The organism is Pseudomonas sp. MIACH, assembly GCF_001269925.1.
Classification (GTDB): domain Bacteria; phylum Pseudomonadota; class Gammaproteobacteria; order Pseudomonadales; family Pseudomonadaceae; genus Aquipseudomonas.
This window is the reverse complement of sequence record NZ_LHVO01000035.1, coordinates 56877-158133: the sequence shown is the minus strand read 5'-3', so window position 1 is coordinate 158133 and position 101257 is coordinate 56877. Positions and strand designations below refer to the sequence as shown.

Sequence of the window (101257 nt, the reverse complement as noted above, 5' to 3'; positions counted from 1 at the left end):
AATGAATACTTGGCTGATGCACCGCTATCGGGAGCAAGCCCCCTTCCACATGGGTTCTATCTTGTTATTGAGATCGGTGATCCGTTTCAGGGCAGCACGGAAAAAACGATCGCAGACAGCGCAATCAGCACTCCACCCAGCTGACCGCCAGGCCGCCCCGTGAAGTTTCTTTGTATTTGTCATGCATGTCGGCGCCGGTATCGCGCATGGTGCGGATCACGCGGTCGAGGGAAATGAAGTGCTTGCCGTCTCCGCGCAGGGCCATCTGCGTGGCGTTGATCGCTTTGACCGCCGCGATGGCATTGCGCTCGATGCACGGCACTTGCACCAGGCCGCCAACCGGGTCGCAGGTCAGGCCGAGGTTGTGTTCCAGGCCGATTTCGGCGGCGTTTTCCAGTTGTTCGGGGGTGGCGCCGAGGATGTCGGCCAGGCCGGCGGCGGCCATGGCGCAGGCTGAACCGACTTCGCCCTGGCAACCCACCTCGGCACCGGAGATCGAGGCATTTTTCTTACACAGAATGCCGACGGCGGCGGCGGCCAGGAAGAAATTGACCACATCGTCGTCGGACGCGTCGGCGTTGAACTTCATGTAGTAATGCAGCACTGCCGGGATGATCCCCGCCGCGCCATTGGTCGGCGCGGTGACCATGCGCCCGCCGGCGGCGTTTTCTTCGTTGACGGCGAGGGCGAACAGGTTGACCCATTCCATGGCCGACAAGGTCGAGGTGATTACATTGGGTTTGCCGATTTCCAACAGGCTGCGGTGCAATTTCGCCGCGCGCCGTGGCACATCCAGGCCACCGGGCAGGATGCCTTCATCGCGCAGGCCTTGTTCCACGCATTCGCGCATCACCGACCAGATATGCAGCAGGCCGCTGCGGATCTGTTCATCGCTGCGCCATGCGCGCTCGTTGGCCATCATCAATTCGGAAACCCGCAGGCCGTGCTTGTTGCACAGCGCCAGCAGTTCGACGGCGCTGGAGAAGTCGTAGGGCAATTGCACATCGCTGGTCGGCGCGATGCCCGAAGCCGCTTCAGCGGCTTCGATGATGAAACCGCCACCCACCGAATAGTAGGTTTGTTCGCTCAGCAAACCGTTGTCGCCGTAGGCGTGCAGGGACATGGCGTTGGGGTGGTAGGGCAGGCTTTCGTCCAGCAGCAGGAGGTCGGTGTGCCAGTTGAAGGCAATTTCCTGTTGGCCGGCCAGTAACAGCCGCCCGGACTCGCGCAGTTGCTGGATTCGGGTGTTGATCGAGGTGGGATCGACCTGATCCGGCCATTCGCCCATCAGGCCCATGACGCAGGCACGGTCGGTGGCGTGGCCGACACCGGTGGCGGACAGCGAGCCATACAGGCGCACTTCGACGCGACGGGTCTCGCTCAGCAATTGTTGGTCCGTCAGGGCCTGGGCGAAGGTCGCCGCCGCGCGCATGGGGCCGACGGTATGGGAGCTGGACGGGCCGATGCCCACCTTGAATAGATCGAAAACACTGATAGCCATGCTAAAGCCTTACAAGCAATGGAGTAGGAATCGCTGCCATGTTTTGTAGGACGAGCGCAATTGGCGCGATACTGAGCCTCTGGATCGGCACTGACCAACGAATTATCCTAAGACACCCTTTAGCAGGACTAAACTCTATGGCTCGCCCTCTCCATGGCCAGACTTATGTCTGGCTGCACGTGTTTTCCTGCGCAGCGCGGCATTTGTCGTTCACCCGCTGCGCCGAAGAACTGCACATCACCCCGGGAGCGGTAAGCCAACAAATCCGTCAGTTGGAGGAGCGTTTGGGCTTTCGGCTGTTTCATCGACGGGCGCGCGGTGTGGAGCTGAGCGCCGAGGGGCAGCGGCTGGCGGCAACGGTGGGGGAAGCCTACGGCAGCATCGATGCCGAATTGCAGCGCCTGGACGCGGGGATGATCAGCGGCACCTTGCGCCTGCGCTCGATTCCGTCGTTTCTCGGCAAGTGGCTGACTCCGCGCTTACCCCGCTTGCAGCAGCGTTTTCCGGACATCCAATTGCGCATGGTCGCCGAGGACAGCAGCATCGCCCTGCACGAGGGCGACTTCGACCTGGCCATCGACCTCAATGACGGCAGCTACCCCGGCCTGTTATCCACAGCCCTGCTGGATGAGCAGATTTTCCCGGTCTGCGCCCCCAGCCTGTTGCGCGGTCGACCGCCCTTGCACGGTCCGGCCGACCTCGTGCATTTCCCGCTGCTTCACGACATTACCGCCTGGCGTGGGAGTTATGAGTATGCCGAGTGGGAGTTCTACCTGAATGCCATTGGCTACCACGACGCCGATGTTCGCCGTGGCCACACCTTCAACCGCAACCACCTGACCATCGAAGCTGCCATCGCCGGCATGGGAGTGGCGATTGCGCGACGCACCTTGCTCAACGATGAACTGGAGCGCGGCACCTTGATCGTGCCGTTCGGCCTCGCGGTGCCCAACCACAAACGCTATGTGCTGCTGTACGCGCCGGGCGCGCTGAGCCATCCGGGCGTGCGCGCGGTGCATGACTGGCTGGTAGAGGAAGCAGGGATTTTTCGCGCATTGCACCCCCTGGGAGAGGGGCAATTGTGAGGATCGCGTGGCGTAAGAAGATGTAACTAACTCCCCACCCTAACAGCGTTTTTGCTTGTCGTCAGGGTTAATTTGTAATGTGGGATTTATCTTTGCAAAGGGGTTGAAATGTTTCTCTGGCTGCTCAATTGTGTAATCAAGAGGTCATGGTTTCACCACCCCGGTGTTGCAGTTTGTGATCTCTCGCGAGCTAGCTGAAATAAGGGAAGAACTATGCAAATCCAAGTCAATAGCGATAACCATATTGAAAGCAGCATCCGACTGGAGGAGTGGGTACGTACCACCATTGAGAGCACGCTTGAACGTTATGAAGAAGACCTGACCCGAGTGGAGGTCTACCTGCGGGATGAGAACGGCGACAAGCCCGGTCCCCACGATTTAAGTTGCCGCCTGGAAGCGCGGCCAAAAGGCCATCAACCGCTGTCGGTGTCCGCCAAGGGCGATACCCTGGAACAGGCGATTGACAGTGCGGCCACCAAGCTGGATCACGCGTTGGAACATCTGTTCGGCAGACTGCAAGGCAAGCCCCGCGCTGCCGCGAAAAACCAGCCAATCAACAAAGTGAACGAAGACGCGCTGGAACAGGAATTCCTGGAAAACGAAAACGCTGTCATCAACGGCTAACTTTCTTTTCACCCCCTGCAAACGGGCCTGCATCTGCAGGCCCGTTTTCGTTCAGCGGCCGCGTCGGAAAAAATACCGGCTCAGCATCGCCAGCCCGCCAGCACCCAGACCGGCAAACAGCATCGCCCAACCGGCGCCGTTGCGCAGTGCCGCCTGGGCGTCGTTGACTGTCAGCTCCATTGACTGCAACTTTCCTGCGGCAATCCTTTGGCTGATAACCGGCCAATCCATTGCCGTGGTGGCGGGCAGCACCTCGGCCAACTGATGGCTGATCCCCAGCAATAGCACCAACCCCATCAGCGCAATGTTGAGCGCCAGGGTGATCAGCCGTGCGCTAAGATCGATGCCTGAGGCCATGCCCGCGCGGTCGGCCGACACCGAACCGGTGGTGGTGTTGGTGGTGGGCGAGTTGGTCAGCGCCAGGCCTACGCCGGCGATCACGCAACTGAGCAGCACCAACTCGATACGTGGATGCTGGGCCCCGTTGACCGCGGCCATGGCCAGGAAACCCGCGCCCATCAGGCCCAGGCCCAGGGGGATGATGCGTTCGGCGCCATAGCGCAGGGCCAGGCGCTCGGCCAGCGGCGGCACCAGCAGGGTCGGCAGGGTGTAGGCGAGCAACGCGGCGCCGGTGGTCAGGGTGTCGTAACCCAGGCCCGCCTGAAAGTACAACGGCAGGTAGATCATGAACGGCCAGAAGCTGAAGTTCATGCCGATCGAGCCCATCAGCGCGCCGTTGAACCGCTGGATGCGGAACACCGAGAAGTCGAACATCGGGTGCGCACTGCGCAACTCGACCGTGATGAACAGCAGCAAGCCGAGCACCGACAACGCCGCCCAACCGAGCATGGCCGGAGCGCCGAAGCCGTGCTCGCTGCCTTGGGTGATGAAGTACACCAGGGCGAACACCGACAGGGTCAAGGTGAGCATGCCGGCGATGTCCAGGCGATGAGCGGCCGGATCGCGGGATTCCTGCACGCTGATGCGCAGCAGCACCAGGGTGAACAGGGTGAGCGGCACATGCACGAGGAACACCCAACGCCAATCCGCCACCGCCAGGATCAATGCGCCGATCATCGGACCGAAGCCCAGGCCCACGCCGGCAATCACGCCCCATATTGCAAACGCCCGCGCCCGCGCTGCCGGTTCGCGAAACAGGTGCGACAGGATGGCGAACTGGCAAATCATCATCGCCCCGGCGCCGATGCCCTGGACAAACCGCGCTGTGATCAGCAGCGACGCATCCTCGGCCAGCCCGCAGGCCAGCGAGGCCAAGCCGAACACCCACAGGCACAACACCAGCATGCGCCGACGACCAAAGCGATCTGCCAGTGTGCCGGCCGCCATCAACACGCTGGTACAGGCCAGGGTGTAGGCGTTCATGATCCATTGGGCGTCCTGGAAGCCCGTGCCCAATTCTCGTTCCAGGGTGGGCAGGATGACGGGCACGCTGGAGATTTCCAGGCCGAACATCAGTGCCACCAGGCACACAGCGGTGAGTGCCAGGTTGTTTCTGGCGGTGAGCGGGGGGCTGGCAGCCGATAACGTGGCGGCGGGTGGCATGGGATTCTCCTGTGGATGACGTGTCGGGTTATTTTCAGGGGAATCTGGTTCTTTATTCGTGATAATTTTTCTCTTGATAAGGGAATCAGGAGCGACAATTACCGCATGACCACTCCACGTTTTGATGGTGTTGAACTCTTTCTGCAAATCGTCGAAAGCGGCACCCTGACCGAGGCCGCCGAACGGCTGAATCTCACGCGCTCTGCGGTCGGCAAGGGCCTGGCGCGATTGGAGGCACGCCTGGGCACGTGTCTGCTGCAGCGCTCCACCCGGCGCCAGCGTTTGACCGAGGACGGTCAGGCGTATTACGAACATTGCCTACGTGCGCTGGCGGAACTTGAGGCTGCCGAATCGGTGCTGGAAAGCGGCCGGCAGCAGCCACGCGGCCGTTTGCGGGCCAGCTTGCCGCTGGCTTTCGGGCACCACTACGCGGCCCCTGCGCTGTGGGGGTTGCTGGCGAGTTATCCGCAGTTGGAGATCGAGATCAGCTTCGCCGATCGGCTGGTGGACCTGGCACAGGAAGGCTTCGACGTCGCCGTGCGCATCGGCCCGCTGCCCGACACCGACCGCCTCAGTGCGCGTCGTCTGGGCGAGCAGGCCGTGGGACTGGCGGCATCACCGGCGTACTTGCAGCGCGTCGGGCCGATTGAATGCATCGAAGACCTTGCCGGCCATCGCGGTATCGCCTATCGCAGCATTACCCCGCACCGCAACCGCGTGGCCTCGCCGCTGATAATGGATGACATGCAGGCCGTGGCGGATGCCGCCATCGCAGGCGTGGGCCTGGCCTGGTTGCCGAGTTGGTTGATTGCGCACTATGTGATGCGTGGGCAGTTGGTCGCGGTGTTGCCCGACTATCGCGAGCAACCTGCGCCCATCCATGTGATCTGGCCCACGGCCGTGCATATGCCGGCCAAGACACGTTGTGCAATCGATGCGTTGGTCGCGGCCACCCCCAGTTGCCTGGCGGGCAGTTAGAGCCGGCAGGTCAGGGCGAGCAAAACGGGTTTGTTGTGGCGAGCCCGCTCGCCACAGGTTGTGTGTTGCTTGGGCAGTTAGAACGCGATGGAGGTCTGCACGTACACCGTACGCGGTTCACCGACGTATTTGCCCTTGTTGTTATCGTCGAACGAACGGGTGAAGTACTGCTTGTTGAAGATGTTCTTCACGCCGACTGCCACGTTCAAATCCGACAGTTGCGGGCCGAAATCATAGGCCGCGCGGCTGCTGAACAGCATGTAGCCGGGGATGCGTCCGTTGGCACCGTCGGCGGTCTCGGCCTCGGTGTTGGCGTTATCGGCGAACTGGCTGCTCTGGTAGCTGCTGTCCACATTGAGCTTCCAGCGCCCTTCGGTGTAACCCACGCCGAGGGTGCCTTTGTGCTTGGACGAGAAGGGCACGCGATTGCCTTTGTTCGGGCCGTCTTCGCGGATGGTGGCGTCGACGTAGGCGTAGGTGGCGTACACATCGATACCGGCCAACGCCGGGCTCAAACCATCGAGGGCGTAGTTGACGCTGGTTTCGATACCCTGGTGGCGCGTCTCGCCCCGGGCGATTACCGAGTCGTTGGTCTGGTTGCTTTCATACTGGTTATCGAAGTTGATCAGGAACGCGCCGATCTCCGCGCGCAAGGTGCCGTCGTCATAGCGGGTACCCAGTTCCCAGGTGCGGGCTTTTTCCGGTTTGACTTCACCGCTGGTCACACGGTTGGGCATCTGGCTGTACTGCACGCTGCCGAATGAACCTTCGGTGTTGGCGTACAGGTTCCAGTCGTCGGTCAGGTGATAGAGCACGTTCAACGCCGGCAGCGCAGTGTTGTAGTCGCCTTTGTATTTGACGTTGGTCAGGTTGTTGCTCTGCTGGGACTCGATCATCTCGTAGCGGATACCCGGGGTGATGGTCCATTTGCCGATATCAATCCGGTCATCGACGAAGAACGCATTGGCTTCGGTACCACCGCGGGTGTCGCGGTCGTTGCGGCTGTCAGTGCTGGGGATTTGCTGGTTGTTGGCGGAAATCGGCGTGCGGTAGCGCAACTCGTGGCCGGCTTCGTTGATGTAGCGGTAGCCGACGCCCACTTCATGGCTGGTCGGGCCGATGTCGAAGCCTTGGGCGAAACGGGTTTCCACGCCGCGCACCCAATACTCACGCGGGGACAGCGACAGGAAGGTGCCCTGATCCAGGTAGCCGCTGCGCAGGGTCTTGGTGAAGAAGCTGTTGACGGTGAATTCGCGGCGGTCCTGCTCGTAGCGATAGCCGACGTTGAACATCGTACGGCGGCCCCAGAATTTGTCGTAGGGGCGGGTGGACTGATACGGATCGGCCTTGTAGTCCGCAACGTTCAAGCCCCCAGGCATATCGGCCTGGCCTTCGTAGTACTGCGCCATGGCGTTGAAGCTGTTGGCGTCGTCGAGCTGGTATTTGCCTTTGAGGATCAGATCGTCGATGCGCGTGTTGCTGTTTTCGCGCCAGTCGCCGCCACGGGTGCCGGAATACAAAATCGCGCCGCCCAGGCCATTCTCGGCAGTACCGCCGGCCAGCAGGTTGCCGGTGGTCTTGAAGCCGTCATGGCTGGAAGACGGGCTGGTTTCGGTCTGCAAGCCACCTTTGACGGTGGGTGCATCCGGGATCGCACGGGTCACGAAGTTGACCACGCCGCCAACGTTCTGCGGGCCGTAGCGCACCGCGCCGCCGCCACGTACCACGTCAACGGCGTCCATGTTGCCCATGCTGATCGGCGCGAAGGACAGCTGCGGTTGGCCGTACGGCGCGAAGGGTACCGGGATGCCGTCCATCAGCACCGTTGAGCGCGATGCCAGGCGCGGGTTGAGACCGCGAATGCCGAAGTTCAGCGCCATATCGTGGCTACCGGTGCCGTTATTGTCCGGCGCGTTGACGCCGGGAATGCGATTGAGCACGTCCTTGGCCTGGGTGGCGCCCTGGCGTTCGAACTCTTCGCGGCGGATCACGTCACGGGCGCCGGGGTGTTCGAATACATTGGTTTGTGCCGCATCGCCGAGCCAGTCGCCGACCACGCTGGAGGTCGCCAACTCGACAGCCGCCGGCGCTGTTGCCGGTTGCAGGCTGAAGGCATTGTCGCCTTCGGCGCGGGCTTGCAGGCCGGTGCCTTCCAGCAGCTGTTGCAGGCCCTCGGCAGCGCTGTAGTTGCCGGACAGACCACGGCTCTGCATGCCCGCGGTGACCTCGGAGCCGAAGGAAATCAACACGCCGGCTTCACGGCCAAACTGGTTCAGGGCAGCTTCCAGCGAGCTTGGGGCGATGTGATACGGCTTGGCATCGGCCGCCATCACGCCAGGCAGTACGGTGAAGCTGAGGCTGGCGCCCAGTAGCAGCTGGCGCAAGGTGCGAGCGAGAAGGGTCGGTTGCTGGGGCATGGAGGGCGGTCCTGAGAAAGAAGGATCAAGGGGGCTTTCCTTCTCTGTCACGCGAGGTGCGGAAAACGGCTCACGGTGGCTGAAAATAATTTACGCACGGGCCTGGACGGTCACCCAGTAGCGGGTAAAACGCCGCACCTTGACCGGCAGGCTGACTTCCAGCAGGTCGAGAATGCGTTCGCTGTCGTCCAGTGGGTAGCTGCCGGACAGCAGCAGGTTGGCGACCTGCGGATCGCAATTGAGCTGGCCACGGCGATAGCGGCCCAGTTCGGCGAGGAAATCTTCCAGGCGCATATGCGCGGCCACCAGCATGCCGTCGGCCCAGGCGCCGCTGTTGGCGTCGGTAGGGCGCGGGGTGTCCCAGCCCTTGCGGGTGAAGTTGACCTGGTGCGCTGTTTCGACCGTCAAGGGCAGGCCGCTGTAGCGGTTGGGCATTACGTCGACACGCCCAGCGAAGACCGCCAGTTGGGTATGGTCGTTGAACTGGCGCACGTTCAAGCGCGCCGCCTGGCTGCTGAGCAGGCCCTGGCCGGTCAGCACCTGCAGCGGCGCGTTGCCTGCGCTGGCGGTCAGCAGGATCTCGCCTTCGAGCAGGCGTATCAGCCGTTGCTGTCCATCAAAATGCACATCCACCGCACTGCCGGTATTGAGCTGCAATTGGCTGCCATCGGCCAATTGCACCTTGCGCCGTTGGCCGACCGGGCTGCGGTAGTCGGCGGTCAGCGGCGGCAAGATATGTTGCTGGCGCAGGCTCCAGGCCGCAGCCGAACCGGCACCGAGGATCAGCAGCAACTTCAGCGCCTGGCGGCGGCTGGTGGTGGTCGGTGCGTTCAGTGCCGCGTGAGCCAGGGGCGACGGCATGCCGCGCAGGCGTTGGTTGACGCGCTGGATATGGTCCCAGGCGCGCTGATGTTCGCTGTGGGCATTCAGCCATTGCTGCCAGGCCGCTTGCTGGCGTGGGTTGAGCGTGCCTTGCTGCATTTCCATCAGCCAGCGCACGGCTTGTTCGGCGACCTGGGTCGAGACATTCATAGGGCGAAGTAGCAGCGCATGGCGGCTTTATGCAGGTGGCGTTTGACGGTGGCGATGGAAATGCCCAGTTCAGCGCCGATCTGCGCGTATGTCAGGCCGTCGAGTTGGGCCAGCAGGAACGCGCGCTTGACCAGCGTGGGCAAGCCGTCGAGCAATTGGTCCAGCTCCAGCAGGGTTTGCAGGATGATCGCGCGGTCTTCTTCCGAGGGCGCCACCTGTTCAGGCATCTGCGCCAATGCGTCGAGGTAGGCGCGTTCGAGGTCCTGGCGGCGGTAGAAATTGAACAACACGCGCTTGGCGACCGTGGTGAGGAAGGCGCGGGGCTCGATCAGCGTCGGCGCTTCGCGTGCGGTCAGGACCCGGATGAAGGTGTCCTGCGCCAGGTCCGCAGCGCTTTGCGGGCAGCCGAGCTTGCGTCGCAACCAGCCGGTGAGCCAGTGGTGATGGTCGTTGTAGAGCACTTCGACAGGGTTGGACGGCTGCAACGCAAACACTCCACAAGCATGGGCATGCTTTAGAGAACAAGAATTGTTCGCATTGTAGGGCGCCGGAAACCGTTCGGCAATGCACGAAGGCAGGTGTTTCATCCGTTCTGTTTTGCTTATGAGAATATTTATCATTAATATTGCGCGCTGATGAACCTGGCGCCTCCCGCATGAAAAGCAAAACCTCACTGCCTGCCTCCTATCGTCTCGCCGTTACGTCGCGCGTGCTGGCTGCTGTCGTCGGCGGTTACCTGATGGCGTCCCTGGCCAGCATCTGCCTGGCACTGTGGATGCCAACCTCACGCGCCGATGCGGTGATTACCGGGATGATGAGTTCGTTCGTGTTCTACCTGTTGGCAGTGCTGTGGTGCTTTGCCTGTCGTACGGCATGGCGCGCCTGGTGTGGCGTGATGCTGCCGAGTGCGGCGTTTGCCACCCTGGCGGGCGTGGGCTTGTGGATGGCACGCACATGAAAGAGGGCTTTCGCCAGGCCATGGCCTGGTTGCACACCTGGGCCGGGCTGATCTTTGGCTGGCTGCTGTTTGCGATTTTCCTGACTGGCACCCTGGCCTATTTCAAGGATGAGATCAGCCACTGGATGCAGCCCGAGGTGCAGGCCCATCCCCTGGATGATGCGCGCAGTCTGAGCGTCGCCCAGGGCTACCTGCAAACGGTCGCACCGACGGCCGCACGCTGGTTTATCACCTTGCCGGATAGCCGCGACCCTGGCCTGTCGGTGATGTGGCAAGACAAAGTCGACCCTGGCAAGCGCGGCAATTTCATTCAGAAAACCCTCGACCCCGTGAGTGGGCAAGCCGTAGAGGCCCGTGAAAGCATGGGCGGGGAGTTCTTCTATCGCTTCCACTTCCAACTGCAAATGCCATACCCGTGGGGCCGCTGGCTGTCGACCATCGCAGCGATGGTGATGTTCGTGGCGTTGATCACCGGCATCATCACCCACAAGAAAATCTTCAAGGACTTCTTCACCTTCCGCCCCCGCAAAGGCCAGCGCTCCTGGCTCGATGGGCATAACGCGGTGGGTGTGCTGGTGCTGCCGTTTCACCTGATGATCACCTACAGCAGCCTGGTGATTTTCATGAGCATGGTGATGCCGGCGCCGATCGTGGCCTCCTACGGCAACGACACCCGCGCCTTCTTCAATGAAGTATTCCCGGCCACCAATAATGCGCCGGCGCTGGGACAGCCGGGCAAACTGTTGCCGCTGCTGCCGATGTACGAGCAAGCGCGGGCCCAGTGGGCGGGAGGGCATGTCGGGCGCATGGCGGTGAACAACCCGAGCGATGTGAACGCGTCGGTGAATGTGTTCCGCGCCGGTTCCGACAGCGTGGTGCATGGTTTCGGCAGCACCGTGGCGTTCAATGGCACTACCGGCGAACTGCTGCGGGTCAGTGGCGAGCAGTCGCTGCCGGCGGCGATCGGCGGCAGCTTCTATGGCCTGCACATGGGCCATTTCGCCGGTCCGGTGTTGCGTTGGTTGTACTTTATCTGCGGCCTGGCGGGCACGGCCATGATCGGTACGGGGCTGGTGATCTGGCTCGGCAAACGTCAACTCAAGCATGCAAAAACCGGCGTGATGCCGTTTGAACTGCGGTTGGTGGAAGTGCTGAATATCGCCAGCATGTCCGGGCTGCTGATCGCTATTGCGACGTTCTTCTGGGCTAACCGCCTGCTGCCGGTGAGCTTCGCCGCGCGCTCCGATTGGGAAGTGCAGGCCTTCTTTATCGCCTGGGGCCTGAGCCTGTTGCACGCGATCCTGCGCCGGGGTCGCAAGGGGTGGGTTGAGCAATTGAGCTGCGCAGCACTGCTGTTTGCCGCCATCCCGTTGCTCAATGCACTGACCACGCAGCAACATGTTGGCCTATCCCTGGCCCGTGGCGACTGGGCCATGGCCGGCTTCGACCTGACCTGCCTCGCCAGCGGCGTGTTCCTCGCCTGGGCGGCCTGGAAGATGCAACACCGCAAGGCCCCGCAGCCCAAGACCGAGCGTGCGCGGCCACTTCATCTCAAGCAGGAGGCGCACTGAATGCTCCTCGCGCTGCTGATGTGTTACGCCGGGTTCACCGCCTTATGCCTGTCCACCGACCGCCACCACGGCGAACTGCTGCACAGCAAGCCATCGCCTCGGCGGCGCCTTGCTTTGCGCGTCATCGGTTGGCTGCTGCTGAGTGTCTCGATCTGGCCCGCCGTGGCTATCGCCGGTTGGGGCCAAGGCCTGGTGGAGTGGTGCGCGGTGTTGATGCTCAGCGCCCTGTTGCTGGTGCTGTTGTTGCCGTATCGGCCAAGGCTGGCCTTGATCCTGGCAGGCGTCGGCCTGCTGGTCAGCCCTGTTGCCGCCTTCGCAACGTTCTGAGCCGCCGCCATGATGATCAGCACTCCACCCGATTCCCAGGACAGCCCACAGGCTGACGCGGCGGGTGGGCGTGCGCATTTCCTGCAGGTGTTTTTGTCCCAGCGTTCGCAAATGGAAGCGCTGGTCAGCCGGCGGGTGGGCTGCCGCGCTACGGCGGCCGACCTGGTGCAGGACCTGTTCCTGCGTTTTTGGCGTCGGCCATTGGTGCAGGTTGAAGAACTCAGCACCTACCTGTTGCGCTGCGCCGGCAATATCGCCATTGACCACCTGCGCAGCGAAGGCGCGCGGGTGCGCAGCAGCGAAGGCTGGCTGCCGGAACAGCAGGATAACCAGGGCTCCGAACCCCAGGCGGCGCTTGAGGCGGGCAACGACCTGCGGCACGTCGAAGCCGCCCTGCGCAGCTTGCCGGAGCGCACCCGGCAGATCTTCCTGCTCAACCGCATTCATGGGCGCAAGTACGCGCAAATCGCCAAGGCCATGGGCCTGTCCCAAAGCGCTGTGGAAAAACATATGATGCGTGCCCTCGAAGCCTGCAAAGCCAGCCTTCGCGAACCATCGTCCCCACGCACGCCAGGGAAAGCACCGTGAACGTCACCCCTACGTCCGACCAGGAACAAGCCGCCCTGGCCTGGCTGAGTCGGTTGCATGACCAGCCCAGCAGTGGCGACCAGGCCACCTTCAGCCGCTGGCTTAGGGCTGATCCTGCGCACGTCGAAGCGTACGCCCAGGCCCAGGTGCTCTGGGAGTTGAGCGAAGTGCCGGCGCGCCAGTTGGCGGATGAAGACGCGCAGGCGTTACAGGGTTACCTCAATGCGATGAACACCCCGACGCACTCGCGGGTGGTGCGCTGGTCCGGCGCCTTGGCCATGGCGGCGTGCCTGGTGTTGATGGTGTGCGTGGGCGCCGGCTGGCAGCCATCGCGCTGGGTCGATGACTTCGGCGCCGATTACGTGAGCGCACCGGGAGAAGTGAAGACCGTCATCCTGGCCGATCAATCCCAGGTCACGCTGGATGCGGACAGCGCCATCGCGGTGGATTTCAGCCACGGTGAGCGGCATATCCAATTACGTCGCGGTGCAGGTTTTTTCAGCGTCACCCACACCGGCGAGTCCTTTGTGGTCGGGGCGGGCAACGGCGAAGCGCGGGTGCTGGGTACGCAGTTCGAAGTGCGCCTGCAACCGGCAGGGGCCGAGGTGACGGTGTTGTCGGGGCGGGTTGGCGTGACGCCGTCGAAACAGGGCCAGCAGCAAATTCTGACGGCGGGCCAGCAAGTGGCCTACGCCGATGGCATCGCCGATCCGCTGCACGCGGTCGACAGCGAATCCCGCCTGGCCTGGCGTGATGGCTGGCTCAACTACTACAAGGCGCCGCTGGCGGAGGTGGTCAAGGACTTGGGGCGTTACTACCCTGGCCGCATCCTGCTGCTCAACGAAGAGATGGGCGCCAGGCGCGTCAGCGGCAGCTTCCCGAGCAAGGACCCGCAGGCGGTACTCAACGCGTTGCAGGCGGTGTTGGGTTTCGAGCAGCACAGCCTGCTGGGGCGGGTGATCGTGGTGCGTTGAATATGATCCTTAGTCTATAGATGCCACAAAAGATACTGTTAAACTCTGCGATGTGGACGACGCGCCAGTGTGATTTGGAATAATAGCGTGTTGATCATTACTAATAGATCTCCCAGCCTGTTAAGTTTCACAGTAGACGCTTTGTTAGTAGCGCGCTTTTATTAAGTCGAAGGAGTTGTCTTGGACTTATAGAGGGTGCGGGTATGAAGTGTTTATTGAGTACTTGTATTGTTTCTGCTGTTCTTGGCTTTGGCAGCCCTGCTATCGCTCAATATGTCACGCATGATCAAACAGGGGCTGCCACCGTTTTTGATATGTGGAAGCGTTACGCTAATACAGTTGCTGATTGTGGTACGCCTAGGCGCCCAGCATTTTTATGCTCAGGTTTGTTTTTGCGCGGTACGGTCTATTCTGACACTTATCGCTTCTGGAATTATGGACCTTCCTCAGTTGAAGCCACTGCATTTTCCTGGTTGCGTAAGGATGCGAAATTTCGTCAGTTCGCATCTGACCATCGGCATGGTTATGTTATGCGTGCTATGTTCGATGTGCCTACTGATTATATTCAGCTTGAAGTGCTATGTGCATTTCCCGTGGACGCAGGCTCTCACGTCAGAACAGAGGCCGGGTGCGGGGATGCGAGTAACACAGTGGAAATAGAGCGCAGTTGCCAGGCGGAAGGTATTACCACGGCGGACGCTTGGCTTGAAGATTACCGGGTCAATCGGAAGTCGCATCATCGGCAATGTGGATTTGATGTGAGACCTGCTTTTGAACCTGCGGGTGCAGCTGCTTTTATGCAATTTGTATATGCGCATAATTTTGCAGATGTGTTGGATGAACACTTCGCCGTTGCAGGCGCGAGTAATAATGAGGTACGTATAAAATCTTGGCCTCACAGTGACGGTAGTCGCGTACCCATCTGGGCTATTTTTTGGGTAAATAAAGATCCTGTTACCGGCGCACCTTCTATGTTGGGTAAGGACGCTGCGCAAAAAGATCAAATGGCAATTTATCAGGATTCTGGGAATTTCATTCCAATAGTCCAAATAGCCTTACCGATGAAGCCTGATCAGGATCCCGCATTCCTCTATGCCGCTGAAGACCAGGCACCCTTGAACACTGTCCTATGCCGCCGATTTGTGGATAAAGCCCAGTGGGTGAACCGCTACGACCCAGGTGTGCAAGCTAATCGCTGGACGCTGCAAGTTACTCCCACGGATTGCGGCAGGCTGAGTCAAGTTAATCAGTTGGATAGTTTTTACGCTGAGGTGGTCGCCAAGTACGGCGGAGATTCCCAGTGGTTGGTAGAGAATAAAGGCGGTGTTCGTCGTCAGTTAGCATGTTTGTTGGATCAATATCGGAATAATACGACGTATAACATTGAGCCGTTCCGTCCGAACGTGTCCCACGCAGAGGCCGTAGCCGCCCAGTGTAATCCCATATAGAAAATGAAGTGTGTTGTTGTATGGATAATCGGAGCTTTCATATTTGTTCGTGATGAGTTATGTGAGGTTGTCATGAAATTTAAATGGGTGTGGATGGTTGTCTTTTTTAAATTGTTGTTTTCTTGTATCTCTTCGAATTACGCAATTGCAGATGCCGTTGGTGATGCAGTTGGGCAGCGGGTTGTTGCCGATCTGCGCGCGCGTTACTTAGATAAGCGAATGTCTTGTACGCGACTGTCTGCACCTGGCTTTACGTGCAACGGCCTTATATTAAGGGTGACGATACCTTCGACGGCTTTCAATTTTTGGGCTCCAAGCCCGACGTCTGTTGCAAATGGAGGATGGTCGTACTCTTATCTACGTCAAGATGCAAAGTTTAAGAGAACAGTGCGCGATGAGAATAACGGGAATATCCTTTATCCACCTCTTTTGACGCCACCCGGAAAACAAATCGCGAATGTGTTATGTGCGTTTCCTGAAGATGGGGGGACCTTTACACGTCCCGCCCAACAAGGCTGTGGCCCCAGCACTAAAGCAACAACGGACAGTCGAGTATGTCACGAGCAGAATATACTGACAGCTGAACAATGGATTACCAAGCATAATAATGATGGTCTGAGCAATATCAATCAATGCGCCTTTAACGTGCGAGACAGTGCCAACGAAAAAGCTACTCAATCTTTTGAAGCTTTTATCAGAGCATCAGTGTTGGATAAAGACACATTTGACCAGCAAAATGAATTGCGTCTTGCTATCTGGGATCCTAGTCAACCCAAAACCCTGCCGATACAAGCCTTGTTTTATTTGCCAGGTGGTTTGGCGGATGCTCAGTATGATCAAACGGACTTTTTGAAAAGCGCTGGTGAGTGCCTTCCTATCATTCAAATGATACTGCCGCAGACACTCTCTGCGGACGCGACCTTTGCGTACTTACCCAGTGATCAGCAGTGCTCGCCATCACCTGCGTCTGAATATATTCAGTCCGCCGTATGGATCGAGCGGTTTGACCCTGGCAGTGGTAAGAATGAATGGAGTTTATCCATGACGCCGACGCAATATGGTCAACAGGCTTCGGCCGATAGAACCGATGCAGTCTTCGCGGAACTGCAGAAAAAGTTTGGCGATGACCCACGGTGGAAAGACAACGACGGCGGTGGTATGCGTCGGCAATTGGTATGCCATTACGTTATTGCTAGGAACAAGGTCCCCTGGAATCTTGAACCCCGCCGTAAGGACACCTCAGAACAAGTGGCCGAGGCTAACGGGTGCAATCCCCCCTATTAACGTGGTGCCTGAATACGCAAGGCGCGGGTCAATGCGCCTTCGCGTTTCCGGTGGATGGGAGATTCAGCGCATTCATTATTTTCTCGGGTGCGAAGTCTCGGACCAAGGTGCCGTTCACGTCCACGAACGGAATCCCGCCACCGCCCAGTGCTTCATACGCCTTGCGCGCCTGGGCGTCCTCCTCGATGTCGAAGGCCCGGTACGGAATGCCTTTCTGGTCCAGGAAGCGGCGGATCTGCTTGCAGTAGCCACACCACTCGGTGGTATACAGCGCCACTCGCGCCGATGCCCGCGTCTTCTCCGAGACCACCTGGGAAGGGTTGAACACCCGCTCGATCTTGCCCCAGTTCTGGATAACCACCACCACCAGCAACACCAGCAGGACTTTCTTGAGAACCCCGCCGAGCATCAGTTACGGCGCTTGAGCTGGTCGGTCAGTTGGGTCGGCAGGCCCTTGATGATGAGGGTGCCGGCGGCTTCGTCGTACTCGATCTTGTCGCCCAACAGGTGCGCTTCAAAACTGATGGACAGGCCCTCGGCGCGCCCGGTGAAGCGGCGGAACTGGTTGAGGGTGCGTTTATCCGCCGGGATTTCCGGCGACAGGCCGTAGTCCTTGTTGCGGATATGGTCGTAGAACGCCTTAGGCCGATCTTCATCGATCAACCCCGACAATTCTTCAAGGCCCATGGGTTCGCCGAGCTTGGCCTGGCTGCTGGCGTAATCGACCAGAGTCTTGGTTTTTTCGCGGGCGGATTCGTCCGGCAAGTCTTCGCTTTCAACGAAGTCGCTGAAGGCCTTGAGCAGGGTGCGCGTCTCGCCCGGGCCGTCGACGCCTTCCTGGCAGCCGATGAAGTCGCGGAAGTATTCCGAGACCTTCTTGCCGTTCTTGCCTTTGATAAACGAGATGTACTGCTTGGATTGCTTGTTGTTCTGCCACTCGGACACGTTGATACGCGCTGCCAGGTGCAGTTGGCCCAGGTCCAAGTGGCGCGACGGGGTCACGTCCAGCTCGTCGGTCACCGCCACGCCTTCACTGTGGTGCAGCAAGGCGATGGCCAGGTAGTCGGTCATGCCTTGCTGGTAGTGGGCAAACAGCACATGGCCGCCGGTGGAGAGGTTGGACTCTTCCATCAGTTTTTGCAGATGTTCGACGGCGGTGCGGCTGAACGTGGTGAAATCCTGGCCACCCTCGAAATATTCTTTCAACCAGCCGCTGAACGGGTGCGCGCCGGATTCGGCATGGAAGAAACCCCAGGCCTTGCCTTGTTTGGCGTTGTAGCTCTCGTTGAGGTCGGCAAGCATGTTCTCGATGGCGGCCGACTCGGCAAGCTCGGAGTCGCGGGCGTGGAGAACTGCGGGTGTGCCGTCGGGTTTTTTGTCGATCAGGTGGACGATGCAATGACGGATCGGCATAGGCTTCTCGGCTGGTTGAAGGGGAGCGGTTGGCCTCCCCGAAAAGTCGCCCAGTGTACCGCACCCATTGGCCAAGACGTGCTTCGAAGGTGTTTTGGGTGCCTTCCGACGGGCCATATGCCTTTTTTTCACGGTTTAGAGCGATAAAGCTGACCAAATGGGTAGGTAGAGGCGGATATTTCCCCGTCTCTGTGCTAGTTTTGCCCCGTCTTACGCCAAGTCTCGGCGATAAGCGTGCATTCAGCATCTGTCAGGTCGAACCAATCCCCGTTTCAAGCATCTATAACCCCGATCTCCGTGGTTATAGCCGGGGGTGCCAGGCCATGACGGTCGGGCTCGACGGCTGACACTGCACTCTGCAATCCATATGAATTTGATAGGGAAGGAACACCACAATGGCTATTACTAAAGACCAACTGATCGCTGACCTGGCTGAAGCAGTAGACGCACCGAAAACCACCGTGCGCGCTCTGCTGGACCAACTGAGCCAAGTTGTTGCTGATCAGCTGGAAAACGGCGGCGAAATCACTCTGCCAGGCGTTGGCAAACTGAAAGTGACCGAGCGTCCTGCCCGTACTGGCCGTAACCCTTCGACTGGCGCTGCCATCGAAATCGCTGCCAAGAAAGTTATCAAGCTGGTTGTGGCCAAAGGCCTGACCGACGCTGTTAACAAGTAAGACGCAGCAAAAAAAACCGTGCTCCGGAGCGATCCGGGCACGGTTTTTTGTTGCCTGCGATTTGTCTCTATCGCACCCAGCGCTGGCGCCAGATCTGCTGCTCGTTCTTGGTCTGGAACGTCCAGGCCACGAAACGGCTTTGCTTCTGGCCCTGGGACATTTCCACCACCTGGCTTTCCAGCACGCCGGCTTTTTTCAGCGCGGTCTCGATCGCGGGCAAGTTTGACGCTTTTGACACCAGGGTGCTGAACCACAACACCTTGTGGGCAAAGTGCGCACTCTCGGCGATCAGTTGCGTCACGAAGCGCGCTTCACCGCCTTCACACCACAGCTCGGCCGATTGGCCACCGAAGTTCAGCACCGGCAATTTGCGCTTCGGATCGGCCCTGCCCAGGGCGCGCCATTTGCGCTCGCTGCCCTTGGTGGCTTCGTCCATGGACGCATGGAACGGCGGGTTGCACATGGTCAGGTCAAAACGCTCACCCGGCTCCAGTAGGCCCAGCAGGATGTGCTTGGGGTTTTCCTGCTGGCGCAACTGGATGACCTTGCTCAGGTCGTTGGATTGCACGATGGCCTTGGCGGCGGCCACGGCGATAGGGTCGACCTCCGAGCCGAGGAAGTTCCAGCGGTACTCCATATAGCCAATCAGCGGGTAGACGCAGTTGGCGCCCATGCCGATGTCCAGCACCTTGACGATTGAACCGCGCGGGATCTTGCCGTCGTTGACACTGGCCAGCAGGTCGGCGAGGAAGTGCACATAGTCGGCACGCCCTGGTACCGGCGGGCACAGGTAATCCGCCGGAATGTCCCAATGCTGGATGCCATAGAAGGCCTTGAGCAGCGCCCGGTTGAACACCCGCACCGCGTCCGGGCTGGCGAAGTCGATGCTCTCTTTGCCATAGGGGTTGATGATCACGAATTGCGCCAGTTCCGGCGTGGTCTTGATCAACGCCTGGAAGTCGTAACGGCCTGTGTGGCGGTTGCGCGGGTGCAGGGTAGCCTCTTTGCGCGGCGCGACGGGTTTGGCCGTTGCAGCGGTTTTAGGCTTCTTGCGTGGAGGTTTGGGCGTAGTGGGGGCGGTCATGATGATTCTGGTGTTGGCTCAAAGTGGCGGCCATTGTCACACATTCCCGAGGATAACTCGGTCAAATGTGGGAGGGGGCTTGCTCCCGATAGCGGTGGATCAGTCAAGACTAGCCTGGCTGACAGATCGCCATCGGGGTGTAGCCCCCTCCCACATTGACTGTATTGCCAGCAAGGGATTGGGAAAATCCAGGCAAAAAAAAGAGACCCGAAGGTCTCTTTCTCCACGCGAATCAAGCCTTAGAGGCTGGAAATCCGCGCATGTTGCTCGGCCAGCTTGCCCAAAGCCTGTTCAGCCTCGGCCAGTTTGGCGCGCTCCTTGTCGATCACTTCAGCCGGTGCCTTGTCGACGAATGCCGCGTTGGACAGCTTGCCGCCCACCCGTTGCACTTCGCCTTGCAGGCGCAGGATTTCCTTGTCGAGACGGGCCAGTTCCGCGCCCTTGTCGATCAGGCCGGCCATCGGTACCAGCACTTCCATGTCGCCGACCAGTGCGGTCGCCGACAGTGGTGCTTCGGCGCCATCGGCCAATACGGTGATCGACTCCAGCTTCGCCAGCTTCTTGAGCAGCGCTTCGTTCTCGGTGAGACGACGCTGGTCTTCGGCGCTGGCGTTCTTCACGAACACCGCCAGAGGCTTGCCCGGGCCGATGTTCATTTCGGCGCGGATGTTGCGCGTGCCGAGCATCAGGGTCTTGAGCCATTCGATATCGCTTTCGGCCGCCTCATCGATGCGTGCTTCGTTGGCCACCGGCCAAGGTTGCAGCATGATGGTCTTGCCTTCGATACCGGCCAGCGGCGCCAGGCGCTGCCAGATCTCTTCGGTGATGAACGGCATGAACGGATGCGCCAGGCGCAGCGCCACTTCCAGCACGCGCACCAGGGTACGACGGGTACCGCGCTGGCGTTCGATCGGCGCGTTTTCGTCCCACAGCACGGGCTTGGACAGTTCCAGGTACCAGTCGCAATACTGGTTCCAGATGAACTCGTACAAGGCTTGTGCGGCCAGGTCGAAACGGAACTGGTCGAGTTGACGGGTCACTTCGGCTTCGGTGCGCTGCAGTTGCGAGATGATCCAGCGGTCGGCCAGGCTCAGTTCGACGGCTTCGCCGTTCTGGCCGCAGTCTTCGCCTTTGTCCAGCACGTAGCGCGCGGCGTTCCAGATCTTGTTGCAGAAGTTGCGATAGCCTTCGACGCGGCCCATGTCGAACTTGATGTCGCGGCCGGTGGACGCCAGCGAGCAGAAGGTGAAACGCAAGGCGTCGGTGCCGTAGCTGGCAATGCCGTCGGCGAACTCGTCGCGGGTCTGCTTCTCGATCTTCTTCGCCAGTTTCGGCTGCATCAGGCCCGAGGTGCGTTTCTGCACCAGGGTTTCCAGGTCGATGCCGTCGATGATGTCCAGCGGGTCCAGGACGTTGCCCTTGGACTTGGACATCTTCTGGCCTTGGCCATCACGCACCAGGCCGTGCACGTACACGGTCTTGAACGGTACCTGCGGGGTGCCGTCTTCATTCTTCACCAAGTGCATGGTGAGCATGATCATCCGGGCAACCCAGAAGAAAATGATGTCGAAGCCGGTGACCAGCACGTCGGTGGAGTGGAATTTTTTCAGGAACTCGGTCTGTTGCGGCCAACCCAGGGTGGAGAAGGTCCACAGGCCCGAGCTGAACCAGGTGTCGAGTACGTCGTTGTCCTGCTGCAGCGCAACGTCCGGGCCGAGGTTGTGCTTGGCACGTACTTCGGCTTCGTCGCGGCCGACATAGACCTTGCCCGACTCGTCGTACCACGCCGGAATGCGGTGGCCCCACCACAGTTGACGGCTGATGCACCAATCCTGGATGTCACGCATCCACGAGAAGTACATGTTTTCGTACTGTTTAGGCACGAACTGGATGCGGCCGTCTTCCACGGCAGCAATCGCAGGTTCTGCCAGCGGCTTGGTGGATACGTACCATTGGTCGGTCAGCCACGGCTCGATAATGGTGCCGGAGCGGTCGCCCTTCGGCACTTTCAGGCCGTGGTCGTCAACGCTGACCAGCAGGCCGGCGGCGTCGAAAGCGGCAACGATCTGCTTACGCGCTTCGAAACGGTCAAGGCCGGCGTATTCGGCCGGGATCTTGCCGTCGATGCTTTCGTTCAGTGTGCCGTCCAGGTTGAACACCTGGCAGGCCGGCAATACGGCGGCGTTCTTGTCGAAGATGTTCAGCAGCGGCAGGTTGTGGCGCTTGCCGACTTCGTAGTCGTTGAAATCGTGGGCTGGGGTGATTTTCACGCAGCCGGTGCCGAATTCAGGGTCGCAGTAGTCGTCCGCGATGATCGGGATGCGGCGGCCAACCAGTGGCAGCTCGACGAACTTGCCGATCAGTGCCTGGTAGCGCTCGTCATTCGGGTTAACCGCGACGGCGGCATCGCCAAGCATGGTTTCCGGACGGGTGGTGGCGACGATCAGGTAGTCGTTGCCTTCAGCGGTCTTGGCGCCGTCGGCCAGCGGGTACTTGAGGTTCCACAGGAAACCTTTCTCGTCGTGGTTTTCCACTTCAAGGTCGGAAATCGCCGTGTGCAGCTTGGTGTCCCAGTTGACCAGGCGCTTGCCACGGTAGATCAGGCCATCTTCATGCAGGCGCACGAAGGCTTCTTTCACCGATTCCGACAGGCCGTCGTCCATGGTGAAACGCTCGCGGCTCCAATCGACGGACGAGCCGAGGCGACGGATCTGACGGCTGATGTTGCCGCCGGACTGGTCTTTCCATTCCCAGATTTTCTCCAGGAATTTCTCGCGACCCAGGTCGTGACGGTTCTGGCCGGTGGCTTCGAGTTGGCGCTCCACCAGCATCTGGGTGGCGATACCGGCGTGGTCGGTACCCGGTTGCCACAGGGTGTTGCGGCCCTGCATACGGCGGAAGCGGATCAACGCATCCATGATCGCATTGTTGAAGCCATGGCCCATGTGCAGGCTGCCAGTGACGTTCGGTGGCGGAATCATGATGGTGTAGGACTCGCCCGCGCCTTGCGGAGCGAAATAGTTCTCGGACTCCCAGGTGTTGTACCAGGAAGTTTCAATAGCGTGCGGCTGGTAGGTCTTATCCATGCGCGGCGGGACCCTAGTTGGCATTTATTCAGGAAAGCCGGCAAGTATAACGGGGGATAGGGCGCAGGGCGAGGCGAAGACGGGGTTAAGGGCAGGCAAGCAAATGTGGGAGGGGGCAAGCCCCCTCCGACAGGGGATCTATGGACGGTTTAAGACTGGTACTGGCTGAGCAGCCGCTCCATGCGCGCATCCATCCGGCGCTTGATCTCGGTTTCGATATGGGGGGCAAAGTCGTCGATCACGTCTTGCATGATCAGTTGCGCAGCGGCACGCAGTTCGTTGTCCAGGTGCAGCAGCAGGGCGTCGGGGCCCTTCTCAGCGGGCGCAGGGGCAGTGTCCACGACGACGGGAGCTTCAACGACCGGCTCCGGTGCAGCCTGCTTGCTACCGACCATGTCGAACAACAGCGGAATCTGTACCTCGCCATCGGCCTGTTCGGTCAGCAGCGGCGGTTGCAAGCCATCATCACCCAGCAACTGACGGATCGACTCGAGGTCGTCCAGCAGGTGGTCATCTTTTTTTGTCGGGTTGGGAGTGTCCATCATGTACTCAAAGTCGTTGTAGCCGGTGATCTTGCAAAGGATAGCCCTGTTCGCGGTAGAAACGGAAACTCTCCCGCGCGGCCTGACGAATAGCCGGATCTTCCACCACCACTTCCGCCACACGGGCGAAGGCCTTGGCAAAAGGCGGTACTTTCAGGTCGAGGTTGACCAGCAGGTCATGGTGATCGCCGCAACTGTCGCCCAAACCCAGGACAACCTGGCCTTCGGGTTCGGATTCTGCGGGGCCGTGGGGCACGAAGCTTTCGCCCTTGAAGCGCCACAGGCGGGCGTCGAGCTCGTCGCGTTGGGTGGCATCGCTGCAATGCAGGTAGATGCGGTGGCCCATGCGCCAGGCTTTTTCGGTGAGTTTGCAGGCAAAGTCCAGGCGCGCAGAGGGATCGGCGCTGGGCAATATATAGAAGTCGACTTGGGTCATTGCGGTTCCTGGGCTGCCGCGCCTGCCGCCGTCATAATGTAGGAGCGAGCTTGCTCGCGAAGAACCTGAGAACAATGCGTTCATCCAGGATGAACGCGTTATCGTTGACGCTCTTCGCGAGCAAGCTCGCTCCTACAGTTGACCGCGGCAGGCAGCCGGGCAGGTGTTTAGGCTTTGGCGCGGTCCAGCAGGTATTGGGTCAGCAGTGGCACCGGACGGCCGGTGGCGCCCTTGTCCTTGCCGCCGCTGGTCCACGCGGTGCCGGCGATGTCCAGGTGCGCCCAGTTGAAGTTCTTGGCAAAGCGCGACAGGAAGCACGCAGCGGTGATGGTGCCGGCTTTCGGGCCACCGATGTTGGCGATGTCGGCGAACGGGCTGTCCAGCTGTTCCTGGTATTCATCGAACAGCGGCAGTTGCCAGGCGCGGTCGTCGGCGGCCTTGCCGGCGCTGAGCAGTTGCTCGATCAACTCGTCGTTGTTGCCCAGCAGGCCCGAGGTGTGGGAGCCCAGGGCAACGATGCAGGCACCGGTCAGGGTGGCGATGTCGATCACGGCCTGCGGCTTGAAGCGCTCGGCGTAGGTCAGTGCATCGCACAGCACCAGGCGGCCTTCGGCGTCGGTGTTGAGGATTTCCACGGTCTGGCCGCTGAGGGTGGTGACGATGTCGCCCGGACGGGCAGCGCCGCCGCTCGGCATGTTCTCCGCGCAGGCCAGGATGCACACCAGGTTGATCGGCAGCTTCAGTTCCAGCACGGCACGCAAGGTACCGAACACGCTGGCGGCTCCGCCCATGTCGTACTTCATCTCGTCCATGCCCAGGCCTGGCTTGAGGCTGATGCCGCCAGTGTCGAAGGTGATGCCTTTACCGACCAGGGCGTAAGGCTTCTCGGACTTCTTGCCGCCGTTGTATTGCATCACGATCAGGCGTGGCGGCTGGTCGCTGCCCTGGCCCACGGCATAGAACGAGCCCATGCCCAGTTCCTTGATCTTCTTCTCGTCCAGGACTTCGACTTTCAGGCCCTTGAACTCTTTACCCAATGCCTTGGCCTGTTCGCCCAGGTAGGTCGGGTGGCAGATGTTCGGCGGCAGGTTGCCCAGGTCGCGGGTGAACGACATGCCATTGGCGATGGCCTGGGCGTGGGTCACGGCGCGCTCGACTTCAGCCTGGGCGGCCTTGATGGTCAGCAGGGTGATTTTCTTCAGGGCGCGGGGTTCGGCTTTCTGGCTCTTGAACTGGTCGAAGAAGTAGCCGCCGTCCACCAGGGTCTCGGCCAGCAGGCGGGTCTTGCCGTAGCTGTCACGGCCTTTGACCACGATTTCATCGAGCGCCAGCGCTGCATCGTTGCCGCCCAGGCCCTTGAGGGTGTTGAGGATGCCGCTGATGATCTTGCGGAACGGGCGGTCGCCCAGTTCAGCGTCCTTGCCCACGCCCACCAGCAATACGCGGTCGGCCTTGAGGTTGGGCAGGCTTTGCAGCAGCAGGCTCTGGCCGACTTTGCCGGCCAGGTCGCCGCGCTTGAGGACCGCGCTGATGGCGCCGCCGCTGAGTTCGTCGAGTTGCTTGGCGGCCACGCCCAGCGTGCGGCCTTCGCCGATGGCGACCACGAGGGTGGCGGTTTTCAACGTTTCGGGGCTAACGCTTTTTACAACCAATTCCATTTTCGGGTCCCTTATAAAGGTCTGAGAGCCTGCGTTTGTACGCAGGCTTTAAAGCTTGGCAGCTGTGTAAACCGCCAGCGACAAAGGCCGCAGTTTGAACCTCGCCGACGGAGCCTGACAACCCTTGGCGCACGCTTTGTAGGTGTGCGTGAGGTTGCGCAGTGACAGGCGCGGTCAATCACAGGATAATGCGCAATCTTTTTAGCTGGCCCGGTGTAAATGGGCTGACTCGGTATGCTTGCTTGTTTGGCCGCCTTAGCCTGACAACCCTGGAGTGTCTGGTTTGATCGTCTTCCGTTATCTGTCCCGCGAAGTCCTGTTGACCCTGAGTGCCGTGAGTGCGGTCCTGCTGGTCATCATCATGAGTGGTCGTTTCGTCAAATACCTGGCCCAGGCTGCCTCTGGCGCCCTGGACCCAGGCTCGTTGTTCCTGATCATGGGCTTTCGCCTGCCAGGGTTTTTGCAACTGATCCTGCCGCTGGGCCTGTTCCTTGGGATCCTGCTGGCATACGGGCGCTTGTACCTTGAAAGTGAAATGACCGTGCTCTCGGCCACCGGCATGAGCCAGCAGCGTCTGCTGGGCATGACCATGATTCCAGCGGCCGGCGTTGCGCTGATCGTGGCCTGGCTGAGCCTGAGCCTGGCTCCGCAGGGCGCCATGCAATTTCAGCTGGTGCTGAACAAGCAGGACGCGATGACTGAATTCGACACCCTCGAACCTGGGCGTTTCCAGGCGCTCAATGACGGCTCGCGGGTGACCTACACCGAAACCCTGACCGACGACCGCGCCAACCTGGGCGGTGTGTTCATCTCCGAAAAACGTTTTGGCCAAGACAAGAAAGACCGTGGCATTTCCGTGCTGGTGGCGGATTCGGGTCGCCAGGAAGTGCGCCCTGACGGCAGCCGCTACCTGATTCTGGAAAATGGCTATCGGTACGATGGCAGCCCAGGCATGGCGGACTATCGTGCGATCAAGTACGACACCTATGGCGTGATGCTGGCCCGCCCGGACATCAGCGACGAAGTCACCGACCGCGACGCCATCCCCACGACGGACCTGCTCGGTAGCAAGGAACTGCGTTCCATCGCCGAGCTGCAATGGCGGATTTCCCTGCCGTTGCTGGTGTTTATCGTGACCCTGATGGCCGTGCCGCTGTCGCGCGTCAACCCGCGCCAGGGCCGTTTCCTCAAGCTGTTGCCGGCGATCCTGCTGTACATGGCTTACCTCACCATCCTGATTTCCGCCCGTGGCTCCCTGGAAAAAGGCAAGTTGTCGCCGGTCCTCGGCCTGTGGTGGGTGCACGGGATGTTCCTGGTGATTGGCCTGGGGCTGCTTTATTGGGAGCCTATTCGTTTGAAAATGATGAGCCGTCGTGGCCAGAAGGAGTTGGCTCGTGGGTAAGCTCGATCGTTATATCGGTAGCAGCGTCCTGATCGCCATCCTGGCGGTACTGGGCATCATCCTGGGCCTGGCCTCGTTGTTCGCCTTCATCGATGAGGTCGGCAACGTCAGCGACACCTATACCGTGTGGGACGTGCTGAGCTACGTGGCGCTGACCGCGCCGCGTCGTCTCTACGACATGATGCCGATGGCCGCGCTGATTGGTTGCCTGATCGGCCTGGGCAGCCTGGCCAGCAACAGCGAACTGACCATCATGCGTGCTGCTGGTGTCTCCATCGGTCGTATCGTCTGGGCGGTCATGAAGCCGATGTTGCTGCTGATGCTGTGCAGCGTGCTGATCGGTGAATACGTCGCGCCGCCGGCCGAAAGCACTGCCCAGGCCAATCGCGCCCTGGCCCAAGGGTCGGGCGATGCACAAAGCGCCAAGCATGGCCTGTGGCACCGTCAGGGTGATGAGTTCATCCATATCAACGCCGTGCAACCGGGCGGGTTGTTGATCGGTGTGACGCGCTACACGTTCGATAAGGAACGTCACATGCTGTCGTCCAGCTTCGCCAAACGCGCGCAGTACAGCGACGAAAAGTGGCAACTGACCGACATCACCACCACCCACTTCCGCAATGTCGGCCAAGGCACCAAGGCCAGCACCGAAGTGATCAATGTGCCAAGTGAAGAGTGGGACATCGCCCTCAAGCCGGAACTGCTCAATACGGTAGTGATGATCCCCGAAAGCCTGCCGATCTCCGGGCTGTGGGGCTATATCCACTACCTGAAGGACCAGGGTTTGAATAACGGTCGTTACTGGCTGGCATTTTGGGTCAAGGTGTTGCAGCCGGTGGTGACCGCCGCACTGGTGCTGATGGCGATCTCGTTCATCTTCGGTCCGTTGCGCTCCGTGACCCTCGGCCAGCGGGTATTTACCGGCGTGCTGGTAGGGTTCACCTTCCGTATCGCCCAGGATCTGCTCGGCCCGTCGAGCCTGGTGTTCGGGTTCTCGCCACTGTTTGCAGTGCTGGTGCCGACGGCCATCTGTGCCCTGGCTGGGTTCTGGCTGCTGCGCCGAGCCGGCTGATACCGTACTTATGCGCAAAAAAATGCCCCGCTCGAATGAGTGGGGCATTTTTGTTCTGGTCAGCAAAGATGACGTCTGGCCTGAGCATCAGGTACAATTCCCGGCTATTTTTCAGCGGGCAATCTGCCTGCAGCCTTTTTGAGTGTTGATCCGTGAGTGATTTGAGTCATATCCGCAATTTCTCCATCATCGCCCACATTGACCATGGTAAGTCGACGCTGGCCGATCGATTCATCCAGATGTGCGGCGGCCTTGCCGAGCGTGAAATGGAAGCCCAGGTGCTGGACTCCATGGACCTCGAACGCGAGCGCGGGATCACCATCAAGGCCCACAGCGTTACCCTGTACTACACCGCCAAAGACGGTATCAAGTACCAGTTGAACTTCATTGACACCCCGGGCCACGTTGACTTCACCTACGAAGTCAGCCGCTCCCTGGCGGCCTGCGAAGGTGCGCTGCTGGTGGTGGACGCGGGCCAGGGCGTTGAAGCCCAGTCCGTGGCCAACTGCTACACCGCCATCGAGCAAGGCCTGGAAGTCATGCCGGTGCTGAACAAGATCGACCTGCCGCAGGCCGATCCAGACCGCGTAAAAGAAGAAATCGAAAAAATCATCGGCATTGACGCCACCGACGCCGTCGAGTGCAGCGCCAAGACCGGCCTGGGCGTCGACGAAGTGCTCGAACGCCTGGTCAAGACCATTCCAGCCCCCACCGGCAACTACGAAGATCCGCTGCAAGCGTTGATCATCGACTCCTGGTTCGACAACTACCTGGGGGTTGTCTCCCTGGTACGCGTGCGCCACGGCCGTGTGAAGAAGGGCGACAAGATCCTGGTCAAGTCCACCGGCAAGATCCACCTGGTGGACAGCGTCGGCGTATTCAACCCCAAGCACACCGCGACCACTGATCTGAAAGCCGGCGAAGTAGGCTTCATCATCGCCGGTATCAAGGACATCCACGGTGCGCCGGTCGGTGACACCCTGACCTTGAGCTCCACCCCTGACGTCGACGTGCTGCCGGGCTTCAAGCGTATCCAGCCGCAGGTCTACGCCGGCCTGTTCCCGGTCAGCTCCGACGACTTCGAAGACTTCCGCGAAGCCCTGCAAAAGCTGACCCTCAACGACTCGTCGTTGCAGTACACCCCGGAAAGCTCCGACGCCCTGGGCTTCGGCTTCCGCTGCGGCTTCCTCGGCATGCTGCACATGGAGATCATCCAGGAGCGCCTGGAGCGCGAATACGATCTGGACCTGATCACCACGGCGCCAACGGTTATTTTTGAGCTGCTGCTCAAAAACGGTGAAACGATTTACGTCGACAACCCGTCCAAGCTCCCAGACCTGTCTTCCATCGAAGACATGCGCGAACCGATCGTGCGGGCCAATATCCTTGTGCCGCAGGAACACCTGGGCAACGTCATTACCCTGTGTATCGAAAAGCGTGGCGTGCAGCACGACATGCTGTTCCTCGGTACCCAGGTGCAAGTGACCTACGATTTGCCGATGAACGAAGTGGTCCTGGACTTCTTCGACCGTCTCAAATCCACCAGTCGCGGCTATGCTTCGTTGGATTATCATTTCGACCGTTACCAATCGGCTAATCTGGTCAAGCTGGATGTGCTGATCAACGGCGATAAGGTCGATGCCCTGGCACTGATCGTGCACAAGGACAACGCGCACTACAAAGGTCGCCAACTGACCGAGAAGATGAAAGAACTGATTCCGCGCCAGATGTTCGACGTCGCGATCCAGGCCGCCATTGGCGGGCAGATCATTGCGCGGACCTCCGTCAAGGCTCTCAGAAAGAACGTACTGGCCAAATGCTACGGCGGTGACGTAAGCCGTAAGCGCAAGCTGCTTGAGAAGCAAAAGGCCGGTAAAAAACGCATGAAGCAAGTGGGTAACGTGGAAATTCCACAAGAAGCCTTCCTTGCGGTGCTCAGGTTGGATAGTTAGGTCCTATGTCGCTAAATTTCCCGCTGTTGCTGGTCATCGCCGTTGCCGTTTGCGGTCTCCTGGCGTTGCTCGATCTGGTGTTCTTCGCCCCGCGTCGGCGGGCGGCTATCGCGGCCTATCAGGGCAGCGTCAGCCAGCCTGATGGCGTGGTGATCGAGAAGCTGAACAAAGAGCCCTTGCTGGTTGAATACGGCAAGTCGTTCTTTCCGGTGTTGTTCATCGTGCTGGTCTTGCGCTCGTTCCTGGTAGAACCGTTTCAGATCCCGTCGGGTTCGATGAAACCTACCCTGGACGTGGGCGACTTCATCCTGGTGAACAAGTTCTCCTACGGGATTCGCCTGCCGGTGATCGATAAGAAGGTCATTGAAGTCGGTGATCCGCAGCGCGGCGATGTGATGGTGTTCCGCTACCCGAGCGACCCGAACGTCAACTACATCAAGCGTGTGGTAGGCCTGCCGGGCGACGTGATTCGCTACACCAGCGACAAGCGCCTGTTCATCAATGGCGAGTCGGTGGCCGAGAAGTTGATCGGTTCCGAACCGAACAGCCTGGGCAGCGCCGAGCTGTACCAGGAAAAACTCGGGGCGGTAGAGCACGAAATCCGCAAGGAAATGAGCCGCTACCGCGCCATGCCTGATGGCGAGTGGAAAGTGCCGGCCGGGCACTACTTCATGATGGGCGACAACCGCGACAACTCCAACGACAGCCGCTACTGGGATGACCCGAGCATTCCCAAGGATCTGCTGGGCATGGTTCCCGACCAGAATATCGTCGGCAAGGCCTTCGCGGTCTGGATGAGCTGGCCGGAACCCAAGCTCAGCCACCTGCCGAACTTCTCGCGGGTCGGGCTGATCAAGTAATACAAGCGGCGCTGTGAACACAGCGCCGACTGCTTTTCTGGGGCTTGGACATTTTCCGTCCCCATGCAATACCAACCAGGATTTGAATTTGAACACTGCGTCAATCGTCGATGGCCGCCGGTGCCACCACACAGATATGGGTAAACCGTGACCGTTTCTCTAAGTCGTCTCGAGCGCCAGCTCGGCTACACCTTCAAGGATCAGGAATTGATGGTCCTTGCCCTCACACACCGCAGCTTTGCAGGGCGTAATAACGAACGCCTGGAATTCCTCGGTGATGCCATCCTCAATTTTGTCGCCGGTGAAGCGCTGTTCGAGCGTTTCCCCCAAGCCCGTGAAGGCCAGTTGTCACGCCTGCGCGCACGCCTGGTAAAAGGCGAGACCCTGGCCGTGCTGGCCCGTGGCTTTGGCCTGGGCGAGTACCTGCGGTTGGGTTCCGGTGAGTTGAAGAGCGGCGGTTTTCGCCGTGAGTCGATCCTGGCCGATGCGCTTGAAGCGTTGATCGGTGCGATCTACCTCGATGCCGGCATGGAAGCAGCCAAGGAGCGCGTCACCGCCTGGCTGACCTCCGAGATCGAAAGCCTCACGCTGGTCGACACCAACAAAGATCCGAAGACCCGCCTGCAGGAATTCCTGCAGTCGCGCGGTTGTGACCTGCCACGCTACGAAGTGGTGGATATCCAGGGTGAGCCCCATTGCCGCGTGTTCTTCGTGGAATGTGAAATCACCTTACTGAATGAAAAAAGCCGAGGTCAGGGTGTGAGCCGTCGTATTGCCGAACAGGTAGCGGCCGCTGCAGCACTGATTGCCCTGGGCGTGGAGAATGGCCATGACTGATTCAACCGCAACACGCTGTGGCTATGTTGCCATCGTCGGCCGCCCGAACGTGGGCAAGTCGACGCTGCTGAACCACATCCTCGGCCAGAAGCTTGCAATCACCTCGCGCAAGCCGCAGACCACCCGCCACAACATGCTGGGCATCAAGACCGAAGGCAACGTGCAAGCGGTCTACGTCGACACCCCAGGCATGCACAAAGGCGGCGAGAAAGCCCTTAACCGCTACATGAACAAGACCGCCTCGGCAGCGTTGAAAGACGTCGACGTGGTGATCTTCGTGGTCGACCGCACCAAATGGACCGACGAAGACCAGATGGTGCTGGAGCGTGTGCAGTACGTCACCGGCCCGTTGATCGTCGCGCTGAACAAGACCGACCGCATCGAAGACAAAGCCGAGCTGATGCCGCACCTGAGCTGGTTACAGGAGCAACTGCCGAACGCCCAGATCATGCCGATCTCGGCCCAGCACGGTCACAACCTCGACGCCCTGGAGCGCGTGATCGCCGGCTACCTGCCGGAGAACGAGCACTTCTTCCCGGAAGACCAGATCACCGACCGCAGCAGCCGTTTCCTCGCCGCCGAACTGGTGCGCGAGAAAATCATGCGCCAGATGGGCGCCGAGCTGCCGTACCAGATCACCGTCGAAATCGAAGAGTTCAAGCAGCAGGGCAAGACCCTGCATATCCATGCGCTGATCCTCGTCGAACGTGATGGCCAGAAGAAAATCATCATTGGCGACAAGGGCGAGCGCATCAAGCGCATCGGCACCGAAGCGCGCAAGGACATGGAATTGCTGTTCGATTCCAAGATCATGCTCAACCTGTGGGTGAAGGTTAAAGGCGGCTGGTCTGACGATGAGCGTGCACTGCGCTCCCTCGGCTACGGCGACCTGTAAAGACACCGCAGGGCAAAAATGTGGGAGGGGGCTTGCTCCCGATAGCGGTGGGTCAGTTAATAGATAAGTGACTGAACCACCGCTATCGGGAGCAAGCCCCCTCCCACATTAGGTTTGTGTTGTTTTCAAGATAGAGACCCCATGTCCCAATCCCCACCTCCGAGCCGACTCGCCTACGTCCTGCACAGCCGCGCCTACCGCGAGACCAGCGCGTTGGTGGATTTCCTCACGCCCCAAGGCCGCCTGCGCGCGGTGTTGCGTAGCGCGCGGGGCAAGGCGGGGACACTGGCCCGGCCCTTCGTGGCGTTGGACGTGGAGTTTCGCGGCAAGGGCGAGTTGAAGAACGTCGGCCGCCTGGAAAGCGTCGGCACGTCCGCCTGGCTCAATGGCGATGCGCTGTTCAGTGGGCTCTACCTCAATGAGCTGCTGATCCGCCTGCTGCCCGCCGAAGACCCGCACCCGGCTGTCTTCGATCACTACGCCGCCACGTTGCTGGCCCTGGCAGAAGGCCGCCCCCTGGAGCCGCTGCTGCGCGCCTTCGAATGGCGCCTGCTCGACGACCTGGGCTACGGCTTCGAACTGAACAATGACCTGCATGGCGAGCCCATCGCCGCCGACGGCATGTACCGCCTGCAGGTGGATGCAGGCCTGGAGCGTGTGTACCTGCTGCAACCGGGCCTGTTCCAGGGCACCGAGTTGCTGGCCATGAGTGAAGCCGACTGGACTGCACCGGGCGCCTTGTCCGCCGCCAAGCGCTTGATGCGCCAGGCCCTGGCCGTGCACTTGGGTGGACGGCCGCTGGTCAGTCGCGAGTTGTTTCGAAAGCCCTGACATCCCCGTGTATGCTGTGCAGCGTTTCTTTCCCCTTTTCAGGAGCGCTTCCGTGACCACCAGCAATCGCATTCTTCTTGGCGTCAACATCGACCACGTCGCTACCCTGCGCCAGGCCCGGGGCACCCGTTACCCTGACCCGGTCAAGGCCGCGCTGGACGCCGAAGAAGCGGGCGCCGACGGCATCACCGTGCACCTGCGCGAAGACCGCCGCCACATCCAGGAGCGCGATGTGCTGCTGCTCAAGGACGTGCTGCAAACCCGCATGAACTTCGAGATGGGCGTCACCGAAGAAATGATGGCCTTCGCCGAGCGCATTCGCCCGGCGCACATCTGCCTGGTCCCGGAAACCCGCCAGGAACTGACCACCGAAGGCGGCCTCGACGTGGCCGGCCAGGAGGCGCGGATCAAGGCCGCCGTGGAGCGTCTGTCGAAGATCGGCAGCGAAGTCTCGCTGTTCATCGACGCCGACGAGCGCCAGATCGAAGCGTCCCGCCGTGTCGGCGCGCCGGCCATTGAACTGCACACCGGCCGTTACGCCGACGCCACCACACCGACCGAAGTGGCGGATGAACTGCAGCGCATCATTGACGGTGTGAACTGCGGCCTCACTGAAGGCCTGATCGTCAACGCCGGCCACGGCCTGCACTACCACAACGTCGAAGCGGTGGCTGCGATCAAGGGCATCAACGAGCTGAACATCGGCCATGCGCTGGTGGCTCATGCGCTGTTCGTCGGTTTCAAAGGCGCGGTTGCCGAGATGAAAGCCCTGATCCTGGCCGCCGCCAAGCGCTGACCGCCGATCCGCGGCAATGCGAAGCCTTACTGTTTAGCCAATGCAGGTGTATCGTATCTGCCCTTTGCAGGCCCTGTGCCTGCGGCAGATACGTGAGGTTGTTGTGTCCCGATCCTTTTCCCGTCGACAAATCCTAGGTGGTCTTGCAGGCCTGGCCGTAGTGGGCGTCGGTGCCGGTGGCGCCTACCGCTACTGGCTGGGGAAAGTCGCCGAAGCCGAAGCGGGGCACGATTATGAACTGATCGCCGCGCCGCTCGATGTGGAACTGGTGCCGGGGCACAAGACCGAAGCCTGGGCCTTTGGCCCGTCGGCGCCGGGCACCGAGTTGCGCGTGCGCCAGGGTGAATGGCTGCGCGTGCGCTTTATCAACCACCTGCCGGTCGCCACCACCATCCACTGGCACGGCATCCGCCTGCCGCTGGAAATGGACGGCGTGCCCTACGTCTCGCAATTGCCGGTGTTGCCCGGCGAATACTTCGACTACAAATTCCGCGTGCCCGACGCCGGCAGCTACTGGTATCACCCCCATGTGAACAGCAGCGAAGAACTCGGCCGAGGCCTGGTCGGCCCGCTGATCATTGAAGAGCGCGAACCCACCGGGTTCAAACACGAACGCACCCTCAGCCTGAAGAGCTGGCACGTGGACGAAGAGGGCGCCTTTGTCGCCTTCAGCATTCCCCGTGAAGCCGCGCGGGGCGGTACGGCCGGGCGCCTGTCGACGATCAATGGCGTCTCCCAGGCGGTGATCGACTTGCCCGCCGGGCAGATCACCCGCGTGCGCCTGCTCAACCTCGACAACACCCTGACCTATCGCATCAACATCCCCGACGTCGAAGCGCAGATCTACGCCCTTGACGGCAACCCTGTCGAACCGCGCCCGCTGGGCAAGGAATACTGGCTGGGCCCGGGCATGCGTATCTGCCTGGCGATCAAGGCACCGCCGGCGGGCGAGGAACTGTCGATCCGCAACGGCCCGGTGCGCCTGGGCACTTTCCGCTCAGTCGCCAACACCGATGCACCAACCCAATGGCCACCGGCATTGCCCGCCAACCCGATTGCCGAGCCGGACCTGGCCAATGCGGAGAAACTCAACTTCAATTTCGAATGGGTCGGCTCGGTCTCGGTCAACGTCGATAACGGCAAGCCGCCGAGCCTGTGGCAGATCAACGGCCAGGCCTGGGACATCACCGACAAGACCTGCGCCGACCGCCCGATTGCCAAGCTGGAAAAGGGCAAGAGCTACATTTTCGAATTGAAGAACATGACCCAGTACCAACACCCGATCCACCTGCACGGCATGAGTTTCAAGGTGATCGCCTCGAACCGCCACAAGGTGATCCCGTACTTCACCGACACTTACCTGCTGGGCAAGAATGAACGCGCTCGCGTGGCCTTGGTGGCGGATAACCCGGGGGTGTGGATGTTCCACTGCCACGTGATCGACCATATGGAAACCGGCCTGATGGCCGCCATCGAGGTGGCGTGATGCGCCAGTTTCGCCCCACGGCGATCATCGACCGCAGCCGCGACCAGGATTTCATGCGCGAAGCCCTGGCCCTTGCCGCCCAAGGCGCGGCGCTGGGCGAAGTGCCGGTAGGCGCGGTGCTGGTGCAGGACGGTGAGATCATCGGCCGTGGCTTCAACTGCCCGATCAGTGGCAATGACCCCAGTGCCCACGCCGAAATGGTCGCCATCCGCGCCGCCGCGCAGGCTGTCAGCAACTACCGCCTGCCGGGCAGTACGCTGTACGTGACCCTGGAACCGTGCAGCATGTGCGCCGGCCTGATCGTGCATTCGCGGATTGCACGGGTGGTGTATGGCGCGTTGGAGCCAAAGGCGGGGATTGTGCAAAGCCAGGGGCAGTTTTTTACCCAGGGCTTTCTGAATCATCGGGTGTTGTTTGAAGGCGGCGTGCTGGCCGAGGAGTGCGGCACGGTGTTGAGCGAATTCTTCAAGGCCCGTCGAGCCAAGCCCCCGCTCTAAAGAACACTGATGAGCAAATGTGGGAGGGGGCTTGCCCCCCTCCCACATTTGTATCTCTGTTGTTTCAGGGAGATTAGCGGTTACTTTTTAGCGATGATGACCGCCCGCATCGGTGCCGGCAGCCCTTCAATCGTCTTGCTGTGATCTTCCGGATCGAGGAAGTCGCTGAGGGACTGATACTTCATCCACGCCGTCCCGCGCTGTTCCTCCACCGTAGTCACGCTCACATCCACGCACCTCACATCACTGAACCCGGCACGGCGCAGCCACAGCATCAACGCCGGCACCGAGGGCAGAAACCACACGTTACGCATCTGCGCATAACGGTCTTCCGGCACCAGCACCTGTTGCTGGTCGCCTTCGACCACCAGGGTTTCCAGGACCAGTTCGCCGCCCTTGACCAGGGTGTCCTTCAGCGCCAGCAGATGTTCGATCGGCGAGCGGCGGTGATAGAACACACCCATGGAAAACACGGTGTCGAAGCCTTCCAGGTTCGCCGGCAGGTCTTCAAACGGGAACGGCAGGTGCCAGGCCTTGGGTTCGGACAGGTAACGCTGTACGGCTTGGAACTGGCAGAAGAACAGCCAATTCGGGTCGACGCCAATCACGCTGTCGGCCCCGGCGCCGAGCATGCGCCACATGTAGTAACCGTTGCCGCAACCGACATCGAGAATGCGCTTGCCCTTCAGGTCCAGGTGCGGGGCCACACGCGACCACTTCCAGTCCGAGCGCCATTCGGTGTCCACGTGCACGCCGAACAGGTGGAACGGGCCCTTGCGCCATGGGCTCAAGCCCATCAGCGCGGTGTGCATTTGCGCGCGGGTGGCGTCGTCGCAATCGGTGTCCAGCACCAGGCCATTGAGCAAGTCGACTTCACTGGGCTGGATCTTTGGCAGCGCGTCCAGGGCACTCTGCCAACGCTCCAGGTCGCCATGACCCTTTTCCATCTTGCTATCGAGCTGCGCTTGCAGGCCTTGGGCCCAGACGGCCAGGGGAGTGCCGACCAGATGGCGGGCGAGGGGGGACAGATCAATCATGGCAAGGCAATCAACGAGGCAAAGTTAAGACACTGGAACCACGGCACGACTTTCGAGAACCCGGCCGCCAGCAGGCGTTCGCGGTGTTCTTCGAGGCTGTCGGGCTTCATGACATTTTCGATGGCGCTGCGCTTCTGGGCGATTTCCAGTTCGCTGTAGCCGTTGGCGCGTTTGAACGCGATATGCAGGTCGGTGAGCAGCGCATGTTCTTCAAGGTCGTTGAAGCGCAGCTTTTCCGAGAGGATCAATGCACCGCCGGGCAGCAATGACTGGCGGATACGCCCGAGCAATGCCAGGCGCTCATCCGGGGCGATAAATTGCAGGGTGAAGTTCAACGCCACCACCGAGGCCGGTTGGAACTGCAACGCGAGGATATCGCCCTCGATCACCTCGACCGGCAGCAGCTCCTGGAACATCGAGTCCTGGCCATTGAGGTATTCGCGGCAGCGCTCGACCATGGCCACCGAGTTATCCACAGCGATCACTCGGCAACCGTCCGTGCGCACATGGCGACGCAAGGCCTGGGTCACCGCACCCAGGGACGAACCCAGGTCGTAGAGCACGCTGTTCGGTTGGGCAAATTGCGCCGCGAGCACGCCGAGGTTTTCGACAATCGTCGGGTAACCGGGCACCGAGCGCTTGATCATGTCCGGGAACACCCGCACCACGTCCTCGTTAAAGGCGAAGTCCGGCACCTGGGGCAGGGGCTGGGCGAATAGGCGATCGGGTTCTTTGCTCACGGTTGTTCCGGCGACGAGGGGGAAAGGCCGGCATTTTAGCCAAGTTGGCCCTCATGTGCGCGGGTTGTCTGATGGAAAGCCGAGGCCGTGATTCCCCATTGGCCGAGCCAGTAAGTTGTGATCAACAAATACGGCGCGGCCTCGAACGACAGCACAAACCGATTGATGCCGATCAGCGTGTCGGAAAACACAAACGACACCGCACCCGCCGCCGCCAGCAGCGCCGAGCGTTTCGGCACCTCGCTGCCCAGGCGTGCCAGCGCGCGCCAGAGCATGGCGCTGATCACCGTCGCGTAAACCACCACCGGTATCAGCAGTTCACCGAGGCCATGGGAGATCAGGATGCTCAGCAGGACCGCGCCCACGCCCAGCGCCAACACCAACGGCAACAGCGCCAAACGGCGGCAGTCACTGAAATAGGCCTTGAGATAGGCCAGGTGCGCAAACAGGAAGGCGCCGAGGCCGAAGATAAACAGGTCGCCCGGCCAGGCGAGCAATACATCGCCGACCAGGGAAAAAATCAGCCCCAGGCTGATCCAGCGTCGATAGTCGGTAGGCGGCGCATCATGCAGCCAGCCCAGCAGCGCCAGCACCGGCAGCGGCTTGACCAGCAGACACAGCAACGTGGCACCGGTGCTCAGGCCGTAGATAAAGGTGCCTGCGCCCATCAATGCAAGAATCAGCCATGGCATATCAGTTCACCGTAATGGCGCAGTCGAAGGTCTCGGCGGGCTCGGCTTCCGGTTCCCAGGGTTGCTGAGAGGTCAGGCGCAAACGACCCTGGCCGGCCGCGAACGCCTGGAAGCGCCAGGTGGACTGGCCACCGCCACCGATCACGCCGGATTCCGAACTGCTGTAGACCTCGGGGCTCAGCGCACGCAACACGCCACCGGCGGAATCCTGGATGGCCCAGCGGTAGCCGGTCGTGGGGTTGCTTGGCAGGGTGAGGATCAGGTTTTGCCCGGTTTTGAGTTGCAGCGGGCAAGCGCCCTGTTCTTCCACGGTGACGTTTTGCTTCGGCGCACTGGCGCAGGCGGCGAGCAGGCAAAGGCTCAGGGGGAGAAGCAGGCGGGCAGCGGTCATGGGGGCTCCGTTGTTTGGCGACGAAGACCGAGCATAACCGAAGATGAGACAAGGTGTGACAAGAGGACCGCAGAGTGCCCCTCGTGGCGAGCCGGCTTGTTGTGGCGAGCAGGCTTGCCCTGCGTTGGGCTGCGCAGCAGACCCTTTTAAAAAGACCCCATTCTTTCTGGAAGAATGGGGTCGTTAGTTTTGGGGCTGCTGCGCAGCCCAACGCAGGGCAAGCCTGCTCGCCACAGGAGCCCACTCGGGCTAGTGAAATATCAGAAAAGCACCTTCGCCACATCCGCAAAGCGCTTGGCAAAGTGCACCGTCATGCCTTCCTTCAGGTACTCCGGCAACTCTTCAAAACTGCCACGGTTCGGCTCCGGCAGAATCAGTTCGTGGATCTTCTGGCGCCGCGCCGCAATCACTTTCTCACGCACGCCGCCAATCGGCAGTACATGCCCGGTCAACGTCAGTTCGCCGGTCATGGCCACGCCTTTTTTCGGCGCTTGATTGCGCGCCAGGGACAGCAGCGCACTGGCCATGGTCACCCCAGCGCTCGGGCCGTCCTTCGGCGTGGCGCCTTCCGGTACGTGCAAGTGCACGAAGGCTTCGTCGAAGAACTTCGGGTCGCCGCCAAACGACTTCAGGTTTGAGCTGATGTAGCTGTAGGCGATTTCGGCGGACTCTTTCATCACCTCACCCAACTGCCCGGTGAGCTTGAAGCCGCGATTGAGGGTGTGGATGCGTGTCGCCTCGATTGGCAGCGTAGCGCCACCCATGCTGGTCCAGGCCAGGCCGGTGATTACACCGGTACCCGACAACACCTGTTCGTTGCGGAACACCGGCATGCCGAGGGAGCTTTCCAGGTCCTTGTTGCCGATCTTGATCACCGAGTTCGGTGCATCCAGCAGCTTGACCACCGCCTTGCGCACCAGTTTACCCAGCTGTTTCTCCAACTGGCGTACCCCAGCTTCGCGGGCATAACCGTCGATCAGTGCGCGCAGGGCGCCGTCGCTGATGCTCAGGCTGTTTTTCGAAACGCCGGCTTTTTCCAACTGTTTTGGCCACAGGTGGCGTTTGGCGATGGCGACTTTTTCTTCGGTGATATATCCCGACAGGCGAATCACTTCCATACGGTCCAGCAGCGGGCCGGGGATCGAGTCCAGGGTGTTGGCGGTGCACACGAACAACACCTTGGACAGGTCCAGGCGCAGGTCGAGGTAGTGGTCGAGGAATTCGACGTTCTGCTCCGGGTCGAGGGTTTCGAGCAGTGCCGAAGCCGGGTCGCCCTGGAAGCTCTGGCCCATCTTGTCGATCTCGTCGAGCATGATCACCGGGTTCATCACTTCGACATCTTTAAGCGCCTGCACCAGCTTGCCCGGCAGGGCGCCGATGTAGGTGCGGCGATGGCCCTTGATCTCGGCCTCGTCGCGCATGCCGCCGACGCTGAAGCGATAGAACGGCCGCCCGAGGGACTCGGCGATGGATTTGCCCACGCTGGTCTTGCCCACGCCCGGCGGGCCCACCAGCAGCACGATGGAGCCGGCGACTTCGCCTTTATAGGCGCCCACCGCGAGGAATTCGAGAATGCGGCTCTTGATGTCATCCAGGCCGGCATGGTGCTTGTCCAGCACCTTGCGCGCGTGCTTGAGGTCGAGTTTGTCCTCGCCATACACGCCCCATGGCACCGAGGTGGCCCAGTCCAGGTAATTGCGCGTCACCGCGTATTCCGGCGAGCCGGTTTCGAGGATCGACAGTTTGTTCAGTTCTTCATCGATACGTTTTTTCGCCTGGGCCGGCAGCACCTTGCCTTCCAGGCGTTGCTCGAACTGTTCGACGTCGGCGCTGCGATCGTCTTTGGTCAGGCCCAGTTCCTGCTGGATGACCTTGAGCTGTTCCTTGAGGAAGAACTCGCGCTGGTGCTCGCCGATCTTGCGGTTCACCTCGGCGGAGAGTTCTTTTTGCAGGCGCGCGACTTCCACCTCCTTGCGCAGCATCGGCAGGACTTTTTCCATGCGTTTGAGCATCGGCACGCAGTCCAGCACTTCCTGCAACTCATTGCCTGTGGCCGACGTGAGGGCGGCGGCGAAGTCGGTGAGGGGCGACGGGTCGTTGGGGCTGAAGCGGTTGAGGTAGTTCTTCAGCTCTTCGCTGTACAGCGGGTTGAGCGGCAGCAGTTCCTTGATCGCATTGATCAGCGCCATGCCGTAGGCCTTGACCTCGTCGGTCGGATCGCTGGGCTGGTGCGGGTATTCGACTTCCACCAGGTACGGTGGGCGGTGGTGCTTGAGCCAGGTTTTGATCCGCACGCGGGTCAGGCCCTGGGCGACGAATTGCAGCTTGCCGTTCTCGCGGCTGGCGTGGTGCACCTTCACCAGGGTGCCGTACAGCGGCAGGGCGGAGGTGTCGAAATGGCGTGGGTCTTCCGGCGGCGTGTCCATGAAGAACAGGGCGAGGGAGTGGTGGTCGGATTTGCTCACCAGCTCCAGGGTCTCGGCCCACGGCTCTTCGTTGACGATCACCGGCAGCACCTGCGCCGGGAAGAACGGCCGATTGTGGATCGGGATGATGTAGACCTTGTCCGGCAGGTTTTGCCCAGGCAGGGCCAGGCCGGTATTGGACGAAGGGGTTTCAGCGTTTTCGGGGTCGGCGTAATCGTTGAGGTCGTAATCAGGGAATTCTTGCTGGTCGCTCATGGGGCACCTGCATAAGGAAGTATGCAGGTTAGATGGGGCGGGGTAGCAGTGGTTTCAATGGTGGGGGTGAGATAGCAACATATTGCATGAAATTACTGCGGTGACATTGGCCAATGTGGGTTAGCTGATTTTGTGGAGGTAGGCGGGGAGTGGCTGTTCGGGCAATACCGAGAGCACCTTCAAGCGCTGCAACATCCGCTGCCGTGCCCGCTGCAAATGCTCGCGCAGATTCAGCGCCGCCGCGTCAAACGCGCCATGCAGCAGCAACTCTAGAATCAAGCGATGTTCGGCGAGCATGGCTGGATCCGCGCCGATCCCCAGCAATCGGTAGAAAATCCGGCTGATGATCATCGGGCTCTGGCCCTGGCGAATCAGCGCGGCAATCTTGCGGTTTTGCAGGCCGGCCAGGCAGCGCTGGTGCAGGTCCTCTTCGATCTGCTCGATGGCTTCCAGGCTGCAGTGGGGGCTGTCCTGGGCATCCCGCACACGTTGCAACATGGCTTCAAGCATGTCGCGGTCGAGGTCAGGTGCACTCTGGCGCAGGGCTTCGGGTTCCAGGCACGCGCGCAGTTCGTAATCTTCGGTGACCTCCCGCGCAGTCAAGGGCCCCGCCAGCCATTGCGAGTACGGCTCTTTTTCCACCAGGCCACGGTCGCGCAGGCGCATCAGCGCTTCACGCACCACCGCGCGGCTGACGCCGTAGTGGTCGGCGGCGGCCTGTTCATCCAGGCGGTAATGGCCGAAGGCGATGCAGGTAGACAACGCCGCGCCGATTTCCTCGACGATGCGCTCGCCTAACGGGCGGGTGTCCACCAACTCGGCTTCGCCGTTGAGGCCCAGGTGCACATGGCTCAGGGGCAGGCGCAACGGTTCCACGGCCAGGCCTTCGGGGTTGATCAGGTAACCCCGGCCGTTGAAACGGCAGATCAAGCCTTCAGCGTGCAGCAGGTCCAGCGCCTTGCGCACCGGCACGCGGCTGGTGCCGAACAGTTCGGCCAGGGGCGCTTCCAGCAATACCAGCCCATGGCGCGCGGTGCCATTGACGATCGCGTCGCGCAATACCTGGTGAATCATCGCGTAACGGGAGGCCGAGGCGGACACTGCTTTCATCGATTTCTCAAAGGCATGTAGGACGATGGCCGGGGATTCTCTCATAAGTTGCGCCTGTCACTCTGCGCCACGTCGGTGGCACTTTTTTGGGGCCTTGAATGTAGGAATGTTACTTTTCTGCACCAAAATGTACTTATTAATAAAAGATACATTATTTCGTTAGAAGCGGTTCACAAGCGTATCGCAGGATTTTTTTCCATTGATCAACACCATCTAACCCGTAGCTCTGGGTAAGAAAGCGTAATCGCGCCAGGAACGTTACGCAGAGACTGGCACGAAAGCTGCCTTCTTAAAATGTACATTTTATGAATATGTACGTTTTATGAGGTTTTCCTGATGTCAGACGCCACTTCATTGGCCGAGGATTTCGCCAGCGGTCGCAGCGACCCGGTGCAAGTCCTTGAGCAGGCACTCGATCAAGCGAGCCGCTCGACCCGCGTATTTATTTCCCTGACCGCCGAACGCGCCCGCCGTGAGGCCGAAGCGTCCGCCGCCCGTTGGCGTGCCGGCCAGCCCTTGAGTGTGTTCGATGGGGTGCCCCTGGCCTGGAAAGATCTGTTCGACGTGGCCGGCAGCATCACCACTGCCGGCGCTGCCTATCGCCGCCATGCGCCAGCCGCCTTGCTCGATGCGCCGAGCGTGGGCCTGTTGTGCCGCGCCGGGATGGTCAGTATGGGCAAGACCAACCTCAGCGAGCTGGCCTATTCCGGGTTGGGCCTGAACCCGCATTTCGGCACGCCGCACAATCCCCATGGCACGGACCAGGCGCGCATTCCCGGGGGCTCGTCGTCCGGGTCGGCGGTGGCGGTCGCGGCCGGTATCGTGCCGATCGCCATGGGCACTGACACCGCCGGTTCCATCCGCATTCCGGCGGCGCTCAACGGATTGGTGGGTTATCGCAGCAGCAGCCGGCGCTACAGCCGTGACGGCGTGTTCCCCCTGGCCCACACCCTCGACAGCCTCGGTCCGCTGACCCGCAGCGTACGCGATGCCTTGGCCATCGACGACCTGCTCCACGGCCGCAGCCAGCGCCACAGTGCCCGCAGCCTGAAAGGGCAGCGGTTTGTCTTGGAGCAAGGCGTGTTGGTCGACGTGGAACCTGCCGTGCGCAACAACCTGCTGCGCGCCGTTGAGCGACTGAAGGCGCAAGGTGCACTGATTGACGAGCGTGAAAGCTCCGCGTTCCAGGCCACCCTCAACTTGATCAAGCACCAAGGCTGGCTCGGCGCGTTCGAAGCCTTCGCCCTGCACCAGGCCCTGCTCGACAGCGCCGATGCCGAGCAACTCGACCCCCGCGTGCGCCGCCGCCTTGAGGCCGCACGCGCATTACCGGCCAGCCAACTGATCCACCTGACCGAGGCGCGCCGCCGCCTGCAACAGCAACTGCTCGACGACCTCGACGGCGCGATCCTGATCACCCCCACCGTCGCCCATGTCGCCCCGGCGTTGGCGCCGCTTGAAGCCGACGACGAACTGTTTGTGAACACCAACCTCGCCACCCTGCGCCTGACCATGCCCGGCAGTTTGCTTGACATGCCAGGCGTCAGCCTGCCCAGCGGCGTCGATGCGCTGGGCTTACCCACCAGCTTGCTGCTCAGCGCTCCCAGTGGCGAAGACGCACGCCTGCTCAGGGCCGCCTTGTCGGTCGAAACAGCCCTCACTCTTTAAGGAGACACACCATGGCAAAAGACATCCTCTGTGCATTTGGCGTTGACGTCGACGCCGTTGCCGGCTGGCTCGGTTCCTACGGCGGCGAAGACTCGCCCGACGACATCTCCCGCGGCCTGTTCGCCGGTGAAATAGGTGCGCCGCGCCTGCTCAAACTGTTCGAACGCTACGGCCTGCGCACCACCTGGTTTATCCCCGGCCACTCGATGGAAACCTTCCCCGAGCAGATGAAGGCCGTGGCCGACGCCGGCCACGAAATCGGCGTGCATGGCTACAGCCACGAAAATCCGATTGCGATGACCGCCGAGCAGGAAGAAATCGTCCTCGACAAGTCCATCGAACTGATCACCCAAGTCACCGGCAAACGCCCCACCGGCTACGTCGCGCCGTGGTGGGAATTCAGCAAGGTCACCAACGAGCTGTTGCTGAAAAAAGGCATCAAGTACGACCACAGCCTGATGCACAACGACTTCCACCCCTACTACGTGCGCAAGGGCGACAGCTGGACCAAGATCGACTACAGCCAGCACCCCGACACCTGGATGAAACCCCTGGTGCGCGGCGAAGAAACCGACCTGGTGGAGATCCCGGCCAACTGGTACCTCGACGACCTGCCGCCGATGATGTTCATCAAGAAAGCCCCCAACAGCCACGGCTTCGTCAACCCGCGTCACCTGGAAGAAATGTGGCGCGACCAGTTCGACTGGGTCTACCGCGAGCACGAACACGCGGTGTTCACCATGACCATCCACCCCGACGTCTCCGGCCGTCCGCAAGTGCTGCTGATGCTCGAGCGCTTGATCGAACACATCCAGAGCCATGCCGGCGTGCGCTTCGTCACCTTCGATGAAATCGCCGACGACTTTATCCGCCGCCAACCGCGTACCTGATCCCAACCCCGGTAGGAGCGAGCTTGCTCGCGAAAAGCCTGAGAGCACCGCGTGCATTCAGGATGCCCGCGTCATCGTTGACGATTTTCGCGAGCAAGCACGCTCCTACAGAAAGCCCACTCCACCTCCCGAGGCGCGATTATGTCCATCTACAACAAGCTTGACCTGACTGGCTGGAAACCCCGGCAACTGACGTCCCAGGAAGTGCGCTTCGCCACCTGGATCGCGTTTTTCGCCTGGGTGTTTGCGGTGTATGACTTCATCCTGTTCGGCACCTTGCTGCCGGAGATCGGCCGGCACTTTGGCTGGGGTGAAGTGGAGCAGGCTGAAATCGCGACCTGGGTGGCGGTGGGTACCGCCGTCGTCGCCTTGGCCATCGGGCCGATTGTCGACAAGCTGGGACGGCGCAAAGGGATTATTTTCACCGTGGCCGGTTCCGCACTGTGCTCGGCGTTGACCGCCATTGGCGGGGCGTGGGGCAAGTCGCCGCTGATTCTGATCCGTTCTCTGGGCGGCCTGGGGTATGCCGAAGAAACCGTCAACGCCACCTATTTGACCGAGTTGTATGGTGCGTCCGAAGACCCGCGACTGACCAAGCGTCGCGGCTTCATCTACAGCCTGGTGCAGGGCGGCTGGCCGGTCGGTGCGTTGATCGCCGCGGGTTTGACCGCGCTGTTGCTGCCTGTCATCGGTTGGCAGGGCTGCTTTATCTTCGCCGCGATCCCCGCGGTGGTGATCGCGATCATGGCGCGCAAGCTCAAGGAAAGCCCGCAGTTCCAGATCCACCAGCGCATCAGCCAGTTGCGTAAAAGCGGCGCGGTGAAAGAAGCGCAAAACGTTGCCGTGACCTACGGCGTGGATTACGACGAACACAGCAAGGCCGGTCTCAAGGCGGCGTTCCGTGGCCCGGCCCGCCGCGCCACATTGGTGATCGGCGCTGCGCTGCTGCTCAACTGGGCAGCGATCCAGGTGTTCAGCGTGCTCGGCACTTCGGTGATCGTCAGCGTGCACCACATCTCGTTCGAGAACTCGCTGATCATCCTCGTGCTGTCGAACCTGGTGGGTTACTGCGGCTATCTCAGCCACGGCTGGATGGGCGACAAGATCGGCCGTCGCAATGTGATCGGCCTGGGGTGGATGCTCGGCGGCCTGGCGTTTGCCGGCATGCTGTTTGGCCCGAGCAATATGCCGATGGTGGTCGGGCTGTACAGCCTGGGCCTGTTCTTCCTGATCGGGCCGTACTCGGCGGCGCTGTTCTTTATCAGTGAAAGTTTCCCTACCAGCATCCGCGCCACCGGCGGCGCGATTATCCATGCCATGGGCCCGATTGGCGCCGTGGTCGCGGGCTTTGGGGCGACCCAAGTGTTGTCCGCCGGCAGTGACTGGCAGACCGCCGCGCTGTGGTTCGGCGCGCTGCCGTGCTTTTTGTCCGGTGCCCTGATGTTTGCCGCACGCCATGTGCGTCCGGAAACCGTTCAGTAAGGAGAGTTCGATGAGCCGTAAAGTTGCCTTGATTACCGGCGCCGCCAGTGGCATCGGCCAAGCCCTCGCCGTGGCCTATGCACGTTGCGGCGTGGCGGTGGTGGGCGGGTATTACCCGGCCGACCCCCATGACCCGAGCATCACCGTGTCGCAGGTGGAAGAGGCGGGGGGCGAGTGCCTGATGTTGCCGCTGGACGTGGGCGATACCGCCTCGGTGGAGGCTCTGGCCGAACAGGCGGTACAGCATTTCGGCCGGCTGGATTACGCGGTAGCCAACGCCGGTTTGCTGCGCCGTGCGCCGCTGCTGGAAATGACGGATGAGCGATGGAACGAGATGCTCAATGTCGACCTGACGGGGGTGATGCGCACCTTCCGCGCGGCGACGCGGCATATGAACGAAGGCGGCGCGCTGGTGGCGATCTCTTCGATTGCCGGCGGCGTGTATGGCTGGCAGGACCACAGCCACTACGCCGCCGCCAAGGCCGGTGTGCCGGGGTTGTGCCGCTCGCTGGCAGTGGAGTTGGCGCCCCTGGGCATCCGCTGCAATGCGGTGATTCCGGGGTTGATCGAAACACCGCAATCGCTGGATGCAAAGAACTCCCTCGGCCCGGAAGGCTTGGCAAAAGCTGCGCGCGCGATCCCGCTGGGGCGGGTAGGGCGCGCGGATGAAGTGGCGTCGCTGGTGCAGTTCCTGACCAGTGAGGCGTCGAGTTATCTGACCGGGCAGAGCATCGTCATCGACGGCGGCCTCACCGTGCGCTGGCCTGACTAAATGTGGGAGAGGGTAAGCCCCTCCCACATTGGAACTGTGTTTGCTTCAGGAGATTTTCATATGCCTCAACTAGATAAACGCCGCGCCGTGATCACCGGCGCCGGCAGCGGCATCGGTGCCGCCATCGCCCGTGCCTATGCCGTTGAAGGCGCGCGTCTGCTATTGGCCGACCGCCACGCCGCCAGCCTCGCCGAAACCGCGATCACCTGCCGCAACCTCGGCGCCGAAGTGGTCGAGTGCGTGGCCGATGTGGGCACGGTGGAAGGTGCCCAGGCCAGTGTCGACCGTTGCGTCGAGCACTTCGGCGGCATCGATATCCTGGTCAACAATGCCGGCATGCTCACCCAGGCGCGTTGCGTCGACCTGTCCATCGAGATGTGGAACGACATGCTGCGCGTCGACCTCACCAGCGTGTTCGTCGCCAGCCAGCGCGCCTTGCCGCATATGCTCGCGCAGCGCTGGGGACGGATCATCAACGTGGCTTCGCAACTGGGCATCAAGGGCGGCGCCGAACTGACCCACTACGCTGCCGCCAAGGCCGGGGTGATCGGTTTTACCAAATCCCTGGCGTTGGAAGTGGCCAAGGACAACGTGCTGGTCAACGCCATCGCCCCCGGTCCGATCGAGACGCCATTGGTGGGCGGTATCAGCACCGACTGGAAACGCGCCAAGGCCGCCGAGCTGCCCTTGGGCCGCTTCGGTCTCGCGGACGAGGTGGCGCCCACCGCCGTGCTGCTGGCCAGCGAGCCGGGCGGTAACCTGTTTGTCGGTCAGACCCTGGGTCCGAACTCCGGCGATGTCATGCCATGAGTGAGGTGTAGCCATGTGCGGACTCTGCGGATTGCTCGGCGAAGACCTGCACTGGAGCGACCCCCTGGGCGATGAACTGCCCAGGCGCCGCGAACGCCTGCGCCGTATCGCTGCGATCAACCAGGTGCTGGCGGTGTTCCGGCTCAAGGTCGAAGACTTCCAGGGCGCGTCCTATCTGTTGTTGGGCGCCACCGGCAAACAGGAACTGGCAAGCGGGCTGGATCAACTCTGGCAGGCGGCCGAGACCATGCTCGGCCGGCCGCTGGATCCCCTTGACCCGCGTCTACTTGACCACCTGGAAAACACCCCACTGTAGGAGCGAGCTTGCTCGCGAAAGACGTCAACGATAACGCGTGTTGTCTGGATGTACGCGGCGCTCTCGGGTTTTTCGCGAGCAAGCTCGCTCCTACAGGGCGTGGAGGTAAATATGAGCATTGCTCTGAATGTGATCACCGGTTTTCTCGGCAGCGGCAAAACCACCTTGCTCCAGCGCCTGCTGCAAGGCGAAAGCCTGGGCGACACCGCGTTGCTGATCAACGAGTTCGGCGATATCGGCATCGACCATCTGCTGGTGGAGGAAGTCGCGCCGAACACCGTGCTGCTGCCCAGCGGCTGCATCTGCTGCTCCATCCGTGGCGAGCTCAAGGACGCGCTGCTCGGCCTGCTGCAGCGCCGCGAACGTGGTGAAATACCCGCGTTCAAACGGGTGATCCTCGAGACTACCGGCCTGGCTGATCCGGCGCCGATCCTCGCGACCTTGAACAACGACGTGCAACTGCGCGGGCGTTTTCATATCGGCCTGGTGATTACCCTGGTGGACGCCAGCCACGCCGCTCTGCAGGAACGCCTGCACCCCGAGTGGCTGGCCCAGGTCGCGGCGGCGGATCGCCTGCTGTTGAGCAAGACTGATCTGGTGGGGGACTGCGAACCGCTGCGCATGCATTTGCAGGCGCTCAACGCCGGTACGCCGATCCTCGATACCCACGCCATCCACAGCGGCGACCAACTGTTGCTCGGTGAAGGCCTGCGCAGTGCCGAGCCGGCCATGGAAGTCAGCCGCTGGCAATTGCACCAGACCACCAGTGCCAGCCACGGGGCAGCCCAAGTGTGCAGTATGACCTTCGACCAGCCGCTGGATTGGGTCGGCTTCGGGGTGTGGTTGTCGATGCTGTTAAGATGCCACGGCGAACGAATCCTTCGCGTCAAAGGACTGCTCAACGTGAACGCCAGTAACGCCCCCATCGTCATACATGGCGTGCAGCATTGCCTGCATGCCCCGGTCCATCTGCCTGCCTGGCCAGGCACCGACCGGCAATCGCGCCTGGTGTTTATCCTGCGTGGCCTCGACCCTGCGCTGCTGCGGCGTTCCTTTGAAGTGTTCTCACGGCGGTTCGCCGGATGATCACCTTACGTGTGCTCGGCACCTCGGTCACCTTGCTCGAATGCCTGCGCGTGCGCGCCGAACAGGAACTGGGGATTCGCCTGGTGTACCAGGTGCACGACGTCGAACAGGCCCAGCGCATTGCGGTGATGCAGCCCGACAGCTATGACCTCTACGACCAATGGTTTCATAACGTCGACTTCGTGTGGCCGGCCCGGGCGATCCAGCCCATCGACACGCGGCGCATCGCGCTGTGGCACGAGATCAACGACCTGCCCAAGCGCGGGCGGCTGTCGCCCAATGACCGCCTGGGCAGCGGCAGCGTGCCCAGCGAGCGCCTATTCGTGCAGCACGACGGCAGCCTCGGCAGCACCGTCACCGAACGCATCAGCATGCTGCCGCTGACCCACAATGCCGACAGCTTCGCCTACCGCCCCGAACGCCTGCCCGAGGGGTTTTGCCACGGTAACGAAAGCTGGGGCTGGCTGCTCGACCCGGCCTGGCGCGCACGCACGGCGCTGCAAAGCGATGCCGCCATCGGCGCCCTGGATGCGGCGCTGGCCGTGCAGGGCGCGGGGCTGGCCAGCTTCAAGGATATCGGCAATATGAGCATCGAAGAGATCGATGTGCTTGCCGACATTCTGGTGCGCAAACAGAAGGAAGGGCATTTCGCCGCGTTCTGGTCCGACGATGAAGAGGCTGCGCAACTGATGCTCAGCCCGAGTATCGACATCCAGAGCCTATGGTCACCGACCCTGATGCGCCTGCACCGCGCCGGGGTGAAATACCGCCTGGCGGTGCCCTGCGAAGGCTATCGCGCCTGGTTCGGCGGCTTGTCGTTGTCGCGCCATGCCCAGGGCCCGGTGCTGGATGCGGCGTACGCCTACCTCAATTGGTGGTTGTCCGGCTGGCCGGGCGCGGTGATGGCGCGCCAGGGTTACTACATCGGCAACCCGGCGCGCAGCCGTGATCATCTGAGCAGTGCCGAATGGGATTACTGGTACGCCGGCAAGCCTGCACGGGAGGAGTTGCTCGGCAGTGATGGGTTGCCGTTGATCGATATCGGCGAAGTACGCGATGGCGGCTCCTATGAGCAGCGCATGGGGCATATCGCGGTGTGGAACTCGGTGATGGATGAACACAACTACCTGGTGCGGCGCTGGGGGGACTTCATGCGCGCCCGTGTTCTTTGACCGGCCTGCCAGGGTCAGTCGGTTGTCGCCAATAAAATGACAGTAAAATCCCCGGTTTTATTCGGTGCGCTTCTGCTTTGTCCCAGCTAATCTGCTAAAACAAAATTTCCATTGAAAATGGATGTTTTTTTGACGGCGGGTCTGGGCGCAAGGAATGCACATGACTAAGGGACGCGGCGGCAGAGAGAGGCGAACGCTGCCAGAGGGCACTGCCATGACGTGGCGCCATACGTTTCAAACCCGCATTGCCGGGGTGTTGGCGCTGTTGCTGCTGGTGGTGGTCGCCGCCACCTATTTCGCCGTGAAGAGCGCCACCACCCGTGCGGTGGAAAACCAGGCACAAGTCCAGCTGCAAACCGGTAGCCAGGTGTTCGAGCGCCTGTTGGAGCTGCGCGGACGCCGCCTGCAATACGGCCTGGACTGGCTGACCGTCGACGGCCCGTTCAAGCAGGCGGTGGTCGAGGGCAAAGACGCGGCGATCCGCGCCGCCCTGCGTCGCCACGGTGCCGGCATGGGGACCAGTGAAGTGTTTGTGCTCGGCCTGGATGGCAAGGTCATGGTCAGCACCTTGCCTGTCCTCACTCGCGGTCAGTTCTTCCCCTATGACGACGCCCTGCGCCACGCGCGGCGCAGTGGCTTGCAGATGTTGATCGTGGCCATGGACGCTCGTCCTTACTTGCTGGTGCAGGACGAAGTGCTCGACCCGCTGCCCATCGCGCGGGTGGTGATGGGCTTTCCCATGGACACGCTGTTTGCCAATGAACTGCGCTCCATGAGCAACCTGGAGGTGTCATTCCTCAGCGTACAAAACGGCAGGCCCGGCGCGCTCTTCAGCACCCTGCCCGATGCGTATCACGCCGACATCCTCAACCTGCTGCACCAGGGGCCGATCGCCCCCGAGCCACGGATCCACCGGTTCTACGGCCAGCGCGTGCTCAGCCAGGTGTTGCCACTGGCCAACACCGGTGACGGCAATGAAGTGCGCGTGCTGTTGCAAACCTCGCTGGACCACGCGCTGGAATCCTTTGCGCCGCTGGACCGGCAGTTCCTTGGGATTGCCCTGGCGATGCTGCTGGTGTCGTTGGCCGGTGCGTTGTTCCTGGCGCGGCGGGTATCGCGCCCGCTCAATGCGCTGGTGGAAGCGGCGGGGCGCATCGGTGCCGGTGATTACCGCACGCCGGTGCGGGTGCGCAGCCACGATGAGTTCGGCCTGCTGGCCCGCGCCTTCAATGCCATGCAAAGCGGTATCGCCGTGCGCGAGCGGCAACTGGCCCATAACGCCCTGCATGATCCGCTCACCGGCCTGCCCAATCGCGCGTTGGCCATGGAACGCCTGGGCAGTGCGATCAGCGCGCGGCGGCCGGTGGTGTTGCTCTACCTGGGCATCGAGAACTACCGCTTGATCAACGAGGGATTCGGTCCCGAGGGCGTCGAGGAAATGCTCCGCGAAGCCAGCCGTTGCCTGTCCATGAGCCTGCTGGCCAGCGACACGGCGGCGCGCATTGCCGGCAGTGAGTTTCTGCTGTTGCTGGAGAATATCGAGATCGACCGCGCCGTGGCCCGCGCCGACCGCCTCTATGCGTTGCTCACCGAACCCCAGCGCATCGGCAACGACGAGGTGCGTCATGAGGTCAGCATCGGTATCGCCGCTTACCCCGCCGATGGCCTGCAGGTGGAAGAGTTGATCAACCGCGCCGCCATCGCCCGCCACGATGCGACGACGCTGCCGGGCTACCTGCAGATCTACCAGCAGGACCGTGACCTCGCCCACCAGCGCCAGATCAGCCTGATCCGCGACTTGCGCCGCGCTGCCGTCGAAGGCGAGTTGTACCTGTGCTACCAGCCCAAGCTCGACCTCAAGCACGGCCATGTGCGCCAGGCCGAAGCCTTGCTGCGCTGGCAGCATCCGACGCTGGGGCTGGTGTCGCCCGCCGAGTTCATCCCCCTGGCCGAACGCACCGGCAGCATGGGCGGCCTGACCCTGTGGGTGATCGAAGAAGCCATCCGCCAGGTCGGCGAGTGGGCACAGCGCGGCCTGCACATTCAGTTGTCGGTGAACATCTCGGTGGATGACCTGGCCGATGATGACCTGGCGATTCGCGTCACCACCCTGCTGATGCAGTACGGCGTGGCGGCCCAGCAACTGATTTTCGAGATCACCGAAAGCGCGATCATGCACAACCCACAGCAGGCCTTGAGCGTGCTCGAGCAACTGCGCAGTTGCGGCATCAGCCTGTCAGTGGATGACTTCGGCACCGGCTACTCGTCGTTGGCGCAACTGCAGCGCCTGCCGGTGCAGGAGTTGAAGATCGACCAGTCGTTCGTGCGCAACCTCGACAGCACCAGTGGCGACGGCGTCATCGTGCGTTCGACCATCGAAATGAGCCATAACCTGGGGCTCAAGGTGGTGGCCGAAGGCGTGGAGTTCGAGCCCAGTCTCAAGCTGCTCAAGCTATGGAACTGCGACACCGCCCAGGGCTACCTGATCAGCCGGCCGCTGAATGCCATGGCGTTCGAGATGTGGATGCGGCGCGAGCGGCAATTGGTCTAGAAACCTCGCCTATGGACTACAGCTTTTGCGAGCGTGGTCGATAAGCTCTACAGAGCCTGACCGATTGCATAGGTTTTTACCGACCAGCGGCGGTGCCGAGCGTTGCATTGGGTGATGGCATTTTGCCTTGTTTGCGGCATCATACCGTCATTGGTTTTATCTTTCTGCCAAGGCTGGCCGCTTTTTTCCGGATCCCCCATGGCCTCACTTGCTCACCTGTTTTCGCCTGTCGCAGTGTTGCTGGCGCTGGCTTTCCCGGCCTCGGCAGCGACGCTTGAGGTGTTGATGCATCAGGCCGATGGCAGTCCGGTCGCGGATGCGGTTGTGACCTTGCAGGGGCCCGCAGGCCAACCCACGTGGGCACCCAAGGCCGATATGGACCAGCGCGGCCAGCGCTTCGCCCCCCATGTGCTGGCGGTGCACACCGGCACCCAAGTGCGCTTTCCCAACAGCGACAATATTCGCCATCAGGTCTACTCCTTCTCCACCGCCAAGCGCTTTGAACTGCGCCTGTACGAAGGCACACCCGCCGCGCCGCTGCTGTTCGACAAACCCGGGGTGGTGGTACTGGGCTGCAATATCCATGACTGGATGCTCGGCTACATCTACGTTACCGATGACCCCCGCTTCGGCGTCAGCGATGCCCAGGGCCGAGTGCGCCTGGAGCAACTGCCGCCCGGCGATTACCACGCCACCCTGTGGCACCCGCAACTGGCGGATATGCAGCCCCTGGATGGCGGCATCCTGCATGTGCCGGCGGCCGGCTTGAGTCACCCTGTGGTGCTGAGCCTGCAGCCCCCTTCGGCGGATCTGCCACCGACGCCCACGCCGAGCGCGTTTGGGGACGCCTTCAATCGAGCTGCCCGTGAAACTGCGCAGTAGCTTTCAGGCGCGCGTCGCCTGCGTGCTGATCCTGCTCTCGCTGGTGGTGATCGGCGCGGTGTATTTCAGCGTCAAGGTCGCGACCAGTTCGGCGGTGCGCAGCCAGGCCCTGGCCCAGTTGGACGTAGGCTCGCGGGTGTTTGAACGCTTGCTCGACCTGCGCGGTCGGCGCCTGGCCGATGGCGTGCAACTGCTGGCCGCCGACTTCGGTTTTCGCGATGCGGTGGCCAGTGGCGATTCGGCGACGATGCGCTCGGTGCTGCTCAACCACGGCAAGCGTATCAACGCCAGCGACATGATCCTGTTGGGCATGGACGGCAAGGTCCTCGCCAGCACCCTCGACGAAGTGCCCGAAGGCTCGACTTTCCGCTACGACCAGGCGCTGCGCGAAGCCCGGCGCAATCGCCAGGCCACGCTGATCGTGCCGCTGCAAGGCAAGCCGCACCTGCTGGTAGAAGCCTCGGTGCTGGCGCCATTGCCGATTGCGCGGGTGGTGATGGGGTTCAGCATGGACGCCGCGTTTGCCGAGGAATTGCGCTCGTTGAGCAACCTGGAAGTGTCGTTCCTTGCGATCGATCATGACCGTCCTGGCGAGTTGGTCAGCACCCAGCCGCAAGGGCTGCATGACAGCGTTATCGAGTTGATACAGGTCGATTCGACGCGCCATGGCGTGTCCACCACCGACCACCTTGCGCGCCGGTTCCTCAGCCAGTCCCTGGTGTTGGCCAGCGATGAGAACGGCAAAGTCCTGGCCTTGCTGCAAAGCCCTCTGGACGCGGCGATGCAAGCCTTTATGCCACTGGACGAAAAGATCCTCGGCATTGCGTTGGTGGCATTGATCGCTTCGCTGATCGGTGCCTTGCTGCTGGCCCGCAGCGTGTCGCGGCCGGTCCAGGCGCTGGCGCTGGCGGCCGAGCGCATCGGCCAGGGTGATTACCAGACCCCGGTGCTGCTCAAGCGCAGCGATGAGCTGGGGCGCCTGGCGCTGGCGGTCAACGCCATGCAGAGCGGCATCGCCGAGCGTGAGCAACAGCTGGCGCACAGCGCCCTGCACGATCGCCTGACCGGCCTGCCGAACCGCGCGTTGGCCATGGAGCGCCTGAGCAGTGCGATTGCCCTGCAACGGCCGATGGCATTGATTTACCTGGGCATCGATAACCTGCGCGCCGCCAGCGAAACCGCCGGGCCGGACGCCGTGGACCAATTGCTGCTCACGGTGAGTAATCGTCTGCAAGTCACCTTGCGCCCCGGCGATACCCTGGCGCACTTGATTGCCGATGAATTCCTGCTGCTGCTCGAAGGCGCGGGCAGCCAGGAAGCGGTGGGGCTGGCCGACAAGCTGCAACAACTGTTGCTGCGGCCCCAGCGCGTCAACGGCCATGACCTGGCGCTGGACTGCCGTCTGGGTATCGCCGCCTACCCGGCCGATGGCGACAGCGCCCAGACCCTGTTGGAGCGCGCGGCGATTGCGATGAAAGACGCCGCGCAAATGCCCGGCCGTTTGCACATCTATGAGCAAGGCCGCGATCTTGCGCATCGGCGGCAAATCACCTTGATCCGTGACCTGCGCCACGCGCCCAGCCAGGGCCAACTGCTGCTGCATTACCAGCCCAAGCTGGACCTTCGCCAAGGCCACGTGCGCCAGGCCGAAGCCCTGTTGCGCTGGCAGCACCCGCAGTTCGGCCTGGTCTCGCCGGCAGAATTCATCCCCCTGGCCGAACGCTCCGGCAGCATTCGCTTGCTGACCCAGTGGGTGATCGAGGAGGGCATTCGCCAGTTGTGCGAGTGGAACCGGCGCGGCCTGTATCTGCAGTTGTCGTTGAACATCTCGGCGGATGACTTGCTCGGCGATGAGCTGGCCCACCGAGTTTCGGCGTTGCTGCGTCGCTATGGCTTGCCGGCGGAACAACTGGTATTCGAGATCACCGAGAGCGCGGTCATGCGCGAGCCGGAAAAAGCCCTCAAGGTCCTGCACCTACTGCGCGAATGTGGCATTTCTCTGTCGGTGGATGACTTTGGTACGGGCTACTCGTCGCTGGCGCACCTCAAGCGCTTGCCGGTGCAGGAATTGAAGATCGACCAATCCTTTGTGCGTAACCTCGATGAAACCAGTGAAGACGCGGTGATCGTGCGTTCCACTATCGAGATGAGCCACAACCTGGGCCTCAAGGTCGTCGCCGAAGGCGTCGAATACGCCCACAGCCTGCGGTTGCTGGAACGCTGGCAGTGCGACACGGCCCAGGGTTACCTGATCAGTCGGCCCTTGAGTGCCGACGCTTTCGAAGCCTGGGTGGCCTTGCCCCTCAGCGTGCAAACTTCCCTGGTTCATTGAGTGGCTGACGTGCGTGTTTCTCTATTGATCGGCTGCCTGACCGCCCTGACCGTGCAAACGACCCTGGCCGATAACGGTCGACTGATCGCCACTGGCGGTGCCAGCAGTATCGAAGGTACCGCGGGTGGTGGCATCACGCCGTGGGCGGTGCTGGCCGGCTATGGCGAACAGCACGAATGGGGGGCCACGGCCTTCGCCACCACGGTCAACCTGCCGGACTATCGGCTTGACGTGGCCGGCCTGGCGCTGGCCTATGACAACCGGGTCGAACTGTCCTTCGCGCGCCAACGCTTCGACCTCGGCACCTTGGTGCACAGGCTCAACCTGCCCGAGGACAATCTTGGCCAGGACGTGCTGGGGCTCAAGCTGCGGCTGTTCGGCGATGTGATCTACGACCGCTTGCCCCAGGTTTCGTTGGGCCTGGAGTACAAGCATCAGACCAACTTCGACATCCCCCGCCTGGTAGGTGCCAAGCGCGACAGCGATGTCGAAGGCTACCTGGCCGCCAGCCGCCTGTTCATGGGCGCGGCGTTTGGCTACAACGTGCTGGTCAACACCAGTCTGCGCTACAGCCGCGCCAATGAAACCGGCCTGCTCGGTTTTGGCGGCGACCGCCGTGACAGCCGCAGCCTGCTCAAGGAAGGCTCCGTGGCACTGCTGCTCAACCCGCGCTGGGCGGTGGGTGTGGAGTACCGCGAGAAGCCCGATAACCTCTCGTTTGCCGGCGAAAGCGATTGGGCCGATCTGTTCGTCGGCTACTTTCCCAACAAGCATGTGTCCTTCGTGCTGGCCTACGCGCGCCTCGGGGAGATTGCCACGTTGGATAACCAGAACGGCACCTACTTGTCTGTGCAGGGGAGCTTCTGATGCGTCTGTTACCCGTGATTTTGGCGTTGCTGCTCAGCGCCTGCGCCCAGCAACCGCCCAAGGACGACAGCCTGTACCGCGACCTCGGCGCCATGCCCGGCATCACCCGCATCGTCGAAGGCATGCTGCTCAACATCGCCCGCGATGAACGCATTGTTGATCGTTTTCGGCGCATCGATATCCAGCGCCTGCGCAACAAGTTGATCGAACAGTTCTGTGTGGAAGCGGGCGGGCCGTGCACCTACACCGGCGACAGCATGGCCGAGAGTCACAAGGGGCAGCATGTGAGCCGCAGTGATTTCAATGCACTGGTGGAGGATTTGATCAAGGCGATGGACAGCGAGGGGATCGCGGTGCCGGTGCAGAATCGGTTGATTGCCCGGTTGGCAGTGATGCGCGGTGAGGTGATCGAACACTAGTTTGATGAATGCCGGGAGGCAAGCCCCTCCCACATTTTGATCTGTATTGGTTATGAAAAAGGCGGCTACCTGTGAGGGTAGCCGCCTTTGTTTTGCCGCCGGTACCGCTTAATCCGGCAGTTTGAACGCCATCACGTAGTCACCCTGCTTGGTCCCCAGGGAACCATGACCACCGGCCATGACCAGCACGTACTGCTTGCCGTCCTTGCCGGTGTAGGTCATCGGTGTGGTTTGCGCGCCGGCTGGCAGGCGGCCTTCCCACAGTTGCTTGCCGTTTTTCACGTCGTAGGCACGCAGGTACTGGTCAAGGGTGCCGCTGAGGAAGGACACGCCACCGGCGGTGGTGAAGGTGCCGCCCAGGCTAGGGACGCCCATGCTCAGGGGGATCGGAACCGGCGAGCTGTCACGCACGGTGCCGTTCTTGTGCATCCAGATGGTTTTGTGGGTGGTCAGGTCGACCGCCGCTACATAACCCCAGGCTGGCGCCTGGCACGGCAGGCCCATTGGCGACAGCATGGCTTCGAGGATCACGCCGTACGGCGCGCCTTTGTTCGGCTGCACGCCTTCGGTTTCGCTGACCCGTGGGCCTTGCTTGGCGATGTCGGCAGCCGGGATCAGCTTGGATTTGAACGCCATGTAGCTAGGGTTTACGAACGCGATCTGGCGTACCGGGTCGACGGAAATGCCACCCCAGTCGAACACGCCGAAGTTACCTGGGTAAACGATCGAACCTTGCAGCGAAGGCGGGGTGAAAGCCCCGTCGTAGCGCATGGATTTGAAATCGATGCGGCACAGCATCTGGTCAAACGGCGTCACGCCCCACATGTCACGCTCTTTGAGCGGCGGCGGCATGAAGTTCAGGTCGGACTTCGGTTGGGTCGGCGAGGTGTGGTCGCCGGCGACAGCGCCTTGCGGCACGGCCACTTCGTGGATCGGCACGACCGGTTGGCCGGTGGCGCGGTCGAGTACGTAGATGCTGCCTTGCTTGGTCGAGGCCATCACGGCCTGCTTCACGCCGGCTTCGGTCTTGATGTCGATCAGCGACGGCTGGCCGCCCACGTCCATGTCCCACAAGTCATGGTGAGTGAACTGGAAGGTCCACTTCACGTGGCCGCTGTCGATGTCCAGGGCGGTCAGGCCGGCGCTGTATTTTTCCGAGTCTTCGGTACGGTCGCCGCCGTACTGGTCGGGCATCTGGTTGCCCATCGGCAGGTAGAGCATGCCGAGTTTTTCATCCACGGCGAACATGGACCACATGTTCGGCGAGTTGCGGGTGTAGGTCTTGCCTTCGGCCAACGGGGTGGTGTCGTCCGGGTTGCCGCTGTCCCAGTTCCACACCAGCTTGCCGGTGTGCACGTCGAACGCGCGAATTACGCCACTAGGCTCGTCGGTGGAGACGTTGTCGGTGACGTGGCCGCCGATCACCACCAGGTTCTTGGTCACGGCCGGTGGCGACGTGGAGTAGTAACCGCCGGGGGCGAAGCTGCCGATATTGGCACGCAGGTCGACCTGGCCTTTGTCACCGAAGTCTTCGCACATCTTGCCGGTGTCGGCATTCAGGGCGATCAGGCGGGTGTCGGCGGTCGGCACGAAGATGCGTTTCGGGCAGGCATTTGGCGCGGCAGCCGGGCTGGCGCTGCCGGTCGGGCTCTGCTCGGAAGCGTAGGCGGCGTCATCGTGATACGACACGCCACGGCAGGTCATGTGTGCCCAACCCTTGAAATTCTCGGCACCCTGGCTGCTGATCTTCGGATCGAAGCGCCAGATTTCCTTGCCGGTGTCCGGGTCCAGCGCGATCACCTGGCTGTGCGGCGTGCACACGTAGAGCATGCCGTTGACTTTCAGCGGGGTGTTTTCTGCGGTGGTTTCACCCGGGTCGTTCGGACCGGGGATGTCGCCGGTGCGATAGGTCCACGCCGGTACCAGCTTGTGGGCGTTTTCCGGGGTGATCTGCGCCAGTGGCGAGTAACGATCACCGTAGGCCGAACGGCCATAGGAATTCCAATCGCCATCCGCCTGGGACGGAGCAGCGCTGGCCATGCCCGGTACCGCGTCGCGGTCCAGTTGGCCTTTGATCTCGCCGGGGTTGGTGAATTGGCTGGCAACGGCAGCAGCGCCGGCCAGCACCACGGCCACGCTCAGCGCGCCGGTGCCCAGCGGGGCAGGTTGGCCGCGCAGCAACGGCCGGCGAAACCACGGGAGCAGCATGACGATGCCCAAGGCGAACAGCAGCGCCAGGCGCGGCACCAACTGCCACCAATCCAGGCCGACTTCCCACAAGGCCCACACGGTGCTGGCGAACAGCACCAGTGCGTACATGCCCAGCGCGGCGCGGCGGGTGGCCAGCAGCAGCAGGCCGGTGAGGGTGATGCCGATACCGGCCAGCAGGTAATACAGCGACCCGCCGAGCATGCTCAGCTTGATACCACCGGCCAGCAAGGCCAGGCCCATGATCAGCAGCAAGACGCCTAGCAGCCTGGGCAGCAGGCGGCTAGGACGTGAAGCACCGTCAGTGCTCATAGTTGTGTTTCTCCGTTACGTTGGAATTATGTATCCCCGTGTTTCTTCACTGTAGATGACGATTCGGCACGGGCTTGGTTCAGCGTGAATTAGGTTTTTCTGGGGAGAGCGGCGTTATCCACAGGCGGGCGATTTATTCCCAGGCGCAGCTCGGTGTAAGACAGCGCTGTCTTGGTAGGTAGGAATAGTCAGCAAAATGGGGTCGGCCGGGGAGTGAAACGTTTCAGGTTATTGCGGACAAGGATAAAGCGCTGGCGCACCAAGAGAAAGCACGAATCGCAAGATGCATCATTTCAGATTTGGTAACAGTGACAGATCGTCGCTGCCAAATAAGGGGGTAGGGGGCTTGCTCCCGATTGCGGTGTGTCAGGGGTGAATGTAGCGGCTGACACTTCGCCATCGGGGCAAGCCCCCTACCACTGGGGCTTTCAGTGTTTTTAGAACGTGGTGCGGATGCCCAATTGCACACTGCGCCCGGGTGCCGGGGCGATATCGCGCAGAATCGAGCTGGCGTAGCGCACGGTCTGGTTGGTGAGGTTTTCGCCATTCACAAACGCCAGCCATTGGCTGCCGCCGACATTGAAGCGATACCCGGCGCTCGCGCCCAAGGTGGTGTAGCCGTCGGTACCGCTTTCGTTATCCGGCACACGCCCTTGCCCGGCAGCGTGTTCGATGTCGATACGCGCTTGCCAGCGGTCCAGCTCCCACAGCAGGCCGCTGTTCAAGCGCAGCGGGGCAATGCGCGGCAAGGCTTCGCCGGTGTCCAGGTTGGTGGCGCGGGTGTAATCGCCCGACAGCTCCAACGCGAACTTGCCGTAGGCGCCTTCCCCCAGCTTCCAGTGATCCTGGGCCTCGAAGCCGGCGAAACGGGCGCACACACCGGAATACTCGTACTCGGGGATGCCGCCTGCGTCTTCTTCACCTTCGTCGTTCAACGTACGACCGGTGCCCAGCAAGCCGATGTAATTGGAGAAGCGGCTGTAGAACACACCGAAGCTGCCCTTGTGGGTGCCGTTGTCAAAGCGCAGGGCCAGGTCGCTGGACACGGCTTTCTCTTTCTTCAGGTTAGCGTCGCCCAGCTCATAGGTGCCGGTGGCGACGTGGGCGCCGTTGGCGTACAGCTCATAGAACGTCGGGGCGCGCTCGGTGTAGCCCAGGGTCGCGGCCAAGGACCAGATCGGCGTGAGGGTGTAGACCGCGCCCGACGACAGGCTGCCAGCGGTGAAGTCGTTACCCTTGTCGGCGCCGGCGAAGCGTTGGTTGCCCTTGGCGTCGGGGTCGACGCTGGTGTGTTCCAGGCGTCCGCCGAGGCTGAGTTTCAGGCGTTCGGTGGCTTGCATTTCTTCGAGGATAAACAGCGCGCCGGCGTTGGTGTCGGTCTGCGGCACGAAGGCCTCTTCACCGAGGGCCGAGAATTCGTTGCGGGTGACCTGCGCACCGACCACGCCGTCGAACGGGCCGATAGGTTGGTGCCGCGCTTCGACGCGGGCCTCGTAGCCCTTGTTCTTGAAGATCGTGCCGGTCTCGCCGCCTTCGATCTCGCGGTGCTCGTAGTCGGTGTAGCCCGCGTCGACTTTCACCGACGTAAACGGACCTTGCAGGTTGCGGATTTCGGAGGCAAACGCGTAGTGATCCTGCTGCATGCGGATGCGTACAGCCTGTTCTGCGGGGGAGCCATAGTTGCTGTCGTAGTTGCTGTAGGACAGCCCGGCGTAACCGTCATCCCAGGTGTAGGAACCGCCCACCGCACCGCCGTCCTGGCGCCCGTCGCTGTTGCCCAGGCGGCCGTTCTTGCCGGGGGCGTCATCACTTTCCGGGGCGTGACGACTGCGGGCCTGGCCGGGGATTTTCAGGTCGTTGAATTCACGCGCATTGGCATCCAGGTGCAAGGCGAACGTGCCGTTGCCGGCTTCCAGCTTGCCGGCGCTGCTACGCGTGGTGTCGGCACCGCCGTAGCGCAATTCACCTGCGCCGTGGATGCCTTCGATGGCTTCGGTGGGGATGCGATTGTCGAAGGTGTTGACCACGCCGCCGATGGCGCTGCCGCCGTACAGCAGCGCCGCTGGGCCGCGCACGATTTCAATGCGTTCCACGTTAACCGGGTCCAGCGGCACCGCGTGGTCGTAGGACAGCGACGACGCATCCAGCGCGCCCACGCCATTGCGCAGGATGCGAATGCGGTCGCCATCCTGGCCACGGATGATCGGCCGGCTGGCGCCCGGGCCAAAGTACGAAGACGACACGCCCGGTTGCTTGTTCAGGGTTTCGCCGAGGCTGCCTTTTTGTTGCAGGGTCAGGTCATCGCCTTCCAGCACGGTGGTTGGCGAAGCGAGTTGTTCGCTGCCCAGCGGGTTGCCGGTAATCACTTGGGGTTGCAGTTCCAGGGCCTGGGCTTCGGAGCAGATCAACAGCGCGGCAGCAAGCGGGGACAAGCGCCATAGGGAGGATAGGGACATCGGACATTCCTTGGCAAAACGACGAAAAGATTTGAGATTTATAGTTACAATATAACATCTCTTTTTCGCTGAAAGCGGGAACTTTTTTTACCTGCGAGGGCGGAGTGATAAGGTGTGCACCTTCGTGAGCACTTTTTTCATAGGCCCGGCATGACCGCGACAAGCAACGACCCTCTCCACGGCGTGACCCTGCAACACGTCCTCACCACCCTGGTGGAACATTACGAATGGGAAGGCCTTGCCGAGCGCATTGATGTCCGCTGTTTCAAGAGCGACCCGAGCATCAAGTCGAGCCTGACGTTCCTGCGCAAGACCCCTTGGGCGCGGGAGAAGGTCGAAGGCTTGTATGTGAAGCTGATGCGCACCAAACGCCCGCTGGATTGACCCCATGAAGCGGTATGTGGCAGCAGCGGCGCTGGCCGGTTGGGTGGGCTTGGCGATTCAGCAGTACCTGATTTTCTATTCGCGCTGGGAAGCCGGCGCCAGCCTGCTGGGTGGGCTGATCAACTTCTTCAGTTTCTTCACAGTGCTGACCAATACCCTGGCAGCCGTGGTGCTCAGCTACGCGCTGATCCGTCGGGACTGCGCCGCCAGGCGGTTCTTTCTCGCGCCCAGTGTCAGCAGTGGGATTGCCGTGAGCATTGTGGTGGTGGGCCTGGCCTACAGCCTGTTGCTGCGGCATTTGTGGCAGCCCGAGGGTTTTCAATGGATCGCCGACGAATTGCTGCACGACGTGATGCCGGTGTTGTTTGTCATCTACTGGTGCTGGTCTGTACCCAAGGGCAGCCTGCGCCTCAAGCACATTGGCGCGTGGGTGATTTATCCGCTGATCTACTTCGCCTATGTGCTGCTGCGCGGGGATTTGCTCGGGCAATATCAATACCCGTTCATTGATGTCGGCACCCTCGGTTATCCACAGGTGTTTGTGAATGCCGGAGGCATTCTGGCGGGGTTTGTGCTGGTTGCACTGGCCGTGGTGGGACTGGATAAGCTCATCAAGCCCCGCTCCTGATTCATTCCTTCCTCACCGCTCCTGGGCGAGCACCGTCCCGTCGAGCGGTTGCGCGCCTCCTCTCGAACGCTTCAACTCATTAGTTAATCTTTCCACATAGAAGTGTTGATCTTTAAGGTGATGTAGTCCTGTTCTTACAGTTATATTTACCTATGATTCTGCATAATTAAACTTCATGTAATCCAATTCTTACAGATGAATCTAAAGTTTTGGCAAATTGCCATAATTTTCTTATAAGTCTTGGCGTTCTCAGGCTACGTAATTAAATGAACTGGCCGACTTGGCTTCTAAAATTTGCACTGGATAATCACCAGGCCTCATCAAATGGGCAGAGTTGCAATGCAAGTAATTGGAAAAAAGATAGGGCGTTCTGCGCGCTAAGGCGACGGAATGACTTAATGACGTTTATTACTATGTGAGCCTCTATACATGAAAGCCAAAATGAACACTGCGCTGTTATCCATCGGGTTGTTGGTAGGGTCTATGTCTGTTGCTCAGGCGGCGGATGGAACGGTCACCTTTTTGGGTTCGGTCCATTCCGGCGCCTGCTCCATCAAGCCTGACTCCGTCGATCAAACCATTCCCCTTGGCGCGATCGCCAAGCATCAGTTGCAGGCGGGAGGGAAGTCCGAGCCTCGGCGCTTGCTGATTGAACTCGAAGGTTGCGATCTGGCCGGCCTCACCGATAACACTGTGACCACGACCTTCACCGGGGCGCCATCCGGCGTTGTGCCGGGTGCGCTGGGCACCGTCGGTAGCGCGGGCAACGTCGGCATCATGATGACCCATGGCAGTCAACCCGTTCGGTTGGGTGTGCCTACCACGCCGCAGATCATTGCCACCGGTGATAACACGCTGGAGTTCGGTGCCTATGTGCAAGGCGCTGCTACGGGCGACATCGTGCCGGGTGATTTCAGCGCGGTGACCAATTTCACCTTGGCTTATCAGTAAGCTTTTTCCCCCGCCACCCAGCGTGGCGGGGGAGGCGGGTGGAGGCATAGGTGAAAACATTCATAAGTCTCGCTATCACCTCTTCTTTGGCGATGTGCGTCAGCCCTTGGGTGATTGCCCAGGAGCTTGCGCAAGGGGATGGGCTCGTCATGCTGGGAGGAGAGGTCGTTGATTCGGCCTGCGGGCTGGAGTTGGTCAGCGTCGATCAAACCATCGATATGGACCCTGAGCCCATCGGCCGGTTTTTACGACGCGCCAGGGGAGGCGACCAATCCTTCCAGTTGCGCCTGGTCAATTGCACATTGAGTCGCACCGATCCGTTACGCCCCGGGGTAACGCTGCCCGACTGGCAGCACCTTCGGGTGACGTTTGACGGCCCCTCCGACAGAGGTGGTCGCTCTTTTGCGGTGTTTGGTGGCTCCCAAGGTGTTGCTCTCAATATCGAAGACTCCGTTGGCCAATTGAGTATTCCCGGTCAGCCGATGACGCCGCATCCATTGGCGGAAGGCGACATGACGCTTCACTTCACGCTTCATTTTGTTGGCAACGGATTGCCCATAGTGGCCGGAGCGCACCGTGCCGCCGTGCGATTCAAGTTGGAATATTTCTGAACTTTGATGGGTTGCTTGCATGTTGAATACGGCGAAGGTCAAGAATACGCTGCGCTCAAACTTTTTTAGTGGGTTGATATTGTTGCCGAGCACTGCTTTGGCCGCCGGGGATATTGAGTTTAATACAGACGTTCTTGATCTAAGTGATCGGACTAATATTGACTTGTCTCAGTTTGCCCGCAGCGGTTTTATTCTGCCTGGCACTTACTCGATGGTTGTGCAGATCAATAATCAGGCGATGGCCGAGCAATCGGTGGCTTTCTATCCCCCCGATAATGATCCCAAAGGCAGCCAGGCCTGTTTGTCGCCGGCCCTTGTGGACTTGCTGGGGCTCAAAGTGTCGGGCGCTGCCGAACTCAAGTGGTGGAAAGGCGGTGACTGCCTGGATATAGAAAGCTTGCCGGGCATGGAGGTCAGTGGCGATCTGGCCACCTCCACGCTGAACATCAGCGTGCCCCAGGCCTACCTTGAATACAGCGCCATCAATTGGGATCCGCCTTCCCGCTGGGATGAGGGCGTGCCGGGGTTGCTGATCGATTACAACATGACGGTGCAGTCCAGCTACCAAAAGAATGACGGCACCCGTAACAACTTAAGTGGTAACGGCACCCTGGGGGCGAATGCCGGGGCCTGGCGCCTGAGGGCGGACTGGCAGGGGCGTGTCGAAAAAGGCCTCGACAGTGGGTACGGGGACCCACAACAACTGGAGTGGAGTCGTTACTACGCTTATCGCGCAGTGCCTGCACTGAAGGCGCGCCTGACGGTGGGAGAGGACTATCTGTATTCGGACCTGTTTGACAGCTTCCGCTATACCGGTGCCGCACTCATTTCGGATGCGAGCCAGCTGCCACCCAACTTGCGTGGTTATGCCCCGGAAGTGGTGGGAGTCGCCAAGACAAACGCCCGGGTAGTTATCAGCCAGAAGGGCCGCGTGCTGTATGAAACGCTGGTCGCTGCAGGCCCGTATCGTATTCAGGACCTCAATGACGCCGTGAGCGGTACCCTGGATGTGCGGGTGGAAGAGCAGGATGGTTCGGTACACACCTTCCAGATCGATACTGCAGGCATTCCCTACCTGACGCGCCCTGGCCAGGTTCGTTACAAGCTGGCGGTGGGGCGGCCCTCCGATCTTCAATACGGCGCCGATGGCAATTTTTTCGGTACCGGTGAGTTCTCCTGGGGCGTCAGCAATGGCTGGTCGCTGTTCGGCGGCGCTATCACCGATAACAACTACCGTGCGTTGTCTGTCGGTGCCGGTCGTGACCTGTTGGCGTTCGGAGCCGTATCGCTGGATGTCACTCAGTCCCACGCCAGCGTTTGGAATCAGACGCTCTCGGGCAAATCCTACCGCCTTCAATACTCCAAGCACTTCGAGCAGTACGACAGCCAGGTGACGTTTGCCGGTTACCGGTTTTCCGAGAAAAACTACTTGAGCATGAGTGAGTACCTGGACGCCAGCCATTACGGGTTGAACGGTGAGCTCGGCGGGATCGAAAACGTAGAGTACATCGAGGGCTGGAAACCGATTGGCGACAGCAAGTCACTGTACACGGTGACGCTCAATAAACAGTTTCGTGACCTTGGGGCGACCGTCTACGCCAGTTACAACAAACAGACGTATTGGGGGCGCCCGGACACTCAGCGCTGGAACCTGTCCATGTCGCGCTACTTTAATCTGGGGACAGTCAGGAACATGAGCCTGTCCCTGAACATGTACCGCAGTCAGGAATACGCCTACAAGGATAGCGGAATGGCGCTGACGGTCAGCCTGCCGTTGGGGCGCAGCGGCACACTGTCGCTGGATGGCAGCAGGACCTCGGGCAAAGAGAGCTATGCCACGCGTTACAGTGACCGCCTTGATGAACGCAATAGCTACCAGCTCAGTGCAAGCGACAGTTCTACCAGCGGTTACCTGAGCCATATTGGCGACCAGGCTGACATCGATCTCAGCGCCAGCACACAACAAGGCAATGGCAGAACCCTCAGTGCGTCTATACGCGGTGGCGGCACACTCACGCCCTACGGTGCAGCCCTGCACCGAACCAATGCCGTTGGCGGAACCCGTCTGATGATCGATTCCGGCGGGGTACCCGACGTGCCTGTGCGGGGTTACGGCGTGTCGACCCGCACCAACACCTTCGGCAAGGCGGTGATCTCCGATATCAGCAGCTACCAGCGCACGGCCGCCAGTGTTGACCTGGAGAGCTTGCCGAGCAACGTCGAAGCCACGCAGTCGGTGACGCAACTGACACTCACCGAAGGGGCCATTGGTTATCGATCGCTGGAAGTGATTGCCGGTGAAAAGGCCATGGCCGTGCTGCGCCTGCCGGATGGCAGTTCACCGCCCTTCGGCGCGACGGTGAAGAACATAAAACAGCAGGACACCGGGATTGTGAACGACGGCGGTGCTGTTTACCTGAGTGGCATCCAGGCCGGCGAGCAGATGATCGTCAGTTGGGGTGGCCTCGAACAATGCCTGCTCACGCTCCCTATGGTTTTACCAGCCGACAGCTTGACCGATGCCCTGCAACTGCGCTGCCAGAGTGTAGCCACTGATCAATCCTCACCCGAGCCAGCATCGCTGACCGGGAAGCGTACCGATACGGAGAACCCCGCCTCATGATGCTCAATACGCGCCCTAAATTCCTGGTCTTCGCGCTGCTGGCAACAGGCCTGACCCCGACCGCCGACGCTGCGGTTGGCCTGGACCGTACCCGTGTGATCTTTGAGGGTGGCAAGGATGCCACCAGCGTGAACATCACCAATAACAACACCCAGTTGCCGTACCTGGCCCAGGGGTGGATCGAGGATGAGCAGGGCAACAAAATCACCTCGCCCTTGATCGTGCTGCCGCCGGTTCAGCGCTTGGAGCCCGGTAAGCAAAGCCAGGTGAAAGTTCAGGCATTGCCGGCGGTCAAATCCTTGCCCCAGGATCGCGAGACCGTTTACTACTTCAACCTGCGGGAAATTCCGCCGCGAAGCGACAAATCCAACACTCTGCAAATTGCGCTGCAGACCCGCATCAAATTGTTCTACCGTCCGCAAGCCATCATGCCCAGCCAGCAGGACTTGTCCAATCCCTGGCAGGAAAAGCTGACCCTCACCCGGCAAGGCGACCGTTACCAGGTGAATAACCCCACGCCTTACTACGTGTCCCTGGTGGACGCGCGCAGCAGCAAAGACGGCAAAACCGTGGCGGGCTTTGAACCGGTGATGATCCCGCCCAAGGGCACGCAGGCTTTGGGACCAACGGCCAAGGCACTTGGCCAGGCGCCCTATTTGGCCTACGTGAACGATTACGGTGGACGCCCGTTCCTGGCCTTCACCTGCAGTGGCGAAACCTGCACCGTGAACGCGCAAGTCTCATCGCCTAATGAGTAGCGTCTGCTGCGGGAGAACGTCATGAAATCGCACACCGTGAAAGTCTTGGGTTGCGCGTTATTGGCCTTGGCGGCGCGGGTGGGCGCCGAGGATGACGAAGGCATCGATGGTCAACGAGGGCGGTTGAACGTTAACGGGTCCATGCATGAATCGCCTTGCAGCCTGGAGATGACATCGCGCCATCAAACGATTGACCTGGGCGCCGTGTCGGCCAGCCAACTGCTACGACCTGGCGATCAGGCGCCATCAAGGGCATTTCAACTGCGCTTCCAGGATTGCCAGCGCACCGCCGGCAGTATCCTCAGTGAGCGTACGGGGAACCTGGCATGGAGTTCCCATGAACCGGTGCTGTCGGTCACGTTTCTCGCGCCTGCCGATGCCGATGATCCACGGTTGGTCAAAGTGCAAGGCATCACCGGGATGGGGCTGCGTTTGACCGACGCCCTGGGCCGGGACGTGCAACTTGGCTCCCGGGGCGAACCGTTGTTTTTGACCGAGGGCGGCAGTCTCCAGACCTGGAATGTTCAACCCACGCGCACCTCCGCGCCGTTGACCAGTGGGGCCTTTCGGGCCGTAGTGGATTTCAGGCTCAGTTATGAGTGAGGGCAATGTAATGACGAAGGCAGTCGGCTCGCGGGCCATTCTTATTGGGGGAGTCCTGCTGTGGGTCGTCAGCCTGGGTGTGCAGGCCGACACCAACCTGATCATCCGCGCGGTCATCATCGCACCTCCGCCATGCATCATTAACGGCGGGAGTACGCTCAATGTGCCCTTTGGCAACGACCTTCTGACGTCACGGGTGGACGGTGTCAACTATCGCCGCAACGTGCCTTATACCGTCACCTGTGATGCCCCTTTCAGCAACGCCATGAGACTTGAACTCAGGGGCACGGGGGCCTCGTTTGATGCGCGCGTACTCTCGACCCGCAACCCGAATCTTGGGGTGAAACTGTTCGTTAACGGTGCGGATTGGCCGCTTAATGCGGCCGTGAATTTTACCTATCCCAACTTCCCCGTCGTGCAGGCAGTGCCGGTCAAGCGCGCGGGCAGCATCCTGCTCGGGGGCGCATTTGATGCCGCCGCCACGCTTGTGGTCGATTACCAATGATGAGGAGCGCGCAATGACATGCTGGCAGCAGCGAGCCTTGCTCGCCTTGTGTTCGATCGGCCTGAGCAGCGCTGCTTCGGCCAACTTGACGTTCAGCGGGACACTCAACGAGCCGCCGCCCTGCACGATCAATGCGGGGAACAAGATCGAAGTCGATTTCGGGGATGTCGGCGTAAAGCGAGTCGATGGTGTGAGATACCGTCGAGGGCTCGGCTACACCATCAACTGTGGTAGCGCCACGCTCCCGTGGGTGCTGAAGTTGAGTGTCAACGGCACGCCCACGACGTTCGACGGCTCGGCTGTGCAAACCAGTGCGACAGGCCTGGGCATTCGGATATTCCAGAATAACCTGCCGTTTCGACTCAATACGCCACTGGATATAACCGTGTCGTCCCCGCCGATGTTGGAAGTCGTACCGGTCAAACAGCCGGGTGCAACGCTGGCCCCCGCAAGGTTTACAGCGGTGGCCACGCTGTTGGCCGAATACCAGTAGGAGTTGAATCCATGGGACATGAGAGTGTTCATCCCAGGTGGCTGTGCGCCGTGCTGGCCTGGGTGCCAGCCTTCAGCCTGATACCCGAGGCGTCTGCGACGGACAACCTGAATTTCAAGGGCAACCTGGTTGAGCAGGCCTGCAACATCAGGCCTGGCGACGAGGCAATCACCTTGGAGCTCTGGGACCTGACCAGCAAGCACCTCTACATCAACACGCGCTCTGTGGGCAAAGGCTTCAAGCTGCATCTGGAAGACTGCGACACCACCATCGGCAACACGGTGACCATCACCTTCGGCGGTGTGGAAAACCGGGCGCTGCCCGGGTTGTTCGCGCTGGATAGCGGCAATGGTGCCTCGGGTATCGGGCTCGGTCTGGAGACGCTGAGCAATAAGCCATTGCCGGTGAACAAAGTCAGCGACGAACAGGTTTTGGCCAATGGCAGCAATGTCATTGAACTCAAAGCCTATGTGCAGGGGGAGCCCAATGCCATCAGGGACCAGACCATCGGGCATGGGGCTTACAGGGTGACCTCTACGTTTACGCTGGACTATCCGTAATTCACAAGTTCAAGCATCGGGTGCACGCGCATTGGCTTTTAGGTCATTTACACGGACTGATTGTTCGCTGGATGGCGCCTGTGTAGATAAGCAACGAGAGATCAACATGAAACGACTATATGACAGCGCCATTATGCTTCTCCTGCTGATTGGCGTTAACACGACCGCGCAGGCCGTAGACTGTCGAGTCAATGGCGGTGAGTGGGCGCGCGTCACTCATTTGACCGTCCCCGTAACTGTACGACTCGATACAGACCGCACGAGGATTCTGATGGAAGGTGCTCGACTCGAATGTCGGTTTACGGCTGGAGCCGGTCCTGTTTGGGGGGCGGACTATTGGGAAACCGGCAATGCCTCAGGGACGCCCTGGACATCCGGCCCCAAGTTCGCAGGTGAACAGAGTGGTTTGCGCATCAATGGCGCATTCCTCAATACCCCGGTTCAGGCGGGTATACGGGTGGCCACCATGCCCAACAACGGGATCGGCTATCCGATCAATATCACGCCCTATATTCTGGTACGCCACAGTCCCTCCAACCCGATCGATGTTCGAACAGGAGACACCCTTGGCCTGTTACGTCTCACCAGCTCGAACAATTACGACGCCACTCGGCCGCAACTCACTGTCACTTATACGGCCGCCAACAACTTCACCATCTCCCCGTCCACCTGCACGATCAACAATAACAACCCGATCGAGATCAACTTCGGCAATGTTCACCAGAGAGCAATAGGTACCGATCCGCTGACCACGACCATCCGCAGCAACCGCCGGCTCACTTATTCATGCCCGGACGGCGGGATTACTACACCGATCACCATCACTTACAAAGGCACCGCCTCTTCGTTCGACACGCGTCTGCTGCGAATGACCAACCCGGACGTGGGGACGGCCCTTGTTCGTGGTGCAAGTGCGGTTCATGTCAATGGTTCATTCCTGACCCAAATTACCAACAGCGTGGGGGGCGACGATGTGACGTTTTCCCTTGTTCGGCGAGCAGGCTCCCTACCTGCTGCCGGAGCCATCAGCGGCAGCGGAGTACTCGTTATGGGGGTGCCATGACACACCCGTAACGTGAGGCTTACTCCTCTTCGTTGCCGTCCGCACGCCAGTAGCCCACGGCCTTGAGGAACTCCTCATTGACCTTATGCGTGTCCAGCAGCACCCGGCGGACCTGGCGCGACAGCTTGGTTTCGGTGGCGACAAAGCAGTACAGCGAGCCACTCGGCAGCGTGAGGTTTTTCACCCTGTCGAGCAGGTCGTCCTGGCTGCGCACCACCCAGATCACCTCCACATCGGCGGCACTGTTCAGCGTTTGTCGTTCCGCCGCATTTTCGATCTCAATCACCGCCAATACTTTGCGCCCGGCTGGCAGTTCTTCCAGGCGGCGGCCGATGGCCGGCAGGGCGGTTTCGTCACCGATCAGCAGGTAGCTGTCGAAGATGTCCGGCACGATCATCGAGCCGCGTGGCCCGCCGATGTAAAGGTGCTGGCCGACCTTGGCCTGGCCGGCCCAGGTGGAGGCGGGGCCGTCGCCGTGCAGCACGAAGTCGATGTCCAGCTCGCCGGTGCTCAGGTCATAACGGCGTGGCGTGTAGTCGCGCATGGCCGGCTGCGGACCGTCACCCTTGATGCTGAAGGTCGGGCGCTCCAGGGCTGCCTGTTCGGCGGCGTTCTGCGGGAACAGCAGCTTGATGTGATCGTCACTGCCCAGGCTGATAAACCCCGCCAGTTCCGGCCCGCCCAGGGTGATGCGGCGCATGCGCGGGGTGATATCGACGACCCGCAGTACGTCGAGACGGCGGCGTTTGATTTCGTGGGTCACGCGGTGGATGGCTTGGGTATTCATTGAGCTTTCCCGTCGGCAATGGCTTGGGCGGTGCCGTTGAGCAGCGCCGCGACACGAACGATTTCTTCCGGGCTCCAGCGCCCGTGGTGCGAATGCAAGGCATGGCGCAGGTTGTGCACGGCCTCGTGAATTTCCGCTGGGCGATCGTGGCCGCGCAGCGAGCGTTTGCTCACGTCCATGCGCAGGCGAATACCGTCGAGGGCCACCGCCTGCTCGCTTAATAAGAGACGACCGGCGTCGGTGATTGTGTAGCGTTTTTTTCCACCTTCGGCGTCGCCGGCGATCAATTCGCTTTCTTCCAGAAAGGTCAACGTCGGGTAGATCACCCCTGGGCTTGGGCTGTAGGCACCGTCGAACAGGGTTTCAATGCGGCGGATCAGGTCGTAGCCGTGGCAAGGCTGTTCGGCGATCAGCGCCGGCAGCAGTAATTTCAGGTCACCCGGCGCAAAGACGCGCGGACCACGGCCAGCGCGTTCGCGGCCGGGGCGTTTTTCAAAGCCGTCGGGGTGGTCACCGTGGTCTCGGTGGTGATGAGGTTCTCTCATTGTCGTGTTCTCCTGTCTGATTTAGATACAACTTAAGATATATCTTACTGTGGTTGCAAAACCGTCTGACGAACGGTAGCGACAGGAAAATCCGGCTGCGCAAGGGCCACGTGACACCCGAACAGGGTCTGGGTTTATCAGCAGATAGCGAGTGGTAAATGGCAAATTCGTGAATACGCAATAAGCTGGTTAATTGGAGTAGTTGCTCTAATGGCCTGAATAACCCGATAATATYTACCTTGTGGCTTATCTCCTACAGATGAGTGATATATATAAGTAGTACAGTGAGTTTTGGCATGTAATAAAGGGACGACAGTTAATACTCATCTTTTTGATTTTTATAGTTTTTTTCTTTCTTGCTTTGTCGTGTTTAATTACGAGTTAGCGCGAAAGTGCCGGCATCTTTAGAAGTTTTTTCGAGGGACTATTTACCTGCTTCGCAAGACCGATTTATTCGGTTGCTGCGCCGCGAGAAATCAGTTTTCTCAACTAACGTTTGATGTCACCACAGGTACTAACAAATGCTTAAAAAGACCGCTTTCGTCCTGCCACTCGTTGCTTTGGCCATCGGCTCGTCCAGCGTTTTCGCTGCCGGTGAAGCCAGCAGCGTCATCAACATCAAGGCGACGATCCCTACCAAGCAGTTCCATGTACTGCCACGTGATCCCAACTTCGGTCGCGATGAAACCATGAACTACAACCCCGTCACCGGTGAACTGAGTTCGCTGCGCGCCACCTACGACCTGAAAAACACTGACGGTTCGATCCACGCGTACATCGAAGGCGGTCCTGCTTCGTTGACCAACGGCACCTCTGCGATCGCACTGACCAACACCTTCAACGGTGTGGTCCTGACCGGCTCGCCACTGGAAGTGGCCGATGACGCAAGCACCACGCCAGGCACTCAGGCTGACCTGGTCGTGGCTGCCGCCAAACCTGCGGATGGTGTGTCCGGGCTGTTCACCACCAACTACACCATCGTGTTCGACCACGTGCCACGCGTAACGCAGTAAGGCCTGATAAGCACCGGCTTATTGTTGGGTAGCGATACCGGTCGACAGGCAGTCGCTGTCGGTCGACCGGTTTTGCGTTTGAAGTCCGAAATCAGAGTATTCCGTTCATGTTCCCGATGACTTCCATCGCGGCAGCGCTTGCCTTGTTGTTTTGTGCGGGCGCGCTGGCGGCAGGTACCGCCGATGGCACGACACCTCGTAGTTTGCTTTCCCAGGCCAAGGGATTGCCGGCGGACTTTGAAGAGCACTTTTTTGATGTCCCCCTGGCGGTCAGGGTTGAACTGGACCAGGAGTTTGTCTCCGAGGCGATGATTGTCCTGACGCGTGACGACCGCCTGACCCTGCTCGACTTTACCGACCATGAAGGCAGCGTCATCAAGGACGAAGAGCGCGACCACTGGGCCGATTACCTGAAACAGGGCGTGGCCCTCGGTGCCTGCGCCAGCAATTGCCCCTCCGGGCTCATGGCCGTGCACTACAACCTGGAAAACTCCACGGTGTCCCTGCTCACCGAAAACGCCGAGCGTGATACCCAGGAGCAGCGTTATTACTTCCTGCCCACCGGCGGCAGCACCGGCCTGATCGTGCGCAACCAGTTGAACCTCAGCGGCGGTGAAGGCCAGGACCTGGGCGGGCGCTTCGGCGTCGACGCCAGCAGTAGCCTGGGCCTGTGGAGCCAGACGCTGAACATGCAGTTCTCGCGCCTTGGCGGCCCCGATGATGATGACCTCAACCACGCGGTGTACGCGCTCTACACCCAGCGTGAGCTGGAAGGCAACTTCCTGCGCTTGGGGTACTTCACACCCAATGCCGAAGGCCTGACACGCCAACTGCGCACGTTCGGTGCCAGCCCGGACACCGCCGTCGGTGTGATGTACGGCAGTTCCGATAGCCTGGTGATCAGCAACGCCAAGCCTGCGGTCTACCCGATCTATGTCACCGCCAGCCGTCAGGCGTCGGTGGAGATTTATCGCAATGGCCTGCTGATCAACACGCAGCCGGTCGGCAGCGGCTTGCACAGCCTCGACACTCGGCCCCTGCCTGGTGGCATCTATGAGGTGGAAGTGCGGCTGGTGGAAGACGGCCAGATCACCAGCACCACCCAGGAGTTGGTGTACAAGCCCAACAACTGGCGCAACCACGACGAGCGCTGGCGCTACAACCTGTTCGCCGGCCAGGAAAGTAAGCTGCTGAGCAACTTCGACGAGCAGAGCAGCGGCAGCCCGACTGCCGGCGTCTCCCTCAATTACCTGGCGCACCCCCGTGTGGTGCTGGGTGTGTCCGGGCGTCAGGTCAAGGACAACATGCAGTACGGCACCTCGCTCGACTGGACCCTTGCCGACCAGGCCAGCCTGTATGCCAACGTCTACTGGACGGAAAAGTACGGCACCGGCCTCGACTTCAATGGCCTTTACAACTACGGCCTGGGCAGCGTGGTGTTCAACCACACTCGCAGTTGGCTCGACACCCGAAACACCTACGAAACCCTGCCCGATGGCACGCGCATTCGTCAGCGCGACGTGTTTATCGGCCAGACCAGCAACTCGTCGATTTCGGTCAACCATCGTCTGAGTAGCCTGCGATCCATCAATGGCCGGCTGTTCTACAGCGAGGGCAACAGCGAAGGTGTCGGCCTGGACCTGGGCTGGACCGAACGTACCCACCTGTTTGGCAACGACGCCAACTGGCGCTTTTCGGTGTTTGACCGGCCCGCCAGCGCCGCCACGGGCGACCAGCGCAATCGCGGGGTCGACCTGAGCATCAGCCTGGCCCTCGGCGCGCCGGGCGAGCAATGGTCCGCCAGCATCGGCACACGGACTTCCCGCGACGGCACCCGGGACAACAACGCCTCGCTGACGTACCGCAAGGACCTGCAGGACCACCTGCTGCAAAGCGTGTCCGCCACGACAACCACCGACACCTACGGCATCGGTTTGTCCGGCATGGCCAGTTTTGAAAACGAGTATGTCAACGGCGACGGTTACCTGCAGCGCTCCTCGTTCAACAACGACTTGAGCGGCGGCCTGAACCTGGACAGCACGGTTGCCGTCGGCCAGCAAAAGATGGTGATGACCAGCCAGTACCACGGCAACGGCTCCGGGCTGATCGTGGACGTGGAGACCGATGTCGACGACATCGCCCTGCGCGCCGACGACATGAGTGGCGGCAGCACCGCCTTGCGCCCCGGTCGCAACTTCATCCCGATCACCGCCTACAAGGGCAGCTCGGTGAGTTTCGACTTCGAAGGCAACCATGCGCCGTCGGCCTCGATCCAGCCGCCACGCACGCGTTACCACCTGAACAAGGGCGGGGTGGAGTACCGCAAGATCAGCGTGATGCAAACCGTCACCGTGCTCGGCCGCCTGGTCGACCCCCAGGGCAAACCGCTCAAGGGCCTGCATGTGATCAATCACGCCACCCGTGGGGTGAGCGAGGTCGACGGGTTCTTCTCGCTGGAAATGAACGCCCGTTCGCCGACCCTGGAAGTGCGCCGCAATAACCAGTTGCTCTGCCAGTTCCGGCTCGACCCTTCCAAGGCTCGCAGTGAAAACAACGTATTGATGATCGGCGACCTGCGCTGCACGCCGGACACGTTGGCCGAGTCCACCGCCACTGAACAGATTGCCGGTTGAGCATGATGACGAGAAAACCCAAGGTTATGAAAAGCTTTCTTTTGCACACCACGGGCACGGCCATGCTCCTGTGTTCTTTCGCGGCTTGGGCTGACGAGGACATCACTGCGCGCTTCAGGCCGGACCCCAGCAACCCTATGGTGAACAAGTTCGAGAACACCACGCCGATCAGTTCGATTTGTGCCGCGCATATTCCGGCACGCTGCAAGGCGTTGGGTATTTTCAGCCTGCGGGACGAGACCCTAAGGATTGCCAGCAATGCGCCGATCATTGCCAATCATGAGCAGGAGCGCCACGGCTTCATGGTCAAGGTGCCGTCCGATTGGCGTGATTTGGCCGTAACGCATACCGCCACCCAGGAAACCGAGATCGTTCAGGTGCGGATCGCCGGCATCGGCGGGTTTTGGTCGATCCCTCGACCGCCTGGCGTGTCGGCGTGGGCGCAGCCAGGGGTCGGCTGGTCAACGCAATGGCGGTCTGCGCCTTCACCTTGCCAAAGTACCAACCACCTTGCAGCAGGTACCGCGTCTGCTTCGTACTTCTGGCTGACGCCTGAAGGTGCTGGCCCTTGCAGCCGGAAACCGTCCCAGGATCTGCTCAGGATGAGCGTCAACACCATGGAGTACGCCTACGAGCTGCGCACGCCCAACCCGTTGGGCATGTCCAGTGGGCTGTACACCGGCAGCATCACCTACAGCATGGGCCCGGGCGGCGATTACGATTTTGGCGACATCATGATGCCCTCGAAAAACACCTTCACTCTCAACTTCACCTTGAGCGTGGAGCATGACCTGAAGGTAGAAGTGCCGCCCGGTGGCAACCGAATCGAGCTGGTGCCCCAGGGTGGCTGGCAAGCCTGGCTGAACCAGGGCCGCAAACCCGCTCGGCTGTTCCGTGACCAGACCTTCAACATCTCCGCTTCATCGCGTTTCAAGATGCAGATGGCCTGCGAGCGCGTCATCGGTGACACCTGCGCCCTGCGCAACACCACCGATGGCCACGAAGTGCCGGTGGATGTCAGCGTCAGCCTGCCCCATGGCCTGAACCGTGAAGACGGCGGCGCCGTGATTCGTCAGCCGCTGCTGGTGAGTGGCGCCGGTACCGAGCAGTTTCAGCCTGGGTTTTATGTCAACCGACGACCCGGCACCTTGCACTTCGAGGTCCAGAAGCAATACGCCGACCAGATGGTCGAGCGCGGCGGCAGCACGTACGTGGGCCAGGTTTCGGTGATTTGGGATTCGGATCTCTAGATGAGGCTTATGGCAATGAAACATGTGTTGGCGCTGTGTGCGCTGTGCTGGTTGCCGCAGTCGGTACCGGCGGCTCCGAATATCAATGTCGGGGTGTTTTATGACTACCTGGACGCCGATAAAAGTACCTACCTGAAACGGGTGTTCAACAGTGGTGACAGCACGGCCTTTATCAAGGTTGCGGTGATGGAAATCCTCTACGACAGCGAGGGCGGTTCTGAGGAAGTCGAGCTCCAGAGCGATGCCCAGACCGGTGCCCGCGATGGCCTGATGGCCACGCCGTCACGCCTTATCGTGCCGGCCAACGGCGTGCAGGGCACGCGCTTGCTGTACCTCGGCGAGCGGGAAAAAGAGCGCTACTTCCGCGTGCGTTTCGTGCCGGTGATGCCGGAGCAGGACGATGAGTTTGCCGTGTCCCAGGAGGAGCGCGACGCCTACAAGACCCGCCTGTCGGCCGGGGTCACAGTGTTGGCCGGGTTTGGCACGGTGTTTTTCGTGCGGCCCAAGGTCACGCGGTTTGCCACTCGCGTCGATGAGCAACCCATTGAGTACGGGCTGCATAACGACGGCAACAGCGTGGTGGTGGTCGATGAGTTCAAGGACTGCGCCAGCGGCGATAGCCAGGACTGCCGACCGGTGACCAAGCATCACATTTTGCCGGGTCGTGCCTTCGGTTTTACCAGGCAGGCCGGGCGGACCTATCGCTTTACCCTGATCGAGGGCAGCGAGAAAAAAACCTATGAGGTCAAAGGCTGATGGTCAGTGAAATAACCCAGGCACGCGCATACCTTACGTGCAGAAGGTGCAAAGTCAGGTCGGCGGCGTTGCTGTTGATGGTGCTCACGTTAATCAGTACCCAGGCCTTGGCGATCCGTGAAGAGCACGTATTTGACGTGTCGGTGACCATCCCCACCCACGATTTTTATGTGCTGCCGATCAACCCCGGGTTCCTGGAACGTGAACAGCAGATGGTCTGGGACCTGGTGCCGGGACGCCTGCGACCGGTGCGCGAACACTTTGACGTGAAGAGTTCGGCGGGTGGCATCAACGCACGGTTGGGCGCGCTGCCGACCCTGTTCAATGGCGGGCGCACCTACATCGACTTGAATGTGACCTTCAACGGCCAGGTGCTGGGCCTGGATGACACCCTGGTAGTGCCCCAGGCCGAGGCCAGCCAGGGCAAGCGCGTGCTGCTGGATATCTCGGCGGTGGAGCCGGCGGAGGGGTTTACCCCAGGTGAGTACTACGGCAGCGTCGAGTTGCTGTTCGATGCGGTGCGGCCGTGATGGTTTTTCGAGGAGTGGTGATGAAGTTTCTATGTGCAACCCTGGGTCTGCTGCTGTGTTCCCTGCATGCCCACGCCGGGCCGAACATCAACGTCGGTGACTTCTACGACTATTTGCGCGGCGATAAAAGTACCTACCTCAAACGCATCTTCAACGGCGCCACCCAGACCGCCTTCGTCAAGGTCAACGTCAGCGAGATGCTCTATAAACCGGACGGCAGCTATGAGGAAGTGCCGCTCAGGGTCGAAGCCGACGGCAGCGTGCGCAACGGCCTGGTCGCCAGCCCGGCGCGCCTCATCGTGCCGGCAGACGGCATGCAGAGCACACGCCTGGTGTTCATCGGCGAGCGGGATCGCGAGCGCTACTTCCGCGTGCGCTACCTGCCGGTGGCGCCCGAGAAAGACGACGGGTTCGGGCTGAGCGATGAAGACCGCCAGGCCTACGAAAACACCCTGGCAGGCGGCGTGCAAGTGATGGCGGGCTACGGCACAGTGTTCTTCGTGCGGCCTACGGACAGTCGCTTCGATACCCGTGTCGAGAACGGCGGCCGCACCTACACCTTGCGCAATGCCGGCAACACCGTGGTGGTGGTGGATGAGTTCAAGGATTGTGCGGTGAATGACCGCACCGCCTGCGCGCCCACCACCAAGAACCATATCTTCCCCGGCCGGGTCTTCAGCTTTGAAAAACAGGCCGGGCGGATCTATCGGTTTTTCCTGGTGGAAGGCACCTCCGAGAAGACCATCGAGATCAGCGGTTAGAGCGATTGCGTAACTCGTGCGCCGCCATCAGCGCCGCGTGGGTGCGTTCACGCATCCATGCCTGGGCGACGTCGCCCAGTTCTTCCTCGCGTTTTTCGCAGGCGGCCTGGAATGCAGCCGGGTCGGCGGGGTCCAGTGCCGTCATGCCCAGCTCGCTGGCCAGGGCATCGACCTGGGTTTGCAGCGACGTTGTATCGGGCACCTGCGGCCACTGTTCGCCTAACTCCAGCAGGTCGAACAGGCGCTCGTGTTGAGTCCTGAGCCACTGCTGGTGTTCGGCATATTGGCCGGCATAGCGACGTTGCAGCCAGGCGCTCCAGTGGGGGTCCAACAGCATGCGGTTGACCAGGCCGTCGCCCTCGCCAAGCTCCAGTACTTTGGCATACGCCGCGTCGATCTGTGCGTCACTGACCTCGGCCGTGCTGCGGTAGAGCATATGCTCGGCGATCCACGGCAGGTCCAGGCGCTCGGCGAGGGCGGTCTGGTAGGCCAGGTAGATTTCCACTTCATCCACCTGGCCGGCCACGCCGTCGATGACCTCGGTGAGAAACCGCAGGCCCTGGCCACCCTGGGCCACCGGCGCCAGGCGCTGTTGAACGTCGGCCCGGATCACATCGTTGAGCTGTTGCAGGCGCGCGCGCCCTTTGACCAGGGTGACCAGTTGCCGCTCATGGGCCTCAGGCGTCGGCGCCTGGTGTTCGATCTGGTAGAGCAGCACCTCGACCCCCAGTTCGTTGAAGATCTGCGTGCCGGCATCCGGGCAATTGCTGGGGAAACTGGCGATCTCAAACAGCCGCTTGCGCAACGGCGTATCGACGGCGGCCGCTTGCAACAGGGTCCAGACCTGCTGTGTCAACATGCGGTGGTTGGCGCTGTAGCGCTGCCGGTCTTCATCGGTCTGGAACCGCTCCGGCATTTCCAGGGCCTTGATCACCTCGAACAACCCCTGTGAGCCGTGTTCGTGCTCCAGCGCATCCCACACGTTGCGGGCGTCGTCCTGCCCTGGCGGCGACAGGTAATCCAGCCACGGCGTGCTGTCGCCCCGGGGTTCGTAGGTGCGCTCGGGGTCCAGCCCGACTGACGCGCGGTAGGCCTTGAAGCGTTCACGCTGCAGGGCGTCGAGTGCTGCGCGATTGAGGTAGGTCGCGGCAACAAGTCGGGCCTCGGTACTGCCCAGCGCCACGTCGGGCAGGTGCGTAATGGCGGTGCCCTGCAGGTTGAGGAAAAACCGCGAGGACCTCGGCACCTCGAACAGCCCATCGGGCCACTGCGTGATAGGGCTATGGCTGAGGTCCAGGTGAACCAGGTCGCGCATGCGCCCGATATCCGGGGCCAAGCGGCTGCGGGTGTTGTTGAGCTTCAGGCGCCGTAGGTAGCGCAGGTTTTTCAGGCGGGTGACATCCACCTCCTGTAAATCCAGCGGGCACCTGGCCAGGTCGAGGTCTTCCAGGTGGCGCATTTCGCGGATTGCTTCCGGCAGGCGAGACAGCGGGTTATCCGCCAGATACAGGGTGGACAGCTGCGGGAAGTGATGCAGGTATTCACTGTGGGCAGCGCTGAACTGAGTCTGGATCAGGTTCAGCTCGGTGACATGGCTGAAGTCGGCGCGCAGCGTTGGCAGTGTATCGGGCAGCGTGATGCCGCTGAGGTCCAGGCGCGTGCCGGAGGGGGCGGTGTAGGCGCGGATCTGATCCTGCCAGCATTCAAGGATTTTGCCGCGAATGAACAGGCGCAACTCAAGCTCCCTGTCCGGCGGATAGTGGCCGGCTTGGCGCGACCAGTGCGCCAGGTCAGCGTCCAGGCGGTAATGCTCGACGATCAGTTGGTTGACGCGGACGCTGAGGTGCTCGCTGCCGACTTTCTCCATAAACGCCTGGATGTGCGCTTCGCTCTGGTGCGTAAACACCGTTTTCAAGGCGTTCAGAATCAGTCGGTGTTCACTCATGGGGGCCCGCGTGGGGGTGCGTCCCGGCATGGGCGCGCCGAGCAGCGTCAGCGTCTCGATGTCGGCATGGCTGCGGATCGGCGTCTGGGCCAGGGCCGTGCGGCGCTCGGCCAGCGGTTCCAGAGTGGTCAGCAACCAGTGCCGCAGGCCTTCGCCCTGGCCGGGAGAGAGGCCGACGGCCTGGCGGCTATCAGCGGGCGCGGCGTGCAACAGGGCTTCGTACAGGGTGTCGGGGCCATGCAACTTGCGGTGTTGGGCGTCGCGGACTTCGTAGCCCAGGTGGTCTTTGCGCACCAGGATGCGCCGGGTGCCTGCACTGGCGGGGCCAGCCTCGCAACGCAATGGACCGTCGGCGGTGTGCTGGCGAATCTGCAGGTGCAGGTCGGCAAAGAAGTCGCTGTGTCGTTTCAGGGTATTGAGCAGCATGCGTTCGCTGTCGGCGCTCTGGCGCCAGGTGAAATAGAAGCCTTCGTAGGCGTGGCTGGTGCCGGCGGCAAAATTCAGTTCCCGGGCCAGGTTTTTCAAGCGCAGAGGCAGGCGCCGGTGGTCCAGCATCAGGCTGCGCTCGGCGGCGTCTGCGCTATCGAACAGGACCTGTGCCACGCTTGAGTCCATCTGCGGGAAATGTTCGCGCAGCAGGCGGATGCCCGGTTCATCGGACAGCTCACGCACAAAGTGGGCGTACTGGCCGATCTCGGGTGCTTGCCGCGTGACGTAGGCAGCCAGTAGATCGCGCAGGTGCTGCACTCGCCCGGCCTTGGGCATCTGGGCGCCGAGCAGCAGGCGGGCCTGTGCCTCATCGAGGAACCCCAGCACGAGCTCCGGCAACTGCCCGGACATCACCTGCGCCACACTCATCTTAAGGGTGTCTGCCGGGGCGGCGTCGAGCTTGCCATAGCGGTGGGAGTCACCGCTCAGGCTGGGGCTGAGGAACACTTCCAGGGCCTTGTCCAGTGGCCAGCCTTCAAGTTCGGTAACGGTTTGCTCGAACCAGGCGGCAGCCGGGTCCAGGGGCGTGCCCGTGCGGATCTGATCACTGGCCAACTGCGCGCTGGCGTAGGCCTCGAAGCGGTTGAGCGTGTCGGCGAGCAGCGGTGGCAGTGGCTGGTCCTGCAGATACGCGCCACGTAGTACGTCGTCATCGCAGCCACTGGTGCGGCGTATGCGTTCCAGTTGCTGATCGCTGAAGGCCTCGACCCTGGGTCCGAGGCGGCGCATCAAGGTGCGGCTGTCCCAGGCCTGGGGCTGGTCGGCTTCATGCACGACAATCCCGTTCGCTCGGCGATACAGCTGTGGCCGATAGGCCTGCGGGCGGTGTGGGTGGACGATGCGCTCGTGTTGCACCTGATACTGCGCGCCTTCGTGTATCAGCCGCTGCGCGGGGGCGAGTGTGCTCTGGTCGTCGACATAGGGTGCAAGGTCTGGGTTCCACAGGCGTTGACGTCCGTCTGCACTCTGCACCGGCTTGAGCCCTTCGACGAACGCCGACAGTTTCAGGCGCAGTGGCGCTGCCAACGTGGTACCGGCGGCGAACAGGCCGAACTGGACAAAGTCCTGTGCCACACCGATCAAATGATCCGCCGCCTCCGCGCCCCGGCCCTGGGCCCAGTCGACCACGCCTTCGAACACCTCGTCGGTAATCTGGTAGGCGGTGTAGGCGAGCATCACTTCCCCCAGCCCCGGCACAAATGGCGTGAGTACCTGCAGGGCAGCGTTAAAGAGGTCGCCGAGGATTTTTCCCAGGTTGTCCCACCAGGCCTGGCGCGCAAGGGTATCGGCGCGAAGGGTAGAAACGGCGATGTCCTGGGCGTCGTTGAGCACCTTGTTCAGGTGCACACGGTAGCGGTAGTCCCACAGGTCATCTGCGCCGTCGTTGCCAGCGCGGTTCGGGTGGTCAGCCGCGATAGGTTGCACATGAAATTGCAGGTGAGGGTTGTCCAGTGGTGTGTCCTGCCAGGTGGGCTGGCTGTCGGTCGGGGCTTTTGCGCGCCACTGCACCCGGCTGAGGCGGGTATTGAGGTTGGCGAAAAAATAGCCACGCTGGTCATGGTCGACAAAACGGCTGAAGAACACCTGATAGCGCTCGGCATCCCGCAACTGGCGGGTGATTTCGGTCATGAAGGCCATGGGCGTCGGGTATTGCTTGAGCGGATGTTCGGGGTCATCCGGCACATAGGCGATCACCCGCGCCGCCGAGGGCGGCGTCGCGCAGAACAGCAAAATGCCGGTGAGCCGGCTGTTCATCATGTCCAGGGTATGGGCGGCCAGGGTTTGGCCGTCGAGGCGCAGTGTGGGATTCCCATTGATCAGCCCCAGTACGGCGTCGCAGGCATCCTGGGCCATATCGCCCTTGACCAGCGCCAGGTGGGCGGCGGCTTTCAACGCGGCTTTGTGTTGATCGATCACTTGCCGGTGCACGTCACGGGCGACCGTGGGGGTGTAGACACCCATGACGATCTTCAGGTGCTCGCGGTAATGGCGGCCGATGTCCAGGCCACGGCACAGCTGTTTGAAGCGCTCGGCAGTGAGGGGGGTGCCATTGGCCTTGTGTTTGAACGTCAAGCTGCGTTGCTGGCCACGGGTATCGGCGGCGGACAGGAAGGCATAGTCGACGAAACGTTCGGTGGCGGCAAAGTTGTGCAGCGCCGCGTCCAGCAGGGACACCGTGCGGCTGGTCACGCCTTGCTTGAAATCATGTACCCACCAGGCGCTGCTGGCTGTGACATACACGCGCAGGAAGGTGTTTCTCACGTCGATCGGACCGTAGTCCGCCAGCAAGGCGCTGCCCAGAACCTGCTCGGCGTAGGCATACACGTCATTGAGCTTCTGCAGGCGCTGGTCCAGGGTGTTGAGGGTGTGCCAGTGGTCGGCAACGGCCTGCTTGAGGCCGGCGTGCTGGGCTGGCGTGGCGTGCGGGTACGGCGCCGGCTCTTTGAGCCCCACGGCGCGTAAAGCGTGCAGGCGTGCCAGGGAGGTGCTTTTGAGCCATGGCGGCAAGGCGTTGTTGAGCAACGGGTAGTGCCGACCTTGAAACGCGGTGGCGAACGGGACAGGGGAAATGACGGCCATGCAACAGATCCTGAAAAGAGCCATGAAAGCGCTTCAGTCTATTGAGGCCAGGGGCCGAGAATAAGTTTGAATACTGGGTCGAACAGCCCGGATAACCGGACATTCCGTTCAACAAATGTCACCTCGAAAACAGCCGGCTACCGCCCTCGGTGACCGCCATTGCGGCGGGGGTGCACAAGGTATGGCTGCCCGGTTGCAGGTAGGGCATCAGCACTGGCGCCATGCCCTTGAGCACCTGCACCGGCAGCGCCGAGGTAAAGGTGAAATTCTGCGCGCCGCTGCCGGGGACAAAAGCGGTGAGGGTGCCGAAATGCCGCTCGCCGATGTAGAACACAAAGGTTGCCGTGCGGTTGATCGCCTTGGAACTGAGGACCCGCCCACCAGCGCCAATCGCCTCGATACGGTTGTCGCCGGTCCCGGTCTTGCCGCCCATGGCCAGCGGTGTACCGTCGGCCAGCTTGAAGCTGCCGGACACGCGTTTCGCCGTGCCCGCATCCACCACCTGGGACAACGCGCCGCGCAAGGCCGTGGCGACTTCGCTGGGCATCACCCGCTTGCCTTTGTCGGGGTTGTTCACCAGCCAGGTTTCATACGGCGTCTCGGCGGCAAAGTGCAGGCTGTCGATGCGCAGGGTCGGCTCACGCACGCCGTCGTTGAGGATCGTGCCGACCAGTTCCGCCAGGGCCGCCGGGCGGTCGCCGGAACTGCCGATGGCGGTGGCCAGCGACGGCACCAGGTGGTCGAACGGGTAGCCGACCGCCTGCCAGCGCTGGTGAATATCCAGGAACGCCTCGACCTCCAACATAGTGCGGATGCGGCTGTCCCGCGCGCTCTTGTGCCGGCTCTTGAACAGCCAGCCATAGACTTCCTGGCGCTCATGTTCGCTTGCGGCGACGGCCTGTGTGAAGGTGGCGTCGGGGTGGTTCAACAGGTAGCCGAGCAGCCACAGGTCCAGCGGGTGGACCTTGGCGATATAGCCTTGGTCCGGCAGGTCATAGGTGCCGGGGCCGTAATCGGTGTAGAGCCTGGCCAGGCGGTCGTCGGTGAGTTTTTCCGAGGTTTTTTGACTGTTCAGATGCGCCCGGACAAAACGGTTGAAACTCTCCTGGTTGGCCTGGGGCAGCAGATAACGGTGCACGGCGGCCAGGCGAATGGCCGTAGGGCGCATGCCGTCGAGGAAGGTGTCGAGCCGTGCCTGGGTGTCCTTGTTGCGGTACTTTTTCCAGAAGCGCAACAGGAAGGTGGTGCCCTCGCGGTCGGCGAACTGGGCCAGGTATTCCTGGCGCCGTGGGTCGCTGTCGTCCTTGAGCAGTTCGGCACTGTTGTTGTCACCGTGATAGGTGCTGTAGCGCACCAGGTCGCGCATCAGGCGAATGAACGGCAGGTTGATCGACTCGCGCAGGGCGTCGCGCAAGCTGGGACTGCGGCCGTTGTCTTCGTTGCGAAAGTTGTGGAAGCGATGCAGGCCGCCGCCGGTAAAAAAGCTCTCGGCGGGGCTGGCGGAATACTGCCGGTCGAGCGCCGCGTCGAGCATCTTCGGCAGGCTCCGGTCAGGGGTTTGCGCGAGGTAATCCAAGGCCCAGCGCGACAGCCGATCCTGCTCGTCGACATCGACTTTTTTCAGCGCAGCCGGTGCCTGGCCGGCATAGCGCTCGTGCAGTTCGCTGATGATTTGCAGGTAGGTGGTGAGCACGCGCAGCTTGGCGGTGGAGCCCAGTTCCAGCTTGCTGCTCTCGTTGATATCGAAAGGCTGGTCGGTGTTGTCGGTCTGCACGCGCACCCGCGCGCCGTCGCCGGTCATCTCATACAGGGTGAAGCTGTAGCGCACTTGCGCGGTGCTGGCGGGCGTCAACAGGCGCGGACCGAGCAGGCCGAGTTGCCCGGCGAAGACGGGGTCGGCCAGCTGTTTGAGGTAGGCGGTGGCCTGGGTTTGCAGGTCATTTTGCAAGGTGCTGGTGGCGGACAGGTCGAGGCGATCAAGGTCGTACAGTGGGCGGTTGAGCAGGGCGGCCAGGCGGCTGCGGGCCATGCTGATGCCTTTGTTGGTTTCGATCGGTTGCAGCGTCGGTTGCTGCTGCCAGTCGCGGTAACTGACCTTGCTGGCCAGGGCGGCCTTGGCCAGGGCCGGGTCGAGCACACGGTTCTGCTCCAGCAGGCGGATATGGCTGTCGGTCAGGTTCGCCAGTTCCGCCTGGCCCTTGGACAAGTAATGGGACGGCCGGCGCTGGGCAATCATCAACGACAACACTTCGCGTAGCGCCAGGCCTTTTTGCGCGAGGTTTTGCATGCTGCTGTCGGCGAGCAAAGCGTTGGTTGCGTTGAAGTCGGCGCCGTACCAGACCCGCAGACCTTCGGCCATGCCGTGCACTTCACCGTGACCAGGCACGGCGGACAACGGCACGCTGTTGAGGTAGTCGCGTACGATCTGCTGGCGCGCCGCCAAGGTCTGCGGGCCGTCCTGATAGGCGCGCACGCTGGCGGAAAACATCTGGCGCAGTTTTTCGCCACCGGACAGCGTCAGGCCGTCGGGGGAGTGGCGGTATTTTTCCAGCTGGGTGGCCAGGGTGCTGCCGCCGGCGCTTTGCCCCGGCAAGTGCAACAGCCTTGCCACTTGTGACCAGGCCGCCTTGGCGAAGCGCGGCCAGTCCACCGCCGGGTTGGCTTGGGGCTGGGCCGGGTCGAGCAGTTCGCGGTTCTCGATGAACAACAGGCTGTTGACCACCACCGGCGGGATCGCGCTGAAATCCTGGTACGCGTGCTGCGGGTAGGTGAACTGGTACAACGGCTCGGCGCGGCAGTCGTAGATCGACAAGCCGGCCTGGATCTTCTCCGCATAGGGCACGAACAGGCCGCGCTCGACATAGCTCATGAGCGGTGCGGAAAAACGCACCTGGCGCTGGATCAGATAATTGCGCTTGAGCAGGCGCGGCAGGAATTGATCGAGGTCGCTATAGCCCAGGCGTTTGTCGAAAGGCCCGTCGCCGGGATACACGATGGCATCGCTGGCACCGGGCTCCAGGGTGTAGCGCAAGGTGGCGGCCAGGCGGCTCAGTTCGCGGGCTTGCCACTGCGCGGTGCGCATTTCGCGCTGGGCGGCAAACCCCGCGGCGATCAGTGCGATCACCAGCAGCAGCCACACCATGCGCCACCGGTACAAGCGTTTGCGGGGGCGTGGTGGCAATGGCTGTTCATCCGCGCTATCGGTGGGAACCGCAGCCTTGGTTGAATCGGTTTGCCATAAAGCGCCCATAGTCGATTGATCCCATCCCGGCAGATTGATCGGACTTGAATAGAGCTTAGACGCTGATTGGCGCCGTCGAGGAATTTGTCTGCGTGGGGGCACTCGGCTACCGCAGATGGACGCGCTACTTCCTTACCGTTCAGGGCTTACCGGACCGAATCCAGCGTCCGTCACAAGGAAGTCCAACCCATGCCTGCAACCCCCTCGTCGCGGCGTAGCCATATCGAGCAAATCCTCAGCCTGTTTTCCTCCCCACCGACCCTGCGCGAAGCCGCGATCAAGCAGGCGCAAGCCACGCTGGATCGGCGCTTCCCCAGCCTCGGCCTGCGTGCGGAACACGTCGCCATCGGCACCCCGATGTCGGCCGACCAGACCCACTACAGCGCCCTCGCCGATGAAGTGGTGACGCGCCTGGCCAGCGCGCAGCCGACGCGCTATGTAGAGGATTACCATCAGGTGTTCGTGCATCAACGGGAAATCCATGTGCCCGGTGGCCCGCCGCTGCTGGATGTTGAAGAGGTGGTCAACCAGCTTGGGGCGGACCTGCTCGATGCCTGGCTTGAACAACTGCTGGACTGGTGGCGGGCTGTGGTGCCGGTGAACACCACACGCTGGGCCTACCTGTCCGATGATTGGCTGGCGTTGCTGTACGACAGCCCGCAGCCGCCGGGCATGGACGCGGCGCAGTTCACTCGTTTGTTCCCACGCGCGTCGCTGCGGGCCGGTCGCCCTGATCGCCAGTGGACCCTGGACGCGGCAGCGTTGCCGGTGCACACCGTTCATGTCAGGCCCCAAGGCAGCGCGCAGACCCCGGAGATGCTGCCGCTGTTGATTCTCGACCAGTGGCTGTTCAGCCCCGCGACCGGCCTGCACCCGCTCAAGCGCCTGGACGATATCGAAGTCTTGATTCCCGACTACCTGAGCGCGCGCCTGGCCGACCAGGCGCTTGAGTGGTTTGTGCAGGAGCCGTGGGGCGATCCGTTCGATGCGCTGGCCGCCAGCTATGCCGAACGCCAACGCGCGGATGTGTTGGCCATCGACCGTTCGGTACCGCGTTCGTCCGCACAGTTTCAAGCCATGCTCGATTATGTGACCGACCCCTCGCGCTGGTTCGAGTCGGTGCTGACCCCGTATCAACTGCGCCTGCAGGACCAACTGCCACTGTGGCTGATCCATGCCTCGGCGGCCGACAGCCTGGCCTACGCCCATGCATTGCAGGCCCTGGTGGTGGCGGGCGCGGGTACGTTTCTTGACGGTATCGCGCCGATCCGGACCTTTGCCGACCAGTCCCTGAAGGACTGCCTGCGCAAGGATCGCCGCGCCAGTGGCATCGAGCCGCAGGATATCGAGCTGACTTACCACATCGTCACGGCGGCCATGACTGCCGGCGGCTTTGCCACCGGCGATGTACATCCGCTGACGTTGACACTGACGGACCTGGCCCTGGAGAACCTCGGCGGTTTTCCGCACTTGCCTTCGGCGATCAAACTCAAGGGCAGTCCCGCGCCCGACTGGCTCACGGCAACCTTGCTGCTGGGCTGTGTCAGCGAGGTGGATATCGGCCAGACGTACCCGGCGCTGCTCAAGCAAACACTGCTGGACGACCCGGTCGAGCGGCAGCGCCGTGAAGCGCTGTTTACCCGACAGGTGCGGGCGCAACTGCCGCTGCTGGCGTTGCAGATGAAGCTCAAGGGCGAGCACGGTCTGACCGACGCCGGCTATCGCCTGGTGCAGGCGGCCCTGATGCAACCGCCGCAGGCGGCGTTATGGCCGCTGGCATTCAAGGCCACGCCCACGTCTTCCCCGGACACGGTGCTCAATCTGTATGTGATTGGCCCAAGGGATGCCGACGACGGGCCACATCTGCTCTACCAGCCACTGTTCAGCCCCAGCCTGCAGGAGTTTTCGTCCGCCCAGGCGTTGTTCGAGGCGATCAAGGCGGCCGGTCCGTTGCAGGACACGGTGCTCGCCTGGCTGCCGCCAACGCGCCAGGCGCTGTATGCCAATGGCGGTTTCGAAGAACCCCATGTACGGCATTTTCTCGCTGGCGATGAGTTCAGTGTGCCCGAGCGTCCGGCGTCGGTTCGCTTGAGCAAACAGTTGATTGCGCAAGACCCGTTGCCTGGGGTGTTCGCCTCCACGGTGCAGGCGCTGGTCAGCCTGGCAGAGCGCCAATCGGTGTCCAACGCCGAGCAGCGCTGGGCGACGTTGAAAGAAGGTGGCTGGTTGCTGTTCAACAGCCTGTTGCCGTTTCTGCGAGGCCCGGTGGCGCTGGCGGGATGGATGGTGCAGGTGATGGACAGCGTGCACCGTGATGTGCAGGCCATCAGCGGCACCGACCCGGCCGCCCAGGCCCAGGGCGTGATGGACCTGTTGAGCAACCTGGTGCTGATCCTCGCGCATCGGGCTTCGCCCCGCGAGGTGCCGTCGACCCTGGATCTGCGCGATCCGGCGTTCGCACCCAGCCCGCCAAGGCTGGCGCCGCCGACCCTGACGCGCGGCCCGCTGAACATCCCGTTGCGTGCCCCCGGTGGTTGGAGCAATGCCCGTGACACCCTGACGCCGCCTCTGCAGGCCCGGCTCGAACGCCTCAGCCTTAAGGCGTTCGCTCAGCCCTGGCCGGCGCGTTTGCCGGGTGCGCAGGTAGGCGGACGGCTCGACGGGGTGTTGTTCAACGCCGCCGCACAGCCGCCGCAGTGGCAGGTGCTGGTGCGCGGGCATGTCTATCGGGCCAGGGTCACGGATGACAGTGTGCGGGTGATCAGTGCCGATGGTCGTGAGATGGGGCCTTGGCTGAAGCTGTTGGACACTGGCCGTTGGGAGGTGGACTTGCGCCTGCGCCTGCTGGGTGGTCAGGCCGATACACCGGTGGTGACCAACACCGAGTCGCGCCGCCAGCAACTGGAGCAGGATTATCGCCAATACGGCCAGCGGCGCGAGGCGGCCAATCGGGCCGTGGTGGTGGCTTACCACCTGCTGACCAGTGACGTTGCCAATCTCACCGACGAGCAGCGCGCCCGGGCGGGTACCCGCTATACCCAGGAGCTGCAGAATAAGCTGGATGCGGCGCTGTTGGAGCTGGATTGCCTCAAGGACCTGCAGGCACTCAAGCACCGGCCGGGTTACGAACGTGAACTGTCGACGGCGCTCGAAGGGATAATTCTCAACCTTCAGCAACTGTTGACGCAGGCCCGCGTAACGACCATCGCCATCAATACCCGGTTGGTTCCGGTGCTGGACCAGGTGCAGTCGTTGAATGAGCAGGAGAGCAGCTGGGATATCAATCAACAGGCGCACCAGACGTTGATGGACGGCCTGCGGCAGTTGGCTGACAGCAACGAGCACGCCATCCGCTGGCGCACCCAGGAAGTCAGCTTCCTGCAAGCGCTGGAAGGCGTTCCCAAGTACGGCAAGGACCGCGCCCAGAGCTTGCGGATGGGCCAGGCGGCATCGCCGTCGGTGTTGGATCTGCAGTCATTGCAAGTCACGGCGTTGTGGGCGGTGGCGCTTAAGACCGAGGGGCCGCGGCTGGACGAGGATTTTTTCCAAAGCCTGGACGACACCATCAACCGTGCACGTTGGGCCAGCCGGTCCCAGGCGCAACTGCATGAGTTGGCGCCCCTGAGCGCGCAATTGCGTATCGAGTTGCTGGATAGCCTCAACCATGTCTACGCCCAGACCGATGACCGCATCGAGTTCTGGCGAGCGATGGAGCCGGACAAATTCCACCTCGATTACCTGGATAAGTTGCAGCAGCTGTGTGGCCAATTGCACGCTGAGGTCGAGCGCGAACTGGCTGTGGCCCTGACCCCTGTGAGCCCCGCACCGCGTGCTGCGCCGGCACCGCGCCCGGCGCTGAAAAACATCATCCGCACGCGCAACCAGGATCTGTATGTGGCCCAGGTCAAGATGACCACCGGTGAGCAGCCGGTCGAGGTGGCTGAGGTGGTGGACGCCCAGAACACCGTGATTGCCTCGTTTACCCACGCCGCCGACGGGGTGTGGGAGCCGGTCAAGAAGCCGGTTCCCCGGCGCGCCGCTGCGCTGCCTAATCTCAATCGTTTGATTGAGCAGGGCGAGGCGTTGCAGGCGTCGGTCGCGCCGGCCATCGCCGAGGTGCTCAGAATGGCGCCAAAGTCCAATGAACCGCAGTCGTTGCAGGACCTTCTGGATCAGCACGCCGCCAAGTTGCGCCAGTGTGCCGACGCCATCCACCGTCAATTGCAGCACAGCGAACCGGGTCGCCTTGCCGCCACGCAACAGGCGCGGGCCAGGACCGTAGCCGATGAGTTGCGCGCTGCGGCCAGCCGCTTATCCGAGCAGGGCCTGCAGGCGCGCTTGACTGCCATCAAGGCGCGCCTACCCACCCAGTCCGGCGTGGACGTGCTGGTCAGCCATCATGAAGCGCGTATTTTTCGCCAAGGCGAGCGGGTTGCCCTGGCCGCCAGCCCCCATGATTGGCTGCAGACCTATGTGGTAATGGATGTGCATACCCGCCAGCCGTTGTGGTACGCGCATTTCCACTATGAGCGCCAGGCCGGGCCGGACGATCATTTCACCGCCGCGCACCTCAAGACCCTGGAGCAGCACCGCATGGGTAAGCAGGCGCAGGCCCAGGCGCAGGCCCAGGCATTTGCCAGTATCCAGGCCGGGCAGACCGGCCGCGTGCGGCAGACCGTGGAGATCCATCGCGGCGAAATCTACCTGCGCATGGCGCGCAGATTGTTCTTCGAAGCGCCGATGTGGACGCCAGACTGGCAGGTCCAGGCTTGAAGTGCTGCACCATTGCCGTGCGATACTCCAACCGCACAATCGGAATTTTCCGGGGTTTCCCGCTGAATATTGCCGTTTATAGAGTGAAAATCACTGGGTTGAGCTTTTTATACTGCACCCCCCTGATCTGGCCCGGCCAGACCGGTTGACCCAAAAGGTCAAGCGGACACGGCACGCCCTGGCACACCCGCCGTGGCGTGCCGGACTCGGAGGCTCATATCCAATAACAAGACGAGGTTGTATCCCTATGCCAGTCGGCAACCACCTGCCCCATGGCGAGACCGCTTCGGGCGGCCCGCTCAAACGCGAACTGGGCGAACGGCATATTCGCCTGATGGCGCTCGGCGCCTGTATCGGTGTCGGCCTGTTCCTGGGCTCGGCCAAGGCCATCGAAATGGCCGGTCCGGCCATCATGCTCTCCTACATTATCGGTGGCCTGGCCATCCTGGTGATCATGCGCGCCCTCGGCGAGATGGCCGTGCATAACCCGGTGGCCGGCTCGTTCAGCCGCTATGCCCAGGATTACCTCGGCCCGTTGGCGGGTTTTTTGACTGGCTGGAACTACTGGTTCCTGTGGCTGGTGACGTGTGTGGCAGAGATCACCGCCGTGGCGGTGTACATGGGCGTGTGGTTCCCCGATACGCCGCGCTGGATCTGGGCCCTGGCGGCCCTGATCAGCATGGGTACCATCAACCTGATCGCGGTAAAGGCCTTCGGTGAGTTCGAATTCTGGTTCGCGCTGATCAAGATCGTCACCATCATTGCCATGGTGATCGGCGGCGTCGGCATCATCGCGTTCGGCTTTGGTAACGACGGCGTGGCACTGGGTATCTCCAACCTGTGGGCCCACGGCGGCTTCATGCCCAATGGCGTGCAGGGTGTGTTGATGTCCCTGCAAATGGTGATGTTCGCTTACCTGGGTGTAGAGATGATCGGCCTCACCGCCGGTGAAGCAAAGAACCCGCAGAAGACCATTCCCCGTGCAATCGGCTCGGTGTTCTGGCGCATTTTGCTGTTCTACGTGGGCGCGTTGTTCGTGATTCTGTCGATCTACCCGTGGAATGAAATCGGCACCCAGGGCAGCCCGTTCGTGATGACCTTCGAGCGCCTGGGTATCAAGACTGCGGCCGGCATCATCAACTTCGTGGTGATCACCGCAGCGTTGTCATCCTGCAACGGCGGCATCTTCAGCACCGGGCGCATGCTCTACAGCCTGGCGCAGAATGGCCAGGCACCCGCGGCGTTCGGTACCACATCGCGCAACGGTGTACCGCGCAAAGCGCTGCTGTTGTCGATCTTTGCCTTGCTGCTGGGGGTGTTGCTCAATTACCTGGTACCCGAGAAAGTCTTCGTCTGGGTTACGTCCATCGCCACCTTCGGCGCGATCTGGACGTGGGTCATGATCCTGCTGGCCCAGCTCAAGTTTCGTAAGAGCCTGAGCCCGGCCGAACAGAAAGCCCTCAAGTACCGCATGTGGCTGTACCCGCTCAGTTCGTACCTGGCCCTGGCGTTCCTGGTGCTGGTGGTGGGCCTGATGGCGTACTTCCCGGACACCCGCGTGGCGCTGTATGTCGGGCCGGTGTTCCTGGTGCTGCTGACGGTGTTGTTCTACGTGTTCAAACTGCAACCGACCCAGGTCGGCGTGGGTTCACAGCGTTCGGCGTGATCCCTTGAAACATGGCCTGCCTGTTTTTCCGCAGGCAGGCCAGTCGTGGTTCAGACGCGCTGTAGCGTCCGTTGCGTGCCCTCCGTCAACTGTCGTACCAGGCGGTTGTACTCGTCGGTTTCCTCGTCGATCAATAACTGGCGTCGGTTCCAGTATTCATCGGAGTCCCGGCTCGGGAACTCCTGATCCAACGCACTGACCTTATAGGCGATGGTGCTCTTGACGGTAAAAAACGCCTCCGGCTCAGCGCTGGCCAAATACTCGATCCAGAACTCGGTCGTCAGGATGGCCTCCTGCAGGGCAGGTGACTGGCCGAGCGCGCGCAGCGTCGCACGGGCCCGATTGATCACCTCGTCAGTCACATAGCTATCCACGGTGTAGAGCAATTCCAGTGGATAGAACGGCAAGTTGAATTCGCGCGCCAGTTTACTGCGCAGGTAAACGGTGACTTCGGCGGGGTCGACTTCCAGTCGGGCGCGCTCGCGCTCGAGAATGAACTGATCGGAAAAATGATCCAGCTGATTCAGGTAGAAACAGCGCCTGGCCAGATCCAGCAATGCCCGATCAGCCAGGTAACTCCTGGGTTGCTGCTTGGCCTGGTGAATGCGGTGATGCAGTTCCATGTTGGTAAAGGCCAGGATCACGCTGTCGCCGCAATTGCCTGAGCCGTAGGTATTGAGGCACACCGTGTTGCGCAATTGCGTCGACTCGCCCATGGCAATCAGTAAGTCCCACACTCGATCCGTCAGACGCATTCTTGACTCTACTGTGCGGTACGCGAGCGTTCGCGGCAGGTCGCGCAGCACCCGGAAAACATCGTCGGCACTCGCCGTTTCATTGGCTTTCAACTGTTCCCACAGCTGTCGGCGCGCTGGCACGTCCGTGGGGGCTACGCCCGACAGCCAGGTGTCGAAGTCATTCGACGCCACCGGTGCATGGGCCGGCGTATACAATCGGCCGCCCAGGGAAATACCGGTATCGAGGCGGTACGTTTCGATGCGCGCCAGGGTCTCGGCCGACAGCGGGTTCTCGTGCAGGAAGGTGTTGCGATTGGTCATTTGCAGCCATGGGTTGGTGAAGACCTCTTCCGGAATCGTGGTGATCGAGTTGGTCTGCAGGTGCAGTTGGGTCAGCACCGGCAGCGCACTGGCGCCAATCGGCCATTGCGTAATGCCGGTGTTGGCGAGCATCAGGGTGCTCAGCTGGGTCATTTGGCTGACGTCCGGTGTGAGGGTCAGGTCCGGGTTGTCGGTCAGATCCAGTTTTTGCAGGTTGACCATGCTCGCCAGGCGTACCACCGCCTCTTCGGTCAACCGAATGTCGTTGTCGCTCAGGTAAAGGTGGGTGAGCGAGGTCATCTCGGTGATCGCGCTCGGCAGTTCCGTTAGCCGACATTCGAGGTGCAATGCCTTGAGCTGGGTGAATTTGGCCAGGAAATCTGGCCCCGTGGCCGGGAACGTGTTGCTGTAAATCCTCAGGTATTCAATGTGATTGAACGCGCGGGTGTCCGTTATGAAGGACGCCGGGGGAAAGGTTTCGTCGTCCAAGTGCAATTCGAGTGACTGTAGGTGGTACAGCCCTTCCAGGAAGAACATGGTGTTTGCACGTTGCCAGGCCGAGCGCAGTTGGGCGGCGATAACGCGACGTGGGTAACGGCGCACTTCCCGGGGGGCGGCTACAAGATCTTCGTTTGAAGACGACCCTTCGCTCCAGCGCATCAGCGCGTTTTCCATGGCCACGAACTCGCCCTGGAGGCGCTCCAGTTCGATCAACTTTTCCGGGTCAGTCATGTTCAAGGTCTGGAGAAAACGTCGCGCATCGTCATCGTTGAAATGCGGATAAAGCGCCTGGACCTTGGCCACCAGGTCCGGTGGGCGGCGACCGCGGAACGGCCAGATACGCTGCCAGAACGGGTACACCAGAAATGTGCGGTCGACGCCCATGGCCGGTTGCATCCAGGGTTGCAAGTGGGGGATATCCAGCAGGTGCTTGATTTCCACACGACGGGCGAAGGCCAACTCGGCCAGTTGGTTGCGCAGATGGCGGATGCCGCTCTGGGTGTCGACCTCAAGAAGGGCTTTCTCGGCAGGCGACAAGGTACTGAGAATGACCTGCAGCAATCTGGTCGAGGGTGTGCCCAGCGGCTCGCCCTGCAGATCATAGGCCTGATAACCACGGTTGGTTTTGGCCACGGTCTTGCGTGATGCGCCGCCCAGGTGCCCGGCGGTTTCCAGCAAGCGACCCTGGTTATCCCGTTCGCGAATATCGATGCGCAGGTTCCTAGGCCAGCCGGGCAGGATGCGCAGCAGGTACAGGGTGATCCGGTCGCTGTCGGCATTGGCGCAGGCATCCACGTACAAGCCTTCGAACGCGCGGTTCAGGCGCAATTCGTGGGCGCTCAGGCGTGCCTGCTCGCCAATTCGCAGGCTCAGTTGGTTGCGCTCATTGAGCTGTTTGAGCTCGCGTGCCGTGGCTTGGCCGAGAATCGCCTTGACCGTATTGTTGGGCAGGTTCGGGTGCATGGCCTTGAAGCGACGCTGCTGCTCGGTGCCTTCGGACTCGCTTTGGCGATACAGGGACTCGAGGATTTTCGCGCGTTCGCGGTCAGTGAACTCAACGATGCGGGTGATCAGTTGGATTCGGCGCTGTTCCAGCGTTTCGGGTAACTGTCCCAGCAGGCCCCTGACCACCTCATCGTGGGGCAGAAGGGCCTCCAGCAGCCTTGGATTTTCGAGCGTTGCAACGCTGATCTCCACGGTCTGCTGATCAGATTGCGGGCGTTCGTGGTAGCGATGGATGACGCGGTTGTCGCTGTCGACAAGCTGCAACACGTGGCTGGCGGGCCAGCCCGGCAGGCTGGTGATCACCAGCAACTGCAGGTCAGGGCGGGCGGAGGAGGCGGTGGGCAGTTCATACATCGCTTCGATGAACCGGTCGATTTCCTGGTCAATGCGCAAGCGCTTGCAGGTATCCGTCAGCAAGGGTGGAGCAGCGTGGCCGTTGCGGTGTACGCGGCGCAGCACATGGGGCGGGGTATCGGTCAGGGCGAGAATCGTGCTGGCCGTGTCCTCGGTAAAGGCGTTGTGGTCGCCGCCCAGTCGATAGAGCAGGCTGTGGTCGTCCCAACTCATCGGGTTCTCAGTGGACAAGCGCCAGGCGCCGTCACCGTTGTGCTCCAGGGTCGGCGTTTCGACGCCGATCTTTTGCGGGTGTTTGAACCGCCACTTGAGTACCTGTTTGTCGTAGACGATCCGGTACCAGGAGCCGAACAGCGGCAGGTATTGGTCGCCGTCAAGGCGGGTGATGCCGAGAGCGTCGGGCCGCAAATTGGCCGGCATGGACAGGGTGTGTTCGTACTGCGCCAGCGAGCCATCGGCCAGTCGCACAAAACCTTCCGGGCCGCGTTGTTGGCTCATGTAGTTGCCCAGGGTGTTGCGCAGGCCTCTGGCGTCGGTTTCGCTGCTCATGCCCAGCTGTTGTCGCTCGTGGGGTTGCAGCACCGAGCCGATGGCCAGGTAAAAACTGTCCACCGCCGGTGACACCGCAATCGTGCCGGCATTGCGCATGTCATAGGCCTCATACACGCCTTCGCCGTAGTGGCGCAGTTCCACCGTGAGGTCATCAGCGCCGCTGGAGCGATAGGGCTTGGCGATGTTGCCCGCGACGACTTCGGTGATGACGAAAGGGCGCTTGAGGCGTTGGCGGATCAAGGCCGAAGCGAACTCCCTGGCCCATTGATCGGTGTCGTTGTTGAACTGCCGTGGGTGATACAACGCGTCGATCGCGGCATCGATGCGCAGGGCAGTGCGGTGGTTGTCCAGGTGTTCGGCAAAGGCCGTTGGCAATGTCCCTTCGCGCAGGTAGGCCTGCTGTTGGCGCAGGGTAAGCGGGTGCTGTTGCAGCAGCCGCTGGAGCAGGGCCGGCGTCAACGGGCTGTTGTGGTCACGCAATTTTTTCAGCAAGGCGGTGGCCGGCACCAGAGGCGCCGAGGCCTTGACCGCGAGGAAGCGTCTGACGTTGGGCGGCGGTAGTTGCTCACTTTTCTCATAACCGGCGTAGTTCACCAGCGCGGAAAACAGCGCCATGCGTTCGCGACGGGCCAGGCTGCAGACGGCGCGACGTACCGCCAGGATCCGCTGTTCGGGCGTGCTGTCGGGTTGTTCGGTCAGGCCCAACTGCGAGGTGGTCGGTTGCAGCTCAATCACCAGGCTCAGCAGCGGGTCGTCCCGATGGTGGGGCTGGCCACGGTCTGCTTCGGCCTGATAGCTGCCCTCTGCGCTGCGGATAATCGTGAGGGTGGTCACTGAGGGCACGGGCGTTTCGGTTTTCCCATAGGTTTCGATGACGCTGCCTTGCGGGTCGCTGATGCTCAGTAGCACCGCGGCCGGCCATTCGGGCAATTGGGTCAGCAGGCACAGCACCACGCTGTCGCCATAGGGCGGCAGGTAGCCGGCTTCGTGAAAGCGATTAATGATTTGCTCGATGACTTGGTCGGCCTGCAGGCGGCGGACGCCTTCGATCAGGTTCCAGGGCGCCGGTTCGCCGTGCCAGGCATTCTCCAGGGCTGCGCGGGAGGTGGCGGTGCTGCGCAGCATCCGCTCCAGGTCAGCCTCCAGGATAATCGACGAACCACTGGGCAGCATGCGCTGCAGCAGTTGGGTATCCGATAGGGCTTGGTTGTCGTGCAGGTCGAAGGTCCACGCTTGCAAGGCCGGGTCAAACACAATCGGGGGGTTGTAGGGGCTGCGGCTGTGCTTGAGCACATAGCGCTGAGTGGCCTGGTCGTGGACAACCTCTGCCACCACCGTCTGTTCCTCATGACGCAGTTTGACGTAGTAGTTGTTGTGTACGCTGAATACGCCCAGGGCGTCCGCGCGTTTGCCCTCGAGTACGTATGGCTTTGGATGGGCATAGGCGCGGGCGTCGGGCTTCCACAGTTCCTCAACACCGTCCGGACGCGTGACTTTGCGCGGGTTGCCCAGGCGTTGCAGGTATTCAAGCATGCGCTGATGATGGAGCTTGCTCGCGATACCGATCAAACGCCCGCTGATGGCCAGGTCGGCGACGTCGGTGAGGGTCGAAGCAAAGCCGCTGGCATCGCCCTTGACCGCTTCATTGAGGCCCACGCTGACGCTGTAGGTCATACTGCCCAGCACCGCCAGTTGCATCAGCCGGTTGAGCCCAGTGACTCCGCCGGGCAGCGGCGTGAGCAGCAGCTGCAGGACTTCGCCGGCGATGGCCGCGGCGGCGTCCTTGAGTGCTTGCCAGTCGGTGTCGGAGCGGGTGTTGGCCAGAGTGTCCATGTCGGCCTGACAACGTTGTAACTGGCGGTAGGTCAGGGTTTGCAGCAGCGTTTTGGCGGGGCCGGTGTAGGGGTCGGTGGAGAAGCGAATGTCATCCAGGGTTCGCTCCGGAAAGGCCTTGTGAAAACCGTCATAGAGTTTTCCCGCCAACCAACTCAAGCCTTCCGGGCGCTTTTCCAGGGTCAGCAAGGGTTTGAAGACGGACATCCCCACTAACGGCAGTTGTCGGGAAAACCAACCCAGGTCGTCTTTTCTGTGACTGTCCACAAGCTGTTGGCGGAAATCGGCCTCTGCCGATTGCGCATCGCTGTGATAGCGCAACGCACCGCCGGGGCGGAAGGGGAAATAGGACAGCACTCCCAGGCTTGCAACCCTGATCAACAGCAAAGGCACCGGGATGGCGTTGTCCCAAGGTACGAAGGGCACCGAGATAATGGGGGTGACGCCCGATGTCAGGCTCAAACTGTCGACCTGCAGTGGCGGCCCACTGCCTTCGATTGACGCCATGAGGCTGTCGTACATGGCGCGGGTCAGGCCGTTGTGCGCGCGGTTGCGCCAGGCGTCGAGGGCATCGAACCGCAGAAGGGCCGAGGCCGCTGCACCCATCAGGCGGTTGAGCGTGCCGTCCTGGCCCAGGGTCGCGCGAATGGTTTGCTGCAGTTTGTGGCCCAGGTCCAACTCGCGGGCGACATCGACGAACTCGCGGGCACTCAGGCTGGTGTCGCCGTTGAAACCCACCACGCGGCTGGCGCCGATCAGGCTGTAGCCGGAGTCTGTCGTCAGATAGGAGGTAAAACCGAAATTCACGCAAGCCGCCTCCCACAGCGACATGCTCTTGACGTGGACGACTTCGGTGTACTCCAGCACGGAGCGGCGAGGGACTCTGACGTAGCTACCTGGCTGCCGGTCCCAGGGCAGGGGTTGCTGGACCTTTTCGATGTAGGTGGTATCGAAGCGGTACTGCTCGGGATCGCGCCCGCCGAGCCTGCTGCGTAGCTGTGCGAGGCCGTCTTCCTTGAAGGTGCGTACGACCCGTTCTTTCTCGGCGTCAACCGCCG

Annotated in this window: 78 protein-coding genes (1 of these 78 running past the window's edge); 53 read left to right on the top strand and 25 right to left on the bottom strand. The window is 61.5% G+C overall.

Going from position 1 to position 101257, the window contains the following annotated elements; all coding sequences use genetic code 11:
* Positions 1–124 precede the first annotated feature (124 nt).
* Positions 125–1501 carry an L-serine ammonia-lyase gene (locus AD670_RS15285; RefSeq protein WP_053133769.1) on the bottom strand — a complete coding sequence of 459 codons (1377 nt, stop codon included), beginning with the start codon at positions 1499–1501 and terminating at the stop codon, positions 125–127.
* A gap of 137 nt (positions 1502–1638) precedes the next feature.
* Here AD670_RS15285 and AD670_RS15280 point away from each other — a divergent pair, with 137 nt between their 5' ends.
* Together AD670_RS15280 and AD670_RS15275 are read left to right on the top strand one after the other, a co-directional pair.
* On the top strand, positions 1639–2586 hold the full coding sequence (locus AD670_RS15280) for a LysR substrate-binding domain-containing protein (RefSeq protein WP_053133766.1): 948 nt from the start codon (positions 1639–1641) through the stop codon (positions 2584–2586).
* A gap of 213 nt (positions 2587–2799) precedes the next feature.
* On the top strand, positions 2800–3210 hold the full coding sequence (locus tag AD670_RS15275) for an HPF/RaiA family ribosome-associated protein (protein ID WP_027604683.1): 411 nt from the start codon (positions 2800–2802) through the stop codon (positions 3208–3210).
* Between the two features lie 51 nt (positions 3211–3261).
* Here the strand turns inward: AD670_RS15275 and AD670_RS15270 are convergent, their stop codons facing one another.
* Positions 3262–4773 (bottom strand): MFS transporter, encoded by a 1512-nt coding sequence (locus AD670_RS15270; protein ID WP_053133763.1) that lies wholly within the window; start codon positions 4771–4773, stop codon positions 3262–3264.
* A 105-nt stretch (positions 4774–4878) separates the two neighbouring features.
* Here AD670_RS15270 and AD670_RS15265 point away from each other — a divergent pair, with 105 nt between their 5' ends.
* Complete coding sequence (locus AD670_RS15265) at positions 4879–5751, top strand: LysR family transcriptional regulator (protein WP_053133760.1); 873 nt, start codon at positions 4879–4881, stop codon at positions 5749–5751.
* A gap of 77 nt (positions 5752–5828) precedes the next feature.
* Here the strand turns inward: AD670_RS15265 and fecA are convergent, their stop codons facing one another.
* From fecA to AD670_RS15250, 3 genes are all read right to left on the bottom strand, one after another.
* Positions 5829–8168, bottom strand: a complete 2340-nt coding sequence (fecA, locus tag AD670_RS15260) for a TonB-dependent Fe(3+) dicitrate receptor FecA (protein ID WP_053133757.1) — start codon at positions 8166–8168, stop codon at positions 5829–5831.
* A gap of 90 nt (positions 8169–8258) precedes the next feature.
* Positions 8259–9200, bottom strand: a complete 942-nt coding sequence (locus tag AD670_RS15255; RefSeq protein ID WP_053133755.1) for a FecR domain-containing protein — start codon at positions 9198–9200, stop codon at positions 8259–8261.
* The gene (locus tag AD670_RS15250; RefSeq protein ID WP_053133780.1) at positions 9197–9685 is read right to left on the bottom strand and encodes a sigma-70 family RNA polymerase sigma factor; all 489 of its coding nucleotides are present in this window, start codon (positions 9683–9685) and stop codon (positions 9197–9199) included. The genes AD670_RS15255 and AD670_RS15250 overlap by 4 nt, the downstream gene beginning before the upstream one ends.
* Before the next feature lie 170 nt (positions 9686–9855).
* Here AD670_RS15250 and AD670_RS15245 point away from each other — a divergent pair, with 170 nt between their 5' ends.
* The 7 genes from AD670_RS15245 (at position 9856) to AD670_RS30960 (ending at position 16350) form a co-directional block, all read left to right on the top strand.
* Positions 9856–10158: a DUF3649 domain-containing protein gene (locus AD670_RS15245; RefSeq protein WP_027604677.1), complete on the top strand. Its 303-nt coding sequence runs from the start codon at positions 9856–9858 to the stop codon at positions 10156–10158.
* Entirely contained in the window at positions 10155–11729 is a 1575-nt protein-coding gene (locus tag AD670_RS15240; protein WP_053133752.1) for a PepSY domain-containing protein, read from the top strand. The genes AD670_RS15245 and AD670_RS15240 overlap by 4 nt, the downstream gene beginning before the upstream one ends.
* Positions 11730–12056, top strand: coding sequence for a DUF3325 domain-containing protein (locus AD670_RS15235; RefSeq protein WP_053133749.1), 327 nt, complete (start codon positions 11730–11732; stop codon positions 12054–12056). It abuts the gene before it with no gap.
* A gap of 9 nt (positions 12057–12065) precedes the next feature.
* A complete protein-coding gene (locus tag AD670_RS15230) occupies positions 12066–12644 on the top strand; it encodes an RNA polymerase sigma factor (RefSeq protein ID WP_053133746.1) in 579 nt (192 codons plus the stop codon).
* Complete coding sequence (locus tag AD670_RS15225) at positions 12641–13618, top strand: FecR family protein (RefSeq protein ID WP_053133743.1); 978 nt, start codon at positions 12641–12643, stop codon at positions 13616–13618. The genes AD670_RS15230 and AD670_RS15225 overlap by 4 nt, the downstream gene beginning before the upstream one ends.
* Before the next feature lie 203 nt (positions 13619–13821).
* Complete coding sequence (locus AD670_RS30965) at positions 13822–15066, top strand: DUF2599 domain-containing protein (protein ID WP_082340982.1); 1245 nt, start codon at positions 13822–13824, stop codon at positions 15064–15066.
* A 72-nt stretch (positions 15067–15138) separates the two neighbouring features.
* Entirely contained in the window at positions 15139–16350 is a 1212-nt protein-coding gene (locus AD670_RS30960) for a DUF2599 domain-containing protein (protein ID WP_172681480.1), read from the top strand.
* Positions 16351–16378: 28 nt separating this feature from the next.
* Here the strand turns inward: AD670_RS30960 and AD670_RS15205 are convergent, their stop codons facing one another.
* Both AD670_RS15205 and yejK read right to left on the bottom strand, forming a co-directional pair.
* Positions 16379–16759 carry a glutaredoxin family protein gene (locus AD670_RS15205; protein ID WP_053133729.1) on the bottom strand — a complete coding sequence of 127 codons (381 nt, stop codon included), beginning with the start codon at positions 16757–16759 and terminating at the stop codon, positions 16379–16381.
* Entirely contained in the window at positions 16759–17763 is a 1005-nt protein-coding gene (gene yejK, locus AD670_RS15200) for a nucleoid-associated protein YejK (RefSeq protein WP_012722392.1), read from the bottom strand. Before yejK ends, AD670_RS15205 begins: the two co-directional genes overlap by 1 nt.
* Positions 17764–18158: 395 nt before the next feature.
* Here yejK and AD670_RS15195 point away from each other — a divergent pair, with 395 nt between their 5' ends.
* Entirely contained in the window at positions 18159–18440 is a 282-nt protein-coding gene (locus AD670_RS15195) for an HU family DNA-binding protein (protein ID WP_003188840.1), read from the top strand.
* 67 nt (positions 18441–18507) lie between these two features.
* Here the strand turns inward: AD670_RS15195 and rlmF are convergent, their stop codons facing one another.
* The 5 genes from rlmF to AD670_RS15170 all read right to left on the bottom strand — a co-directional run bounded on the left by rlmF (position 18508) and on the right by AD670_RS15170 (position 25246).
* Positions 18508–19524 carry a 23S rRNA (adenine(1618)-N(6))-methyltransferase RlmF gene (rlmF, locus tag AD670_RS15190; protein ID WP_053133725.1) on the bottom strand — a complete coding sequence of 339 codons (1017 nt, stop codon included), beginning with the start codon at positions 19522–19524 and terminating at the stop codon, positions 18508–18510.
* Between the two features lie 239 nt (positions 19525–19763).
* On the bottom strand, positions 19764–22610 hold the full coding sequence (locus AD670_RS15185; RefSeq protein WP_053133722.1) for a valine--tRNA ligase: 2847 nt from the start codon (positions 22608–22610) through the stop codon (positions 19764–19766).
* Positions 22611–22759: 149 nt separating this feature from the next.
* Positions 22760–23155 (bottom strand): DNA polymerase III subunit chi, encoded by a 396-nt coding sequence (locus tag AD670_RS15180; RefSeq protein WP_082340980.1) that lies wholly within the window; start codon positions 23153–23155, stop codon positions 22760–22762.
* 4 nt (positions 23156–23159) lie between these two features.
* Complete coding sequence (locus AD670_RS15175) at positions 23160–23588, bottom strand: DNA polymerase III subunit chi (RefSeq protein ID WP_053133716.1); 429 nt, start codon at positions 23586–23588, stop codon at positions 23160–23162.
* A gap of 167 nt (positions 23589–23755) precedes the next feature.
* Complete coding sequence (locus AD670_RS15170) at positions 23756–25246, bottom strand: leucyl aminopeptidase (protein ID WP_053133713.1); 1491 nt, start codon at positions 25244–25246, stop codon at positions 23756–23758.
* 283 nt (positions 25247–25529) lie between these two features.
* Between AD670_RS15170 and lptF the strand changes: the two genes are divergently transcribed.
* The 10 genes from lptF (at position 25530) to tadA (ending at position 35874) form a co-directional block, all read left to right on the top strand.
* Positions 25530–26648, top strand: a complete 1119-nt coding sequence (lptF, locus tag AD670_RS15165; RefSeq protein WP_053133709.1) for an LPS export ABC transporter permease LptF — start codon at positions 25530–25532, stop codon at positions 26646–26648.
* Entirely contained in the window at positions 26641–27720 is a 1080-nt protein-coding gene (gene lptG, locus AD670_RS15160) for an LPS export ABC transporter permease LptG (RefSeq protein ID WP_053133706.1), read from the top strand. Before lptF ends, lptG begins: the two co-directional genes overlap by 8 nt.
* 152 nt (positions 27721–27872) lie before the next feature.
* Positions 27873–29672: a translation elongation factor 4 gene (gene lepA / locus AD670_RS15155; protein WP_027604664.1), complete on the top strand. Its 1800-nt coding sequence runs from the start codon at positions 27873–27875 to the stop codon at positions 29670–29672.
* A 5-nt stretch (positions 29673–29677) separates the two neighbouring features.
* The gene (gene lepB / locus AD670_RS15150) at positions 29678–30532 is read left to right on the top strand and encodes a signal peptidase I (protein WP_053133703.1); all 855 of its coding nucleotides are present in this window, start codon (positions 29678–29680) and stop codon (positions 30530–30532) included.
* Between the two features lie 147 nt (positions 30533–30679).
* Complete coding sequence (gene rnc / locus AD670_RS15145; protein ID WP_027604662.1) at positions 30680–31369, top strand: ribonuclease III; 690 nt, start codon at positions 30680–30682, stop codon at positions 31367–31369.
* A complete protein-coding gene (gene era / locus AD670_RS15140; RefSeq protein ID WP_010564067.1) occupies positions 31362–32264 on the top strand; it encodes a GTPase Era in 903 nt (300 codons plus the stop codon). Before rnc ends, era begins: the two co-directional genes overlap by 8 nt.
* Before the next feature lie 141 nt (positions 32265–32405).
* Complete coding sequence (gene recO, locus AD670_RS15135) at positions 32406–33095, top strand: DNA repair protein RecO (protein ID WP_053133701.1); 690 nt, start codon at positions 32406–32408, stop codon at positions 33093–33095.
* A gap of 52 nt (positions 33096–33147) precedes the next feature.
* A complete protein-coding gene (pdxJ, locus tag AD670_RS15130) occupies positions 33148–33891 on the top strand; it encodes a pyridoxine 5'-phosphate synthase (RefSeq protein WP_053133697.1) in 744 nt (247 codons plus the stop codon).
* A gap of 103 nt (positions 33892–33994) precedes the next feature.
* The gene (locus AD670_RS15125; RefSeq protein ID WP_053133778.1) at positions 33995–35377 is read left to right on the top strand and encodes a multicopper oxidase family protein; all 1383 of its coding nucleotides are present in this window, start codon (positions 33995–33997) and stop codon (positions 35375–35377) included.
* Positions 35377–35874, top strand: coding sequence for a tRNA adenosine(34) deaminase TadA (gene tadA / locus AD670_RS15120; RefSeq protein WP_053133694.1), 498 nt, complete (start codon positions 35377–35379; stop codon positions 35872–35874). Before AD670_RS15125 ends, tadA begins: the two co-directional genes overlap by 1 nt.
* An 80-nt stretch (positions 35875–35954) precedes the next feature.
* On the opposite strand, the gene cmoB is transcribed toward tadA, so the two are convergent.
* The 6 genes from cmoB to AD670_RS15090 all read right to left on the bottom strand — a co-directional run bounded on the left by cmoB (position 35955) and on the right by AD670_RS15090 (position 42525).
* A complete protein-coding gene (gene cmoB, locus AD670_RS15115) occupies positions 35955–36911 on the bottom strand; it encodes a tRNA 5-methoxyuridine(34)/uridine 5-oxyacetic acid(34) synthase CmoB (protein WP_053133691.1) in 957 nt (318 codons plus the stop codon).
* Complete coding sequence (gene cmoA / locus AD670_RS15110) at positions 36908–37651, bottom strand: carboxy-S-adenosyl-L-methionine synthase CmoA (protein WP_053133688.1); 744 nt, start codon at positions 37649–37651, stop codon at positions 36908–36910. Before cmoA ends, cmoB begins: the two co-directional genes overlap by 4 nt.
* 35 nt (positions 37652–37686) lie before the next feature.
* Positions 37687–38343: a lysoplasmalogenase gene (locus AD670_RS15105; protein WP_053133685.1), complete on the bottom strand. Its 657-nt coding sequence runs from the start codon at positions 38341–38343 to the stop codon at positions 37687–37689.
* 1 nt (position 38344) lies between these two features.
* Positions 38345–38734 (bottom strand): protease inhibitor I42 family protein, encoded by a 390-nt coding sequence (locus AD670_RS15100; protein WP_053133682.1) that lies wholly within the window; start codon positions 38732–38734, stop codon positions 38345–38347.
* A 260-nt stretch (positions 38735–38994) separates the two neighbouring features.
* The gene (gene lon / locus AD670_RS15095) at positions 38995–41415 is read right to left on the bottom strand and encodes an endopeptidase La (RefSeq protein ID WP_053133679.1); all 2421 of its coding nucleotides are present in this window, start codon (positions 41413–41415) and stop codon (positions 38995–38997) included.
* A gap of 120 nt (positions 41416–41535) precedes the next feature.
* Complete coding sequence (locus AD670_RS15090) at positions 41536–42525, bottom strand: GntR family transcriptional regulator (RefSeq protein ID WP_053133676.1); 990 nt, start codon at positions 42523–42525, stop codon at positions 41536–41538.
* Between the two features lie 336 nt (positions 42526–42861).
* Here AD670_RS15090 and AD670_RS15085 point away from each other — a divergent pair, with 336 nt between their 5' ends.
* The 13 genes from AD670_RS15085 to AD670_RS15025 all read left to right on the top strand — a co-directional run bounded on the left by AD670_RS15085 (position 42862) and on the right by AD670_RS15025 (position 57772).
* Positions 42862–44193: an amidase gene (locus tag AD670_RS15085; protein WP_053133673.1), complete on the top strand. Its 1332-nt coding sequence runs from the start codon at positions 42862–42864 to the stop codon at positions 44191–44193.
* A gap of 11 nt (positions 44194–44204) precedes the next feature.
* Positions 44205–45083 (top strand): polysaccharide deacetylase, encoded by an 879-nt coding sequence (locus AD670_RS15080; protein ID WP_003234086.1) that lies wholly within the window; start codon positions 44205–44207, stop codon positions 45081–45083.
* 141 nt (positions 45084–45224) lie between these two features.
* Positions 45225–46565 carry an MFS transporter gene (locus tag AD670_RS15075; protein ID WP_053133670.1) on the top strand — a complete coding sequence of 447 codons (1341 nt, stop codon included), beginning with the start codon at positions 45225–45227 and terminating at the stop codon, positions 46563–46565.
* Between the two features lie 10 nt (positions 46566–46575).
* Positions 46576–47337 carry an SDR family NAD(P)-dependent oxidoreductase gene (locus tag AD670_RS15070; protein ID WP_053133667.1) on the top strand — a complete coding sequence of 254 codons (762 nt, stop codon included), beginning with the start codon at positions 46576–46578 and terminating at the stop codon, positions 47335–47337.
* Between the two features lie 60 nt (positions 47338–47397).
* Positions 47398–48147: an SDR family NAD(P)-dependent oxidoreductase gene (locus AD670_RS15065; protein WP_053133664.1), complete on the top strand. Its 750-nt coding sequence runs from the start codon at positions 47398–47400 to the stop codon at positions 48145–48147.
* 13 nt (positions 48148–48160) lie between these two features.
* A complete protein-coding gene (locus AD670_RS15060; protein ID WP_053133661.1) occupies positions 48161–48463 on the top strand; it encodes a hypothetical protein in 303 nt (100 codons plus the stop codon).
* A 111-nt stretch (positions 48464–48574) separates the two neighbouring features.
* Entirely contained in the window at positions 48575–49549 is a 975-nt protein-coding gene (locus tag AD670_RS15055) for a GTP-binding protein (RefSeq protein ID WP_053133658.1), read from the top strand.
* Positions 49546–50721, top strand: a complete 1176-nt coding sequence (locus AD670_RS15050) for a PotD/PotF family extracellular solute-binding protein (RefSeq protein ID WP_053133656.1) — start codon at positions 49546–49548, stop codon at positions 50719–50721. The genes AD670_RS15055 and AD670_RS15050 overlap by 4 nt, the downstream gene beginning before the upstream one ends.
* 214 nt (positions 50722–50935) lie before the next feature.
* Positions 50936–53272, top strand: coding sequence for a bifunctional diguanylate cyclase/phosphodiesterase (locus tag AD670_RS15045; RefSeq protein ID WP_053133653.1), 2337 nt, complete (start codon positions 50936–50938; stop codon positions 53270–53272).
* 198 nt (positions 53273–53470) lie between these two features.
* Complete coding sequence (locus AD670_RS15040; RefSeq protein ID WP_053133650.1) at positions 53471–54154, top strand: methylamine utilization protein; 684 nt, start codon at positions 53471–53473, stop codon at positions 54152–54154.
* Complete coding sequence (locus AD670_RS15035) at positions 54138–56486, top strand: bifunctional diguanylate cyclase/phosphodiesterase (protein WP_053133647.1); 2349 nt, start codon at positions 54138–54140, stop codon at positions 56484–56486. Before AD670_RS15040 ends, AD670_RS15035 begins: the two co-directional genes overlap by 17 nt.
* 9 nt (positions 56487–56495) lie before the next feature.
* The gene (locus tag AD670_RS15030) at positions 56496–57353 is read left to right on the top strand and encodes a DUF3034 family protein (protein ID WP_053133644.1); all 858 of its coding nucleotides are present in this window, start codon (positions 56496–56498) and stop codon (positions 57351–57353) included.
* A complete protein-coding gene (locus tag AD670_RS15025; protein WP_172681482.1) occupies positions 57350–57772 on the top strand; it encodes a group 1 truncated hemoglobin in 423 nt (140 codons plus the stop codon). The genes AD670_RS15030 and AD670_RS15025 overlap by 4 nt, the downstream gene beginning before the upstream one ends.
* A gap of 108 nt (positions 57773–57880) precedes the next feature.
* On the opposite strand, the gene AD670_RS15020 is transcribed toward AD670_RS15025, so the two are convergent.
* Together AD670_RS15020 and AD670_RS15015 are read right to left on the bottom strand one after the other, a co-directional pair.
* The gene (locus AD670_RS15020) at positions 57881–60292 is read right to left on the bottom strand and encodes a glucose/quinate/shikimate family membrane-bound PQQ-dependent dehydrogenase (RefSeq protein WP_053133638.1); all 2412 of its coding nucleotides are present in this window, start codon (positions 60290–60292) and stop codon (positions 57881–57883) included.
* Positions 60293–60729: 437 nt separating this feature from the next.
* Complete coding sequence (locus tag AD670_RS15015) at positions 60730–62748, bottom strand: TonB-dependent receptor (RefSeq protein ID WP_053133635.1); 2019 nt, start codon at positions 62746–62748, stop codon at positions 60730–60732.
* A 150-nt stretch (positions 62749–62898) separates the two neighbouring features.
* Here AD670_RS15015 and AD670_RS15010 point away from each other — a divergent pair, with 150 nt between their 5' ends.
* The 11 genes from AD670_RS15010 to AD670_RS14960 all read left to right on the top strand — a co-directional run bounded on the left by AD670_RS15010 (position 62899) and on the right by AD670_RS14960 (position 71927).
* The gene (locus AD670_RS15010) at positions 62899–63132 is read left to right on the top strand and encodes a VF530 family DNA-binding protein (protein ID WP_016977534.1); all 234 of its coding nucleotides are present in this window, start codon (positions 62899–62901) and stop codon (positions 63130–63132) included.
* 4 nt (positions 63133–63136) lie between these two features.
* Entirely contained in the window at positions 63137–63760 is a 624-nt protein-coding gene (locus tag AD670_RS15005) for a Pr6Pr family membrane protein (protein ID WP_053133633.1), read from the top strand.
* 429 nt (positions 63761–64189) lie between these two features.
* The gene (locus AD670_RS15000) at positions 64190–64711 is read left to right on the top strand and encodes a fimbrial protein (protein WP_256243910.1); all 522 of its coding nucleotides are present in this window, start codon (positions 64190–64192) and stop codon (positions 64709–64711) included.
* 50 nt (positions 64712–64761) lie between these two features.
* Positions 64762–65322, top strand: coding sequence for a fimbrial protein (locus tag AD670_RS14995; RefSeq protein ID WP_053133629.1), 561 nt, complete (start codon positions 64762–64764; stop codon positions 65320–65322).
* A gap of 19 nt (positions 65323–65341) precedes the next feature.
* Positions 65342–67945, top strand: a complete 2604-nt coding sequence (locus AD670_RS14990; protein WP_156338237.1) for an outer membrane usher protein — start codon at positions 65342–65344, stop codon at positions 67943–67945.
* Entirely contained in the window at positions 67942–68703 is a 762-nt protein-coding gene (locus AD670_RS14985) for a fimbria/pilus periplasmic chaperone (RefSeq protein WP_053133626.1), read from the top strand. Before AD670_RS14990 ends, AD670_RS14985 begins: the two co-directional genes overlap by 4 nt.
* 21 nt (positions 68704–68724) lie before the next feature.
* Positions 68725–69306 carry a fimbrial protein gene (locus tag AD670_RS14980; protein ID WP_053133623.1) on the top strand — a complete coding sequence of 194 codons (582 nt, stop codon included), beginning with the start codon at positions 68725–68727 and terminating at the stop codon, positions 69304–69306.
* Between the two features lie 10 nt (positions 69307–69316).
* On the top strand, positions 69317–69811 hold the full coding sequence (locus AD670_RS14975; RefSeq protein ID WP_053133620.1) for a fimbrial protein: 495 nt from the start codon (positions 69317–69319) through the stop codon (positions 69809–69811).
* Positions 69812–69824: 13 nt separating this feature from the next.
* Positions 69825–70304 carry a fimbrial protein gene (locus AD670_RS14970; RefSeq protein WP_053133617.1) on the top strand — a complete coding sequence of 160 codons (480 nt, stop codon included), beginning with the start codon at positions 69825–69827 and terminating at the stop codon, positions 70302–70304.
* Between the two features lie 11 nt (positions 70305–70315).
* Complete coding sequence (locus AD670_RS14965) at positions 70316–70864, top strand: fimbrial protein (RefSeq protein WP_053133614.1); 549 nt, start codon at positions 70316–70318, stop codon at positions 70862–70864.
* A 106-nt stretch (positions 70865–70970) separates the two neighbouring features.
* A complete protein-coding gene (locus tag AD670_RS14960) occupies positions 70971–71927 on the top strand; it encodes a fimbrial protein (protein WP_053133612.1) in 957 nt (318 codons plus the stop codon).
* Between the two features lie 19 nt (positions 71928–71946).
* Here the strand turns inward: AD670_RS14960 and AD670_RS14955 are convergent, their stop codons facing one another.
* Positions 71947–72714: a siderophore-interacting protein gene (locus AD670_RS14955; RefSeq protein WP_053133609.1), complete on the bottom strand. Its 768-nt coding sequence runs from the start codon at positions 72712–72714 to the stop codon at positions 71947–71949.
* On the bottom strand, positions 72711–73259 hold the full coding sequence (locus AD670_RS14950) for a PadR family transcriptional regulator (RefSeq protein WP_053133606.1): 549 nt from the start codon (positions 73257–73259) through the stop codon (positions 72711–72713). The genes AD670_RS14955 and AD670_RS14950 overlap by 4 nt, the downstream gene beginning before the upstream one ends.
* A gap of 521 nt (positions 73260–73780) precedes the next feature.
* Between AD670_RS14950 and AD670_RS14945 the strand changes: the two genes are divergently transcribed.
* The 6 genes from AD670_RS14945 (at position 73781) to AD670_RS14920 (ending at position 80202) form a co-directional block, all read left to right on the top strand.
* The gene (locus AD670_RS14945) at positions 73781–74272 is read left to right on the top strand and encodes a CS1 type fimbrial major subunit (protein WP_053133603.1); all 492 of its coding nucleotides are present in this window, start codon (positions 73781–73783) and stop codon (positions 74270–74272) included.
* A 107-nt stretch (positions 74273–74379) separates the two neighbouring features.
* Complete coding sequence (locus AD670_RS14940; protein ID WP_053133600.1) at positions 74380–76905, top strand: CS1-pili formation C-terminal domain-containing protein; 2526 nt, start codon at positions 74380–74382, stop codon at positions 76903–76905.
* A gap of 26 nt (positions 76906–76931) precedes the next feature.
* On the top strand, positions 76932–78155 hold the full coding sequence (locus AD670_RS14935; protein WP_053133597.1) for a hypothetical protein: 1224 nt from the start codon (positions 76932–76934) through the stop codon (positions 78153–78155).
* A gap of 15 nt (positions 78156–78170) precedes the next feature.
* Positions 78171–78911 (top strand): pilus assembly protein, encoded by a 741-nt coding sequence (locus AD670_RS14930; RefSeq protein WP_053133594.1) that lies wholly within the window; start codon positions 78171–78173, stop codon positions 78909–78911.
* Between the two features lie 77 nt (positions 78912–78988).
* The gene (locus AD670_RS14925; protein WP_053133772.1) at positions 78989–79441 is read left to right on the top strand and encodes a CS1 type fimbrial major subunit; all 453 of its coding nucleotides are present in this window, start codon (positions 78989–78991) and stop codon (positions 79439–79441) included.
* Between the two features lie 20 nt (positions 79442–79461).
* Complete coding sequence (locus tag AD670_RS14920) at positions 79462–80202, top strand: pilus assembly protein (protein WP_053133592.1); 741 nt, start codon at positions 79462–79464, stop codon at positions 80200–80202.
* Here AD670_RS14920 and AD670_RS14915 read toward each other — a convergent pair.
* Complete coding sequence (locus tag AD670_RS14915; protein ID WP_053133588.1) at positions 80192–85216, bottom strand: NEL-type E3 ubiquitin ligase domain-containing protein; 5025 nt, start codon at positions 85214–85216, stop codon at positions 80192–80194. The two genes, AD670_RS14920 and AD670_RS14915, sit on opposite strands and share 11 nt — an antisense overlap.
* Before the next feature lie 118 nt (positions 85217–85334).
* Complete coding sequence (locus AD670_RS14910; RefSeq protein WP_053133583.1) at positions 85335–88466, bottom strand: transglycosylase domain-containing protein; 3132 nt, start codon at positions 88464–88466, stop codon at positions 85335–85337.
* Positions 88467–88646: 180 nt separating this feature from the next.
* On the opposite strand from AD670_RS14910, the gene AD670_RS14905 reads away from it, so the two are divergent.
* Both AD670_RS14905 and AD670_RS14900 read left to right on the top strand, forming a co-directional pair.
* On the top strand, positions 88647–93230 hold the full coding sequence (locus tag AD670_RS14905) for a hypothetical protein (RefSeq protein ID WP_053133581.1): 4584 nt from the start codon (positions 88647–88649) through the stop codon (positions 93228–93230).
* 247 nt (positions 93231–93477) lie between these two features.
* The gene (locus tag AD670_RS14900) at positions 93478–94896 is read left to right on the top strand and encodes an amino acid permease (protein WP_053133578.1); all 1419 of its coding nucleotides are present in this window, start codon (positions 93478–93480) and stop codon (positions 94894–94896) included.
* A gap of 50 nt (positions 94897–94946) precedes the next feature.
* On the opposite strand, the gene AD670_RS14895 is transcribed toward AD670_RS14900, so the two are convergent.
* Positions 94947–101257 carry the 3' portion of an NEL-type E3 ubiquitin ligase domain-containing protein gene (locus AD670_RS14895; RefSeq protein ID WP_053133575.1) on the bottom strand. It continues 178 nt past the right edge of the window, so 6311 of the gene's 6489 nt are visible here — the last part of the coding sequence; its start codon lies off the right edge, out of view — the gene reads right to left on this strand; the stop codon is at positions 94947–94949.

Excerpts from the sequence above, each read along its gene's own strand:
- AD670_RS15020 (WP_053133638.1), bottom strand. The coding sequence starts at position 60,292 with ATGAGCACTGACGGTGCTTCACGTCCTAGCCGCCTGCTGCCCAGGCTG.
- AD670_RS15070 (WP_053133667.1), top strand. The coding sequence starts at position 46,576 with ATGAGCCGTAAAGTTGCCTTGATTACCGGCGCCGCCAGTGGCATCGGC.
- AD670_RS15045 (WP_053133653.1), top strand. The coding sequence starts at position 50,936 with ATGACGTGGCGCCATACGTTTCAAACCCGCATTGCCGGGGTGTTGGCG.
- AD670_RS14970 (WP_053133617.1), top strand. The coding sequence starts at position 69,825 with ATGACATGCTGGCAGCAGCGAGCCTTGCTCGCCTTGTGTTCGATCGGC.
- AD670_RS15245 (WP_027604677.1), top strand. The coding sequence starts at position 9,856 with ATGAAAAGCAAAACCTCACTGCCTGCCTCCTATCGTCTCGCCGTTACG.
- cmoB (WP_053133691.1), bottom strand. The coding sequence starts at position 36,911 with ATGATTGATCTGTCCCCCCTCGCCCGCCATCTGGTCGGCACTCCCCTG.
- AD670_RS14900 (WP_053133578.1), top strand. The coding sequence starts at position 93,478 with ATGCCAGTCGGCAACCACCTGCCCCATGGCGAGACCGCTTCGGGCGGC.
- AD670_RS15050 (WP_053133656.1), top strand. The coding sequence starts at position 49,546 with ATGATCACCTTACGTGTGCTCGGCACCTCGGTCACCTTGCTCGAATGC.
- AD670_RS14940 (WP_053133600.1), top strand. The coding sequence starts at position 74,380 with ATGTTCCCGATGACTTCCATCGCGGCAGCGCTTGCCTTGTTGTTTTGT.
- AD670_RS14990 (WP_156338237.1), top strand. The coding sequence starts at position 65,342 with ATGTTGAATACGGCGAAGGTCAAGAATACGCTGCGCTCAAACTTTTTT.
- AD670_RS14955 (WP_053133609.1), bottom strand. The coding sequence starts at position 72,714 with ATGAATACCCAAGCCATCCACCGCGTGACCCACGAAATCAAACGCCGC.
- AD670_RS15065 (WP_053133664.1), top strand. The coding sequence starts at position 47,398 with ATGCCTCAACTAGATAAACGCCGCGCCGTGATCACCGGCGCCGGCAGC.
- AD670_RS14945 (WP_053133603.1), top strand. The coding sequence starts at position 73,781 with ATGCTTAAAAAGACCGCTTTCGTCCTGCCACTCGTTGCTTTGGCCATC.
- AD670_RS14905 (WP_053133581.1), top strand. The coding sequence starts at position 88,647 with ATGCCTGCAACCCCCTCGTCGCGGCGTAGCCATATCGAGCAAATCCTC.
- AD670_RS14915 (WP_053133588.1), bottom strand. The coding sequence starts at position 85,216 with ATGGCCGTCATTTCCCCTGTCCCGTTCGCCACCGCGTTTCAAGGTCGG.
- AD670_RS15255 (WP_053133755.1), bottom strand. The coding sequence starts at position 9,200 with ATGAATGTCTCGACCCAGGTCGCCGAACAAGCCGTGCGCTGGCTGATG.
- AD670_RS15000 (WP_256243910.1), top strand. The coding sequence starts at position 64,190 with ATGAAAGCCAAAATGAACACTGCGCTGTTATCCATCGGGTTGTTGGTA.
- yejK (WP_012722392.1), bottom strand. The coding sequence starts at position 17,763 with ATGCCGATCCGTCATTGCATCGTCCACCTGATCGACAAAAAACCCGAC.
- AD670_RS14975 (WP_053133620.1), top strand. The coding sequence starts at position 69,317 with ATGACGAAGGCAGTCGGCTCGCGGGCCATTCTTATTGGGGGAGTCCTG.
- AD670_RS15205 (WP_053133729.1), bottom strand. The coding sequence starts at position 16,759 with ATGCTCGGCGGGGTTCTCAAGAAAGTCCTGCTGGTGTTGCTGGTGGTG.
- AD670_RS15075 (WP_053133670.1), top strand. The coding sequence starts at position 45,225 with ATGTCCATCTACAACAAGCTTGACCTGACTGGCTGGAAACCCCGGCAA.
- AD670_RS15180 (WP_082340980.1), bottom strand. The coding sequence starts at position 23,155 with ATGATGGACACTCCCAACCCGACAAAAAAAGATGACCACCTGCTGGAC.
- AD670_RS14925 (WP_053133772.1), top strand. The coding sequence starts at position 78,989 with ATGGTGCTCACGTTAATCAGTACCCAGGCCTTGGCGATCCGTGAAGAG.
- AD670_RS15015 (WP_053133635.1), bottom strand. The coding sequence starts at position 62,748 with ATGTCCCTATCCTCCCTATGGCGCTTGTCCCCGCTTGCTGCCGCGCTG.
- AD670_RS15270 (WP_053133763.1), bottom strand. The coding sequence starts at position 4,773 with ATGCCACCCGCCGCCACGTTATCGGCTGCCAGCCCCCCGCTCACCGCC.
- AD670_RS15100 (WP_053133682.1), bottom strand. The coding sequence starts at position 38,734 with ATGACCGCTGCCCGCCTGCTTCTCCCCCTGAGCCTTTGCCTGCTCGCC.
- AD670_RS30960 (WP_172681480.1), top strand. The coding sequence starts at position 15,139 with ATGAAATTTAAATGGGTGTGGATGGTTGTCTTTTTTAAATTGTTGTTT.
- AD670_RS15055 (WP_053133658.1), top strand. The coding sequence starts at position 48,575 with ATGAGCATTGCTCTGAATGTGATCACCGGTTTTCTCGGCAGCGGCAAA.
- AD670_RS15280 (WP_053133766.1), top strand. The coding sequence starts at position 1,639 with ATGGCTCGCCCTCTCCATGGCCAGACTTATGTCTGGCTGCACGTGTTT.
- AD670_RS14920 (WP_053133592.1), top strand. The coding sequence starts at position 79,462 with ATGAAGTTTCTATGTGCAACCCTGGGTCTGCTGCTGTGTTCCCTGCAT.
- AD670_RS15090 (WP_053133676.1), bottom strand. The coding sequence starts at position 42,525 with ATGAAAGCAGTGTCCGCCTCGGCCTCCCGTTACGCGATGATTCACCAG.
- lepB (WP_053133703.1), top strand. The coding sequence starts at position 29,678 with ATGTCGCTAAATTTCCCGCTGTTGCTGGTCATCGCCGTTGCCGTTTGC.
- AD670_RS15175 (WP_053133716.1), bottom strand. The coding sequence starts at position 23,588 with ATGACCCAAGTCGACTTCTATATATTGCCCAGCGCCGATCCCTCTGCG.
- era (WP_010564067.1), top strand. The coding sequence starts at position 31,362 with ATGACTGATTCAACCGCAACACGCTGTGGCTATGTTGCCATCGTCGGC.
- AD670_RS15010 (WP_016977534.1), top strand. The coding sequence starts at position 62,899 with ATGACCGCGACAAGCAACGACCCTCTCCACGGCGTGACCCTGCAACAC.
- AD670_RS14930 (WP_053133594.1), top strand. The coding sequence starts at position 78,171 with ATGAAACATGTGTTGGCGCTGTGTGCGCTGTGCTGGTTGCCGCAGTCG.
- AD670_RS14965 (WP_053133614.1), top strand. The coding sequence starts at position 70,316 with ATGGGACATGAGAGTGTTCATCCCAGGTGGCTGTGCGCCGTGCTGGCC.
- AD670_RS15185 (WP_053133722.1), bottom strand. The coding sequence starts at position 22,610 with ATGGATAAGACCTACCAGCCGCACGCTATTGAAACTTCCTGGTACAAC.
- fecA (WP_053133757.1), bottom strand. The coding sequence starts at position 8,168 with ATGCCCCAGCAACCGACCCTTCTCGCTCGCACCTTGCGCCAGCTGCTA.
- AD670_RS15195 (WP_003188840.1), top strand. The coding sequence starts at position 18,159 with ATGGCTATTACTAAAGACCAACTGATCGCTGACCTGGCTGAAGCAGTA.
- recO (WP_053133701.1), top strand. The coding sequence starts at position 32,406 with ATGTCCCAATCCCCACCTCCGAGCCGACTCGCCTACGTCCTGCACAGC.
- AD670_RS15085 (WP_053133673.1), top strand. The coding sequence starts at position 42,862 with ATGTCAGACGCCACTTCATTGGCCGAGGATTTCGCCAGCGGTCGCAGC.
- AD670_RS15005 (WP_053133633.1), top strand. The coding sequence starts at position 63,137 with ATGAAGCGGTATGTGGCAGCAGCGGCGCTGGCCGGTTGGGTGGGCTTG.
- rlmF (WP_053133725.1), bottom strand. The coding sequence starts at position 19,524 with ATGACCGCCCCCACTACGCCCAAACCTCCACGCAAGAAGCCTAAAACC.
- AD670_RS14985 (WP_053133626.1), top strand. The coding sequence starts at position 67,942 with ATGATGCTCAATACGCGCCCTAAATTCCTGGTCTTCGCGCTGCTGGCA.
- AD670_RS15105 (WP_053133685.1), bottom strand. The coding sequence starts at position 38,343 with ATGCCATGGCTGATTCTTGCATTGATGGGCGCAGGCACCTTTATCTAC.
- AD670_RS15170 (WP_053133713.1), bottom strand. The coding sequence starts at position 25,246 with ATGGAATTGGTTGTAAAAAGCGTTAGCCCCGAAACGTTGAAAACCGCC.
- AD670_RS15275 (WP_027604683.1), top strand. The coding sequence starts at position 2,800 with ATGCAAATCCAAGTCAATAGCGATAACCATATTGAAAGCAGCATCCGA.
- AD670_RS14980 (WP_053133623.1), top strand. The coding sequence starts at position 68,725 with ATGAAATCGCACACCGTGAAAGTCTTGGGTTGCGCGTTATTGGCCTTG.
- AD670_RS15230 (WP_053133746.1), top strand. The coding sequence starts at position 12,066 with ATGATGATCAGCACTCCACCCGATTCCCAGGACAGCCCACAGGCTGAC.
- AD670_RS15235 (WP_053133749.1), top strand. The coding sequence starts at position 11,730 with ATGCTCCTCGCGCTGCTGATGTGTTACGCCGGGTTCACCGCCTTATGC.
- AD670_RS15060 (WP_053133661.1), top strand. The coding sequence starts at position 48,161 with ATGTGCGGACTCTGCGGATTGCTCGGCGAAGACCTGCACTGGAGCGAC.
- AD670_RS14950 (WP_053133606.1), bottom strand. The coding sequence starts at position 73,259 with ATGAGAGAACCTCATCACCACCGAGACCACGGTGACCACCCCGACGGC.
- AD670_RS14910 (WP_053133583.1), bottom strand. The coding sequence starts at position 88,466 with ATGGGCGCTTTATGGCAAACCGATTCAACCAAGGCTGCGGTTCCCACC.
- AD670_RS15040 (WP_053133650.1), top strand. The coding sequence starts at position 53,471 with ATGGCCTCACTTGCTCACCTGTTTTCGCCTGTCGCAGTGTTGCTGGCG.
- AD670_RS14960 (WP_053133612.1), top strand. The coding sequence starts at position 70,971 with ATGAAACGACTATATGACAGCGCCATTATGCTTCTCCTGCTGATTGGC.
- AD670_RS15240 (WP_053133752.1), top strand. The coding sequence starts at position 10,155 with ATGAAAGAGGGCTTTCGCCAGGCCATGGCCTGGTTGCACACCTGGGCC.
- AD670_RS14935 (WP_053133597.1), top strand. The coding sequence starts at position 76,932 with ATGAAAAGCTTTCTTTTGCACACCACGGGCACGGCCATGCTCCTGTGT.
- AD670_RS15080 (WP_003234086.1), top strand. The coding sequence starts at position 44,205 with ATGGCAAAAGACATCCTCTGTGCATTTGGCGTTGACGTCGACGCCGTT.
- AD670_RS15265 (WP_053133760.1), top strand. The coding sequence starts at position 4,879 with ATGACCACTCCACGTTTTGATGGTGTTGAACTCTTTCTGCAAATCGTC.
- AD670_RS30965 (WP_082340982.1), top strand. The coding sequence starts at position 13,822 with ATGAAGTGTTTATTGAGTACTTGTATTGTTTCTGCTGTTCTTGGCTTT.
- AD670_RS15285 (WP_053133769.1), bottom strand. The coding sequence starts at position 1,501 with ATGGCTATCAGTGTTTTCGATCTATTCAAGGTGGGCATCGGCCCGTCC.
- lon (WP_053133679.1), bottom strand. The coding sequence starts at position 41,415 with ATGAGCGACCAGCAAGAATTCCCTGATTACGACCTCAACGATTACGCC.
- tadA (WP_053133694.1), top strand. The coding sequence starts at position 35,377 with ATGCGCCAGTTTCGCCCCACGGCGATCATCGACCGCAGCCGCGACCAG.